Raw genomic sequence first — 97,039 nt, forward strand, 5'->3', positions numbered from 1 at the left:
GGTCATTCCATCGTCCAAGAGCTCGAGCGCTGATTGCTTGAACTCATCGGTGTAGATCTTTGGCATGACTTCTATCCTTCCTGGAATTTATCCAGTCGTGAAGTCAACCAAACCTTCAGCAGTCCCGGGATTTGGAATCAAAGTGTGTGGAACGCCTGCCTGCTTCGCAAGATCAAGGGCGAACGCACGGTCCACCGCAGTATCTCTCTTTGTCCCATAGGTGTATGACTCAAAAGTCACTCCGGCGTGGAGGACCATCGCCAGCAACACACGGGAGTCAAGTCCCGCGGTCAGCGCCAATCGCAGATTGTGCCCTTGCGCTGCTACTCGGATCGCCCGTGTCACCTGTTCAATCAGCTGTGCAGCGGCGCCCTCGACGTCTACCTCAGGCACTGATCTGAACGGCCAGAATCGGACTACGCAGGATCGCGCGAGGTCCAGATAGGTATTGGGGGTCAATACTTTCGTTCGGGCGAATGGAGTCCGGTTCCCCGGAAAACCGTGGTGTACTGGGAGCTTCGAGCTTACGATCTGCTCCCCCAGTGACTCTTCGACCAGTAGTGCATGTGAAGCGACAATCCCTTGTTCCGGAGCGTAGAAAACCGATCGCATCGAGGTCGCATCGTTGACAATCTTCAGATGACCGACGCTTCCGAAAATCACAGCATATCTGCCGGCGAAGTCGGACAGAGCGGCGAGGAGCGATTCCTCATTTTGCTGTAATCGCCCAAGTAGATTTTCCGGGGCGCGCTCCACGGGTGACTCAAAAGTCGGGACACAAATACCAATGACAGCCACGAGCAGCGTGCCTTCCTGCGCAATGCCAACTGAGGTCCACGGGTGTATCCAAAAGTTGGGTAGGGCCGGGCCAGGTTCGAAAGAATCCGGTGGTGTCACTGCCGAAGTTGCAAGCAGGAAGCCCCTGGGATAGTCGGGCTCGTCGTCCAACTGCATAACAACTATGATAACCAGCTGGCGGCTCAAAGTCCGTGCAACCTACAGTCCCAGAACAAACTCCTAGATTCGCTGCAGGAACACAGGTCCAATTATTAGGTAGGGTCCACCGCCTCTCCTCATGCCATAGCAAAAGATAATGGCGGCAGAAAAACTGATGAGGGGAATCTCGACGATATTCGCTGAAGCAACATTGGGGGCTCGAAGAAGTTTTCACGGATACTTCGGCACTTTCAATCTCCGTACGGGCAGCTGGGGGACCCTACCGCTGTATCATAGTTATCGGCCCTTTCAGGGCAGACCAACGCCATCGCAATACTGGCCCGGCGAGCCTTTATCGGGATTCAGCTGGGGAGGGGACAAGGGATCCGAGTTTGACATCTTCGCAACTTCGAACCCTCAGGACCGCAATCTGGCATCTGCGTAATGGCGGCCTTTCGCAAGTCAATACCTGGTATAAACGCCGTCGTGTCTCACAGAGAGTTGCCGAGGCTCCTACGACGATTTCCACCTCTTCCTTGCAAAGTGTCGACCTCGCAGAGATCTTCCCACCGCTTCCTGCTGCCGAACGAGACTCAGTCTTTTCCAATCTGAGCGTAGGTGTAATCCTTGATGAATTTTCAATGGAGTGCTTCGGCTATGAATGGAATCTCATTCCCCTGAGCCGCCGAACATGGCGACAACAGTTGGATGATGTCGACTTCGTTTTTCTAGAGTCAGCTTGGAACGGCAACGCTGGTGAATGGAAGTATCAGTTGACGGGCGACTCTGGTCCGAAAGATGACACCATCGCTCTTCTTTCAGCCTGCCGAGCTCGCGGTATTCGTGTCGTATTCTGGAATAAGGAGGATCCACCTCATTTTGACGACTTCCTTCCTTTGGCGAAACTCTGCGATGTCGTATTCACAAGCGATTCCAGGCTTCTAGAGCGGTATCAAACCGAACTCGGCCATAACAGAGTGGCCGCCTTGCCTTTTGCCGCACAGCCTGCCATTCACTCGCCAGCCCGCCCGGCTCAGAACTTCGCAGTTCGGGACATCGCATTCGCAGGAATGTACTTCGCACACAAATTTCCCGAACGGCGAGAGCAGATGGATATGCTTCTGGGGGCTGCGGCCGATGCGTCAGGACGGATGGAATACGGTCTCGAGATCTTCTCGCGTTTCCTCGGCGATGATGACCGATACCAGTTTCCGGGCAAGCTCGCCGAACACGTCATCGGTTCCCTCCCCTACCGCAATCTGCTCACCGCCTACAAGTACTACAAGGTGTTCCTCAATGTGAATTCTGTCGTCGATTCACCAAGCATGTGCGCGCGCAGAATCTTCGAGATCATTGCAGCCGGAACGCCTGTCGTAACTACTCCCAGTGCAGCGACATGTGAATTCTTCCCGCGTGACGAGTTGCCACAGCCCGAGAGCAGACACGATGCTGAGCTCATTCTGCGCGCATCCGTCCGCAGCCGGGAACTTCGTGAGCGGACTGTGCACAAAGCTCAGCGACGGATTTGGCGCGAACACACCTACAGTCAACGGGCGATGACTGTCATGGACAGCCTCGACATCACCTACGAAAATCCGTTTCCGCAATCCATTTCCGCCGTGGTTTCGACTAATCGTCCGGACCATCTCGATAGTGTCATCGCAACTCATGCCAAACAGCTCCACAACGATCGCCAATTAGTGCTCGTCACTCACGGGTTCGAGGTGCCACCTGACTTCGCCGGCCGCGCGAAGGACGCCGGAATCGACAATTTCGTGGTCGTTCACGTCCCTGGAGACCGAACCCTCGGTGAGTGCCTGAACGCCGGCGTCGCTGCAAGCAGCGGAGATGTGATCGCGAAAATGGACGATGATGACATCTATGGTGAGCACTACCTCTCCGACCAGTTGGCCGCACTAAGGTACTCGAATGCCGATCTTGTCGGAAAACAAGCCCACTATCTTCATCTGCGTGGGCGCAATATCGTCATGTGCAGATTCCCAGAACGCGAGCACAGATTCACGGATTTGGTCATGGGACCGACGCTGATCGGCAGCCGCAAGCTGTTCGAACAGTTCCCATTTGCCCACCGAACACTCGGCGAGGACACTGATCTCCAGCGCCGCCTCGTAGAGGCTGACGCTAGCATTTACTCGGCGGATCGGTTCAATTTCGTTCAGGTCCGCGGAGATCACGCTCACACGTGGTCAGTTGATGACGATCTACTTCTCGCTAACAGCGACGTCCACTCATACGGGTTCGCGGCCGAACACTACTGCTTCTGAGTAGTCGAAAGCAGCTCGTTCATGATGTCGACGCTTCTCCCAGCGGAGTGCCCATCGCCATAGGGGTTCGCAGCGTTCGCCATTTCACGGTAGGCCTTTTTGTCGTCAAGCAGCCGAGAAACCTCCGCGATGATCCTCTCCATGTCCGTGCCGATGAGCTTCACAGTGCCAGCGTCGACCGCTTCGGGCCGTTCCGTATTCTCTCGCAGGACAAGAACGGGCTTGCCCAGGCTCGGCGCTTCCTCCTGAATACCGCCCGAGTCGGTGAGCACAATATCGGACTTCGCAATGAGATGTGAGAACTCTCCGTAGTCAACAGGCTCAATGGGCACGACGTTGTCAAGATCTTCGATCTGCGGAGCAATAGATGCCCGAACCTTCGGGTTCTTATGAGCAGGCCACACGATGAGGAGATCCGGGTATTTAAGTGCCAGGTGACGCATCGCTTTGCCGATGTTGACCATGTTCTCACCGAGGTTCTCACGGCGGTGGGCCGTGACCAACAAGACTCGGCGTTCGTCCTTCTCGAAATCGGCAAGCCCTGGGATGGAATTCTTTGACGGTCTTTCGACGGCCCAATGAAGAGCATCGATGACAGTGTTGCCGATTACGTGGATATTCTCGTCGGGAACGCCGTCAGCCAGTAGATTCGATCGCGAGATCATCGTCGGTGCTAGGTGGACACGGGCTATCTGAGAGACGATCTTGCGGTTAGCCTCTTCGGGGAACGGAGAATTGATGTCGCCGCTGCGCAGTCCGGCCTCGAGGTGAACGACCGGGATCTCTCTGTTGAACGCGGCGATCGCAGCGCCCATCACTGTCGTCGTGTCCCCCTGGACGAGAATGGCATCAGGACGGTGCTTTTCGAGGACCATGTCGATCTTGGTGATAACGTTGCCGGCGATCGCGTTGAGCGTCTGGCCATGTGCCATGAGGTTGAGGTCGACGTCAGGCGCGATGTCGAAGACTTCGTTCACCTGATCAAGCATTTCCCGATGTTGTGCGGTGACAACGACGATTGGCCGCAGTTTGGTATCGTTTTCAAGAGCCTTGATCACGGGAGCAACTTTTATAGCTTCAGGACGCGTGCCGTAGATTACCATCACTGAACGGGCCGACGTCTCACTGGAATTGCTCAAAAATGACTCCTACACGCAAGCTAGATGACCAGGCAAATTTAACACCAGCGAAGCCAAAGTCCGCAGTTTCGCAAGTCAGACACGTTTCCTGAAACCAAAATGACTCACTACTATTTCACTTATAGTCCCTAAGAGTTCGGAGTTTCGGCAATGCCCCCTAGTCCTACTGGTCAGCGCCCATCTGTAGCGGTAATCGGGCTAGGGTACATAGGCTTACCGACTGCCGCGGTGCTGGCAAGTTCGGGTGCAAACGTCATCGGTGTCGATATCAATGCCGATGCTGTAGCTACCATCAACGAAGGCAACATCCCCTTCGTCGAGCCGGACATGTCAACTACTGTGGCTGGCGTCGTCTCTCAGGGCTACCTCAAGGCCACGACTGAGACCCCTCATGCCGACAACTACATTGTCGCCGTACCGACTCCATTTAAGGACGGTCATAAGCCGGACCTGTCCTACATCGAGACCGCTGGTAAGCAGATCGCACCGCTCCTCGTAGGGAATGAGCTCGTCATCCTCGAATCGACGGCGCCTCCGGGAGCGACCAAATTCCTGGCTGAGACGATCCTTTCTCAGCGCCCGGATCTGACTCTCGAAGAAGACACGGCAAAGTCGGTCTACTTCGCTCACTGCCCCGAACGTGTTCTGCCCGGCCGAATCATGATCGAGTTGCGCACGAATGACCGGATCGTCGGCACCCTCAACGGCAATGCCGGCGAGCGTGCCCGCGACCTTTACCAACTCTTCAGTGAGGGCGAGTTCCTCATGACCGATGCTCGGACGGCAGAGCTATCTAAGCTGACCGAGAACGCCTACCGCGACGTCAACATCGCCTTCGCAAATGAACTGTCCATGATCGCCGACGGACTCGACATCAATGTCTGGGAACTCATCGAGCTGGCCAATCACCACCCTCGTGTCAACATTCTGCAGCCGGGCCCCGGCGTCGGCGGTCACTGCATCGCCGTGGACCCGTGGTTCATCGTCGCAACAGCTCCGGAACAGTCGTCGCTCATCAAGACTGCTCGCGAAGTCAACGATTCCAAACCCGGGTTCGTTCTCGACAAGCTCATCCCCCAGGCGAAGCGCATCAATGAAGTGAAGATCGCTACTCTCGGACTGGCGTTCAAGCCGAATATCGATGACCTGCGAGAAAGCCCAGCTCGTCAGATCGTCGGTCGCCTGGCAGAGGAGCTTCCTGCAGCGACGATTCTCGCTGTCGAGCCGAACATCGAGGAGCTTCCTGCAGAACTCGCGGCGCAGGAAAACGTGACTCTGACCGAGACCGCAGCCGCGATTGAACAGGCTGATATCGTCCTCCTGCTGGTCGATCACAATGAGTTCATCAATCTGGATGCCTCGCTGCTCGCGCAGAAGATCGTCCACGACACCCGAGGTGTCTGGGGCTGAGCCTGCACTGATCGATATTTCGACTGCGCCGCTGAGGATTCTCAGCGGCGCAGTCGCATTTCGGGCACCAAAGTCGGACGGCACAGGCGGCGGCGTATGGTTGGTTGAGAGTCTCCACTGCGGCATGAGTTCCCCTCATTCCGCCTGGTGAAGACCTCGCCCGTTGCTGTACACCGCTGTGCTGAGGAGAAGAATTGACTGCTGAACCGATCTGGCTTCCCGACCCTGAACAGACCCCACGACCGCAGATCGCCGACTTCATCGACTTCGCGAATCAGCGCACCGGCCAAAGCTTGGCCACCTATGACGATCTGTGGAACTGGTCGGTCAGCGACCTCGACGGGTTCTGGGGCGCGGTCTGGGACTTCTTCGACGTCATTGCCGACGAGCCCTTTACCGAAGTTCTCGCCGACCGGTCTATGCCCGGTGCCGATTGGTTCCCCGGCACTCGGGTGAACTACGCCGAACACGCTCTGAGGTTCGGCCTCGACTACAAACTCGCCGACGAACCAGCCATCATCACCATCAAAGAATCCGGCGAGCACCTTGAGACCACCTGGCGCGAGCTGCGTCGCCAAGTCGGATCCGTCGCCGCCTGGCTGCGTGAGCAAGGAGTCGAACAAGGCGACCGTGTCGTCGGATACCTGCCGAATACCCACCACACCCTCATCGCGTTCCTCGCGACCGCTTCCGTCGGAGCCATCTGGTCCGCCTGCGCCCAGGACTACGCGGCCGAAGGTGCCGGGACGAAACTCGGCCAGCTCGAGCCGAAAGTCCTCTTCGCCGCCGACGGATACCTGTGGAACGGGCAGGCTTTCGACCGCCGCGACCAGGTCGCGGATCTGGCCAACCGGATGCCGAGCCTGCGGGCCGTGGTCGGGGTGGGCAACCTCGGCGACGAATTCATCGATGAACACGGGCAGATCACGAACCTCACTACCTGGGCCGATGTCGCTTCCGGGAATGTCGAACCCGAGTTCGCGCGCGTCGATTTCGATACCCCGCTGTGGGTGCTGTATTCCTCGGGCACGACGGGGATTCCCAAGGGGATCGTGCACAGTCACGGAGGGGTCGTCATCGATCACCTGCGCCTGCTGGGTCTCCACCTCGACATCCGGCCGGGTGACCGGTTCTTCTGGTACACGAACACGAACTGGATGATGTGGAACCTCGTCGCCTCGGGGCTGGTGGGCGGTGCGACCACGGTGTGCTTCGACGGCAGCCCCCTCTATCCGGGGCCGGGCCGGCTGTGGGAGATCGCCGCGGACACAAAGGCGAACGTGCTCGGTGTCAGTCCTGGAATCTTCCTGGCCGGGATGAAGGCCGGAATTGAACCCGGTAAGGAGTTCGACCTGACCGCGCTGCGGACGATCGGTGCCACCGGTGCCCCGGTGCCTGCCAACTGCTTTCCATGGGTGCGCGATGCTGTCGGCGAGCGCGTGCAGCTGGCCTCGACGAGCGGCGGCACGGACGTGGTCAGCGGATTCGCCGGGTCCGCGCCGAATTGTCCGATCTGGGCTGGCGAGCTATCGCGGCCGGTGCTCGGTGTGGCGTTGGAGTCCTGGGATGACTCGGGGCAGCCTTTGGTTGGCGAGGTCGGGGAGATGGTCATCACCGCCCCGATGCCGTCGATGCCGGTGAAGTTCTGGAACGATCCCGACGGTGAGCGCTACCGCGACACGTACTTCTCGATGTTCCCCGGAGTTTGGCGCCACGGCGACTGGATCACCATCACCGACCACGGCAGCGTTATCATCTCCGGCCGCTCGGACGCCACCCTCAATCGGCAGGGCGTGCGCCTGGGCAGTGCCGACATCTACGACGTCGTCGATGGCATCCCCGAGGTGGCCGAGTCCCTGGTCATCGGTGCCGAGCAGCCCGACGGCGGGTACTGGATGCCGTTGTTCGTGGTGTTGGCATCGGGAGTGTCTCTTGATTCTGCTTTGCGGGACCGGATCGCTGGGGAGCTGCGTTCCAAGGCGTCACCGAGGCATGTGCCCGATGACATCATCGCGGTTCCGGCCATTCCGCACACGAAGACCGGAAAGAAACTCGAGGTTCCCGTGAAGCGGCTCATTCAAGGGCATGATCTGGATCGTGTGGCGAATCCGGATGCTGTGGATTCGTTCGAGGCGCTGGAGTACTTTGTGCGGTTCGCGAATGGTGGGGGCACCGGCGACTGAGTCCTGGCGCAACCAAGTCGAGGGCAGACCTGGGCTGAGTGCCGGGCTGGCCGGGGAGCTGCCTCGGCGAGGCAGCTCTCTCCGGAACCGGGCATTTCGCGTACGGTGAGGCTATGACTGCTCTCTTCACCCTCCCACCGGCGGATATTTTGATCGGAGTGGACGGATCGGACAACAGCCGCCAAGCGTTCACGGCTGCCGTCACCGTCGCACAGGAGCACAACTGTTCGATCCGGGTCGTCGGTGCCTACAGTGTCCCGGTGATCCCACGCCGGCACGCCCCGACGATCTCCGACGATCACCACCGCAACATCGGGAATTCGACGCAGGAACTGCTCGAAGAATTTGCCGCGCAGGCACGGAGCGCAGGCGTCGAGGCATCTGCCCAAGCCATCGAGGGGGACGCGGGAGAAGTCCTCGCCGAAGCCAGCCGCTACTCGCGTTTGGCAGTCGTCGGCAAACGCGGCCGCAACCGGCTGGCGAGCCGACTGCTGGGCACAGTGTCGGGTGCATTCGTTGCGCGTTCGCATTGCCCCGTACTGGTGGTGCCATTCCAGGACTCAGACCTCGGCGACGATGTGCCAGCACGGGAGAACCTTGGTGGATCCGCATCGGAGGGCCAGCACAATTGGTTGAGTTTCGAAGACGAAGTCGTCGCTGGAGTCGACATGGGTTCGTCTGCTCTTCCGGTCGCAGAGGTTGCGGCACGTGCTGCAGAATTGAGCGGCCGTCGGCTCGCTTTCGTATCAGCCGTCCCCGCTGATGCGGGAGCCTCGCGTGGGGCTGGTGCCGAGGACTCTGCTCCGACTGATCGTGCATACGCACACCATCTCGAAAAGTTGGTGAGCGCCGTCAAGGAGCATCACGAAGGACTGGCAGTACGCCTCGAGCTGGCAGAGGGCTCGGCAGCGGCCACACTGATTGAAGCAACACGCACAGCAGCACTCGTCGTACTGGGCACCCGCGGTCGAGGAGGGGTTGCCAGCCTGCTTCTGGGGTCGGTCAGCCGGAGTGTGCTCAACCAGGCGAAGTCACCCGTGCTGATCGTCCCGAACGCGACCGCGCAATAAGGCGGTCGATGCCGTCTTTTCTTCATAATGTAGAAATACTTGGTATGTTGGAGCCGGACGACGGTGCTTTCGCTCCGGGGTTATCGCCGTCGCTCGGGATCTGAGCAACCCCGGCAGGAGGTTCATGATGTACGAGGACGTAACAGCCGCCGATATGCGCACCCGTGATCTTGGAGTTCTGGTCGGATTCGACGGCTCTGACCACGCCAGATCGGCTCTGCAGTTCGGCGCGAGCGAAGCACTTCGCCGGAAAACGACTCTGACCGTCGTCACCGCCTATGCGGTCCCGGTCCCGATCTACCCCAATATGGCCTCTCTGCCCTCAGAGCCGGAGGATCGCGCACGACGCAAGAACGCCGAAGCCACCCTCGATGTGGCCGAGAAGTATCTTGACGACTACACAGGCGACCTCATCCTCGCCGTCGCCGAGGGCAACCCCACCGGCACCCTCGCCGACCTCTCCGAACAAGCGCAACTGGTCGTTGTCGGGGCTCGCGGACGTGGTGGCTTCATCGGGCAGCTTCTCGGTTCGGTCGCCGCGGCGCTTCCTGCTCACGCCCACTGCCCCACGATCGTGCTCCCCGGAACCGACTCCACGGAAGCAGACGCGAAGAACGAGAAATTCGCCGAGCAGAAGCCGGGCGGTCCGATCGTCGCCGCGATTGATGGTTCGGCGCAGAGCGCCGAGGTCCTCACGCAGGCGGCGCAGGTGGCAGAGAAGACGTCCGCCCCTCTCAGCATCCTCATGATCATGCCGCTGGCGGAGGAATGGCTGTACTGGTATCCCGACGTTCAGCTCCAGAACGAATCGAGCCTGAGGCGCAGGAGCGATCTCGAGAAGACGATCAGAGCCGACCACTCGTGGCTTTTCGAAGATCACCCGAATCTGGAGATCTCCATCGATGTCGAAAGCGGCCAGGCGATCGACGCCATCACTGACCGGACCACGACAGCGCAGCTGACCGTGGTCGGCAGCAGAGGTCGCGGTGCGGTGCGAAGCGCGCTGCTCGGTTCCGTCTCTCGCGGTGTGCTCAACAGGGCTCAGGGCCCGGTGATGATCGTTCCTCCCCGATCACAGCCTTAAGTTCTGGTCATGAACGATCGAGTTCCTTTCGCTTCCTCCGGCCGCGACCTCGGTGTCCTGGTCGGCGTCGACGGCTCGGCTCATGCCAGGCTCGCGTTGCATTTCGCCGCAGTCAATGCGCTGAGCAGCAACACGGCTCTCACGGTCGTGGCCGTCTATCGGCTTCCTCCGATGATGTACACCGGTGAGCCGGCAATTCTGGTCACGCCTGAAGCCCGCTCCGAACGGGATCGTGCCGAAAAGGTCCTGGATGATGCCCGAAAGTATCTGCGCGACTACCCGGGAAAGGTCACCTTCTCGTCGGCAGAAGGCAGCCCGACCGGAGTTCTCACCGAACTCAGTGGGCGTGCGCAGACGGTCGTAGTCGGCTCCCACGGTCGCGGCGGCTTCATCGGCCAGCTCCTCGGTTCGGTCGCCGCGGCGCTTCCCGCCCGGTCGCAGTGCCCCACTGTGGTCGTCCCGAAGGACTATCAGCCGGAAGCCGGGCAGGGCCCTGAACTCTTCGCCCACGCTCGAGACACCGGACCGGTGGTCGCTGGAATCGACCTGTCCGAACGCAGTCGCATTGTGCTGCTCCTCGCAGCACGGCAGGCGGAGCTTTTCGCGGCTCCGCTGCAGGTCCTCACAGCGATGCCGCTGCTGAGGGAGTGGAAGTACTGGTACCCGGAACTCGAGGAGTTCGAGACCCTCACTGAGCGCCGCCAGAGCAATCTGCGGGCATCGGTGGAGAAGGAGATCGCCTGGCTGCGTCAACGTCAATCGCGCCTCGAGATCACGGCCGACGTCGAACTCGGCGCCCCGGGCGATCTTCTCGAAGCGAGGACCCGTGCTGCACAGCTGACGGTGGTCGGCACTCGCGGCCATGGCACGATGAAAAGCACACTGCTCGGCTCGGTCAGCCGCGAGCTGCTTAATCGCGCGCGGGGGCCGGTCATGGTAGTGCCGACCGAGAGGGCGGCACAGTAGTCCCACCGTTATTCCCGGTCAGGCGAGGATGAGGATCCGGCCCCATTTGGCATCGACAATGGTGTTGGGGACTGCTGAAGATCTGCTCCGCTCGCTCTTTCTGGAAAGCAGCGGGCGGGCTGTAGAACTCGTTCAACGACGAATCAGGTTTTCGATACTGCCTCGCATCGATAACCTGACTCGTCGTTGAACGACGCGGCCGCCGAACCAGAACGGACGCCCCTCCCAATCCTCGGCGCTGGCCTCGTCTGAACCAGCCGGGGCCTCAGCTCCCGGCGTTCGCGTCCGCGGTCAAGTGGGCGCGCGCCTCGGCGAGCATGGCCTCACGGGTCGCGATCTTCACGCGCTCACGTCCCTCGGCCTCACCGAGGGCCTTCTCCGCGGCCTCGAGCCGGTGATAGCCCTCCCAATCGGTGAAGTCGACGCCCTTCGACTCGAGCAGCTCGACGATCGAAGACTCCTCCGGGTAGAGGGGTTCGGTGAGCGCACCGGCGGCCTGGTCGTCGAGAATATGCCCGATCGTCTCGAGCGCATCACCCTTCGTGTGACCGATGAGCCCGACGGGGCCGCGCTTGACCCATCCGGTCGTGTACACGCCGGGGATGACGTCCGCCTCGGCAGCCTGGCCCTGATCTTCGGCGTCGACGACGCGTCCTTCGTGATTCGTGATGACTTTCTTGGCCTCATCGAACGGCAGCTGCGGCAACTGCGTACCCGCATAGCCGACGGCCCGGTACACGGCATCGATGTCCCAGTCGTGGAAGTCCCCGGTGCCGTTGACGCCACCGGTCCCGTCGAGTTCCTGACGTTCCGTGCGCAGACCGGTCACCCGATCCTCACCGAGGATGGCCACCGGTGCGTGGAGGAAGTGCAGGTGCAGCCGCCGCTTCGCTCCGGTCTCCTCCCGCATCGCAAAGTCCGTGAGCGTCTTCGTCACCTGCTTGACCTGGTTGCTCGACTCGATGGCCTCGAGCGACCCCTGATCGAACTCATAGTCCTCGGGATAGACGATGATGTCGACGTCTTCGACCTGACCGAGTTCACGCAGCTCGAGCGGAGTGAACTTCGCCTGCGCAGGACCGCGCCTGCCGAACACGTGGACATCGGTGACCTTCGAGGACTTCAGCCCCTCATAGACGTGATCGGGGATCTCCGTCGTGTGCAGGTCGTCGGCCTGCTTCGCGAGCACCCGAGCCACGTCGAGGGCGACGTTGCCGTTGCCGAGCACCGCGACCTTCTCCGCATCCAGCGGCCAGGTCTGGGCCACATCCGGGTGGGCGTCGTACCAGTTGACGAAGTCGGCAGCCCCATAGGAACCGGGCAGATCGATGCCGGGCAGCGACAGCGGTGCGTCGACGAAGCAGCCGGTGGAGAAGATCACGGCATCGTAGCGGTCGGTGAGCTCGCCGAGGTTGATGTCGACCCCGTATTCGACGTTGCCGAACAGGCGGATGTCACCGCGGTCGAGGACCTTGATGAGCGCATTGATGATGCCCTTGATCCGCGGATGATCGGGGGCGACCCCGTAGCGGACGAGCCCGAAGGGAGAGGGCAGGCGTTCGAACAGGTCGATGCTCAGTTCCAGGTCATGTTCGGCCTTGGTCAGCAGGTCGGCGGCGTAGATACCGGCGGGGCCGGCACCGATGATGGCCACTCTGAAGGGAATAGTAGGCATGGGTTTCCTTGATCAGTCGGAGGTGAGCGAAGCGTCGCTCGTCGTCATTGAGAAGTCAGTCGCGGGGTGTTCAGTCGTCGGCGTTCTGAGGCGGCAGAGCTGCGATGAAGGGGTGATCCTTGTCGACGACCCCGTGGGCGGCCGCACCACCCGGGGAGCCGATGTCGTCGAAGAATTCGACGTTCGCCTTGTAGTAGGCCTCCCACTCATCGGGCACATCGTCTTCGTAGAAGATCGCCTCGACCGGGCACACGGGTTCGCACGCCCCGCAGTCGACGCATTCGTCGGGGTGGATATAGAGGGAACGGGTGCCTTCGTAGATGCAGTCGACCGGGCATTCCTCGATGCAGGCTCGGTCCTTCACGTCCACGCACGGCTGGGCGATGATATAGGTCATGGGGTCCTCACGAGATCGATGGTCGCAGGGTCACGGTGGGCCGCCTCGGCGAAGGCGCCATCGGCATACGGACTCAAGGTCACGACATCGCCGGCGACGATCACGGCCGGTGACCGGACGCCTCGGCGAGCCGCGCGGAAGGCGATGTCGCCCAGGGTTCCGATGGTCACCCGCTGGTTCTCACCGAATCCGTCTTCGACGATCGCGACCGGGCAATCGTCACCGCGCCCGGAGCGGGCGAGCACCATCGCCGAGTTGATGAGCGTGCCCACTCCCATGAGCACGACGACGGTGTGATCGCGTCCCCCGCCGATCTCGGACAGCTGGTCGTGACCGGTCACGACCGTGTACGAGGTGGCGACGCCTCGGTGGGTGAGCGGGATTCCGGCGACTGCGGGCACGGAGTTCGCACTGGTCACCCCGGGAACGACGCGGACATCGACTCCGGCGGCCCGGCAGGCGATGACCTCCTCTCCCCCACGTCCGAGGACGAACGGGTCCCCGCCTTTGAGACGGACGACCCGGTGGCCCATCTTCGCCTGTGTGATGAGGATGTCGTTGATCCCGCTCTGCGGCACCGGATGGTGCCCCGGCTGCTTGCCGACGTCGATGATCTGCGCATCCAGAGGTGCACCACGTTCGGTTTCGAGCTGATCGATGACCGATCTGGCACCGAGGCGGTCGGCCACGATGACATCGGCGCGTTCCAATGCGCGCAGACCGGTGACGGTGAGCAGTCCGAGATCGCCCGGTCCGGCACCGACGAGCAGCACCGTGCCGGGCTGCTGTGGGAGGAAGAGTGTCATGGCTGGTCCTCGATGGATTCGGCGGAGTGGGCCGCCTCGGGGGTGTGGATTCCCGCGGCGAGGGTGTTGCCCGTCTGCGGGTCGATGACGACGAAGGCTCCGGCCGTGCCGTGGTCGCGGAAGTCCGGGACCGGCAGCTCGGCGGACAGCTTCACCCGGGCCAGGCCGATGTCGTTGCCGGCGAGCACCTCGGCGGCCTCCAGCCCGGAGGTCTCGAGGTTGCGTTTGGCCTCGATGGTGACGATCCCTTTCACGGTCGTCGTCCCCGTCTTGATGAGCACCCGATCCCCCGTGCGCAGGCCCTCGGCCGTGAACGGGAACACCTCGGCGCGCAGTTCCCGGCGCGGAGTGGGCAGGGTGCCGGCCGCGGCGATGACGCTGCCACGAGCGGTATCGACGTCATCGGCCAACCGCAGCGCCACCGACAGCGGCGCTCTCGCGGTCTCAAGGGGACCACTGGCGGTATCGATGCCGGTCACCGTCGTTGTCAGCCCGGCAGGGTGGATCTCGATTTCATCGCCGAGGCTGACCCGCCCGGCCGTGATCTGTCCGGCCACGGCCCGGTAGTCCCGGAATTCCTCGGGGTCGAGTCCCGGTGCCAGTCCCCCTTGCGGACGGAGCACGGTCTGCACGTCGAGGCGGAAGGCCTCGAGGTCGGCGGTGTCTTCGTCCGCACTCGGCAGGGTCTCAAGGAGTTCGAGCAGCGCCGGACCCGTGTACCAGGGTGTGTTGTCCGAGGTGGCGGCGATATTGTCCCCGGCCAGCGCAGAGATCGGAATGAGGTGCGGGGTCTCGAGTCCGATCTCGGCGGCGAGGGTCTTGATGTCGTTCTCGACCGTCTCGATCCTCGCCTGGTCGAAGTCGACGAGGTCGATCTTGTTGACGGCGATGATGACGTGGCGGATGCCCAGTCGGGAGACGACGGTGAGGTGCCGGCGGGTCTGCTCGGTGGCACCGGTGCGGGCGTCGATGAGAACGACGACGGCATCGGCGGTCGAGGCGCCTGTGACCATGTTGCGCGTGTACTGCACGTGTCCGGGGCAGTCGGCGAGGATGAACGAGCGACGGTCGGTGGCGAAGTACCGGTAGGCGACGTCGATGGTGATGCCTTGTTCGCGTTCGGCCCGCAGACCGTCGGTGAGCAGAGCGAAGTCGAACTCTCCGCCGAGGAATCCGCGCTCCCGACTCGTCGCGGTCACGGCGGCGAGCTGGTCGGCGAGGATCGCCTTCGCATCGTGGAGGAGTCGGCCGACGAGTGTCGATTTGCCGTCGTCGACGGATCCGGCAGTGGCGAAGCGCAACAGAGTCTTCGTCGTCGTGTCCAACGTCGGCGTCGCCTCGGTGGCGGTTGTGGTCGTCATCAGAAGTACCCGTCCTTCTTGCGGTCTTCCATCGCCGCGGCCGAGATCCGGTCGTCGGCGCGAGTGGCTCCGCGCTCGGTCACAGTGGTGGCGGCCACCTCGGCGAGGATCGACTCGAGGTCATCGGCGCTCGATTCGACGGCTCCGGTGCAGCTCATGTCTCCGACGGTGCGGTAGCGGACCTTCTTGGTCGTGACGGTCTCGCCGTCGCGTGGGGTGGAGAATTCGCCGGTAGCCCACCACATGCCGTCGCGTTGGAAGACTTCGCGTTCGTGGGCGAAGTAGAGCTCGGGCAGTTCGATGCCTTCGCGGGCGATGTAGCTCCACACGTCGAGTTCGGTGAAGTTCGAGATCGGGAACACGCGGACGTGTTCGCCGGGCAGGTGGCGGCCATTGAAGAGGTTCCACAGTTCGGGGCGCTGGCTGCTGGGGTTCCAACCGCCGAATTCGTCGCGCAGGGACAGAATCCGCTCCTTCGCGCGGGCCTTGTCCTCGTCGCGGCGGGCGCCGCCGAAGACGGCGTCGAACTTCCCGCCGGTGATGGCATCGAGCAGCGGCTGGGTCTGCAGGGTGTTCCGGGTGCCGTCGGGGCGTTCGCGCAGGCGACCGTCGTCGATGTAGTCCTGGACCTTCGCCACCGTGAGGTCGAGGCCGTACTTCTCTGCGGTCTCGTCGCGGAAGCGGATGATCTCGTCGAAGTTGTGTCCGGTGTCGACGTGGAGGAGTCCGAACGGGATCTTCGCCGGCCAGAACGCCTTCGCGGCGAGGTGGAGGACGGTCACGGAGTCCTTGCCGCCGGAGAAGAGCAGCACGGGGCGTTCGAATTCGGCGGCGACCTCACGGATGATGTGGATCGCTTCGGATTCGAGGACGTCGAGGGTGGACAGGCTCGCGCCCGGGTTGTGGGTGGGTGCCGTCTCGGTGGTGGTGTGGGTGTCGTGGTTGTACTGGGTGTCGATGCTCATGTGTGGAGTCCGCATTCTGTTTTGGTCGATCCGGCCCAACGGCCGGCGCGGGGGTCTTCCCCTTCGGCGACGGGGCGAGTGCAGGGCTGGCAGCCGATCGACGGGTATCCCTGCGACAGCAGCGGGTTGACCGGGACGTCGAAGGCGCGCGAGTAGTCGAGTAGGTCGTCGAAGGTCCATGCGGCCAGGGGGTTGACCTTGACGAGGCCGTTCTTCTCATCGAAGGTGATCAGCGGCGTGTTCGTCCGGGTCGGGGCCTCGTCGCGGCGGACTCCGGTGAACCAGAGTTCGTAGCCGTTCAGCGATTTCTTCAGCGGTGCGACCTTGCGGCGGGCGCAGCACAGGCCGGGGTCGCGGGCGAAGAGGTCCTTGCCGAATTCGGCGTCCTGCTCCCCCACGGTCTGCTCCGGGAGGACGTCGACGATGTGGACGTCGACACGGCGGGCCACCTCGTTGCGGGTGTCGTAGGTCTCGCGGAAGTGGTAGCCGGTGTCGAGGAAGAGGACGTCGACGCCGGGCTGGTACTGGGCGACGTAGTGCGGCAGGGCGGCGTCGGCCATCGAGCAGGCCACGGCGCAGGCCGCGGTGTCGAAGTTCCGGGAGACCCAGCGGATGACGTCGGCGGGGTTGGCCTCGGGAACACCGCCCGCCGGGTCACCGGCGAGTTCACGGGCACCCGCCTCGGCGAGGGCCTTGAGCTCTTCGACGGGACGCGGTTCGGGGCGGGGCCGCGTCGGTGTCTGAGTTGTTGCTGCCGGGTTGGGGGATGCAGTCGGGGTCGGGTTCGTGGTGCTCATTTCAGCTCCTCTTCGTCGACGCGGTTGGCCCATTCGGAGAATGTTTCGGTCTCCCCGCGTCCGGCGAGGAAGCGGCGGACGAGGGTTTCGACGTATTCGGTGAGGTTCTCGGCGGTGACCTTGAGTCCGCGGACGGTGCGGCCGAGGCCAGCCTCGTCGCGGTCCTTCGAGGCCAGGCCTCCACCGACGTGGACCTGGAATCCGGGGACCTGTTCGCCTTCGTCGGTGGTGACGATCTGGCCTTTGAGACCGATGTCGGCGGTCTGGATGCGGGCGCAGGAGTTCGGGCAGCCGTTGAGGTGGAAGCTGATCGGGTGGGGCAGCTCCTCGATGTCGGCGAGGCGCTCCTCGAGCTTCGTGATGGTGTCGGCTGCGGTCTGCTTGGTCTCGACGATGGCGAGTTTGCAGTATTCGATGCCGGTGCACGCGATCGTCGAGCGCCGGAAGAGGTCCTTGCGGCTCGACAGGCCAAGCGCATCGAGGTTGGCGACGACTTCATCGACATCGGCTTCGTCGATGTCGAGCAGCAGCACCTTCTGGTGCGGGGTGGTGCGCAGCCGAGTGGAGCCGTACTTCTCAGCGAGGTCGACGAGTTGGCCGAGCAGGGTGCCCGAGACGCGACCGACGACGGGGCTGACCCCGATGTAGTAGCGGCCGTCGGTCTGCTTGTGCACGCCGACGTGGTCGCCGGCGGTGATCGGCTTGGCCGGTGCCGGCCCGTCGGCGAGCTTGTATCCGAGGTATTCGGTTTCGAGGACTTCGCGGAACTTCTCCGGACCCCAGTCGGCGAGCAGGAACTTCAGGCGGGCCTTGTTGCGCAGGCGGCGGAAGCCGTAGTCGCGGAAGATCGAGGTCACGCCCAGCCAAGTCTCGACGACCTGGTCGGGGGCGACCCAGGCGCCGAGGCGTTCGGCGAAGCGGGGGACGACGGACAGGGCGCCGCCGACCCACAGGTCGTAGCCGATGCCGTGTTCGGGGTGTTCGACGGCGACGAAGGAGCAGTCGTTGATCTCGTGGACGACGTCCTGGCTGGGGTGGCCGGTGATCGCGGTCTTGTATTTGCGCGGCAGGTTCGACAGGCTCTGGTCGCCGATGTAGCGGCGGGAGATCTCTTCGATCGCCGGGGTCGGGTCGATGAGTTCATCGGCGGCGATGCCGGCGACGGGTGAGCCGAGGATGACGCGGGGGACGTCGCCGCAGGCTTCGGTCGTCTGCAGGCCGACGGCTTCGAGGCGGCGCCAGATCTCGGGGACGTTCTCGATCTCGATCCAGTGCAGCTGGATGTTCTGGCGGTCGGTGAGGTCGGCGCTGTCGCGGGCGAATTCGGTGGAGATGTCCGCGATCGTGCGCAGCTGCTCGGTGGTGAGCTTGCCGCCGTCGATGCGGATGCGGAGCATGAAGTATTCGTCTTCGAGCTCATGCGGCTCGAGCTTCGCGGTGCGACCGCCGTCGATTCCGGGTTTGCGCTGCGTGTACAGACCCCACCAGCGGAAGCGGCCGTGCAGGTCGTCGGAGTCGATCGACGAGAATCCGCGTTTGGCGTAGATGGTCTCAATGCGGGCACGAACGTTGAGGCCGTTGTCTTCGGCTTTGTCGATCTCGTTTTTGTTCAACGGTTCATGGCCGTCGATCTTCCACTGCCCATTGGACTTCTTCGGGCGGGCGGGCCGCTTTGCGGCTTGTTTACCTGCCGTTTCCTTGTTCTCTTCCACCTGAGTGGACATTGCTGTCTCCAAACGCTGAGGGGAACCAGTGATGAATCACGGTACATGAATGCCGAATTGCTCAACAACTCATCGGAGGGTTTGTGTCATGGAGTGACATATGGCGTCACGGTCTGCCATGGGGCGGTCAGGTGAGTGCGGCTGAACGTTGAGCCGCTGCGGGGCGGGCGCGTGGGGTTGGCCGCGGACTCGGTCGCGGACGATTTCGACGAGTTTCGGCGGAACGGTGGACGTGATGCCGCCTCCGGTGAGCAGCGGCGGGGCGAGGAGGCCGTTCGAGTCGATGCTGCCGTCGACGAGCTTGCGGGCAAGCTCGTCGAAGAACCCTGGGGCCAGCAGGTAGTTCGCCAGCACGGGTCGGGCACCGCGGCTGCGGCTCTGTCCGACGAGATCTTTCAACGGCACTCCGGCACCGGCGAGGAAGCCGACCTCGACGGGGCGCTTGAGTTCTGCGGCCAGCATCCTGCCCATCTCCCGGCAGGACTCGTTCGCACGCTCGTCGCTCGAACCGGCAGCGGCGAGGATGACGTCGTCGCTGCTCCTCAAGGGCGGAAGTCGATCAGCGAGGATCTCTGCGAGCCTCGGATCGGGCCCGAGCGTGGGGGTTCGTCGAACGTCACGGCCCGATTCAGCGGCACGGCCGGCCGCCTCGGCGAGGTCGACATGGACGTGATACCCCGGCGAGAGCAGAAGCGGCACGAGGATCACCGGACGGTCGGCGGGCAGTCGGGAGATCACCTCGTCGACGTCGGGTTCTTGGACGTCCACGTGCCCGAGCATGACTTCGTCGGCGATCCCGCGAATGCGCAGGTCCGTGGCGACCTCGGCCGCTAGCACCTCGATGAGGACCTGGCCGATGGGCGATGAGGTTCCGTGGGAGATCAGCCCCACCGACGGCAGCCCCGTCACAGCGCCCGTCCGTGAGCCGAATCTGTTGATTGCTCAACGACTGAGCGGTCGGGGCGAGCAGCTTTCGTCACTCTTGAATGCATTGCCACAGCGTAACCCATCCCCCTCAACCCTGCATACAGGCTTGTAATCAGCGAAATATCGACATTCGACGTCATCTTTCGACATCTGGCGACCGAGTTCGTAGGATTGTGGCCGATTCTCCTTTCTGCTCAACAGTTTCGCTAGTGTGTGTTGTCAACGCACTTCTGCGGTTCTGACCCCGTCCGCTTCGTCGAGGTCCTCACCGTCTGCGCCCCCACCTCCTGCGCGTCATCCACGAAAGGCAAGCACATGCGTCAGCTCATCATCCTGGGAATAGTCGGCCTCGTCGCTCAGCTCATCGACGGCTCCCTGGGCATGGCCTATGGGGTCACTTCAACCACGCTGCTGCTGGCGGCGGGTACGGCGCCGGCGGCTGCCTCGGCGGCGGTGCACTTCTCCGAGTTGGGGACGACGTTGGTGTCGGGGATCTCGCACCACAAGTTCGGCAATGTCGACTGGCGGACCGTCGCGATTCTCGCCGGTCCCGGGTTCGTCGGGGCGATCGCAGGGTCGACGCTCCTCGCCAACCTGGACGGGGAGGCGGCGACCCCGTGGATCTCAGGGATTCTGCTGGCGCTCGGCGTCTATGTCATCTGGCGGTTCCTCGCACTCGGCGGTGCGCGTCCGACGTTCAAGTCACGGCCGAGCGCGAAGATGCTCGTCCCGATCGGGCTCGTCGGCGGGACGCTCGACGCGGTCGGCGGGGGCGGCTGGGGGCCGGTCGGCACGACGACGCTGCTCTCATCAGGACGTTTGGAGCCGCGGAAGGTCGTCGGGTCGATCGATACGAGCGAGTTCGTCGTAGCCGTCGGCGGTTCGCTCGGGTTCCTCATCGCGCTCGGGTCACAGGGCATCGAGTGGCAGATCGTAGCGGCGCTGCTCGTCGGCGGCGTCATCGCCGCACCCTTCGCCGCATGGCTGGTGAAGCTGCTGCCGGCCAAGGTGCTTGCGGTCGCCGCGGGCGGAATCATCATCCTCACGAACGTCCGCACCATCCTGCTCGCTTTCGGTCTGGATGCGTCGACTGTGTGGCTGACGCTCGGCGGCTTGGCCCTCGTCTGGTTCGCCCTGCTCGCCCACGTCGTGCGGGTCGAGCGGGCGGCAGCGAAGGCCCGGAAGTCCGAGGAGGCTGGAGTCGAGGTGCCGGTCGGCGGGTGAGCGCCCGCACTTCGAACCCGCGGTTGCGACGTCAGCACGACGAATGGGACGGTTCACCGGTTGGGGTGGGCCGCCTCGGCGAGGGCGTTCCTTCCCTTTCCCATACCGTCGTTCAAGGCCAAGCTCGCTTATCGCGAGGCACACGCACCCAAATCCGCGGGCCGACTTGAACGAGGCGAGGAAGACCCGTCGCGTGCTCGAATTCCTGAGAAAGGAACGGGCGAGCCGGCGGGAACACGCAAACAGACCCGACTCCGCACAATGGCGGGGTCGGGTCTGTTCGGCTTTGCGGTGCGGTCAGCGCTGGCTGTAGAGCTTCCTAGCCATGATCACGCCGATGAGGGACAGCAGCGACAGGGCCGCGTAGTAGAAGCCGGGCACGGTCAGCAGACCGGTCGCGCCGAGCAGCGCGGTGAGGATGAGCGGGGCGAAGCCGCCGAAGATCGCGACACCGAAGCTGTAGGCGATGGTCATGCCGGAGCTGCGCACCTTGACGGGGAACAGTTCGGACAGCAGGGCCGGCATCGGGCCGAAGTAGAAGACCATGAACAGACCGACGATCGCCTCGCACAGGGTGAGGACGCCGATGGAGGGGTTCGCGGTCAGGAGGATGAACATCGGCCAGGCGACGATGATACCGACGATGGCCGTCGGGATCATCACGGTCGTCGGGCCCACTCGGTCGGCCAGGCGGCCGGCGAACGGGGCACCGATGAGGGTGATGACACCGGCGACGACGGCGCCGGGGAATGCCGCCCAGGCGTCGAGGCCGAGGTTGGTCACGGCGAACTGCGGCAGGAAGGTGATGAGGTAGACCGAGATCGTGGCCATCGCGATGATGAGGAACGCGGAGAACAGGCGACCGAAGTTCTCGCCGAGGAGGACGCGGAGCGGACTGTCGGTCTTCTCGGCGGCCTTGAACTCGGGAGTGTCGTCCATCTTCGAGCGGATGTACCATCCGACGGGCCCGAGGAGCAGGCCGAGGGCGAAGGCCACGCGCCAGCCCCAGGAGTGGAGTGCTTCTTCGCTCAGTGCCGAGCTGAGAATCCACGAGATTCCGGCGGCCAGGAACATCGAGATGCCCTGGGTGGCGGTCTGGAAGGAGGCGTAGTAGGCCTTGCCGCGCTTGGCGTTCTCGGTGAGGAAGGCTGTGGCCGATCCGAATTCGCCGCCGGCGGCGATGCCCTGGATGATGCGGGCGATGATGAGGCCGATCGCGCCCCAGATGCCGATGGTCGCATCGCCGGGCAGGATGACGATGATGAACACTCCGAGGGTCATCAGACCGATCGTCAGCGACAGGGCGGACTTGCGGCCGTGCTTGTCCGAGTAGCGGCCGATGATGATCGCGCCGAGGGGACGGACGACGAAGGTGATGGCGAAGGTCGCCCAGGTCATCAGCTGCGCGGACAGGCCCTCGCCCGGGTAGAAGACCGCGGTGATCGAAGTGGCCATGAATCCGAACAGGATGATGTCATACCACTCGAGGGCGTTGCCCAGTCCGGCCGCAACTACGGCCTTGCGGGCCCGCGACTTGTCTTCGCGGGACTCGACGGGTGTCTCAGTCATCGTGTGCCTCTTCTTCTAGGTGCCCGACTGCCGTGGTCGGCGAAGCCGGTGATGGATCGTGGGCTTGCAGGATGCAGGCACCGCTGCTCGTCACCCAGGGCGGATGTTGCTCATTCACAGGTCGGATTGGAGTCTCTGATCTGACCAGTATGCCCCTGTTCTCGTCAGCGAGTCGATTGTAGTCCGGTCATATCCGGTCGCAAAGGCGGTCTCAGGAGATGACGAGTCCTGTCAGCGCCGGTTGTTACGATCACGATATGTTGACCGAAGCCCGAAACACTGCCCCTGCCACAGCGGTCGAGGTGCGCGGCGCCCGCGTGCACAACCTGCAGAACATCGACGTCGACGTCCCTCTGAATACCCTCGTCGCCATCGCCGGCGTCTCCGGTTCGGGCAAGTCCTCCCTGGCCATGGGAGTCCTCTACGCCGAAGGCTCCCGCCGCTATATCGAAGCTCTGTCGACGTACACCCGTCGACGCATGGGTCAAGCCGCTCGCGCCGACGTCGACACTGTCCGCCACATACCCGCCGCCCTCGCCCTGCGGCAACGGCCCGGAGTCCCCGGGGTCCGCTCGACGTTCGGCACCTCGACCGAGCTGCTCAACGTCGTTCGCCTGATGTTCTCCCGCCTGGCCTCCCACCTCTGCCCGAACGGGCACCGGCAGAAACCGACTCTCAACGTCGCTGCCGAGGAGCCGTTCGACTGCCCCGAATGCGGTGAGACCGTCCATGCTCCCGGCGCCGAGGAGCTCGCCTTCAATTCCGGTGGAGCATGCCCCCGCTGCGAGGGCATCGGCACCATCAGAGAAGTCGACGATGCCTCCCTCATCCGCGACCCCGACCTGTCGATCGACAACGGCACAGTCATCCCCTGGCAGATGTTCGGCTTCAACGTCCAACCGCAGATCGCCCGCGAATTCGGCGTCCGCACCGATGTGCCCTGGCGCGACCTCGAAGACTGGGAGCGCGAGATCGTCTTCGCCGGCCCCGAAGAGAAGAAGCACATCACGGTCACCTCGAAGAAGGGGCTCCACGACCTCGACTTCACCTTCCGCAACGCCCGCCTGACGGTGACCGAAGAACTCAAACGTGCGGACAACGAGAAGCGCTTCGCCAGGGTCAGCCGGTTCCTCTCCGAGCAGGTCTGCCCCGACTGCGAGGGCACCCGCCTCTCCCCCGCCGCCCGTGCACCGCGCATCGGTGAAATCGGCCTCGCCGAGGCGACCGCCATGACCCTCGACGAACTCGTCGACTGGGCCGCGGATGTTCCGGCCGGCCTTCCCTCATCGATGCAGTCCATGGCCAGATCGTTGGTGGACACTCTGCTCGGCATGGCCCGTCGGCTGCTCGATCTCGGACTCGGGTACCTCGCACTGGACCGGGCCGGTTCCTCCCTGTCGACCGGTGAACGCCAACGCGTGCAACTCGCCCGCGCCGTGCGCAACGAGACCACCGGGGTCCTCTATGTCCTCGACGAACCCTCGATCGGCCTCCACCCCTCCAGCATCGCGGGCCTACAGGGTGTCATCACCGATCTCCTCGACGAGGGCAACTCCGTCGTCATGGTCGACCACGACCCGCTGGTCCTCCGCGAAGCCGACCACCTCATCGAGATCGGACCCGGATCCGGTCGTGATGGCGGAACGGTCGTGGCCACCGGCACTGTCACGGACCTCGACTATCACCCCGAATCCCGCATCGGCCCCTACCTCACCGGCCGCGCCGAAACACTTGTGCGCGAGCCCGCGGCCGCCTCGGCGACCTTCGAACACGGACGGATCCGATTGCGCACCGCACCGATCCACACGGTCCACGCCCTCGACGCGGAGATCCCGCGGCAGCGGCTGACCGTTGTCACAGGAGTGTCCGGATCGGGCAAGACCACCCTCGTCCTCGACAGCCTCGTTCCCGCGCTGAAAGCCGCCCATGAACGTTCGCGGCCCAGTCATGTGCGTGACATCGACGCCGAGGGGATCGACCGGGTCAACGTCGTCGACGCCACCCCGATCGGCATCAACGTCCGCTCGACCGTCGCCACCTATTCCGGGGTCCTCGACGACCTCCGACGTGCGTACGCCCGCCTCGATTCGGCCAAGGAGGCCGGACTCACGGCCGGGGATTTCTCCTACAACACGGGGTCGCTGCGCTGCCCGAAATGCGAAGGCACCGGCGAGATCACCCTCGATGTGCAGTTCCTGCCCGATGTCGACATCCCCTGTCCCGACTGCGAAGGCCGCCGGTACAGTCCGGACGCGGATGAGTACCGCCGTGCCTCGGATGCCGATGGTCAGCCGCAGTCGCTGCCGGATCTCTTGGCGATGACCGTCGCCGAGGCGCTCCCCCACCTCGCCGAGATGCGCAAGGTCCACGCCCGGCTGAGAGCGCTGGCCGATGTGGGACTCGGCTATCTCACCCTCCACGAGGCGACGCCGGCGCTCTCCGGCGGAGAGGCACAGCGGCTCAAGCTCGCCACCAAGCTCGGGAAGTCACAGCAGCACACGCTCTTCGTCTTCGACGAACCGACGGTGGGCCTGCACCCCGAGGATGTGCGTGTACTCGTGCGCGTCTTCCAACAGCTTCTCGACCAGGGCGGAACGGTCCTCGTCATCGAACACGACCTCGACATGATCGCCAACGCCGATTGGGTCATCGACCTCGGACCCGGCGGAGGTCAGGATGGCGGGCAGATCGTCGCGACGGGAACCCCGCAGCAGATCGCGGATGCCGCGAACAGCGTGACTGGTGAGTACCTCGAGGGGCATGTGCAGCCGAACTCTGCCGGATAGCGAGGCAGCCGACATCGGCCCGACCGTGCTTCCTTCCTCGCCTGAGCAGTCTCAGGCTCCGCTTGCGGCAGCGCCCACGCAGAGGACGAGCCCGACGAGCGAGGCAACGGCCATGCCGATCATCGCTGCGGCCATGACCCACAGACGCACTCGGCCCGGTCGAAAGGCGAAGCGGGCGATGAGCAGGATCAGGTAGAGCACTGCCGCTATCACGATCGTGGTGATCGCTGTGGGCACCGCCGTGGTGCCGGAGACGATGATCGCTGTGAGCACACCCGCGATGACGACGAGGAAGATCCCTCCGGCCACGATCCAGATGGTGCCGGACGAACTGCGCAGCGCAGGCTGGTCACTGATGCGACGTGACTCGATCGGCTCGCGTGAACTGTTGTCCATGCCGTCCAATCTAGCGAGCGAACTGTGACTCGGCTAGGGGATGCGGTGCCTCAGCCCGGCTCTTCCTCGGTTTCCTTCGCTTTCTCGGCCTTGGTGAAGGCCTGGTATTTGCGGATGACTTCAAGCGCCGGACCGTCGGCGATCAGTTCGCCCTTTTCGATCCACAGCGCGCGGTTGCACGTGTCCTTGATCGTGCGCATCGAGTGCGAGACGAGGAAGACGGTACCGGCGTTCTCACGGATGGCGCGGATTCGGCCCTCGGAACGGTCACGGAACTTCTTGTCGCCGACGTTGAGCGCCTCATCGACGATGAGGATCTCGTGCTGCACCGAGGTCGCGATCGCGAACTTCAGACGCTGGGACATACCCGAGGAGTACGTGCGCATCGGCAGGTCGATGAAGTCCTCAAGCCCGGTGAACTCAACGATGTCGTCGAACTTCGCATCGATCTCGTCGCGAGTGAGCCCCAGAGCCAGAGAACCGAGGATGATGTTGCGAGCACCGGAGAGATCCGGGATCAGGGCGGCACCGACACCGAGGAGGTTGGGCCGTGACGTCGCATAGATCGCGCCCTCGGAGGTCGGAGTCAGACCGGTGATCGACCGCATGAGCGTGGACTTGCCGGAGCCGTTGCTGCCGATGATGCCGATCGATTCGTTCTTGTGAGCGACGAAGCTGATGCCTTTGAGGGCGTGAACCTCCCTCAGTTCCCGCTTTCTCGTCATCACATTTTTGCTGCCCAGCTTGAGCTTCTTACCCGTGGCCAGGGTCTTGTAGCGGACGTGGACGTTGTCGCAGACGACGACGGGCGGGCTGTTCCGGGTCACCTCGGGGAGGCTGCCTGTGTCGTACGAATTCTCGTCACTCATCACGACCAAACCTTTCCTCGGCCTGCCAGAAGAACACGAAGCCGATGATGAAGATGCCGAACGCCCAGACGGCCAGGTGCCAGAAGTAGTCGTAGGGAACGACCCCGTCCTTCATGAGGATGCCGCGAGCGATGGACAGCACATTGTTGATCGGCTGCCAATCGGCGAAGGGCTGCAGGGATGGGTCGATCTTGTCGACCATGACCTTGAGGTCGAAGAAGACGCCCGAGGTGTAGAAGATCATGCGGGAGATGAATGGGGTGATCTGCGAGAGGTCACGGAAGTGGACCGTCGCGCGGGCGAAGATGAACGCCACACCCTGGTTGAATACCCAGAACAGGAATACCAGTGGGATGAAGAGGAACCAGTCCCAATCAGGTCGCGCGCCGAAGATGATGACGATGAGCGCCATGAAGAGGAGGGTGGGGATGAAGTCGAGCAGGTTCTGAAACACCTTGGCGATCGGCAGCACGATGCGCGGGAATGGCAGCGATTGGACGAGTGAGGCGTTCGAGATGATCGACTTCGCGCCGCCATTCATCGAGGTGTTGAAGAACTCGAGGATGAAGACGCCGATGACGACGAATGGCGCGAAGTCCGGCGGCCGAGCAGTCGCTCCCTGCATGATGACGCCGAAGACCGTGCCGTAGATCAGAGCCGAGAATGATGGGCGCAGAAGCACCCAAGCCATGCCGAGGCGGTTGCGCTCGTTCTCAGACTGCATCCGGTACTTCGCGAGCGTGTACGTGAAGTCGCTTCGGTTGAAAAGCTGTTTGACGTACTGGGGCAGAGACGGCCGTCCACCCACTCTCTCGAGTCCGTGCTCGGCAGCAAGCCTGGCCATATCCATGAACAGAAAATTCTCTCGTCGGCGACTGGGGATAGAACAGAAAGAGTCTACGGGATGAGACTAGCGCAGACTCACAGTCGGCTGTGAGCCTTGAAGTCGAAGTCGGGGTCGGCGATCTGGGCCCGCGTCGGAATTTTGTTACCACCGAGTACCCGTCGGGCGGCCGCCTGCATCGGCGGCCAGTTGAATGTCTCGACGCCCGCAAGCTCGGATTCCGGGTCGGGTCCGTCGAAGTGGAAGACCTGGAACTTCGCCCCGCTGGGGTCGTGTCGGATGATCGTGTCGTCGGCGTCGGGGCTCGTCAGGCCCGCCGTGAACACCTTCTCCGGGCCTTGGAAGCTCCAATGCCAGGGGACGTCGGACCAGGCTTTCGGACCGTCGTCCGGATCAACATCCGAAGAAGTTTCGGGAGCGGTTGAGCCACCGTTCGAAGCTGTTTCCAGTGCCTCGCCGAGGAGCTCAGCGAGGAATTTTCCGTGGCTTTCGGCCACCGGTTCACAGGCCCATGGACGGTCGAGTGCATAGGGTCCGGCGGTGACGATGGCGCAGTCGCCGGCGGCGAAGACACCCGTATGAGATGTTGCCAAACTCTCATCCACGCCCCAGGCCTGAGCGGGGCGGTGGCCGTCGATCGGGATCAGCCGAGGGCGGGCCCCGACGCTGGTGATGAACAGGTCGTGAACATCGGCCGGGATGTCGTCCGGGCTCGCGGTGTGGGTGACGAATTCGACTCCGGCGGCCTTGTGCTTGTCGAACAGAGCCTGCCGCACCGGAGCAGAGAGCTGCTTGCGCAGGGGCTCGCCCCCGCGCAGATAGACCGTAGCGTGGTGTCCGGCAGCCACCGCTGAGGCGGCCACTTCCATTCCGAGATAACCAGAGCCCAGCACCCCGACGTTGAGCGCCCCGGTCGCGTTGTTCACACGTTCAAGGATCCATTCGGCGTCGCCGAGGTCATATACCGGCAGGGCGTCCGGGTAGGCGGGGACTTCGGGGCGGTTCGCCTCCATCCCGGTGGCGAGGATGCAGTGGGTGAAGTCGATGGACTCCCCCGAGGCGAGGTGGATGGTGCCGGCGGCGGCGTGGTCGTTCGCCAGCCGATGGGGGTGTCGCTGGGTCTCGGCGGTGTAGCGGGACTCCGCGGCCGCCTCGGCGAGCGTGATCTCTTCTGCCCGGTCACGGACGAAGGTGATGTGATCGGTCGATTCGAAGTGGTACGGCAGGTGGTGGCGGGAGCCGTCGAAGAGGTGCTTAGACAGCGGCGGCCGCTCACACGTTTCGCCGGCCTGGGGGTCGATGACGGTGACGGCCCGACCGCGCGCGTTCAGCTCCCGCGCCGCGGTCGTACCGGCCAGTCCCGCACCGATGATGACGATCCGCTTGCTCATGCCTCCATGCTATGCCTCGCCGAGGCGGCTCGCGGTGAGGTGGGCCGCCCGGCACGGGCAGCAGAGCAGTCGTGCCGAGCCCCCTTGCCTCTCACGGCTCAGAGTTCCGTGGTCTGTGTGCCGCCGGACGGGCGGTCTCCGGTGAGCTTGGACCTGACCATGCGGAACATGCCCGATGCCTTGCCACCGGGCAACCCCCAGTGCTGTGCGGAGTGGGTGACGACCTTGATGAGTCCCAGGTTCGGGTCGCGGCGGTCATCGAACCACGCCTTGGCGGAATCCGACCACAGTTCATCGACCTTGGCCTTGTCGTCGACGAACTTCACGCGCCCGGCCACCGACAGCCAGTTGCCCGCCTCCGCGAGGCTGATATTGACCTCGGGGTTCGTCTGCAGCGCCTTCGCTTGGTCGCCGTCGAGTGCGAGGAAGAACCAGACGTCGGCCTCCTCGGTGACCTGCTGGGGTGCCATGGGGTGAGCGAGGATCTTGCCGTCGGCGAGCGCGGTCGCGAGCATGACAGAATCACCACCGCGCAGGATCTTGACAACGTCGGCCCGGTCGAGCTCGTCTGTCGCCGCCTCTCCTGCGGGCTTCTGCCCATCACCCGCGGCGGATACCTGGCCGGCTTCGGTGTCGTCAGTGGCGGAGGCTGCTGCTTCCGTGCTCGCGGCGCCGCCTCCCGCCGTGCTGCCGACCGCGTTGCCCATCCCTGGCGCGCTGTAGATATCGCCGTGCTCGGACGTGGTGCCGACCGAGGCACCCATACCCGGGGCAAGGGAAGCGTCAGTGGCTCCGGAGTTCTCGGTTCCTGAGCTCGGAGTCGCTTCGGCGGCCTTCGATTCGTCGATCGCCGTATGCGAACCATCGGGATTGCGGTGCAGCGTCACGCCTTCTTCCGCTGCCGTGTTCTGGGCACGCTCCTCAACGTTGTTTTCGGTGTATCCGACTTCGGCGTGAGATTCCATGGACGAAGTGCCGCCCAGCGGCTCCGTCGCTTCGTCCAGTGCTGATGCAATGTCACGGGCCTTCTCCTCGGCCGGCGACTCGTCGCTCTTGTCTCTGTTGTTCATGACCATTTCCCTTCGCAGACGGTTCCTGGCGATGAAGTCGCTGACGCGGGCCGTGGCTCGTTCGGGCGGGCCGCGGTCGACTGGCGCATCAACGACTACTCGGCCATTCTCACACGTCTCTCCGGGCGGCAACAGCCCCCTTGGAACTGGACTGAGATGACTGAAATCCGGAGCCGTTCGAAGTGCGCACAGGCTGCGCGCATAGCCACGCAGAGGGCGCGCACACGATGACGGACATGCGCAGATTCGGAATCTCCGGGCAGGTGCGAACACGTGGTTTGCGTGCCTACACTGAAGACATGGATGAAGAAACGACCGTCACCGTCAACGACATCCCCGAGGGGGCCGCCATCATCGACGTCCGCGAGGATGACGAATGGGAGGCCGGCCATATCGAAGGCGCGATCCACGTACCGCTGGGCGAGCTGCCCACCCGCCTGGACGATCTTCCTCTCGATGACGATATGTACGTCATCTGCCGCACCGGCGGACGCTCGAACCGAGCCGTAGCCTGGCTCAATCAGAATGGCTTCGACGCCTTTGATGTCGTCGGCGGCATGGGCTCATGGAACATCGACAATGGTAAGCCGATCGTCTCCGAGACCGGCGAAGAGCCCTGGGTGAAGTGAGCAGGAAGGCACCTGCAGTCGGCCAGCCAGCGGTCAGCGGCTTGATCGCACCGTCCGCGAGAGTCGCTCCCATCGTCGCGAGGTCGACCGGAGCAGCCGCAAGTCCGAGTCCCCTTGCCCCGTTTCCACGATGGGTCTACCGTCGAGACCACGGATCACTTCCATACCTCTTGTGATCCCCATTCCTCCGTCGGACGCGGTGAGCGTGTTCAACTCCGAAAGGAGCCAAAGTCATGAGTGACGAGAAGAAGAATCTGCCGGAGAACTCAGCCGAAGACCAGACCGAAGACGAGCAGGACATCGAGAGCACTGCTGTCGGAGTCGGCGCGGATACCGACGCCGAAGGCAGTTCCAAAACTCCCGAAGAGAGGCTTGAGCGAATCGCCGCTGAGCACGATGTTCCGATCGATCGGGACCCTGAGGAAGCCCAGGCCAAAGCCGAAGGGGCCTCCTCCCCAGACAAAGACCGAGATATCAGCGGTGGAGACACGAAGGAAGAGGAAGACGACTCCGTGGAGCCGCCGGACTGAGAAGGCGGCCCGGCTTACGAGGCCGCTGATTCTCGCTTCGAGAAGCCGCCGAAGTCCACGATGCAAGAACTCCGTGGACACAACTGTGCGCAACCGCTGTCATTTGGTTAGGTAGAAGAATGACAACACGCGCCGGCCAGTTGGCCCAGGACAAGGATCTCGTTGACATCCCTGCCCTTCTCGACTCCTATCACGACTTGGTTCCCGACCCCTCGGTGCCTTCGCAAGCAGTGAGCTTCGGGACCTCCGGCCATCGCGGTTCGAGCTTCAATCGCTCCTTCAACGAGGCGCACATCGCGGCCATCACCGCGGCGATCGTCGACTTCCGCAGAGAAAAAGGCATCCGTGGGCCGGTCTTCCTCGGCCGTGACACTCACGCACTGAGTGAGCCCGCCTTCCTCACCGTCCTCGAGGTGCTCGCCGCAGCCGAGGTTCCGGCGCTCATCGACGAACGCGACGGCTTCACCCCGACCCCCGCGGTCTCCCACGCGATCCTCGGCTTCAATGGCGGGAAGTCGCGCGAGGATGCGCAGGCCGACGGCATCATCGTCACTCCCAGCCACAATCCGCCCGCCGACGGCGGCATCAAGTACAACCCGCCGCACGGCGGACCCGCCGGTGCCGAGACGACGACCTGGATCGCCGAACGCGCGAATCAGTATCTGGCCGAGGGGTGGGAGAAGATCCCGCGCACCCCATTCCAGCGGGCATTCCATCTGGAGAACACCGAGAACTTCGACTATGTCTCGAACTACGTCGACGACCTCGAGTCGGTCATCGACCTCGACGTCATTCGCAGCTCCGGGCTTAAGATCGGCGCCGATCCGCTCGGCGGAGCCAGCGTCGACTACTGGGCGGCCATCGCCGAGGACTACGACCTCAACCTCGACGTCGTCCACCCGGACGTCGACCCCACCTGGTCGTTCATGACCCTGGATTGGGACGAGAACATCCGCATGGACTGCTCCTCCCCCTATGCGATGGCCGGCCTCATCGCCTCACGCAACGATTTCGACATCGCCACCGGCAACGACGCCGATGCCGATCGTCACGGCATCGTCACTCCCGATGCAGGCCTGATGAACCCGAATCACTATCTGGCAGCCGCCATCGACTACCTACTCGACTCCCGCACCGACTGGCCGAAGGGCGCCGCGATCGGCAAGACTCTGGTCACCTCGTCGATCGTCGACCGCATCGTCGCCGCGCATAATCGCACCCTCTTCGAGGTGCCCGTCGGATTCAAGTGGTTCGTTCCCGGGCTGCTCGACTCCACGCTAGCCTTCGGCGGTGAGGAATCCGCCGGCGCATCGTTCCTGCGCAGCGACGGCAAGGTCTGGTCGACGGACAAGGACGGCATCATCCTCGCACTGCTTGCCGCCGAGATGACCGCGAAGACCGGACAAACACCCTCGCAGCGCTACGCCGGGCTGGCCGCCAACCACGGCACGAGCGCCTACGCCCGCCAGGACGCACCGGCCACACGAGAACAGAAGGCCCGACTGGGCTCCCTGGATGCCTCTCAGGTGAGTGCAAAGACCGTCGGCGGTGAACCCGTGAAGGAAGTGCTCACCTCGGCGCCGGGCAACAATGCCCCCATCGGCGGCCTCAAGGTCACCACTGACAACGCCTGGTTCGCCGTGCGGCCTTCGGGCACCGAGGACGTGTACAAGATCTACGCCGAGTCCCTGCGCGATGAGGACCACCTGCTCCAGGTCCAGTACGATGCCCGCGCTCTCGTCGACGGGGTGCTGGAGTAAGCCCACGGTTGGTCCGCGTTCAGGTGCGGGCCGCAGGCGCGGGTGCAGCCGTTGATCGCAGCTTCACAGGCAGTCCATCTGCTATCCGATCGAAGCCGGCAAGTATGCTGACGAACTCGTCAGCGCCTGGGGCCAGGACAACACGACCTCATCGCCTTTAGTTCCAGTCATCGATCTAAAACTCGATGACTGGAACTAAAGGCGATTATGCGTCCGCTGATATCGGCCGAAACTCGCCGTACAACAAGAGCCCCGCTCCAGGATCGCCCTGGAGCGGGGCTCGATGTATGACTCAGCGGAGCTGGGAGTCCACGTCTGCGGCTGCGGTGAGCCGCCGCGGCGAGGAACGCCCGGGGACGAGCCGCCTCGGCGAGGTTTTAAAGATGGGCCTCCGGGGCGTTCTGCACGTAGTCGGCCACGGTGTCGTTCTTGAACGCGTCGCGGACCTTCTTCAGCTCATCCTCGTCGACGTTGACGATCGACTGACCGTCCGAGGAGGTGCCGACGCCGGCGACGGGCGCGGTGAAGAACTCGATGTCACCGGGGCGGACGTCGCGCATGTTGAACGCGGTCGCGGAGATGTACTTCGCGTCCATGCCCGAATCGACGTACATGTACGGCGCGAAGTTCTTGACCATGTCTTGGATCTTCTTCGGGTTCGACAGAGTATCGGCCGAGATCATCTCGTTCGTCAGCCCGCGGATGAACGCCTGTTGGTTACGTGCGCGCTGGAAGTCGCCGTCCTGGAACTGCTTGCGCTCACGCACGAAGGTCAGCGCCTCGTCACCGTTGAGGACGTTCTCGCCCTTGGTGAACGAGTAGCCGTTCTTCTCGAACGCCTGCTCGGAGTTCACGGTCACCCCGCCGAGGCTGTCGGTCAATGCCTTGAATCCCTCGAAGTCGATGATCGCCACGTGATCCAGTTCGGTGCCGATGAAGTCCGAGACCGTCGACACGGCCAGCGGCAGACCGCCGTAGGACAGTGCTGCGTTGATCTTCGACTTTCCGTGGCCCTCGATGTCGACGTAGGTGTCGCGCGGGATCGACATGATCTGGACGTTGCCGCCGTCCTCGGGCAGGTGCATGACCATGATCGTGTCCGAACGCAGGCCGCGCGAATCGTTGACGTCGACATCTTTCATCGACTCGTCCGAGCCCAGGAGCAGGATGTTCGTGCCGTCGCCGTCTTTGCCGCCGCCGGATTTGCCGAAGACCTGCTCATCGCTGAGCTGGTTCGCGTTCTTGTCGAACGACCGGCCGACGCTCCAGACGTAGACCCCGACGCCGAGCACGCCGAGGATGACGATGATCAGCAGTGCGACGAGAACCTTGCGCCACACGCGCTTCTTCTTGCGCGGGCGCTGCTGTTCCTCGTTCTGGTGGTCGAAGAGATCGTCGAAGGTGGTGTTGTCCGTCATCGGCACTCCGGGGTTTGAGCGGTCGGCGCCGGGCGCCGGGGTCATTGGGCAATCCCGCTCATTGTATAGCGACCGAAGTGACCCATTTCTCAGCCACGCGACGCACCCCGTACCCCACCGCGGGGACGGGCAGGAGGACAGAGCCGCCTCGGCGAGGTGTTCTGCCTTGTCAGACGCACTGATCCTCGGCTTCGACCGGGTGGACCGGGACTGATACCGGTTCGTTACCCACCGATGACCTCCGGGGGTCGAGGTGAGGGGACTCACCAGGAATAACGCAGAATTCGTCTGGCTGTCGTTCGGAGCGCTCGGTAGACTTTCCAGGTGTTCAATAACTATCGGGAAATTCTGTCGCTTCCCGGTGCTCTCAAGTTCTCCTTGGCCGGTCTCGTCGCCCGGATGCCCATCGCAGTGCTGGGGCTGGGAATCGTCCTCTTCATCCAGGGCGTGACCGGGTCATACGGCATGGCGGGCATCGTCTCCGCCGTCTACATGATCGTCCAGGCACTTGCCGGCCCCGGGATCGCTCGCCTCGTCGACCGCCTCGGCCAGGCGAAGGTCATGGTGCCCATCGTCATCACCCACCTCATCGCGTTGGCGCTGCTCATCGTCTCCGTGTATGAGGAATGGTGGACGGGATTCGTCTTCGTCTTCGCCGGCATCGGCGGCGCCACCGTCGGCTCCGTCGGTTCGCTCGTGCGTTCGCGCTGGTCGCATATCGTCGACACCCCGAAGAAGCTGCAGACCGCGTTCTCCTGGGAATCGGTCGCCGATGAGCTGATGTTCGTCTCCGGGCCGGTGCTGGCCACGGTGCTCGCCACCGCCGTGTGGCCGCCGGCGGGAATCATCCTGTCGATGATCACCGTCGGCGTCGGCTCGCTGCTGCTCTACATTCAGAAGTCGACCGAACCCCCACCGGTGGAGCGGACCACCGAGGCGAAGGGCCACGTGTTCTCGAACCCGGGCATCTTCGCGATCATCATCGTCAACATCTTCCTCGGGGTGAACTTCGGTGCCATCGACGTCATCGCCGTCGCCTTCGCCGACGAACTCGGCGTGAAGTCCACGGCCGGGGTGCTCCTGTCGTGCCTGGCGCTGGGATCACTGGTCTCCGGCGCGCTGTACGGGGCCCGGAACTGGCAGGCCGCCGTCCATCACCGCTTCGGCGTGGCCGTGTCCGCTCTGGCCGTGGGCGCATGCCTGATGCTGCTGGCGAACTCGATGGTCACCTACGGCATCATCCTCATCGTCGTCGGATCGGCGATCGCCCCGAGCCTCATCGGCGCGAACTCCGTCATCGAGCAGCTCGCGCCCCCGCGCAGACTCACCGAGGCGTTCGCCTGGCTGGGCACCTCGCTGGGCTTCGGCGTCGCCTTTGGATCGGCCGTCGCCGGCAACATCATCGACGCCTTCGATGCGAAGACCGCGATGCTGCTGCCCGCCGGCTGCGCTGTGCTGGGAGCGATCATCGCGCTGTCGCTGCTCAAGCTGCTCAATCCCAAGCGGTCGAGTCATGAAGCGCGACTGGCGAAGGACCGTCGGCGCGAAAAGGTTGTCGAGTCGTAGGTCGGCGGTGGGCGAGTGTTGCGGCGGCCGGTGAGGCCGATGCGGCGACCGGCGGTCGCCTCGGCGAACGCTGCAGCGTCGACCTCGGCGAGCATCCGTCACTGTTGGTGTGACACCCTCGCGTTGATCTCTCTTCGCGCCACTGGCTGCGCATCCGTCACCGTTAGGGCCACGTCCCTGCGTCAGTCTCTCCTCGCACGCCTGGCTCCGCACCCGCCACAGTTAGAGCGAAAACACCCCGTTGCGGCGGGGTGTTTTCGCGTTTGCGGGACGTTGTGCGCGCAGGAGACGACGGCTCACCGGCTCAGCCCGGCTCCGGTGGCCCGATCGCAACCCAGCAGGACCACGAAACTGCGGGGCAGCCTCGGCGATGTCAAAGATCATTGACATACTGATGTCAAACATGCTTTACTTTTAGATGTAAAAAGAAGTTGACATCAAGGAACGGTATGGAAGTTCAGACCTCGGACCTCAAGCAGGTTCGCAAGGCTTCCGGGCTCACGCAGGCACAGTTGGCCCAGCTCACAGGGGTGTCGCGGCAGACGATCATCGCGACCGAGCGCGGCGACTACGCCCCCAGCGTCTATCTGGCGCTGCGCATCGCCCGAGCCCTGAACACGACAGTCGAAGAGATCTTCTCACTGAAGGAGGAATCCCAATGAACAGCACGAGCGACAAGAAGAAGCACACCAACGAACTCGCCGACAGGATCGCCGGTTTCAATGATCCCTCGATGGGCGACGAACGTGAGCGCGACGTCATTCTGAGGGCATATACCTTGGGGGCCGTCGTCTCCACCTACGTGTTCTTCGCGCTTGCACTCATCTTTGCCGTCTTCGGCGCGGGAATGTGGAGTGTGATCATCGTCTTCGGCTCCATGGTGACCAGCATCGTCATCTCTGCATACTGCCAGCGTGAGAATGTGGACTTCTCCATGTCTATGGCTCGCGTCTCGCCGAGGCGGCTGATCGTCGGCAATATCGTCCACGCCCTGTTCGCCATCGTTTGGGTCGGTGCAATCGTCTTTCATATCAGCAACGGCTACCCGCTCATCGATGTCGGAATGGGCAATCAAACGATGCCAGGTGCTCCCTCCAGCACCTATTCCATTGCGATCGGCGCTGCGTTCGGCTTCATCGTCGCGCTGACCATCATGACGATCTCCCGGGTACGCAAAATCAAGCAGGCCCGCGCCGAGGCGGCCGCCGCCGCTGAGATCGAAGACGAGGACTGATTTCGCCGCGTCAGAGGTCGCCAGGTCGGCTGCGGGTACCAGCCTGAGACCGACGACATCAGTCACCGGCGGCGCGTCAGCTCACCGTGAGTCGCGCATCCATCACCGTTAGCAGCATTTCACCCCGTTGCAGAGGAGTGAAATGCTGCTAACGGTGTGGGGTGTTGCGTATGGCCCGGGTCGCTGCGGACTGCGGGATGAGTGATCGACGCTCCGCTGTGCTGCGACGCCCCACCGGTTCCAGGCTCACGCCCAGTCTTTCTTCGCCGACGTCTCGCCGACTCCGGCGTTGAAGACGTTGTGCGGGTCGAGGTCCTTGAAGTGCGCTTCCATCTCCGGCGGCACAGGGTAGAGCCGGCCGTAGTTGTGCTCGGCAGGCACGGCCGCACCCCGGGCCTCGAGCAGTTCGGTCATCTGCTGCTTCAGCGCCACCGTGTCGACGCCCTTCTTCGCCACGTGGTCCTGGTGGAGGACGTGGCAGAAGAAGTGCCCGTAGTAGGAGCTGATGTGCAGCTGGTCGGCGATCTCGTCGGGCAGCACCTCGAGCCAGTCCTCATCGTCGCGGCGCAGCGCCACGTCGAAGGTGATCATGTCCGAGGAATCCTCACGGTTGAGGTTGAAGTACCGGGTCGCGGCACTCGCGGCACCGAAACGATGCAGCATCGCGGACTGAGCTTCATCGGCGCTGCACACGAAATAGTCACCTTGGTGGGCCGCCTCGGCGAAGAAGTCGTCAAGGAACGCACCCATCCGGTTCTTCTCCTCGGCACTGACGACGAGGAGCAGGTGATGCTCGAAGCGGTCGCGGTACTCGAGCATCCGCTTAGGCAGCTGCTGCGGGAGCAGACCGAACGCGTTCTGCGCGATCGTGTCGGCGACGGTCTCGCCGAAGAACGGCAGCTTCGCGAACACGCCGTTGGCCCAGTTCTTCAGCGCGAACAGCCTGATCTGCTCGCGGCTGCCGGCGTGCTTGATCGAGACGAACGTGTCTTTGCCGTACTTCTCGGCGAGGTCGAACGAGGGTCGGCCCATGTATTCGCCCGAGATCGGCAGCGGCATGTCCGAGGTGAGGATCGCCCGTCGCAGCTCTTCGAGTTCGGCCGCGGAGTTCGTGCCGACGTAGAAGGTGGTCGCTCCCTCTTCCTTCGGGAAGGTGCGGGTGCGCACGGCAAAGACCATGAGCTTCCCGGCGGAACCGGAGGCCTCGTACAGGTAGTCGGAGTTCGCGTTGAACCGGGCCGGGGAGTCGACGATCCTGCGGACCTGTTCCCCATACTCGGTCTCCGTCGTGTCCTCCGGGGCCGGCGTGACCCCGGCAGGGTCCCAGTCTCCGCGCTGGAGTTTGTCGAGAATGTGGGCGGGGTCGTCGCCGAGCTCCACGCCGAGGTGGTTGACGAGCTCGAGTCGCCCCTCCTCGTTGACGCGGGCGAAGATCGCGTGCTTCGTGAACGCCGGACCCTTGCGGATCTGGGAGCCGCCGGAGTTGTTGGCGATGCCGCCGATGACGGAGGCGCCGATCGAGGATGAGCCGATGACCGAGTGCGGTTCGCGGTGGAACGGGGCGAGCGCCTCGTCAAGTTCGTAGAGCGTGGATCCGGCCAGGCAGATCGCTTCGCGGGCGTCGTTGATGAGGTGGATCTCGTTGATCCGCAGGGTGGAGATGATGACGATCGGACGGTCGTAGTCCTGCGCACCGGGGCCGGATCCGCCGGTCAGGCCGGTGTTGGCCGACTGCGGAATGACGATGAAGTCATTGTCGACGCAGACCTGCAGGGCACGCCACATGTCGACGAGGCTGCCCGGTCGCAGCACGGCCAGCACGTTGCCGCCGCCGAAGCGGTTGCCCTTGGCGTACGGTGCGGTCGCTCGCGCGGAGGTGAGGACGTGGCGCGGACCCATGATGTCAATGAACGCGTTGACGGCTGGGGACTGGTGATTTGTCTTGCCGGGCATATGGTCGATCCCTATCGGTAGGCGACGGTTGTTCTCATGGTAGGTGTCTCGGTTCGCACTCCGCATCCCCTCTCAGAACTACCCGACGGCGGCCCAGCAACCTGGCGCCAGGTTGCTGGGCCGCCGTCAGGTAGCAATTAGGGGTGTTTGGTGGATATGGCGACTGCTGAGAGGCAGACTAGGCAGATGACCGCCACGGCCGCCAAGGACACCGAGTATGGCAGCACGGGCAGTAAGGCGGCGAGCACGGTGGGCAGCAGGAACCCGGAGTACGCCAGCGAATAGTAGACCCCGGTGATGCCGGCGAGCTCCTGCGGTGAGGCGATGGCCTGGACGATGATGAGCCCCGAGACCACACAGATTCCGTAGGCGACACCGAGCACGATCGCCACGATGAACGCGAGGATCGGGTCCAACAGAAGTGCGGCCACCGCCCCGAGCCCCATCCCCACGGTCATCAGCGCCAGTCCCACGACGAGCGCCCGCCCGCCGGTCAGCCGGTTGATCCACGGCACGATGTTCTGCACCAGCGCACCGGCTCCGAGCGTGACGACGGTGAGCACCGTGGCGTACATCGTCGTCCACTCCCCCAGCTCTCCCTGCACGATCGCCGGCATCACGGCATAGGCGACCCCGGCGGCACCGAACACCCAGGGCGCGGCCGGCACGATCAGTCGCAGGAACGTCCGATGCGCCACTAGCGGAACGCGCAGACCGTGCCACCAATGGCCTGCTGCCCGTTGGTCGCGAGGCATCGATTCCGGCGCGAAGATCACCAGGATCAGGGCGGCGATATTGAGCACCCCGTGCACGGCGTAGGGCACGACTTCGGGCACCGGTCCCCATTGGGCCAGGCACCCGGTGACCGCCGCGCCCATGGCAAACCCCAAAGTCAGCGTCAGTGAAGGACGCCGGGCACCGGCGGTGATTCCGGCCTGGTGATCGAACGGCGGGGCCGAGAGCTCCTTGATCCAGCTCGTGCCCACCGACATCGCCACCCCGACGCCGATCCCCGCGAGCACCCGACCCAGGCAGAGCAGCCAGAACAGATCGAAACCGATCCCGAGCCCTAGACTGCCGGCGATCGCGGCGAGCGATCCGGCGATGAGGACCGGTTTGCGTCCATGCCGATCCGACAGCGCCGAGGCGACCAACAGTCCCGGAATGAGTCCGCCCACGTACATGCCCAGCAGCAGGTTCGCCTGCCAGATGGCGTAGCCGCCGTCCTCCTCATACATGTGCACGAGCGGGGTGAAATGATTGCCGCCCCATGCGAGCAGGAACATCGCCGGGGCCACCATCAGCCACGCCCGCGCCCGCCGTGGCCGTTCCGGCCCACGATCGGGATCCACCTCGCCGAGGTGGGACCGGGCAGGGTTCGGAACCTGCGTTTCGACGTCCGTGGCGGGGGCCGCCTCGGTGCGGGTATTCCTGTCCCCGGTGGGGACTGCCTCGGCGGCGGTGTCGTTCGTGGAGGTCGAGGGGTAAGCGGTCATGGTCCTCCTCAGCGGGACTGCGGGAAGTGGGAGCCTTCGATGTGGGCGCGGACGAGTCGGGCGAAGCCTTCTGCGTCGCCCGCCTCGGCGCGGTCGGTGAGAGTTTCGTGCTCGGTCAGGAGCGTGTCGAGGGTGTGCGGCGCGTCGATGGCGACCTGGAAGGTCAGGCGGGCCAGGCGCGGGCCCATGGTGGTGAGCATCTCGGTGACGATGGCGTTCTCGCCGCTGCGGATGAGGCGGGCGTGGAAGGCGTAGTCGGCGCTGGCGAAGCCGAGCGGATCGCCCGCGTCGAGGGCCTTCCTCTGCTCGCCGAGCAGGGTGCGCAGATCGGCGGCCAGAGCGGTGAGGTCTCCGCTGTCGGACAGTGTCTCGACGGCGTCGATCTCGAACATCGAGCGCACGGCGAGCAGGTCGCGGCGCTCCTTGCCCGTCACGGTGGTCACGAGCGCGCCCTTCTTGGGGACGAGGCGGACGAGGCGCCAGCGTTCGAGCTGGAGCATCGCCTCCCGGGCGGGGGTGCGACTGGCGTTGTGCGCGGCGGCGAGGTCGGACTCGATCAGGAGGTCGCCGGGTTCGTGTCGGCCTTCGATGATCTCCCGGGCGGTCGCCGCGGCCATCCGAACGGCGATCGGAGCGGAGTCGTCGATGCGCTGCCAGGGCAGTGTCAGCAAATCATTCACGGGCCCACGATAACAGATGCATACATTGATGAATGCATCATGTCCTGGCTCAGACATACCTGACGGCGGCCCAGCAACGTCGCGCGAGGTTGCTGGGCCGCCGTCAGGTAGTAATTATCGGGAGGATTCCTGGGACCGCTGATGGTGAGATAGCCGCGTGATAGCCACCATGTACAACGCAGAATTCAACCTAGGATGACCACTGCGATTCAGCTTGAACCTGACCGCGGGCCGCCTCGGAGACGAGGGTGCCGGCGGCGTTCTCGGGTTCGATGAGGCCCGAGGGGTGGAACTGGACGAGTTCGGCGTCGCGCAGCCGGCCACCGGCCTCGACGGCCAGGCGGAAGGAGTCACCCGTGTTCTCATCCCGACGCGAGGAGGTGCTCCGCCAGATCCGATTGTGCCCGCCGGCGGCAAGGATGACGGCGTCGGCATAGATCCGGTAACCGGTCCCGTCAAAGACGTCGAAGCCATAGGCACCGAAGATGCGACCGTCGGCGACGAGCAGCTTCGTGATGTACACGCGGTCGAGGATCGGAACATCTGAGGCTTCGGCGCGACGAATGAGGGTGCGCTGGATTTCCAACCCCGTGTAGTCGCCGGCGAAAGCGGTACGACGCCAGGTGTGGGCGCCGAAGAAACGCTGAGAGTTCCGACCGTCGTCCTCCTTCGCGAAGTCCATCCATATCGTCAGCCTCGCGACGCGCGCTGACGTGCGCGCGACCAGGGCCGCCTCGACGATGGAGTCGACGGTCCTGTCCACAGCCCGCACGCTCACCGACACCGAAACCGGACTGGCGGCGCATGTGCGCCTGGTGGGGTGAGGCGGAGCCTCGGTGAGGACGGAGTGCCTCTATGCTTCAGTCGAAAGCGTGCGGACCATGGTCGAGACCTTCGGACCGTTCGGCACCTGCGTCTCGGCGATGGTACTGAAACCGAATCGAGCGTAGAGAGTGACATTGCGCGGATCCGACGTCTCCAGCGACACCAGGGAGCCGATCGTGTCCATCCGGCGCAGACCTTCGGCGAGGATCGCCGACGCGATGCCCGACCCCCAGCTGTCGGGTTCCACACCGATGGCGGCGAGATCCCACGCGGCGTGGGGCCGCGACGGCGGGTGTGTGGCCGTCAGCACCTCGAGGCGATCACCGAGCAGCTCAATCACGCGATTCTGTCGCTCGGAGGTGAGGCCGGGAGCTTCCGGGGGGCACGAAGGCCGCCACGCCCCGGCACTCCTTCTCAACGATCACCAGCCCGCACTCGACCGCGTGGGCGAGATAGATCGCCTGCAGCTCCTCCAGCCGCGCACGATAGCGGTCGGCCGGCACCGTCCACCGCGTCCAGGGGTATTCGTCGAAGGCTCTGGAGAGCACTTCTGCGGCGGCGGGAACATCGGCGGCAGTCGCCTCACGCACGGCAATCATCACGATGCCAATCTACCGCGGTTCGACGGGTTCGCCGACACCGTCGATGCCCACAGTCAATGATCCAACGGCGGCTCGTGACCCTGCCTGGGGTCCGCTCAGTCGTCGCCTCAGAACCAGGCGTCGGCGAGCAGTCGCAGCGACCGGCGCTGCACCTCTGGATCGTAGGCATAGGTGACTGTGATGAGCTCGTCGGCGCCGGTGCGCTGAACGAACTCGGCCATCTGCGCGGTCGCTGTGTCGGGCGAGCCGACGGCGCTGATGGACAGCATCGGGCTGGTCCCGCCCTGAGCAGAGATCTCGGCCGGGTCGACCGGGGGTTGCAGATTGCGGCGGCGACCGGTGCGCATGTCATTGAACATCTGCTGGACTGAGGTGAACTGGCGGGCCGCCTCGGCGTCGGTGTCGGCAACCAAGACGTTGATCCCGGCCATGACGTAGGGCTCGTCGATCTGCGCGGTCGGCGCATCGGTGGTGAACGAATCGCGATAGGTCTTGACCGCGATGTCGATCTGATCGGGTGCGAAGTGCGAGGCCAGAGAGAACGGCAGGCCCAGCTGACCGGCGATCGAGGCGCCGTTCATCGTCGATCCGAGCACCCAGATGGGCACGTTCATCCCCGCCGAGACCGCGGACTTGATCGGCATGGTGTGTGCCTGCCCCGCCTCGGAGAACCAGCCCTGCATGTCATAGATGTTCTGTGCGAAGTCCTGTGGTTCCGCCGACGATCGGGCGAGCGCCTGCGCGGTCATCCCGTCCGTGCCGGGTGCGCGCCCGAGGCCCAAGTCGATGCGATCACCGTGGATATTCGCGAGCGTTCCATACTGTTCGGCCACCATGAGTGGCGCGTGGTTGGGCAGCATGACACCGCCGGATCCGACCCGGATCTTCTCCGTCACCGAGGCGGCCTGTGAGATGAGGAGGGCCGTGGCGCTGGCGGCCAGGCCCATCGTGTTGTGGTGTTCGGCGAACCACAACCGCTTGTACCCCAGCTCGTCAGCCAGTTTCGCCGAGGTCATCGATTCGGCGATGGCATCGCGAGCGGTGGATCCTTCCCGAATGGAGACGAGATCGAGAATGTTCAACGGAACGGACAAGGCGGAAAGCTCCTTCGGTGGGCGTACGGTGCGGTTGCGGGATGCAGTCGCAGAATTTCAGACATTTGAGACAACAGTCCGAGCAGACGGTTCTATTCCTGGGCAGATGATCCCAGCCAACGGCAAGAGGTTCAGTTCTTGAGCGGCCGACGGATAGTCTTGTGCCACCGGGCTCCCCGACGGAAGAGAGCATGAGCACCCCAGCAAGCTCCCGCACCGGACGGCTCATCACCGGCGCCGCCATGTCCCTGGCCGTCGTCCTCAGCGCTTGTGCCTCCGATTCGGGCTCCGGCGAGACCAACGATCGGGGCGGGGAGGAGTCGGGGACCGCCTCGGCGAGCAGTGGTTCCGGATCATCCGACGCCGGGTCAGGATCGTCAACACCGGGCGCGGACTCTCCCGAGGTCGTCGCGACCGGCCTCGAATCCCCGTGGTCGATCGCCTTCCACGGGCAGACCATGCTGGTCAGCGAACGCGATTCGGGTCGCATCCTCGAAGTCTCCGCGGGTGGCGACGTTCGTGAGGTCGGCCGGATCGATGATGCCTCGTCCTCGGGTGAGGCGGGCCTCCACGGTCTCGCCGTCAACGATGATCGTCTCTATGCCTTCTTCGCTGCCGGGACGGAGAATCGGATCGTGCGATTCCACCTCCTCGGCGAGGCCGGGAATCTGTCCCTGGGTGAGGAGGAGACGATCCTCGACGGTCTGCCGACCGCGAACTTCCACAACGGCGGACGGCTGGCGTTCGGCCCCGACGACATGCTCTATGCCACGCTCGGCGATACGGGCGATCGCGACAGCGCGCAGGACGAGGGTGCACTGTCGGGAAAAATTCTGCGTATGACGCCCGACGGCGACATACCTGCGGACAATCCGTTCGCCGATTCGCTCGTCTTCAGTATGGGGCACAGGAACCCGCAGGGCATCGGGTGGGACGATGAGGGCGCGATGTACGCCTCGGAATTCGGGCAGGACGCGTGGGACGAACTCAACGTCATCGAAGCCGGCGGGAACTACGGATGACCCGAGGTCGAAGGCATTGCGCAGGGTGACGGTGCGGGTGACGGCGGCTCCGGTGACGGGGACGGCGATTTCATCGACCCGGTGCAGCAGTGGTCCCCCGACGAAGCGAGCCCCAGCGGACTGGCCGTCGGCGATGACAGCATCCTGATCGCCGGGCTGCGCGGCGAGCGCCTGCACCGGGTTCCGCTCGACGACCTGAAGTCGTCGTCAGAGTTGTGGACCGGCGAGCATGGACGACTGCGCGATGTGGTCGAAGTGCCCGACGGGTCGCTGCTCGTGCTGACGAACAACACCGACGGTCGCGGAGAACCCGCCCCGGACGACGACCGTCTCCTGCGTTTCACACCCTGACGGCGGTGCCTCGTTCAAGGCGAAGCGCACATTTCGAACGGTGTACCTCGCCATAACCGCGCTGACGCTTGAACGAGATCGCCACCGACCCCGCCACGATCCGAAGACACCGAGGCCCCGAAAGCTCATCGCGTTCGGGGCCTCGTGCAACCGGTGCTGTGTGGGCGTTCTCGCTCAGTTGTCCTTGGTGCCGGGCAGGCCCTGGGACTTGCGACGCATGAGCAGGACGACGATGACGATGATGGCCAGGCCGCCGACGGACAGCAGCACGATCATCGGGGTCGACATTCCTGAATCGCTGCCGGTGGACTCGCCGATCTCGCCGCGGTCTTCGGTGTCCTTGCCCGGCTCGTCGACGACTCCGCCGCCGAGTCCGGCCTTCGTCGACTCTCCGGATGACTCCTTGACGTCTCCGCCGGCGCCTTCGGCATCCTTGATCGCGAACGAGTAGTCACCAGAGATCGGGTGGCCGTCCTGCGACACCACGCGCCAGGTGACCTTGTAGTCGCCGGGTTTGAGATCATCGGGCAGAGCGACGCTGAGTTTCTTGCCCTCAACGGTCAGCTCACCTGCGGAGACATCCTTGCCGTCGACGACGACCTTGACCTCGGAGCCGACTTCCTGGATGTCGCCGGAGAAGTTCATCTCGAGCCATTTGGGCTGCTGATCGAGTTCGGCACCGTCCTCGGGATTCGACGACACCAGCTGGTCGTGGGCACTGGCGGCGGGGGCGAATGCGAACACGCTCATCGCGGCCACCAGCAGGGCGGCGAAGCCCAGCCTGAGAGCGGACCAGTTCTGTCGTGTCATGAGACGAGTCATGAGAGTTTCTCCTTCGAGGCGTACCTGCGACGTCGGTCGTGTCAGCAAGCTTGTGCCTACTAGTATCACTGAGTTTTCGCGGCCAGCGCGCGCAGACGATCCGTGATTCCCGGCACGGACACTTCAATTGTCTCAAGAGTTTCTTCGAAATCCTTGAATTCGCCGTACCAGGGATCCTCGACATCCGGCGCCGGAACACCGTCGCCCTCGACCCCGTCCACCCGCGGATCGAACTCGCGCAGCATCCGCAGCTCCGGGGCCGCCTCGGCGGTAAGAACTGAGATCATCCGCTGCAGGGCACGATAGTGGCGGGCGGTCATAGCCACCGCCACATCGCGGTCGGCCAACCATTCGGGCGTGATCTGCCGGGCGACATGATCGTCGGTGCGGTAGCCGGCGGCGGCGAGCACACGCGCCTGACGTGGGTCGATGGGGTTGCCGGCCTCCTCGTCGCTGATCCCGGCGGAGTCGACGACCGCCTCGGCGCCGGTATCGGCCAGATGATGTAAGAGCACACGTTCGGCGGTGACGGATCGGCAGATGTTGCCGGTGCACACGAAGACGACGGATGCCAGACTCATATCTCCTCCTCGGGCAGGGCGTGCGGGGCTCTGATCACGATACTGTGGGGCCATGACTTCTGAAACCTCACAGACCTCGATCAGGCCTCAGGACGACCTGTACCAGCACATCAACGGCGAGTGGATCGACTCGTTCACGATCCCCGATGACCGGGCCGGCGACGGAGCCATGCGTGAGCTCTTCGACACCGCCGAGACCAAGGTCCGCGACATCATCACCTCAGTGACCGACAGCCCGCAGGAGCCCGGCTCCGAGGGGCAGAAGGTCGCCGACCTGTTCACCTCGTTCATGGATGTCGATCGCATCAACGAACTCGGCGTCGCCCCGCTGACCTCGACGTTCGCAGCCATCGACGCCGCCGAGGACAAATCTGAGCTCGCCGCCCTGCTCGCCCGGTTGGAGACCGAAGGTATCGGCGGTCTGCTCGGCGGGTACGTCACCGCCGATGCGAAGGACTCCGACGTCTACGCCCTCTATCTCGTCCAGGCCGGCATCTCCCTGCCCGACGAGGACTACTACTTCAACGACGACCACGCCGAGGTGCGCGCGAAGTTCCTCGCCCACGTGCAGAAGATCGCGGCCCTGGCCGGCCTCGGTGAGAAGTCCGGGATCTCCGACGCCGAGGTGGCCGCCAAGGTGATGACGTTCGAGACCGAACTCGCCCGCCACCACTGGGACCGCGTGGCCTGCCGTGATGCGGAGAAGACGTACAACAAGTATTCGATCTCAGAGCTGCGTGACCTCGGGCTCGAGTTCGACTTCGACTCGTATCTCGGCATCCTCACCGCCGATGCGACCGACCTGAAGTACCTCGTGGTCTCCCAGCCCTCGTTCGTCACAGGCATGGCGAAGGTGTGGGCGGAGACCGACATCGAGACCATCAGGACGTGGCTGCGCTTCGTCGTCGTCTCCGACACCGCCTCGCTGCTCTCCGATGAGTTCGTCGAGGAGAACTTCGACTTCAACTCCCGCACTCTCTCGGGCACTCCTGCCCTGCGGGAGCGCTGGAAGCGCGGGGTCAGTCTCGTCGAGGGCTACCTCGGTGAGGCCGTGGGCAAACTCTACGTCTCAGCTGAGTTCCCGCCGTCGTCCAAGGACGCGATCGACCACCTCGTGGGCATGCTCATCCAGGCCTATGACAAGTCGATCCGCGAACTCGACTGGATGAGCGAGGAGACGAAGGAACGCGCCCTGGTCAAGCTCTCGAAGTTCACTCCGAAGGTCGGCTATCCGGAGGTGTGGCGGGAGTACCCGGCCGCGATCGACTCCTCCGACCTGGTGGGCAACGTGCGTCGCTGCTCGCAGGCCGAGCATGTGCGGCAGGTGAAGCGGATCGGCGGACCCATCGACCGTACGGAATGGCTGATGACCCCGCAGACGGTCAACGCCTACTACCACCCGGTGATGAACGAGATCGTCTTCCCGGCAGCGATCCTCCAGCCGCCGTTCTTCGACGCCGCCGGTGATGTGGCCGCGAATTTCGGAGCGATCGGTGCAGTCATCGGTCACGAGATCGGTCACGGCTTCGACGATCAGGGATCGCGTTATGACGGTGACGGCAACCTCGTCGACTGGTGGACCGAATCGGATCGGACCCTGTTCGAGGAGCGCACGAATGCGCTGATCGCCCAGTACGAAGAACTGGTTCCGACCGGTCTCGAGGCCAACCAGCACGTCAACGGGGCGCTGACGGTCGGTGAGAACATCGGTGACCTCGGTGGTCTGTCGATCGGATGGAAGGCTCTCGAGCTCGAACTCGGCGAACGCGCGGGCACTCCGGGCGTGCCGGTGGCGCCGTCGCCCGAGCAGGCGAAGGCGTTCTTCGAGGCGTGGGCGAAAGCCTGGCGGTCGAAGATGCGCACCGAGGAGCGTGTGCGCAGGCTCTCGATCGACCCGCACTCGCCGGAGGAGTTCCGCTGCAACCAGGTCGTGAAGAACATGACCGCCTTCCACGACACCTACGACGTGGCAGAGGGCGACGGCATGTACTTATCCCCCGACCAACGAGTCACCATCTGGTAATCGCTACCTGACGGCGGCCCAGCAACCTCGCGCGAGGTTGCTGGGCCGCCGTCAGGTAGTTCGGGGAGGAAACGGGCGCTGGGACAGAGGCCGGGAGCCGGGCTCAGCGGTGGTGTCGGATGAGGGCGACCATGCGGTAGTCGAATTCCTGCCAGCTCGTGATCGAGGCGCCGGATTCCATCGCCGCCTGGAAGTCCTCGACCTCGGTGCGGGCGGACTCGAGCGGAATGTCGAAGGGCATCTCCACGTAGATCAGCCCACTGGCGTCGGTGTGGACGATGTCGAAACCAGCCTGCTTCGGGTCGAGTTCGTTATTCATCACGATGAGCAGACGCTCTGCCGACGCCGCGTATTCGGTTTCGATGCCGTCGACGTAGCCCTGCTGCGACCGCAGCTCCCGCTGGGCCTGGATGACGAACGCCGAGTACGCGCCGATGCCGATGACCGGAATCCGTGAGGTCAGCGCTTCGGTGGCGACATCGATGAGCCGCGACCGGGCCTTGCGCCCCAGTGGGGACAGATCCCCGCCGGACATCGCGACCCCGTCGAAGCCGACGAGGGAGATCCGCCCGTCATCGTGGTTGGGGTTGAGGATGGTGATGTCGAGGCCGAAACGCGAATACCAGGGGCGCGTCACCTCGGCGCTCTCTTCGTCCCACCACACGTAGAAGAGGAACGGCACGTTGATCCCGGCCTCCGAGTAGAAGAACGGAGGACGCCGCTCACCTGCGGTGACGTCGAAGGGAACGACGTTTCCCTCGATCGGGGCCGGGCAGGTGGCGAACGAGGTGAACGCGAACGGGTAGTTCACCGCACGGTTGAAATCGATGACGAGCGACCCGTCCTGATTCGGCACTCCGAGGTCGATGGTCCGCCACGCCGCGGTGGCGCTCCCATTCGTCGAGTCGTGGAAGTCCAATTGGAGCCCGGTCTTCGGGCACCCGGTGGCAAGCAGGCTCACCTCACCGTGCGAGGTCTCGAAAGTGACGGTTCCCGCCGCCTGCGTCTGCAGCTGCAGATCTTCTTGGGCGGTTTCGATCGTGTAGGTCTTGAACGGGTCGAACCTCGTGAACCGGGCGAGGAAGACGAAGTCCGGGTCCGGGTCGAAGACCGGAACCTCGAAGAACTTCCCGAGCAGCGGGGACTTCGAATTGCGCACACGCACACCGAGGCGGCCGCCCCGATCGATGAGTTCATAGAGGACGTTGCCGACGGTGAACCAGTTGAGCGATCCGCCGGCCGGAAGCTTCGCGCTGAATCCGTTCTCTTCCACGCGGACCTGTGACTTGGCGGGCACGGTTGCGTGTCCGTCGGATCCGCCATCGGACCCCGCATCGGATCCGGCGCCCGTTCCAGCAGAAGAGTCGGAACCCGCAGCACCTTCCCCAGCCGCGACCGCACCGGCCTGGTCCATCACCCGAGGCAGGGTCGAGGTGTCGCTGGGTACGGCCGGGCTGGTCGCACGCGTCGGTCCTCCGCCGTTCACACCGAAGCTGCCAGCAGCCCCGGCAGTCCCGCCGTTGTCGACCGTGCTGAGCAGGTCGAATGTCTCGGCTGCGGGGCCGGCCTTGATTCCGGTCTTCAGGGACACGGTCACCCATCCGTCGTCGACGGTGAAGGTGCCCGGGGCATCGGTCCAGGTCGATTCGGCGTCGAGCCAGTGGAGTCCGACGACGCTGAGCCAGCCGAACGGTTTCGCAAGGGCTGAGTTCCGTGAGTCGCGCCAGGTGTTCCACTCCGTCACGAACTGGTTCACGTCGAACACTCCTTGCCGTCGCTGGTGCGGTCGCAGGGTCGCTGCCCCCGCCTGATTCTCGGACCCGGTGGCAACCCGGCGTCTGAGGCCTGATCTTCTTCTCCTCCAAACTACCGCAAACGATAGGCTGGGGAAATGAATGAATCATTCCCGAGACCGGATGTGGCCGCGACGACAGCGGCCGACCTCGGCGACTTCGTCAGCGCATCTCCCAGCTCGTACCACGCGGTGGACACGGCAGCGAAACGCCTGGAGGCGGCCGGTTTCTCCCGCCTCGACGAGTCCGTTCCCTGGTCGCTGACGCCCGGAACCGGGCATTACGTCATCCGCGACGGCGCGCTCATCGCGTGGATGAATCCCACCGTCACCGAGGCGGCTCCCCCCTTCCGTGTGTTCGGTTCCCACACCGATTCCCCGGCGTTCAAACTCAAACCCGGCGGCGAGTTCACCGCCGAAGGCACCCGTCAGGTCGGGGTGGAGATCTACGGCGGGCCGCTGCTGAATTCGTGGCTCGATCGTGAGCTCGCCTTCGCGGGTCGACTCAGCCTCGCCGACGGCAGCATCGTGCTCGCCCGCACCGGGCCGATCGCCCGCATCCCGCAGCTCGCGATCCACCTCGACCGGCAGGTCAACGAGGGTCTGACCTTGGACAAGCAGCGTCACACCACTCCCGTCATCGGCCTGGCCGACCTCGCCGAGGCGGACATCATCGAACTGCTCGCAGAGTCGGCCGGGGTCGATGCCGAGTCCGTCGTCGGCCACGATGTCTACACCATTCCCGTTCAGGAGCCGGCCCTCTTCGGTGCCGCCGAGGAGTTTTTCGCCTCGCCGAGGCTGGACAACCTTCTGTCCGTGCACGCCGGCGTCACCGCTCTCACCCAGCTCGATGCCGACGGGCTGGACGGCATCCCCCTGTTCGCAGCGTTCGATCATGAGGAGATCGGGTCGAATTCGCGTTCGGGCGCGTGCGGTCCGTTCCTCGCCGACGTTACCGAGCGCATCGTCGCCTCCTTGCTGCCGCAGTCGACGCGCAGCGATTATCTCGCGTCGATGGCCACCTCGGTGTGTGTCTCCTCCGATGCCGGGCATGCTGCCCATCCGAACTATCCGGAACGGCACGACCCGCATGTCCGCCCCCGCCTCGGCGGCGGTCCCCTGCTCAAGCTCAACGCTCAGCAGCGCTACGCCACGGATGCGGTGGGCACCGCCGTGTGGTCGCAGGCGTGCGCGGCCGCCGGGGTCGAGTACCAGGATTTCGTGTCGAACAATGCGATGCCCTGCGGGTCGACGATCGGACCGCTGACCGCAACCCGCCTGGGCATGACGACCGTCGATGTGGGCCCGGCCCTGTACTCTATGCACTCGGCGCGCGAAATGGTCGCGGTCTCCGATGTCGTCGCCCTCGGCGCAGCCGCGAAGGCGTTCCTCCAGGGCAGCTGCCCCTAACCCTGTCGTCGTTCAAGGCGGAGCGCGTCTGTCGAGAGGCTCGCGACTCGATATCCGCGCTCCGCCTTGATCGACCGGCTCGGAGGCGGAGCCCACCCCTCACGAAGCCGCGCCGCACCTCCGGCGGGACACGATTCTGCCGGCGCCACGGTTGTCTTCACTGCGGCAGTCGTGATACGAATGGCACGACCCCACGGGAGCCCGCTGCAAGGGCTGAGATCGGACTGGATCGTCCGAGACCGTAGAACCTGATCCGGTTGATACCGGCGTAGGAAGTGAGGACTGCAGTTGACTGCATTCACCCCTGAAACACCTGCCCCTGCCACGACTTCGTCTGACGCAGATTCGCACGACCAGTTCACCCTCGAGCAGTATCCGACGCATTCGCCGGCGTGGGTCGATGACAAGGAACACGACATCCGCGTTCCAGTGACCCGCATCGAGCTCGAGGACTCGAACGGCCGGTCCAACGATCCCGTCGACGTCTACCGCACCGTCGGGCCGGGCAGCATCCCGGAAGAGGGACTGCCCGCTCTGCGATTCCCGTGGATAGAGAACCGCCTCGACACTGAGACATACGACGCCCGCGGCCACCGCATCGCCGACGACGGTCGTGCCGCCGTCCGCCGAGGTGCCCCGTCGCAGCAATGGAAGGGACGCAAACCGGTTCCGCGGAGGGCCAAGTCCGGCCGCACGGTGACCCAGATGCACTACGCAAAGCAGGGCATCATCACCCCGGAGATGCGGTTCGCGGCACTTCGCGAGCAGTGCGATGTCGAACTCGTCCGTGCCGAGCTCGCCGCCGGTCGCGCGATCATCCCGAACAACATCAATCACCCCGAATCCGAGCCGATGATCATCGGCAAGGCGTTCCTTGTCAAGATCAACGCGAACATCGGAAATTCCGCGGTCACCAGCTCCATCGCCGAGGAGGTGCAGAAGCTGCGGTGGGCTGCGAAGTGGGGTGCCGACACCCTCATGGATCTGTCGACCGGCAATGACATCCACACCACCAGGGAGTGGATCATCCGCAATTCGCCGATCCCCATCGGCACCGTCCCGATCTATCAGGCGCTGGAGAAAGTCGACGGCGATGCGAATGCGCTGACCTGGGAAATCTATCGCGACACAGTCATCGAGCAGTGCGAGCAGGGTGTCGACTACATGACCGTGCACGCCGGTGTGCTGCTGCGCTACGTTCCGCTCACTGCCGACCGGGTCACCGGGATGGTCTCGCGCGGCGGGTCCATCATGGCCGGTTGGTGCCTTGCCCACCACGAGGAGAACTTCCTCTACACCCATTTCGATGAACTCTGTGAGATCTTCGCTCGCTATGATGTCGCCTTCTCGCTCGGCGACGGACTGCGTCCGGGTTCTATCGCCGATGCCAACGATGCCGCCCAGTTCGCCGAACTCGACACTCTCGCCGAACTCACCGAACGCGCGTGGGCCCACGACGTCCAGGTGATGGTCGAAGGGCCCGGGCACATTCCGCTCCACCTCGTGCGGGAGAACGTCGAACGTCAGCAGGAGCTCTGCCACGGGGCGCCGTTCTACACCTTGGGTCCGCTGGTCACGGACATCGCGCCCGGATACGACCACATCACCTCGGCGATCGGGGCGACGGAGATCGCCCGCTACGGCACGGCGATGCTCTGCTACGTCACCCCAAAGGAGCATCTCGGGCTGCCCGACCGTGACGACGTCAAGACCGGGGTGATCACGTACAAGATCGCCGCACATGCCGCCGATATCGCGAAGGGCCACCCCGGTGCGACGGCCCGCGATGATGCGCTGTCGAAGGCTCGATTCGAATTCCGGTGGCGGGACCAGTTCGCCCTCGGCCTCGATCCGGAGACCGCCGAGGCGTTCCACGACGAGACGCTGCCGGCGGAACCCGCGAAGACCGCGCACTTCTGTTCGATGTGCGGTCCGAAGTTCTGCTCGATGCGCATCTCCCAGGACATCCGTGACACCTACGGCAGCGCCGAGGCGCAGGAGGCCCTGGCCGGAATGCAGCGGAAGAGCCGCGAGTTCCTCGCCTCGGGCGGAGAGGTCTACCTGCCCGATCCGACGGTCGGACTCAAGGCAGACTGACCGTCGTTCAAGGCGTGGCGCGTCGATCGAACTGTGCACGAGTCGGCTTACGCGCCACGCCTTGAACGAGCGGTTCGACGACGATGTAAGTTGACGGTATGCGCGAACTCCAGCGTGCCTTCGACGCGCACCTGCACATCATCGATCCGAGCCATCCGCTGATCGAGAACAACGGTTATCTGCCCGATCCGTTCACAGTCACTGACTATCGCGCGCGACTGCAGAGCCTGCCCGATGTGGGAGTCGAGGTCGCCGGAGGAGCCGTCGTGTCCGGTTCGTTCCAGGGCTTCGACCAGGGGTACCTCATCGAGGCGCTGCGCCAGCTCGGCGACAACTATGTCGGCGTCACCCAACTGCCGGATGAGACCACCGATGATCAGATCCGACGCCTCGACGAGGCCGGCATCAAGGCTCTGCGATTCAATATCGCCCGCGGCGGTTCGGCCACCCTCGACGCCCTCGACAGCTTTGCCCGACGAGTCCATGACCTCGTCGGATGGCACGCCGAGCTCTATATCGACACCCGCACGATCACTGAGGACCTCGCTGCACGCATCGCCGCACTTCCGGCGGTGAGCATCGATCATCTGGGCATGCACGAGGACGGACTGTCCACCCTGCTGCGCCTCGTCGAGGCAGGAGTCAAGGTCAAGGCCACCGGTTTCGGCCGTGTGGAACTCGATCCCGCCGAGGCGGTCCGCCGCATTGTCGACACCGACCCGACCGCTCTGATGGTGGGGACGGACCTGCCGTCGACGCGGGCGCGTCGCCCCTTCGCCGACGCCGATTTCACGCTCCTTCGTCAGGCGCTCACTCCCGCCGAGGCGGACGCCGTGTTCTGGTCGAACGCGGCCCGGTTCTACGGCGTCGAGCCCAAAACCGCTGAGCACGCATTCATCTCTCACCAGTAGCATGAGTGACATGAGTTCACGTCAGTCGAATCTCGCCTCCAGTCTGCACAACCTCGACGGTCGCAGCTACGGCAACCTCAAGCAGATCCGCGGCCGCTACACCTTCGGACCGGTCACCGTGTTCATCGACCGGGTCCAGGCCGATCCCTTCGCTTCTCCGTCGAAGGTCCGGGTCCGCGTCGACCGTGCCGATGCGAAGTTCCCGCTCGACCTCACCACTGATCGCGCCGACCACATCGCCGCCGCCGATTATCTGCTCCGTGCCGGCAACGAGGTGCTTACGAAGCTCGATCAGCGCGCACTCATCCTCGGCCGTCCGGGGCAGGAGATCCTCGAGCGGACGAACATCCTCATCGATGACGCCGGGTTCGAGGCACGACTGCTCGTCAATCTGCCTGCGCGCGGTCGCCGCATCCTCGGCCATCAGGCAGCGGACATCCTCACCCGTGATCTGCCGGAATTCGCCGAACGGCTCTTCCTCTTCGACCGCTGGTCAGACACCCCGGCAGGCAGAGAAGGCAATACTCGCGCCCCGTCAACCAAGGGGCTCGCCGACCACGTCCAACTGCACCGGGACCAGTTGGAACTGCGCAACCACCTCGGCGAAGTGGGACTCATCGGCTTCGTCGGCAACGGAGCGATTCTCCCGCGAAAGTCCGGGGATTCGGATCTGCCGATGAAGTCCTCCGATGCTGTTGTCTTCACCTCCCCTCCCGAACTCGAGCACACGGTCGAACTCTCCAGCGGCCGCACCGTCACCGGCATGGGCATCCCTCGCGGAGTCACCGTCGTCGTCGGCGGCGGCTATCACGGGAAGTCGACGATTCTGCGCGCGCTCGAACGCGGCGTCTACCAGCATATCGCCGGCGACGGGCGCGAATGGGTCATCAGCGACCCGACTGCCACCTCCATTCGAGCCGAGGACGGACGCGCCGTCACCGGCGACGACATCTCGGCGTTCATCAACAACCTACCCTCGGGCTCTGACACGAGATTCTTCTCCACGACGAACGCCAGCGGGTCGACCTCGCAGGCGGCGAATCTCGTCGAAGCGATCGAGGCGGGCGCGAACACCCTGCTCATCGACGAAGACACTTCGGCGACGAACTTCATGATCCGCGACGAACGCATGCGTGCGCTCATCCCCGCCGAGCGGGAACCGATCACCCCGTTCGTCGACCGCGTCCGACCTCTGCTGACCGAGCAGGGCGTGTCCACGGTGCTCGTCGCCGGCGGATCGAGCGCATTCTTCGAAGTCGCCGACCACGTCATCGCGCTCGATGCCTATGTGCCCAAGGAAGTCACGGACCAAGCGCATGAGCTCGTCGGCATCACCGCAGCCGACCTCGAAACGGCTCCAACCGGCCTCGACGAATCAACCCGCCTCGACCCCCGCGGCCGAACCCGGTCGAGACCCGGCCACAGACTCAGACTCCCCGGCTTTCACTGCCGCACCGCGCGTGCCGACGGCGAAGGCGCTGCGGCCGGCGTCGAAGACGAAGACCGCTCGGGCGAAGGGATCCGACCGGATCCAGTTCGGCCGCGACTTCATCGACCTCATCGCCATCGCTCAGCTCGTCGACACGCAGCAGGCGTCGGGAGTGGCCGAAGCCCTCGAATACCTTGCGGAGATCTTCGACGGACGCATTTCCCTGACCGAGGCGCTGGCCGAGGTCGAGGACATGCTCGACGCTGAGGGCCTCGACGGAATCACCGGCCACCGCGACCATCCGGGCCACCTGACCCGGCCGCGCCGGCAGGAGATCGCCGCCGCACTCAACCGCTACCGCGGCCTGAGCCTCGAACGCTGAGCAGAAACTCGAACGTGGCCTCGAGCCTCGACCCTCAATTGTTGAACTGAACCTCGCCTCTATCTGTTCAGCAGCCCAACCAGCTCAGCACTCGTGCCCACCGGCAGCGAGCACGAGGTCCCCCGGCAGACGATCGCCGTCCCCGCCGGGACGTCGACCTCCCGACCGTCCGGTCCCGGAACCCCGGTCGAGGCCGTGAGCAGAGTGAGCGACGGATGCCTGGCAGCGATTTTCCGCAGCGCATCGTCGACGGTGGCGACCCGCACGGGCGACAGGGCCCGCTCGGCCTGCCACAGTGCGTGTCCGCACCCGCGCGGAGCCTGCCCGGCCAGCGCCCGATAGACCCCGAGCAGCCGATCCCGAACCTCCAACAGCCGTCCCGTATCCAGCCCGGCGACCTCGCCCGGGGACGCCTCAACCGATGACTCCGACCCATCAGAAGTCGCAGCTTCGACCCCGACTTCCGCGAGCAGCAGCACCGCCTCCGCGGCCGCGGATCGTCCCGACGGCACGGTGTTGTCGACGGGGTCCGCCGACTTCACGTCGATGATCCCGTCACCGAGCGAATCGACCGCTTCGAGGACCCCGTCTCCCCGTTCGGAGGTGAAGAGGTAAAGCATCGTCGCACCGAGATCGACCAGATCCCCCACCTTCACCGAGGCGGCCCCGTCCGGCAGCTGTCGAACCGTGATCCCAGCGGTGATGAGTTGAGCCCAATCGGCGAGCCCTCCCTTACCGGGGCCGGCGACATCGCCGGTGAAGGAGCGCCGCACATCGAGAGCAGCCGAGTCGGTCGAGTCCCCCGAATTGGGCGCACCGACCGGCTTGAGTCGGTCATGCATCGCCCTCCAGAATCGCACGGCAGTTTCTGCCCACAGCGCCGAATCTGCAGATTCGGCGTTCCCAGTGATCGCACCACCAGTCGGGCCCACACTTCCCGTCGAATCGGCACCACCGACAGGCTCGGCTCCCGCACCGGAGTACAGTGCCGCCTCGGCGAGGGCGGTGACGGCCAGGGAATTCCATTCGGTGATGATCTTCGTATCGCGGGTCGGCTGGGACCGGCGAGCGCGCAGCTGCTCGAGCACCTCGCGCTGCCGCTTCGTCGCGTCGATGTCCCAGGGTGCGGGGTGCTCGGCGTCGAAGAGCACGTCCTCCATGCCGAGCCAGTCGATGATGCGCACGGCCGCGACCACCTGGCCGGACAGCTCGCCCCCGGCCGGCGAATCGACGAGTCCGAGCAGACCTGCCTGCCCGGCCTCCGCGAATTGCTCGGGGGTGAACACGTAGGCGGCGCCCTCTTCGGAGACGCCCGCCGAGTTGAGCGAATCTGCATCGAGCGCGGCGATGAATCCGTCATCGGTCGACAGGTCGCTGATCAGGAAGTTCGCGGTGTCGGCGATCTCGCGTTCGGCCAGGGCGAGCCATTTCGACTCCGGGTCCAGGGCGCGTTCGACCTTCGCCCAGGCGACGACAGCGCGCAGATAGAGGGAGTTGTCGTAGAGCATCTTCTCGAAGTGCGGCACGAACCATTGTCGGTCGACGCTGTAGCGGGCGATCCCGCCGCGCACCTGGTCGCGCATGCCACCGGAGGCGATCCGCGCCAGTGTCGAACGCACGGCGATGAGGCAGTCGAGGATGAGTTCACCGGTCAGATGTCCGTCGGCACCGAGCCAGCCGAGCCGCCCCTCGGCTCGGACCCGGTCCATCGGGTGCGGGCCGGCCCCCACCCCGTTCGCCGAGGCGGTCCCGCCGGTTCCCGGGCGCGCCGAAGCACCGTCGTCCGCCCCCTCACCCGCCGAGGCGGTCCCACCCAAGCGCACGAACGCCGCGAGGAGCTGGAGGACATTCATCATCGGCGGGAACTTCGGGGCGCCGCCGAATCCACCCCAGGCCGGATCGTACGAATCGAGCAGCGCTGCGGCGGCGGAATCAAGCTCGTCGGGGGTCAGGGACTCCGCGGCCGCCTCGGCGGGGAGGGCACTGGTCACGGCATCGGCCATCTCAGCCAGTCCACGGTCCATCCGGGCGGTCATCTGGTTGACCTCGTCGCGGCGGTCCGTCCACGTCGCCGATACGGCCGAGAGGACCTGTGTGAATGCGGGCAGATTGCCCCGCGGCGCTGGCGGGAAGTAGGTGCCGGCGTAGAAGGGACTGCCGGCAGGTGTGGCAAAGATCGTCATCGGCCATCCGCCTTGGCCGGTCATCGCCTGCAGCGCGTTCATGTAGTAGGCATCGATGTCCGGAAGTTCCTCCCGGTCGATCTTCACGGGCACGAACCGGTCGTTCATCATCGCCGCGACCGCTTCGTCCTCGAAGGATTCGTGCGCCATGACGTGACACCAATGACAGGTGGAGTAGCCGATCGAGATGAGGAGGGGGACGTCACGGCGGGCCGCCTCGGCGAGGGTTTCCTTCGTCCACATCCGCCAGTCCACGGGATTGTCGGCATGAGCGCGCAGGTACGGGCTGGTCGAGTCGGCGAGTTCGTTCGGCATGCCCCCAGCGTCTCACTTCGGGCGATCACGTGCGAGGTCACGCTCAAGACAGTGCGAGATCTTCCCCATTCAGCCGACAAGGGAACTGGTTTTTATGGGAGCATGAGGCCATGACCACCGCATCGAACACCGACTCCCACAACCCGAGAATCGGCCTCGACGCCCGCAGAATGGCCATCACCATCGTTGCCGCGCTCGTCTTCCTCGTCACGTGGATCGACGCAGGGCTCCTCGAGGTCAAGGCTCAAGACTCCTATGTGTCGTCACCGGGTCCGAGCCTCCTGCGCCTCGCGCTCATCGCGGTTGCCGGCGCCGCCGCGATCACGATCGCCCGCGGTCTTCGCCCGATCCCCCGCAGCGTGCTCATCGTCGTCACCGTGTTCCTCTGCGCCGTCGAAGCGCTCAAGTCGATCTTCACCATCGACACGTTCGGCGCCGACACCGGGGATCTGGCCGACAATCCCGCGCTCACCACGGCCCTGGGCGCCGTGAGCCTTATCGTTACTGTGGGTTTCCCGATCGTTGTGGCCCTTGCCCTGGCCGCGGTCACGGCCCAACTCGTCCCCATCGCCGAGGCGGCCGCCCCCGCGGTTCTTCGACGTCGCTCGCGTATCGCCGCCATCGGGTTGTTCGCTGCCACCGGAATCGTGTTCCTCGTCTGGTTGCTGCGAACCATGTTCGTCGACGCCATGTTCCTGTTCGAGTACGGTGATGCCGTCAATGCTCTGGGCGCCGCAGTCGGGCTTGTTTCTGCCATCGCCGCCCTGCGGGTCATCGCCGAGGCTCGGTCGCTGCCGGCCGATGAACCGGCCGTCGGCCCGACTCTGTCCGGCACCACACCCCGATCTGCTCGCACTCTGGCGTTCGTCGTCATCGCCTGCGGACTGCACCTGTGCTGGGAGTCGACCATACTGACAGTCGGGTACCCACCGGCCGTCGCCATGGGATACCCGGGCTGGGTTGTCTCCATGTTCGGCCTCGTTCTCGGGAGCCTCGTGCTCGCGGTCCGCACACTCAACTGCGCCCCGACCGGTGACATCGCCCCGACAACGGAAGCTGGTTGAGCGACAAGTTCTGCCCAGGCGAGCAGCCGACCGCCCAAACCTGAGCCGGACCATCTGCCGAGACGGCATCATCCACGTCGCAGTTCCCTCTTCCCCCGCATCCGGCATTCTTCTACACTATGTAGAACTCAGTGGAGAGGGAACCGATCCCGGTGCCCGCCGCTGGGAGACAGGAGAACGACAATGAACGCCGAATCACCCTGGACGCTCGACGCCGCGGACTGCTGGGACCTCCTGCGATCCGCCTCCGTCGGTCGCCTGGCCGTCATCGTCGATGGTGACCCGGAGATCTTCCCGGTGAACTTCACCGTCGAACATTCCGCACTCGTCATCCGCACCGGCGATGGCACGAAGATCGACGCCGTCCGCGGCCATCCCCGCGTCGCCTTCGAAATCGACGGCGTCGACGGGCAAACCGCGTTCAGCGTCGTCGTCAAAGGCGACGCCAAGGAGATCAAGGCTCCCGACGAACTGCGCGACACCGTCTCCCTCGACGTCTCCCCGCTGCAGGCCGGGACGAAGAATCATTTCGTCCGGGTCCTCGCCGAGGAGGTCACCGGCAGGAGCTTCCCGGTGACCGATCCCGCGACGTGGAAGTCAGCGCTCAGCGACGTCGCACGCGCACCGTACGAGTGACCCCGTCGACCGGTTCTTCGTCGATCAGAGTGCTTCGACGACCTCGACGAGGCGGTCGGGTGCGTTGGTGATGATGCCGTCAGCGCCGACGTCGATAGCTCGTTCCATCTCACCGAGATCGTCGACGGTCCACACCAAGCTGGTCATTCCGAGCTCGTGGATCGCGGTGAGGAAGTCCGCGTCGGCCGCGCAGAATTCGGGGTTGACCTGGTCGACCCAGTCCGCGAAGCCCTGGAGCTCGTCCGGGCAGGGTCGGCCGAGCACACCGACCGGGATCTCCGGAGCGAGCGCGTGGAACTCTTCGACGAATGCCCAGTTCGCGGACTGGACGACGAGCATGCCGGCCGCCAAAGTCCGGTCGAGATAGTTCGGCACGGTGCGCAGGGCGGACAGGACCGCCTCGGCGATTCCGGGATAGATCTCGGGGTGCTTGACCTCGAGCAGCAGACCGGTGCGGGTGTCGTGGGCGAGGGTGAGCACCTCGGCGAGGCGGGGCACGCGGACACCGGCGAATTCCTCGCCCTTCCAGCTTCCGGCATCGAGCGTGGCGATCTGGGCGGCGTTCATGCCGGCGATGCTGCGGTCTTGACGATTCGGGTACAGGGTGCGGGCGTCGGTGGTGCGATCGACGGTCGTGTCGTGCATGATCACGAGCTCACCGTCGGCGCTCATGTGGACGTCGGTCTCGATCATGTCTGCGCCCTGGTCGATGCCGGCGATGAACGCGGGAATCGTATTCTCCGGCCAATCGGCGGACGCACCTCGGTGTGCGATGACCAGGGGCGGGACCCGAACGCGGGCAGGATCGATCACGGTATCGGTGACGCCGGTGGTGAGGTCGCGGGGCGAGTGATCGGAGGTGGGGGTGGCGAGGGTGATGGGCATTTCAGAACTCCTCCACGGAGACTGCGGGTGGCGTTCGGGCGCCGGATACAAGTGCTGCACGGTGGCCGAACGATGAGTACTAGGCCGCCCAGACTAGGGGTCCCGAGCAAGTTCCGGATGATGCGCGAGTGGACGGAACATGAATCCTGACGGTGTCGGCACTGGCCGTCGCCTGGGCTGACGCTGACTCGGCCGCGGGCTGATGGTGACCGTCAAGCAGGGCCACTGCCACAACCCCGGGAGCAAGGGTGGCAGACTGGGAGTAACCACGGACGGAGTTCTCGCGTTCCGCACCTCCGATCCTCTCCAGCACGATTGCCGAAGGAGGCGCAGTTCGATGGAGATAGTCCAGAGTGCTTTCGACAGTGTCAGCACCGTATCGTCATACATCCTCGTGGCTGTTCTCATCCCCACTGGTCTGTATTTCACCATTCGCACGGGAGTGGTGCAGGTCCGCCTGCTGCCCGAGATGTTCCGCACCCTGACCGAGCCGGGCGGACGGGATTCCGAGGGCAACCGGAACATCTCGCCGTTCCGCGCATTCTCGATCTCTGCAGCCTCGCGTGTGGGAACGGCGAACATCGCCGGTGTCGCCTTAGCGATCTCGCTCGGTGGTCCGGGTGCGATGTTCTGGATGTGGGTGACGGCCATCGTCGGCGGCGCCACGGCCTTCGCCGAGTCCGCCCTCGGTCAGCTGTACAAACTCAAGGACGGTCCGAACTTTCGCGGCGGACCCGCCTACTACATCAGGCACGGGCTGAACATGAAGTGGCTCGGTCTGGTCTTCGCCGTCATCGTCGCCATCACCTACGGCATCGTGTTCAACTCGGTGCAGTCGAACTCGATCGTCGACGCCGTCGGCGCATCCTTCGGAGTCGAGAGCTCGGACGGCGTCTTCGCTGCAGTGGCTGGGGCGATCATCGCCGTCGCCGCCTTCGCGATCTTCGCAGGCGGCGCCAAGCGCATCTCGAACATCTCGGCCTATCTTGTGCCGATCATGGCCGGCCTCTACCTCATCGTCGGCATCATCGTCGTGGTGATGAACATCGGTGCCGTGCCGTCGATGATCGCCACGATCGTCACCGACGCGTTCAGCATGGATTCGATCGCCGGCGGAACGCTGGGATCGATCATGCTCATCGGTGTGCAGCGCGGCCTGTTCTCCAATGAGGCCGGCATCGGTTCGGTGCCGAACGCCGCGGCCACGGCCTCGGCGTCGCACCCGGCCAAGCAGGGTTTCGTGCAGGCTTTGGGCGTGTACTTCGATACGATCCTCGTCTGCTCGATCACCGCATTCGTCATCCTGCTGTCGAATCCGGAGTACGGCAGCTCCGCTGAGGGCATCCAGCTCACGCAGACGGCGCTGAGCGGTCAGCTCGGGCAGTGGGCGATCCACTTCCTCACGCTGGCGATCTTCCTCTTCGCGTTCTCGTCGATCCTCGGCAACTACTACTACGGCGAGGCGAACATCGAGCATCTGACGACGAACCGTGTCGCGCTCCGCGTGTATCAGGTCATCGTCATGGCCTCGGTGTTCATCGGTGCGATCGCGGCCCTCGACCTGGTGTGGACCGCGGCCGATATCTTCATGGCGATCATGGCTCTCATCAACCTCTTCGCCCTGCTGATGCTCTCACCGCTGGTGTTCTCGCTGTTGAAGAACTACCAGCAGCAGCGCAGAGCCGGCTTTGAGCCGGTCTTCCACCGCGGCGACCTGCCCGCGTTCAAACGCATCAACACCCAGATCGACGCCTGGGACGGCACCGACGAGGTGACCACCGCGAAGTTCTGGCATGATCGCGGGAAGAAGGTCCGCTCCGACGACGAGTGAGGCTGTCGAACAGCAGTCGACAACGCACATCGGGCGCTCCCTTCACGGGAGCGCCCGAAGTGTTTTCATTCCCCAGGATCCGAAAGACAGTCTCCCCGACCCTCAGGAGGTCCCATTGAGTATCGATCGCGCTGAGTTGGCAGATGCCCTCGCCGAGGCGACCGGATGGTCGGTCTCGGCCGATACCCACCGAGGTCTGTGGGAAGGCAAAGGGGTCCGGCGCCGCGACTGCGGCACCGGACCCCTTCTGTGCAGATGCGCTCACTCCACGGGGAGTTCCAGGCATGGGCGAGGCATCAGCGGCCGGCCCAATTGCGTATGTGGAGTCACCTACCGGCTGGAGTGAAGTCAGTGCTGCCGACGAACTCCGGGCGCGGTTTCGGTGCTGCGAACGGTTCCACACACGTGTTCTCCACCGAGTTGTACACGATGAAGATATTCGAGCGCGAGAACGGAGTGACGTTGCCGTTCGACGCATGCATGCAGTTGGAGTCGAACATGATCGCTCCGCCGGCCGCTCCTTCGAGCACGTCGATGCCGTATTCGTCGGCGAAGTCACTGAGAGTCTGACGATCCGGGGTGCCCGCACCCTGCATGATGAGTGACTTCCGATAGTTGTCCTCGGGAGTGCCTCCCACGCAGCTGATGTAGCGCTTGTGCGAACCGGGCATGACCATCAGCGGGCCGTTGAATGAGTAGTTGTCCGTCAGCGACAGCGAAAGACTCACCGCGCGCGGAGTGGGCATTCCGTCCTCAGCATGCCAGGTCTCGAAGTCCGAATGCCAGGAGAACTCTTTGCCCACGAATCCCGGCTTGTAGTTGATCCGGCTCTGATGGATATAGACATCGGTTCCGAGGATCTGACGTGCACGGTCGACGAGGCGCGGATCGTTCGCGATCTTTCTGAAGATCTCATTGGTGCGATGGATGTCGAATATCGACCGGACCTCGTCGGACTCGGCTTCGACGACGGTACGCTCATCGGCCTTCACCTCCGGGTCGCGCGAAAGCCTTTGAAGCTCGTCGGTGAAGAGTTTGAGCTCTTCGCTTGTGATGAGCTGATCGATCGTCAGATAGCCCGTGTCCTCGAAGTGCTTGAGATCAGCCGCCTCGAGGGGGCCGTCTTCGGGAGAGCCGAAGACGATCGGACCCGTGCGCGGGAGAACCTCTGTGGTCTCACCGGAGCGAGTCGGATAGAGATCTGTAGTTGCGGTCGCAGCTGACACTGCTGTCATCATTTCTCCTTCCTTCGCTATGTGCCGTCTGCCGGGGCGGTGTCGAGACTGCTCATCGCCTCCGCAGATCGGGCTGTGCGACCACCGTAACAGGAGGACATCGTCCCCGGTACCCCGGTCAGAGCCAGGACAGAGAGACCGGCACTGCGGAGCCATCCACCAGCGATGGATCGTTCCGAAAGTGCCGGTCTTTCATGTGACGGTCAGCGTTTGCCCGATTTTGAGGTGGCTCCGGTCGCCCAACTGACCTGGCTGAAGGTGACACGGTAGGTCTTCTTGCTCTTTGACTTCACCTTGTAGACGGCCTTGCCCTTCTTCGCGGTGACCGTCTTCAGGGTCTTCCACTTGCCGCCGGACTTGACCTGGAACTTCACCTTCGGGTTGTACTTGATCTTGCCGTAGTGCTCTGGGTGGTAGACCTTCGTCGACGAAGTCAGAGTGACGGTGCTACCCTTCCGCTTCGAGGACAGCGAAGCGTAGGTCTTGCCACGGACGTAGAAGTAGCCCTTGGTGTAGTCGGGATCTTCGACTTCGCCCCAACCGTTGTTCGTCGAGTACCCATAAGCCGAGATCTCCGACGGACCCAACGTATATTTGCCAAGGCCATAAATTGATGGGCAGACCTGCACGCGGTCTTTGGTTGCCGACCCATAGGTTCCATAGTTGGCCCAGGTGGCGAGACCATGCTTACCTCGGACTTCAGTGGAAACGTTCCAAGAGTCCACTCCCGACTTCCTATGCTTCATATAGACATTCGTCTTTTTACAGTTCCAGTCGGAAACGACGACGTTGTCGGCAGACAGCTTAGTGACATCGAACGAGACGTTTGCCGCCTCGGCAGACACAGCAGGACCGATGGCAAGGGCAAGAGCAGCAACTGACGCTACAAGGGCGCGCTTGAGAAACTTCATGGAGACTCCAACTGAAGATGGGATGGAAGGGGATGCCTGAGTCGGAGTCAACAGATGTGCAGTCGGCAACGAGAAGTCACGAAACTTGAAAGTTGTATGACCGGAGATTATCACACCTGCAGTGCGACCGGCTTAGGCTCAACCGTGCCGTTCAAGCCCACAACCCAACCACACGAAAAAGGCGGCCCGAGCGCAATGCTCGGGCCGCCTCGGCGAGGTGGTGCTCAGCCGGTGTCCACCGACTCAGCAATCAGAAGCCGCATCAGTTCGCAGGTGCCGCCTCATCCTCGAGGATGAGAGGGTACACGCCGTTTTCGTCGTGAACCTCGCGACCGGTGACCGGCGGGTTGAACACGCAGGCCATGCGCAGCTCTTCCTCGGCGACCACGGTGTGCTTCTCATTTCCGTCGAGCAGGTACATGACGCCGTCGTGGAGCGGGTATTCCTTGCCGGTCTCCAGATCCGTCAGCGTACCCTTGCCCTGCACGCAGTACACGGCCTCGACGTGGTTCTGGTAGTGGAACGTCGAGGTGGTTCCGGCATAGATCACGGTGTCATGGAACGAGAATCCGACGCGTTCTTTGCCGAGCACCATGCGGCGTGAGCGCCAGGTCTCGGACTTCACATCGCGGTCGGTGTCGTTGAGGTCATCGCGGTTGACTACGTACATTAGTGGTCCTTTCGCAAAAGGTCGGTGAAAGTGTTCAGGGGTGGGCCGCGGACTTCCGTCTCACTACAACGGCTCCAGTCGGCCCGGGTAGGCGATCGAACAGGTGAGCTCGAATCCGCCCAAAGCTCGGGCCGGCGCCACAGCTGCGACGCCGGCCCGGCAGAGGTGGGTCAGGCCAGTGCGGCCTTCGCGGAAGCGGGAGCGAACTTGAGCACTCCGGCCTCGATGATGTCCAGGCCCGCCTGCAGATCGCGCGAATCGATCGTCAGCGGCGGCATGATCTTGATGACTTCGTCATCGGCGCCCGAGGTCTCGAGCAGGAGACCGTTATCGAAGGCGTAGGCGGCGACCTTCTCGGCCACTTCGAGGTCTTCGAAGCAGACGCCGGCCAGCAGGCCGCGTCCGCGAATCGAAGCGCCTTCGGCCTTCTCGACGATTCCGTCGAGGCGCTGGTGCAGCTCGGCGATGGTGTCGGCAAGCTGGTTCTGGAAGTCGTTGTCGGCCCAGAAGGTCTTCAGCGCCGCAGTCGCGGTCACGAACGCGGGGTTGTTTCCGCGGAAGGTGCCGTTGTGCTCGCCGGGCTCCCAGACGTCGAGCTCGGGACGGAACAGGGTCAGTGCCAGCGGCAGACCCGAACCGGAGATCGACTTCGACAGGCAGACGATGTCGGGCTCAATTCCTGCCTCTTCGAAACTGAAGAACGAACCGGTGCGGCCGCAGCCTGCCTGCACGTCATCGACGATGAGGAGGATGTCATGCTTCTTGCACAGGTCGGACAGTGCGCGCAGCCATTCGGCGCGAGCGGCACGCAGTCCGCCCTCGCCCTGCACGGTCTCGACGATGACAGCGGCGGGCTTATCGACGCCCGAGCCGGAATCCTCGAGGACCTTCTCCAGCCACAGGAAGTCCGGGACCTCTCCGTCGAAGTAGTCGTCGTACGGGATCTTCGAGCTGTTGGTCAGCGGGATGCCTGCGCCCTCGCGCTTCATCGAGTTGCCGGTCACCGACAGCGATCCCAGCGTCATGCCGTGGAACGCGTTGGTGAACGAGAGCATGTGCTGACGGCCGGTCACCTTACGAGCGAGCTTGAGAGCCGCCTCGACGGTGTTGGTTCCCGTCGGTCCGGGGAACATGACGGAGTAGTCGAGTCCGCGAGGCTTGAGGATGAGGTCCTGGAAGGTCTGGAGGAACTCACGCTTGGCCGGGGTCTTCATATCCATCGAGTGCAGAACGGCACCCGACTGCAGGTATTCGATGAGCGGGCCCATCACGGCCGGGTTGTTGTGGCCGTAGTTGAGGGCACCGGCACCGGAGAAGAAGTCGAGGTACTCGTTGCCGTCCTCGTCCCACTGCTTGGCGCCCTGCGAACGGGCGAAGGTCGCGGGCCAGGAACGGCAGTAGCTGCGCACGGCAGACTCGCGGGTTTCGAAGATGTCGGGCTTGTCAGTGGGTGTGGGCTTGGCGCTTTCAGTCATGACTTGAGTCCTTTCGACTTCTTTGAGTTCTGCGTCTGCATCGGATGCAGTCGCTTAAGGCGGTGGCCGCTGCCGCTCACTGCGGGCGATCTCTTCCGCCTCCTGGCACCTGGCGCGTCCACGCCCTTGGAACAGGTGGCCGCGCGGCGCCGGGGTGAGGCTCGTTACAGTGGTGCGATCTCGTAGAGGTACTCGGTGTCGTGGCCGTCCGGGTAGAGGTCCGGGGTGAACAGCGGGCGACGGTTGAATCCGGCGCCGCGCTTCTCCGCGAACGCCTGGAACAGGCGGTTGGATGCCGCATTGTCGTCGGTGATCGTCGTCTCCATGCGGAGAGCGCCGGTCCGGTCGGCCAGCTCATGGAGCATGGTCGATGCGAGCCCATGTCCACGGAAGTTCTCGTTGACGGCGACCTGCCAGATCATCAGGGTGTCCGGATTCTCCGGACGGGTGTACCCGGTGATGAAGCCCGCAGGCTCTCCGTCGATTCGTGCGATCACCGAGGTGTCCGCGAAGTCGCGGCACCACAGCAGGTATGAGTACGAGGAGTTCAGATCGAGCACGGCTGTGTCTTTCGCGAGCCGCCATAGATGTTGTCCGTCCTCCAGTTCTGGAGTTCGGACGTCGATTTGCGTCTTCGGTTCAGCGAGTGCGTTAATCACGTCAATAAACCTAACGGGCTGAGATCGAGCGTCAACCTCGAAACCCTCGATTCCGGGCCACTTTCACAACGCGGCCCCCGGCCTACCGATATGTAACAGACCGGACTTTCCCCATGGCATCTCTGGGATGCGTCGGGGCGCTCCTTCGCGCTCATACCGCGCCAGAGGTTCGTTATCGTTTCGTTACATTTGAACGCAGTTGGAACAAGGGTTCCACGTGTTCCATGTCACTTCGGTCGATTTGGGACAGCAAGGGGGCCTGCTGCCCGAGGGCAGGCAGGTGGGCGAGTCATGCGGCCGTGAGCGAGCGGCCAGGCCACCCGCCCGGCGACCACTCACCCACTCAGCACTCGACGACGTTGACGGCGAGGCCGCCCATCGCCGTCTCCTTGTACTTCGAGGACATGTCCGCGCCGGTCTGGCGCATCGTCTCGATCACCTCGTCGAGGCTGACCCGGTGCTGGCCGTCGCCCCACAGAGCCATGCGGGAGGCGTTGATGGCCTTGCCGGCGGCGATCGCGTTGCGTTCGATGCAGGGCACCTGCACGAGCCCGGAGATCGGGTCGCAGGTCAGTCCGAGGTTGTGCTCCATCGCGATTTCGGCGGCGTTCTCCACCTGCTCGGGCGTTCCGCCCATGACGGCGGCCAGTCCCCCGGCGGCCATCGACGAGGCGGATCCGACCTCTCCCTGACAGCCCACCTCGGCGCCGGAGATCGACGCCCGCTCCTTGTACAGGACTCCGATGGCCGCCGCGGTGAGCAGGAAGTCGACGATGGCCCGGTGCTTCGCGGCCTCACCGCCTTCCTTCACCGCGGGAACGTAGTTGAGCGCATAGTGCAGCACGGCGGGGATGATGCCGGCCGCTCCATTCGTCGGCGCGGTGACGACGCGGCCTCCCGAGGCGTTCTCCTCGTTCACGGCCATCGCGATGAGGTTGACCCATTCGAGGTAGTAGCCGGGATCCCGGTCGGGGTCCTCGGCCTTGAGTTTGAGGTACCAGTCGTGTGCGCGGCGGCGGACCTTGAGCCCTCCGGGCAGATAACCGGAGCGGTCCAGGGACGCCGAAGCGCATTCCTCCATCACCGAGTAGATGTGGAGCAGTCCGTGCCGGATCTCGTCCTCGTCGCGCATCGACAGTTCGTTGGCGTGCATGATCTCGGCGATCGACATATCGTTCTCGCGGCAGCGCCGAAGCAGCTCGACGCCGGAGTGGAAGGGATACGGCAGCTCTTCGTCGTAGGACTCGAGTTCGGCGTCGACGACAGAATCCGCGACTGCGAACTCGGCCCCCTCGCCTGCGCCGCCGTTGCCGCCGGCCGCAATGTCGCCCCCATCGCCAGCCACACCGTCCCCGCCGTCATCGGCAGCTGCACCATCCTCGGCAGTCTTCTCCTTCTCGAGGAATTCGGTCTCCGAGGTCACGAACCCCCCGCCGACGGAGTAGTAGGTCTCCTCGGCGAGGGTCTCCCCGGCAGCGTCGTAGGCGGTCACGGTCATGGCGTTCGTATGGCGCGGGAGGACAGTCAGCGGTCGTTTGACCATGTCGTCCTCGGTGAACTTGAGTTCGACGCCGTTGCCGGTCGAGTCGCCGAGGATGATCGTCCCGGTCTCGGACATCCGCGTCCGCCGGGCGGTGAGTTCGTTGGCTTCGATGAGATCGGGACGGCAGCCCTCGAGGCCGATGAGGATGGCGTCGAAGGTCCCATGACCGGCGCCGGTGGCGGCCAGGGAACCGAACACGTCGACGCGCAGATCCGCCACGGATCTCAGCGAATCGCTAAGGAGGTCGATGAAGCTCGCGCCGGCACGCATCGGTCCGACGGTGTGGGAGCTCGACGGTCCGATGCCGACTGTGAAGAGGTCGAAGACACTCAATGGCATGGCAATCACTTCGTTTCTGATGAGATGACGACGGGGCCGACCGAACAGCCGTGCACTCATGTGCATGGCGTGCCGATGCCGACGATGTGTCGGCACCGACCTCGGCCGACCCCGCTCCAGGGTTTATATCCTCCGCCCGGAGGATGAGGCTCAGAGGGAGTTCGCCTCGGCGTAGGCGGCGGCGTCCATGACTTCGCCGACCTCGGTCACGGCGACCTCGAACAGCCAGCCCTCACCGTAGGGGTCGGAGTTGAGCAGTCCGGGTGAGTCCACGGCCGCCTCGTTGATGGTGACGACCTCGCCGGTGACCGGGGTGTAGAGGTCGGACACGGACTTCGTGGATTCGACCTCACCACAGGTCTCACCTGCGGTGATGGTGTCGCCGACCGCGGGCAGGTCGACGTAGACGACCTCGCCGAGGGCATCGGCGGCGACGGCGGTGATGCCGACCTTGACGGTTTTGCCGACGAGTTCATCGGCAGCGCCGTCGACCCATTCGTGTTCGGCGGAGTAGGTGAAGTTCTGCGGGAGCGGGGGCAGCTGTGCCATATGTCTTCCTTACTGCGACCGCCGCCGGAAAGGGCGGTCACGACGTTGTTGTGCCAGGTGGGACCAGTCTACGAGTCACCGGTCCCACCGGGATGGATTATGGGTGAGAGCTTCAGTCGGCCTGGCGCTTGTAGAACGGCAGCTGGGCGACGGCGAAGTCGTGCGCCTTGCCGCGGATGTCCACCGTCACGGCGGTGCCCACCTCGGCGCGGTCCCGATCGATGTAGGCCAGGGCAATCGGGTGGCCGAGCGTCGGCGAGGGCTGACCGGAGGTGACGGTGCCGACCTCAGTGCCGTCGATCGACACGGCGGCTCCGGAGCGAGCGGCGCGGCGTCCCTCCGAACTCAGGCCGACGAGCACACGCGGCGGTTCGGTCTCTCCGAGCTTCGCCAGCTCCTCGCGGGCGAAGAAGTCATCCTTCGTGTTGAACCCGATCATCCGGCCCAGTCCCGCATCGTACGGGGTGGTGTTCTGATCGAGTTCGTTGCCGTAGAGCGGCATTCCGGCTTCGAGGCGAAGCGAATCGCGTGCGGCCAGACCGCAGGGAACGAGTCCGTAATCCGCGCCCGAGGTCACGAGCGTGTTCCACAGGCGGGTGGCGCCGATGTTCGGGGTGTAGAGCTCGAACCCGTCCTCACCGGTGTATCCGGTGCGGGCGAGCATGAGGTCGATCCCTGCGATCGTCAGCGGCATCCACGCGTAGTACCCCAGTTCGCGCACCGCCCGACCGATGGTGATCTTCGCATCCCCCGCCGAGGTGGCTCCCCCGTTGGCGTCGTCGGTGACCTGGGCTTTCGCCTGGTCACCGGCCCCGGTGCGGGGTCCGAATTCGCCGTGGCCGGACTCGTCGAGGGCGCGCAGGATGATCGCCTCGGAGTTCGGGCCCTGCACGGCGATGAGCGCGGTGGCGTCGGACTCGTCGGTCAGGTGCACATCGGAGCCTGGTTCGACGGTCTGGACGAACTGGTGCACGCGGTCCTTGAGCGCGGCGACGACGGTGGGAGTGTTCGAGGCGTTGGGGACGATGAGGAACTCTTCGACGCCGATGCGGTAGGTGATGAGGTCGTCGAGCAGGCCGCCTGCCCCGTTGACGATGACTCCGTACTTGGCCTTGCCGATCTTCATCTTCGAGTACTTCGCGACGAGCGCGTAGTCGAGGAAGGCTGCGGCGTCGGTTCCGCTGATGCGCACCTCGCCCATGTGGGAGAGGTCGAAGAGACCGCCGGCCTCACGCACGGCACGGTGTTCGGCGAGTTCCGAACCGTACTTCAGCGGCATGTCCCACCCGCCGAAGTCGGTGAACGAGGCACCGAGCTCGGCGTGGATGCTATGCAGCGGCGTCTCTTTGCGTGTGTTTGCGGTCGTGTCGGTCATCACTTGTCCTCTTCCTCGAACTCTTCGAAGGCCTCTGGCGGCGGGCAGGAGCACACCAGGTTGCGGTCGCCGTAGGCTCCATCGATGCGGCTGACCGGCGGGAAGTACTTCGTGTGGCGCAGTCCGGGAACGGGGAACACCGCGGTCTCGCGGCTGTACTTGCCGTCCCAGTCGTCCATCACCACGGTGGCCGGGTGCGGCGCGAGGGCCAGCGGCGACTCTTCGTAGGTATACGAATTGCCGATCTCGTCGATCTCGGCGCGGATGGTGCGCATGGCCTCGATGAAGCGGTCGAGCTCGTCCTTGTCCTCGGACTCGGTGGGTTCGACCATCAGGGTGCCGGGCACCGGGAAGGCCAGGGTCGGGGCATGGAAGCCGAAGTCGACGAGGCGCTTGCAGACATCCTCGGCAGTGACTCCCGTCGCCGAGGTGATCGAGCGGAGGTCGAGGATCGTTTCGTGGCCGACGAGTCCGTTCTCACCCGAGTAGAGGACGGGAAAGACGTCGCCGAGCTTCTTCGCCAGGTAATTCGCACCGAGCAGAGCCGAGCGCGAGGCCTCGCGCAGCCCTTCGGCACCCATGAGTTCGAGGTAGGCGAAGCTGATGGGCAGGACTCCTGCGGAGCCGAACATCGATGCGGAGATCGGCAGCTCCTTGGCGTCCGGGTCACCGGCGACGAGCTCCGGCAGCGTGGCATCGCCGGGCAGGTACGGAGCGAGGTGTTCGCGCACCGCCACGGGGCCGACTCCGGGGCCGCCTCCTCCGTGGGGGATGCAGAAGGTCTTGTGCAGGTTGAGGTGGGAGACATCGCCGCCGAATTCGCCGGGCTTGGCGAGTCCGACCATGGCGTTGAGGTTCGCACCGTCGACGTAGACCTGACCGCCGGCGGCATGGACCTGGTCGCAGACCTCGCGGACCTGCGGCTCGAAGACACCGTGGGTCGACGGGTAGGTGATCATGATGCCGGCGATCTTGCCTTCGTGCTTGGCGACCTTCGCATCGAGGTCGTCCATGTCCACGGAGCCGTCATCGGCCGTCGCGACGACCTGCACCTGGAGTCCGGCGAGCACCGCGGAGGCGGCGTTCGTGCCGTGCGCGGACTGCGGGATGAGCACGACGGTGCGGGCATCATCGCCGTTTGCCACATGGTAAGCGCGGATGGCGAGCAGTCCGGCCAGTTCACCCTGCGAACCGGCGTTGGGCTGCAGGGACACACGGTCGTAGCCGGTGACCTCGATCAGCGACTCCTCGAGACGGCCGATGAGCGCACGCCACCCCTTGGTCTGCTCGGCCGGGGCGAAGGGGTGGATGGAGGCGAATTCCGGCCAGGTGATGGGTTCCATCTCGGCGGCGGCGTTGAGCTTCATCGTGCATGAGCCCAGCGGAATCATCGTCCGGTCCAGCGCGAGGTCACGGTCGGCCAGGGTACGCAGGTAGCGCATCATCGAGGTCTCGGAGCCGTGGGCGCTGAAGACGGGGTGGGTGAGGAATTCGGTGTCGCGGTGGAACGACGCCGCGAATGCGGGTTCGGGAACGGCGTTGGCTCCGAAGGTTCCCGCCGAGGCGGCTTCGAAGTCGTCCGCGTCGACCCGGGCGTAGATGCCGAGGGCTTCGAGCAGGCCGTTGGCATCGGCGACGGTGTGGGGTTCGCCGAAGGAGACGCCGACGGTGGTGTCGTCGATGACGCGGATGTTGTATCCGGCGTGGTCGGCAACGTAGCGGGCGGCTTCGGCATCGGCCACGCGCAGGGCCACGGTGTCGAAGAATTCCCAGGTGAGCACCTCGGCGCCGGGGGCGGTGTCCGCGGCGCCTGCGAACGCGTGGGCGAGGCGGTGGACGCGGGAGGCGATGCGGGTCAGGCCGACCGGGCCGTGGTAGACGGCGTACATCGAGGCGACGTTGGCGAGCAGAGCCTGCGCGGTGCAGATGTTCGATGTGGCCTTCTGGCGACGGATGTGCTGTTCGCGGGTCTGGAGGGCCAAGCGGTAGCCGGGCTTGCCCTGGGCGTCCTTGGACACTCCGACGAGGCGGCCGGGCAGCTGGCGCTGGAGTCCGGACTTCACGGCCATGAAGCCGGCGTGGGGGCCGCCGAAGAACAGGGGCACACCGAAGCGCTGGGCCGAGCCGACGGCGATGTCCGCACCCTGCGAGGCGCAGTCCTTGAGCAGGGTCAGTGCCAGCAGGTCGGCGTCGAAGGTGACCAGCGCACCGCGGTCGTGCGCTCCGTCGACGGCTCCGGTGAAGTCGCGGATGGCCCCGGTGGTGCCGGGCTGGGCGCAGACGATGCCGAAGATGTCTTCGCCGACGAGGCCCTCGGCGAGGTCGGCGACGGTGACGCGGAAGTCCATGGCCTTGGCTCGGGCGCGGACGACGGCGATGGTCTGCGGGTGGAGTTCGGAGTCGAGGACGACGGTTGTCCCCTTCTTCACGGCCCGACGCATGAGCAGGACCGCCTCGGCGACGGCGGTGGCCTCATCGAGGAGGGAGGCATTGGCGATGTCGAGGCCGGTGAGGTCCTGGACGACCTGCTGGAAGTTCAGCAGCGCTTCGAGCCGGCCCTGGGAGATCTCGGGCTGGTACGGGGTGTAGGCGGTGTACCAGGCGGGGTTCTCGACCAGGTTGCGGCGGATGACGGCCGGGGTGATCGTGTCGTAGTAGCCCTGGCCGATGAGCTGGGTGCGCATGACGTTCTGGCCGGCGAGGTCGCGCAGGTCGCCCAGCACGTCGAATTCGGAGCGCCCGGCGGGCAGGTTGAGTTCGTCGTTCTGGATGGATTCCGGGACGGCAGCATTCGAGAGTGCTTCCAGCGAGTCATAGCCGAGTTCGTCGAGCATGGCCTGCACATCGTCGGCGCGGGGGCCGATGTGGCGGTCGGAGAAGGGGCGCGAGGTGTCCTCGGTCGCTGCAGTGGTATGGGCGAGTGAACCTGTCATTGCCGTCCTTGTGTCGGTGTCGCACCCACCGATGGAGGACGCGTTGTGCACTGTGTCCTCCCCGATCTGTCGGGCGCGAGGGCACGCCACAGGGGTGCAGCGGTTTCGCGTCCTTCAGAAGTGCCTGCAATCGGTGGTACTGGGCCTGAGAGTTTCCCGGGGAGGGAATTGCACCTACGGCGCTGCGTCGCACTGCTGGCAACTGGTCGTTGCGGCAGCGGGCAGCTCTCCCACGTCATGTCTTAGCGGCGTATGAAGTTATCCGCGTCTCAGTCTAGTCAATGCTCACACGGCGGCCAAACAGCCTGTTCGGGCACGCTTTGCGGCCCGCATGGCCTCCCCGTCGACTGCGCGGCCTCCCACGTCGCCCGCGGAACAGCCGCGGATGCCGGCGGTGACCACCTGCGCGGTCAGGCGAGCTCACCCACCTCGGCGATACGTCCGGTGATGATGTCAGTGATGGCCTCCGGGGTCGCTTCGAGTTCTCCACGTACCCAATCTCGAAGGACGTTGGCGAACCCACCGAGGAGGAACGAGGACGCAAGCTTATCGAGATCACCGAGGCCGATCGTCGGCCGCCTCAGGTCGAAGATCCGCCGCGCAGCCTGCAGCAGCGCCTCGGACAGACTCGGCAGGTCGGGTGCGTGCGCAATCCGACCGAGGAGCACCCGTTCCGAATCGATCCGCGTGACGAGACTGAGCACCCTTCCCCTCAGCTCCTCGACCCCCAGCGGAGTGGGATCGCCGAGCTGTTCGGTCAAACCGTCCGGATCGCTGTCGATCCCCAGCCCTTCGAGCGCCACAGCCGTGAGTATCCCGTTGAGGTTGCCGAAGTTCGTGTGAACCGCTTGGCGACTGTAGCCGGCTTCGTCAGCGATCCGACGCAGAGTCAGCTGCCCAGGTTCCTCGTCGAGGAGCATGCTTCGGGCCGTCTCAAGAATCGCTTTGCGTGTCCTGAGAATGCGGGGATCTGTGTTGGACATGCCTCTAACATACACATAAAGTATCTAAGTGCCACATGTCCAGTAGATATCAAGAGGTATTTAGTCTATGAATCCACCCACCGCGGAAGCGCCGACGACCCAGCCGACGAATCGACTTCCCATCACCCCGGAGGCGAAGAAGAAGGTCATCGGCCTCACTGCCACAGTTGCGCTGATGCTGTTCTTCGTGCTCGGAATGATCGTGTCCTACTCCGAGGGCTTCGCCCATCCCTCCCCGAACAACCTCAAGCTCGCCATCGCCGGCAACTCGGATTCCCTGTCCTCACTGCAGGAATCTGCCGACGAGGACGACTACGACTTCGTCATCGAGAACAGCGAGTCCGCTGCCAAGCACTCCGTTGAGGACCGAGATGCCGATGCGGCGATCTTCGTGCCCGATGACGCGAAGAAGGACAAGGTTCAGGTCTACGTCGTCACCGGCGCCAGCCCCACGATCGCGAAGTCTGTCGAGCACCTCGGCGACGAGCTGGCCAGCGGCCTGAACGCCGAGAGCGAGGTCCACGAGCTGGGCGAACCCTCACCGAACAATCCAAATGCCTCGATGGAGTTCTACCTCGTCGTCTTCCTCACCATCGGTGGCGGCCTCGGCGCGACTGCCTTCGGAGCCGTCCTCGGGCGGGTGAAATCACCCTCGGGCTTCATCGCGTACTCTGTGGCGATGACGGCCTACGCCGTCCTCCTGGCCGGGGCCGCCTCCTACTACGCCACTCAGGTCATCAGCGGCATCACCGGTGAGGTGGGATGGGAGCTGTTCGCAGCCTTGTGGCTCTATGTCATGGCTCTGGGCGGATTCGTGACCGGCCTGGTCTCGGTCACACACCCTGCTGCCGGCGCGGTCACCTCGATCGTTCTCGTCATGCTCGGCAACACCGCTTCGGGCGGACCCTTCGGCCTGCACATGATGAATGGGTTCTTCCAGGGCCTGAGTCGGATCATGCCCCAGACCTGGGGACTCGAACTGATCCGCGACATCGAATACTTCGATTCCAACGGTATGTCCCGCCCGGTCATCGCCCTGATCATCTTCGGAGTCGCGGGAATCGCCTTCGCACTCGGTGCACTCCTGCTCAACGTCGCCCGGGGATCGGGTAACACCGCAGCAACGAACCTCTCTCCCAGCACGGCAGAACAGACCGGATCCGAACCGACCTTCGACCGCTCCCAGCCGCCGCGAGTCTCCGCCGCGGTCGGGTCTCAGCCGCCAGGTTCCACGCCCACCACCTACCCCACGGGTTCGGCCACGCAAGGATATCCGACGGGAGTGTACCCGGGCTGGGCGCCCATGGGCTTCGCCCCTCAGGCCGGTGTCGGCGTCCAGCCCACTCAGTACGGTTCGCAGCAGGCCCATTACGGCTCGCAGTTCCCTCCTGCTTACTACGTGCCGATGGGAACCCAGGGGCAACCCATGCCCTACATGCCCGTCACCGGGTCCGCCCCGATGCCGGTCTACTATCCCCAGCAGCAGACCCCGCAGTCTGCCGACCACCGGCCAACAGGCAAGGATGACGGTTCCGACGCCGAGCCGAACAACGGCCCCGACCCGGCCGGAGCTTCTCACCCGTCGGATTCGGCGGTGAATACGGAGGGTCAGAACGATCGGCCGTCTGATCAGCCGACCGAGACCACCTCGGATCGACCAGGGGACTCGACACAGAGCTCCTGACCCAAGGGGGGCCAACCACATGGTGGTCGCCATCGGATACTTCTCGTCAGAAGTATCCGATGGCGACCACCATTCGCGTTTCCACGTCAGTTATGGCCGTGGTGGCGTATCGGCTCAGGCGCTGCCGCCGGCCGTGATGACGCCGCCGTCGGCCGTGAGCACCTGCGCGGTGATCCATTCGGCGTCGGCGGAGGCGAGGTAGGCGACGGCACCGGCGATGTCCTCAGGGGTGCCGAGTCGGCCCGCCGGGTAGGTGGCGGCAACCTCGGCCTCGCGGCCTTCGTAGAGTGCGGTGGCGAAGTCGGTCTTGACGACCGCAGGGGCGACTGCGTTGACGCGGATGTCGGGTCCGAGTTCGACTGCCAGGGACCGCGTGAGATGCGAGACCGCGGCCTTCGAGATGCCGTAGAAGCTGATGCCCGGGCTCGGGACCTGCCCGGCGACGGAGGAGATGCTGACGACCCGCCCCTTGTTCTCGCGGAAGTTCAGGCCTTCGTGGTGGACGGCTTCCTGGATCCAGGCAAGCGTGCCGATGACGTTGACGTCGAGGATCTTCCGCGCGGCGTCGAGGTCGATGTCGATGAGCGGACCGTAGACGGGGTTGATGCCGACATTGGTGACGAGCACGTCGAGGCGGCCGAACTTCTCCGCGATCGTGTCGAAGACCTCCGCCCGGTGGGCGGCGTCGTCGGACTTGCCGGCGATGCCGACTGCGGTGCCGTCTGGGAACTGCGCGACCGCCTCGGCGAGGGCCTCTGCCTTGCGGGCGGTGAGGATGACGGTGGCGCCTTCGGCGTTGAGCCGCTGGGCGATGCCGAGGCCGATGCCGCGGCTGGCACCGGTGATGAGGGCGACCTGACCGGCGAAGCGCTGTCCGGACTGCGGGGCGGTGGGCTCTGACATGCGTGAACTCCAGTGTTCTGTCGGTGACGGTGGACTCTGATCGAGATTGATCGTTCGTTCAGTATCTGGATTCATCGTAGCCACGGCGTGCACCTGATGACAAGACTGACTCTGACAAGGAGGCCGAGGTGCCAGACGATACGATGCCGCTATGTCGACCGCGCAGCAGCACGCACTCCGATCCGCCTCGGTGCTGTTGGGTCGTGAGCTGCGATTGGTGGAGGTATTCACCGCGGGTCAGCATGCGACGACGCTGCTCGCTTCGGACGGGAAGGATGAGTTCGTCGTCCGCTCCTTTCCTGCCGGTGACGACACCGCGACAACGGAGCCCGAGGTTCTGCGGCGGCTGAGCGCGCTCGGCGAACAGGTGCCGCGACTCATCGCCCATCGGGCAGATCTCGACGATCCGCTCATCGTCACGACAAGAGTCCCCGGCTCCACCCCGGACCCGACGCTTCCTGCCTCGACGATCGCGCGCGAAATGGCGAGAGCGCTCGTGCGCATCCACGCCCTCGACGGAACCTGCCTACCGCCGACACCGGCGGCCCCACCCGTCGGCGACTCGTCCATCGCGCACCGCGTCCGCAACGGCTTCTCCCAGCTGATCCGAGGCGAGCGGGTTCTCAGCCACGGCGACTTCTGGTGCGGCAATGCCCTCTGGTCAGGCGAGAGGCTCACCGGCGTCGTCGACTGGACCGGCGGCTCGAATGCGCCCCGCGGTCGCGACCTCTCATGGTGCCGCCAGGATCTCGTCCTGCTCGGCTTCCCCGATGCCGCTGCCGAGTTCCTCGACGAATACGAGTCTCTGCTCGACCGTCGAATCACCGACACCCATGCTTGGGATCTGCACGCAGCAGCGAGTGCGATCGAGCGCGTCGAGACCTGGCTGCCGAACTACCTCGGCATCGGTCGGACGGAGATGACGGCCGAGCTGCTGCGGCACCGCCTCGATGAGTGGAATGCGGAGCTCTGAGGAGGCACGAAGATTGCTGACAACTCACGGGGCCTCCGTCGCCGCCAGAGATTCATGAACCCAACAGCAATAATCGCCTTCAATTATGACTGATCAAGCGTTAAAGTGGAACGAGCCGCTGACCCGCTCAAGAATGGACCGCCCGACGATGACCGACTCCGATGACCTCCTCACCCGCAACGGCTCCGGCCCGCTGTCCGGCCAGGTGGTCGTCGATTTCTCCCGTGTCCTTGCCGGCCCCTATGCGACGATGATGCTCGCCGACCTCGGCGCCACCGTCATCAAGGTCGAGGGCCCGAAAGGCGATGACACGAGGCACTGGAGTCCCCCGGCTCGTGACGACGATTCCACCTACTACCTGTCGATCAACCGCAACAAGTACGACATCGTCCTCGACTTCGCCGACCCCGAGGACCTCGCCACGGCCCAGGATCTCGCCACCCGTGCGGACATCATCGTCGAGAATTTCAAACCCGGCGGACTGGCGAAGTTCGGCCTCGACTACGAGTCCGTCTCCGCCTCCAACCCCGAGGTCGTCTACGCCTCGATCACCGGATTCGGCGCGGACAATCCGCTGCCCGGCTACGACCTCCTCGTCCAGGCGATGTCCGGTTTCATGTCGATCACCGGCAGCCCCGACGGCTCGCCCTACCGGGCCGGGGTCGCGGTCTTCGACGTCATCACCGGGCTGCACACGACGATCGGCATCCTCGCCGCCGTCCAGCACAGGACCGTGACCGGAGAGGGCCAGCTCGTCGAGACGAACCTCATGTCCTCGGCGATGTCGGGTCTGGCCAACCAGACGGCCGCGTACGCGGCCGCCGGAGTGACCCCGACCCGAATGGGCAACGCCCACCCCAGCCTCTACCCGTACCAGCCGATGGAGACGAAGGACGGTGAGATCATCATCGCCGCCGCCAACGACGGCCAATTCGCCGCCTTGGCCAAAGCGCTCGGCCGGCCCGACTGGTGCGAGGACGAACGCTTCGCGAAGGCAAAGATCCGCAATGCCCACCGTGACGAACTCGAGCCCGAACTGCTGGAAGCGCTTCAGGCGCACACCGCGCAGGAATGGTTCGACAAGCTCACCGCCGTCGGACTGCCCTGCGCCCCGATCAACTCGATCTCCCAGGGAGTCGAACGCGCACGCGATCTCGGCCTCGATCCCATCGTCGAGACAGGACAGGGCGAGCGCGTCATCCCCACCATCCGCAATCCGATCCGCCTGTCGAAGTCCGAGGTCGCCTACGACCTCGCACCGCCCAGCCTCGGCGCCGACTCCGACATCGTGCGCGCTTGGCTTCGGCGATCCTCCGACCAATAGACCACGGACTGACTGTCAGCCGCTCCGCCGATATACCGACCACCGCCCGACCCCCGCATCCACCGACCGATCCCGATGAGGAGAGCACACCATGGACACCACTGAACTCGACGACATCCTCGCCGCCGTCCGCGAATTCGTCCGGGAGAAGGTCGTCCCGCTCGAGACCCAGGTCGAGGACGACGACGCCTTCCCGGAGGCCATCATCAAGGAATCCGCCGAGATGGGACTCTTCGGCTGGGCCCTGCCCGAGGAATACGGCGGGCTCGGCCTCAATGCCGAGCAGGACGCACTGCTGGCCATGGAGCTCGGCTACACCACCCCGTCGTTCCGTTCCCTGTTCGGCACGAACAACGGCATCGCCGGTCAGGTGCTCGTCAACTACGGCACCGATGCGCAGAAGTCCGAATGGCTGCCCCGCCTGACCTCCGGCGAGGTCGTCGCCTCCTTCGCGCTCACCGAGCCCGAGGCCGGGTCCGACCCCTCGGGGCTGCGGACCAAAGCCGTGCGCGACGGCGACGACTACATCATCAACGGCTCCAAGCGCTTCATCACGAACGCCGAATCCTCAGATGTCCTCATGGTCTTCGCCCGCACGGACCCGAACGCCACCGGATCGAAGGGCATCTCCGTCTTCCTCGTGCCCACGAAGTCGGAAGGCGTGACCGTCGGACCCCACGACCACAAGATGGGTCAAGCCGGAGCCTGGACCTCGGAGATCTTCTTCGACGACGTGCGTGTGCCCGCCGCCAACCTCATCGGCGGCGAAGAGGAGAAGGGCTTCTACGCAGCCATGGCCTCGCTGAATAAGGGCCGACTCCACATCGCCGCGATCTGTGTGGGCCAGTGCATCCGCATCCTCGACGAATCCGTGAAATTCGCCGCCGAGGCGAAACAGGGCGGGGAGCCGATCGCTCGATTCCAACTCGTCCAGGGGATGCTCGCCGACATCTACACCGACACCGCGGCGGCGAAGTCCCTCGTCCTCTCGGCCGCTGGGCGCTGGGACGCCGAGACCGATCGCAAGCTCGGCCCCTCCTCGGCGAAGCTCTTCGCCTCCGAGGCGCTCGCCCGCGTCGCCGACAAGGGCGTGCAGATCCAAGGCGGCATGGGGTACATGCGCGAGTCCGCGGTCGAGCGGTTCTACCGCCACGCCCGCCTGTTCCGGATCTACGAAGGCACCTCCGAAGTCCAGCGCGTCGTCGTCGCCAAGCAGCTGCTCAAGGGCGCACACAAACCTCAGTTCAACCTCTGACCTGCACGAACAATTCACAAGGGCCGCCTCGGCGACCTCCGCGCATCAGCGCACACGAACGAAAGGAATCATCATGACCGACTCATCCACTCCCGCATCGAACTCCGCTGCCGGCATCACCGTCACCGAAACCGGCGGAGTCACCGCCATTCCCGGGCTGCTCACCGGCAAGGTCGCCGTCGTCACCGGCGGCGGACAGGGCCTCGGCCTGGCGATGGCGCGCAGCCTCGTCGACTCCGGCGCGAAGGTCGTTCTCGCCGATATGAATGAGGAGAGCCTGCAGCAGGCCGTGGCCGAGCTCGGCGGCGGGGGCGCTGCCGCCGGTGTCGTGTGCAACGTGTCCGACCTCGGGGCCGTGGAAAAACTCGCCGAGGCGGCCACGACCGCGTTCGGCGGCATCGACATCTGGGTCAACAACGCCGGCATCACCCGCGATGCGACGATCCGGAAGATGAGCGAACAGCAGTTCGACGACGTCATCTCCGTGCACCTGCGCGGCACGTGGAACGGGCTCAAGGTCGCCACCGCGCTCATGCGCGAACAGGACCGCGGCGGCTCGATCATCAACGTATCCTCGATCAGCGGCAAGGTCGGCAACCCCGGACAGTCGAACTATTCTGCGGCGAAGGCCGGCATCGTCGGCATGACGAAAGCCGTGGCAAAGGAGGTCGCGTTCAAGAACATCCGCATCAACGCGATCCAGCCCGGCTTCATCAACACCGCGATGACCGCGGCCATGCCCCAGCACGCGATCGATTCGAAGCTCGCCGACATCCCGCTCGGCCGTGCAGGCGAACCCGAAGAGGTCGCCTCCGTGGTGCTGTTCCTCGCCTCCGGACTGTCGAGCTACCTCACCGGCACCGTCACCGAGATCTCCGGCGGTCGCAACATCTGATCAGGCAGAACCTCGCCGAGGCGACGCACCGTTCGCGTCGTCCCCTCGCCGAGGCGACACGTCGGGCCGATGTCGTTGGGTGGGGGCGTCCCGCGGGGACGTTTCAATGCAAGTTCCCGACCGCGTCAGTGCGGTTGGTTCTTTTGCGTCCCCGCGGGGACGTCCGGCTGTGACGGTCGGACCGCCTCGGCGAGGGTCAGTTCTCTGCGGTTCGCCGGCCGGGCAAGCGGACGACTCCGAAGGCGAACATGCCGATGAGCGGCAGCAGCGGCCAGATCCAGGTGACCCCGTTGTCGTTGACCATCCCGGTATCGGCCATGATCGCCAGGCCGGCACAGATTGCGACAGACGCGGCGATCGGCTTCCACACAGGCGGCGCGGGACGGTCGTCGGGCGCGGGTGTTTCGAAGCGGCCGAAGATCGCCACGAGCACTCCGGTGATGGCCAGCAGAGCGATGGCCCACAGCGGTCGGGTGGCCCACCAGATGCCGGTCAGCGGGGTGGGCAGCAGGGCTCGTGCGTCGAGGGCGATGAGGATATTGGCCAGGGCCGTCAGCGCGGTCAGGTGCCAGAGGAACCAGGTCATGATGCGCTGGTTGACCATGACGGTGAGGAACCACAGGCCCGGGCTGCGTAGGAGTTTCGCCAGTGGGCGCTGGAGCATGAGGACGATTCCGGCCTGCGCCATGCCGAGGAAGGCCATGGTAACGCGGGTCGGGGCCGAATTCGAGATCGCGTCAGTACCGGCGGTGATCATCGACACCGGGTACGGGCCGAGCCCGACGAGAAGCCCGAGGCCGACGGCGCCGATGACGAAGAGCAACAGGCAGCGTTTGATGTTGGAGAGTCGCCCGTCGAGCCAGGCATAGCCGAACTGGTGGAAGCTCGCCCAGACGAGCAGGTAATTCGGGTATCCGGCGAGCTTGCTGTCGGCGGCGATGCTGATGATGTCGATGATCCCGGCCATGCCGATGCCGACGATGATCGACCACCAGCCCCACTTTTCCCACAGGATCAGGCACGGCGGGGCGACGATGACGACGAGCAGGTAGGCGGCGAGGAACCAGGTCGGCACCAGTGCCATCTGGGAAGCCAGCTGCACGGCGGCAGGCTCGGCACCAGCGGCTAAGGCGATGACGCAGGTGACCAACCAGGTCAGCAGCAGCGGGATGAGCGGCAGACCGAGTCGGCGCAGGCGCGCCCTCAGCCATTCGCCGTACCCGGTGTTCCGCCGCCTCGCCGAGCGCCACGACAGGGCGTTGGAGTATCCGCCGACGAGGAAGAAGATCGGCATCACCTGGAACACCCAGGTCAGCGGGTGCGTCCACCGGGCCTGGTCGAGCAGTCCGTGCGGGTTGATGCCTCCGGTGGCGCTGACGGCGATGATCGTCCAATGGCCGAGCACGACGACGGTGATCGCCGCGGCGCGGAGGAAGTCGACCTCGCGGCTGCGGGAGTCAGGAGTCGCCTCGTCGACCTTGCGCGCTTGGGCCAGGAATGAGCGGGGCATGTGGGGACTTCCTTGTCGGTGGGCGGTCGGAGGGGATGACGGTTGCTGTCGCGGGCGGTGGTGCGGGCTTCGGGCGGTGGTGCGGGCCGGCGGTCGGAGGGCTGACGGTCAGGCTTGGTATTTGATCTCTCCGCCGACGACGGTGAGCGCGACACGGGTGTCACGGATCGCCTCGGCGTGGGCGAACAGCGCCTCCTCGGAATCGTAACCGAGCAGGCCGCCTGCGTTGAGCTCTTCCGCGCTCGGCCTCTCGGCGTTGAGCCCTTCGGCGATGCAGGGATCCGTGTCGACGACGATGAAGTCGGCGTCCATGCCCGGCGCCAGATACCCGCGGCGATCCTCCAACCCGGCGGCGAACGCGGGCCCCTGCGTGTGCAGGCGGATGGCCTCGACGGCGCTCAGCCGACGGTGCGGCTGGAAGCTCGTCGTCGCGTCTCCGGAGATGTTCGCCCTGGTCATCGCCGCGTAGATCGCGGCGAACGGGTTGGCAGGTTCGACGGGCCCATCGGAGCCGAAGACCACTTGGGCACCCGCAGCGAGCAGATCCGGCCAAGCATAAGCGGCCAGCTGCGCGGATTCGTCGATGAGGTGGAGCAGGTGCAGGTCGGAGATGCAGTGCCGGGGCTGCATGGACGCGAGCACTCCGAGTTCGGCGAAGCGGGCGACGTCGTCCGGCTGGATGAACTGAGCGTGCTCGACGCGGTGACGGAAAGGACGGTCGAAGCGTTCCTCGGCGGCCGCTGTGATCTCGCGCAGACGTTCGAAGACTTCGAGCACATGGTGGTTCGCCTGATCGCCGATGGCGTGGATGGCCACGGAGATCCCCGCCTCGGTGGCGATGCGGGCCTGGTCGAAGAGTTCGTCCTCGGTCATCTGTGCGATGCCGAAATTCTCCGCCTCACCGTCGGTTTCGGGAAACGGTGAGGACATGTGCGAGGTGTGGGAGCCGAGCGCGCCGTCGGAGAAGAGTTTGAGCCCGCCTCTCTGCAGCCAGTCGTCTCCGTCGCCGGTGTGCCAGCCGGTTTCGATCGCCCACGGCACTTCGGGTCCGCGCAGGAAGAGCGTGACCCGCATGTCCTGCCGGTCGGCTTCGCGCAGGTCGTTCCATCCCAGCGTCGAGGCGATGCCGTCGAAGTCGTGGATGCCGGTCAGCCCCTGGGACAGGAACAGCTTCTGCGTGACGGCGAGGCGTTCGACCTGCTCCTCACGGCTGGGTTCGGGGATGAAGCGGGCGACGAGGTCCGTGGCGTCTTCTCGCACGAGCCCGGTGAGCTGCCCGTCATCGTCGCGGCCGAAGCTGCCGCCCGAGGGATCTTCGGTCGACGCGTCGATGCCGGCGATCTCGAGGGCGTGGGCATTGGCCCACAGGGTGTGCAGGTCGAGGGACCACATGGCCACGGGATGGTCGGGCACCTCGGCGTCAAGGAGCGTCCGGTCCGGGTAGGACGGGTCGTCCCATTTGTTGAGGTCCCATCCGGAGCCGACAACCCAAGTGCCCACGGGGAGGGAATCTGCTCGTTCGCGGATGGCGGTGACCGCCTCGGCGAGGGATTTCGTCTGGGACAGATCGAGGTCGGTCAGCGAATCCGCGTACATGATCGAGTGGATGTGTCCGTCGACGAATCCGGGGAGGATGACTTGGCCGTTGCAGTCGATCTCATCGATCTCGAGGCCGGGGATGACCGTGGTCGCACCCACCCCACCCGCCGAGGCGAGCGCCGCCGTCGTCGATGACTCCGCGGCGGCGATGTCGAGCAGTTCGGCCCGGGTGCCTATGGCGACGATGGTCTCCCCGTCGACGAGGATCGCATCGGGCGCGGCGCCCGGAACTGTGGGGCTGTCCGGGGCGGGGGTGTCGTTGTTTAGGACACCACCACCGTCGCGCCGATCGCCACGGTCGGTGGTTCCGGCACTGTCGGGCTGGTCAGCGGGCGCGAAGGTGCGCACAACGGCGTTGGAGAACAGACGCATGGGCACCAGTCTAAGGGCCGTCTCCACTCCCCCACGATCACCTTTTTCTACCGGGAGTAGAATGCGGGTCATGGCCAATTTCTTCAGCACACAGGACACCCGGCTGGCAGCGGGAGCACGCGTCCTTCTGCCGGCGGTGTGGCTCGGGCTCATCATCGGCATCTCGCTCATCGAAGCCCCGCTGAAATTCACCGCCCCAGGCATCACCATCCCGCTGGGACTGGGCATCGGGCGCCTGGTGTTCGGCGTGATGAACTGGGTCGAGCTGGCGATTGCGGTGATCCTGCTGTGGTCGATGCTCAAGTCGGGCGTCGACCGCATCTACCGAGGTCTGGCCAGCGGACTCATCGCCGTGCTCATCATCAAGGTCCTCGTCATCAGGCCGTTGCTCAACAAACGCACCGACGCTGTGCTCGCCGGTGTCGACGACGGCGGGTCGGCCATGCACCTGTTCTACATCGCCGCCGACGGGCTGCTCATCGTCGGCCTCATCGCCGCCCTCGTGCTTGCGGTGCGCCGCTGGGTGACGGTCCGTCCCGCCGTGGGAGCCGTACCTTCGAGCAGCTGACGGCCGTTCACTCGGTGACGGCGCCAGCCCGCGTGGGTGGGCCCGAACCCGTCAGTAGTACACAGCCAGCGGACCGCGTGGGCCGTCGATGACGTCGACGGGGGTGTCGAACACCCGGGACAGAACCTCGCCGGTCATGATCTCGTCCGGTGTTCCGAATTCGACGATCGCTCCGTCTTTGACCGCGCAGATGTGGTCGGCGTAGTGGCCGGCGAAGTTGATGTCGTGGAGGACGATGACGATGGTTCGGCCCATCTCGGCGGCCGCTCGGCGCAGGTGCTGCATCATCTGCACTGAGCGCTTCATGTCGAGGTTGTTCAGCGGTTCGTCGAGCAGCACGTAGTCGGTGTCCTGGGCCAATACCATCGCCACATAGGCCCGTTGCCGCTGTCCGCCGGAGAGTTCGTCGATGAACCGGTTCTCCAGCTCGCCGAGTTCAAGGAAGTCGATCGCCTGCGAGATGACCTCCTCGTCCACCGCCGTCAGTCGCCCCTTCGAATGGGGGAAGCGTCCGAAGCCGACGAGCTGTCGGATCGTCAGCCGAGTGATGAAGTGGTTCTCCTGGCGCAGGATGGACACGATCTTCGCTAAATCCTTCGACTTCGTGGAGCTCACGTCGTACCCGGCCACCGAGATCGTCCCCGCATCCAGTCCGAGCAGCCGACCGATCATCGTCAGCAGCGTCGACTTTCCGGCACCGTTGGGACCGACCAGGGCGGTGACTCCCCCGGCTGGGATCTGCAGGTCGACAGGTCCGATCGACACGTCGTCGCTGTAGGACTTGCGGACCGATTCGAGCGTGATCACACGCGCCCCTTTCGCAGGATGACGAGCAGGAAGGCACCGCCGCCGACGATCTCGATGATGATCGACACGACGCCTTCCGCGTAGAAGATGTTCTTCATGACGAAGTACGCCCCACCGAGGACGACGAAGCCGATGAGCGCCGCCATCGGGAAGAGCCGTTTGTGGTCATAGGTGTCGGCGAACTGGTAGGCGAGCATCGCGACGAGGAACCCGAGGAAGACCATCGGCCCGATCATCGATACCGACACGGCCATGAGGATGGAGACGAAGAAGAGGACCTTGAGCAGTTCGCCCTTGAAGTTCAGCCCCAGATTGCTCGTCATGTCCCGGCCCAGCGCCAGCACGTTCAGCCGCGAGGAGCAGAGGTAGAGGCCCAGACAGGCGAACAGGCACAGCGGGATGGAGACCGGCAGGTAGCTCGAATCCGAGTTCGAGATCGACCCGAACAGACGGGCCGAGAGGATGTCGAATTCGCTCGGCGTGAGCGTCCGCTGCATGAACGTCGCGACCGAGCCCAGTCCCCCGCCGATGACGACGCCGATGAGCAGCATGAGCGCCACCGACGAGTGCCGCCCGGACAGCAGCCACCCGTAGAGTGCCAGCGACAGACCGACCATGAGCCCCAGCTGAACGACGAAGGGCACGAGCCCCTTGAGCTCGACGATCGCGGTGACCCCGAAGAAGTACATCGCCGACGTCTGGATCGCGACGTAGAGCGACTCGAATCCCATGATCGGCGGTGTGATGATGCGGTTGTTCGTCACGGTCTGGAAGGCGACCGTGGCGAAGGACTGGCAGAGTGCGACCATGGCGATGACGACGAGGTTCGTCAGCCGCAGCTGCGCGATCAGCCAGAAACCGGGGTCGGTGATCGGCATCGGATTGTCCCAGGCCAGGATGCCCAGCGCGATCCCCGCCGAGGCGACCGCCAGCACGATGATCATCGTCCAATACCGGCGCACGGACTTCGCCGTCGGCAGCGGTCCGGAACTCCGCGACGGCCGTCCCGGCCGATGACGCGAACGCTCGGCTCCTCGCCGAGGCGGCTGACAGTCCCGTACGTCCGCGGCCTCCGAGCCCGCACCGGAAGCGCCGGCATCAGCGTTCCGGTCGGCCGCCTCGGTGACGGTGTGTGCCGGGTTCTCGGTTTCGTCCTTCGCGCGCATGCGGATCATCCGACCTTCCGCTGGCGCAGCAGCAGGGCGACGAACACGGCCGCCCCCACGACACCGAGAATGAGGGAGACGGGCACTTCGAAGGGCATGACGATGATCCTGCCGATGAGGTCGCAGATGGTGACGATCGCGATGCCGAGCAGGCACACCCAGGGCAGGTTCGAGCGCAGGTCGTCGCCGCGGATGAGCGAGACGATGTTCGGCACGATGAGGCCGAGGAACGGCAGGTTGCCGACGACGACGGTGACCACTCCGGTCGCAATCGCCACGAACACGGTGCCCAGCAGCAGGATCTGGTTGTAGTTGAGACCGACGTTGGTGGCGATCTCCTTGCCGAGCCCTGCCACGGTGAAGCGGTCGGCGAGAATGAAGATGGCGACGACGACGGCCGCGACGATCCACAGGGTCTCGTACTGGCCGCGCAGGATCGACGTGAAGCTGCCGGCGAACCAGATGCCCAGCGACTGCAGCATATCCGTCTGCACCGCGATGAAGGTCGAAACGGCGCCGACAACGGCGCCGAGCATGATGCCGACGATGGGCACGATGAGCGAGGACTTCAGCGAGACGCGCCGGAGGAAGACGAAGAAGACGAGTGTGCCGATGAACGCGGCGATGATCGCCCCGACCATGCGTGCCGCGATCGAGGCATCGGGGTAGATGATGACGGTGAGCATGAGCCCGAGGCCCGCCCATTCGGTGGTGCCCGTCGTCGTCGGTTCGACGAAGCGGTTCTGCGTGAGCAGCTGCATGACGAGTCCGCACATCGCCATCGCAGCTCCGGCGAGGACGAGGGCGATGGTGCGCGGGATCCGCGTGATCTGGAACATCTGCGCCCCGCCGTCCCCGCCGAAGACGTCATAGACGCCGGTGAACAGGGAGAGGGCGAGGAGGCCTGCGACCCCGAGGAAGCCCAGCAGCAACGGCCATCCGAACAGGGATCCCTTCGCCGAGGCGGCCCCGCGTGCGGACGAGACTGCCGTCCCGCTGGGCGACGGATCGACCGTTCCCTGTGGGGACTCAGCCGTCCGGTTGCGTCGGGCTTCGTTCCGACGTCGGGCCGCCTCGGCGAGGGTCATCACTTCTGAGCTTCGAGCTTGTCGGCGAAGTCGTTGAAGAACTCGGTGTAGGTCTGGATGCCTTCGTTGAGATAGGTGTCCTCGGGGAAGTAGACGATCTTGTCAGCCTTGATCGCGGGAACATCCTTGAGTGCTTCGGAGTCTTCGAGGACTTCGGCGGCCGGGGCCGAACCTTCGTCGCGGTCTTCAGGGGCGAAGGAGGCGTCGCGGTCGAGGACGATCATGAGGTCCGGGTTCGACTTCGCGATGGCTTCGACGGAGATGTCGTCGCCCTGGTGGTCTTCGCTGCCTTCTTCGACCTCGAGGGCCGGGTCGAGGTCGAGGATGTCGAAGACAGGGCCGACGGTGCGGCCGACCGACGGTGCGGCATAGCCGATGTCGCCGGCCGAGGTGATCAGGCCCATGGCCTTGTCGTTGTCGTCGTAGGCGGCCTTGGCGCGTTCGATGGAGGCGTCGAAGTCGTCAACGAGCTTCTTCCCTTCATCCTGCTTTCCGAAGACCTCGCCGAGGACCTCGGTCTGACGGCGCAGCTCGGCGTCGAAGTCCTCTTCGTCGCGGGGATCGAGTTCGAGCACGGTTGCTTCGGGGGCCAGCTTGGCCAGGTCGTCATGGAACTGGGCGAATCGCTGACCGTTGACGATGAGATCGGGCCCCGCCTCGACGACCTTCTCGAGGTCGGGTTCGCGGTGGCTGCCGAGGTCGAGGATGGAATCATCCTGGGCGTAGTCGAGGTCGTCGCTCATCAGAGAGACGGCGCCGCCCTTGAGCTCGATGCCCCAGTCGCTGAGGGTCTGGAATGTGCGGTTGTCGGTGGCCACGACCGACTTCGGCGGGGAGGCGACGGTCTGCTTGCCGTTGTTGTCCTCGACCTCGACCGTGGAGCCGGAGTCATCGGCCTGCGCCGAATCGGAGTCTGCCGATCCGCAGCCAGCCAGAGTGAGAGCGACAACGCCGGCCAGGGCGCTCAGTTGAAGGCGAGTCGAAACCATGGGGTCCCACTTTCAGGAATGAACGTATAAGAAAAGCGTGTGCGCACACTGAAAGTAAGCTTAGCCTATGCTTTGAAAATAAAGTCAAAGAAGTATGACGTTATCTGCATCACATCTGAAGGGAGAGCAGATGCGCGCGTGGTGGGCCCCCGGATCAGATGGCCGCGATGAGGCGGTCGACCTCTTCCTGAGTATCGGCGGCGGCAGTCGGCCCGCCGGATCCTCCGCGACTGACACCCAGTCCGGCCTCTTCGACGATGACTGCCCCACCGGCGTAGTCGTAGATGCCCAGCCCGCGTTCGGCGTAGCCGTTGACCCGACCTTCGGCGACCATGCACAGGTCGAGCGCCGCCGATCCGCAGCGACGGATGTCGTCGTAGCCGGTCATGAGGTCTTCGAGCTTGGCCAGCTGGGCTCCGCGGCTGCTCAGCGCATAGGCGAATCCCGTGGCCAGGAGCCTGCCGGACAGCCCGGCCGGCGTCCCGCGCAGTCGCCGCGCCGGAATGGCGGAGTCGTTTTCGCGGTGGTCGGCCAAGCGCCCGTCGACCCGAAAGGCGCCACGACCGGCGGCCGCCAACCAGGTGGCATCCAATCCCGGCGAGGCGACGAGTCCGATCTGCCAGTCGCCGAGACCGAGGCCGGCATCCGCCTCATCTGCGACCGCGCAGACTCCGACGGAGAACGCGTGGTGTTCGATGTTGCGGACATAGTTGACGGTGCCGTCGATCGGGTCGACATGCCATTCCAGACGCGGGCCGTCGTCAGCGGTCTCGTTGAGTGCACCGGCCCCCGGATCGAAGGCGTGGAGTTTGAACAGGAAGTCCGCCGGGAAGAATTCGACCGGGTCGAGGGCTTCCGAACCCTCTTCGCCGACCATGAGGTCATGGGGCCTGACTCGGTTGAGGTAGCCGCGCACAAGCGCTTCGATCTGCGCGTCGGCGCGAGTGACGAGGTCGTTCGGCGAGGTCTTCGTGTCGACGACACTGGCGTCGAGGCTCGCGCCGAGCAGCGGCCTCCAGGCGACCATCTGCTCCCAGGCCATGAGTGAGAGGTCGGAGGCGATGCGGATCAGAGAGTGGTCGACGATCTCAGCGGGCAGCGATTCGAGCTCGGAGTTCATACGGCCACTCTAGACAACCCTCTCCGCTTCTCGCCCGGGTGTCCGCCGCCGGCCAGGAACCGCCCAGATCCGCGTCGCGTGTAACAAGACTGCAATACACGGGCAAATATGTACTTCTTGTATCTAAGCCGCTCCAGGAGGTCAGGAACTCCGATTGCACGGCCTTTCCACCGCACTGGAAACGCACCTGAGGTTGTCGGCAGGGCACTTCAGCATCTGATATTTCACAAACAGTCGAAGAGTCGAATCGTGAAGCGATTTCCGCACGCAGGGAAGAATTTTCCTGAAGGCATTCTCAGCCCATCAGTCCCGTTGTCTCTGTTCGTGCAATTCCTGCTTCCGGTGCCGCGAAGATTCGGTCACGGAATCGGCAGAAAACGTCCATGAATCGCACAAGGGCGGTGATCCATTTCGAGTATGGATCACCGCCCTGGTATCTGCGCGGGAAGTTCAAGCACAGAGGGGACCGGCAAGTGTCGTTCTGCCCCTGTGCTCTCTGGGGTCAGGCTGGGTCGGAGACTCCGGCCTTCGGCTCGCTGCGCCTGACGGGACCGTGCCTGCGCACGATCTCCTGCACGGCCTGAGACGAAGTGCCGGCCGCCTCGGCGATCGCACCGAAAGTCGCGCCCTCTTCCCGTGCGCGCAGGATCGCCATCACGTAGTCGGTGTTGATTTTCGATCGCTGCCGCGCAACCTTTCGGACCGCTCCGACTAATGCGGCCTGATCGACTGTCAATTCACGAGCTCGACGAGACATGGTTTCTTCCCTTGCATTCATGTAGTGGCCCGTTGCCACGAATTGGTGTAGTCCCATTAGATACCACGAATATGTCAATACACCAAGAATTCCCGGATAAAGGAACTCAGGATTCAATCGGGAGCCGTTCTGAGCTTGAGTGATAACGAATCGATAACGTTCGACCGCTCTGAGCGATGACTGTGCGGATCCCGACCAGGGGTGGAATGTCTCGCTGTTTCGGCAACCCAAGTGGCACAATGCGGACATGACGACTATGGCCCATCTCACCGGTGCGAATCGGGCGACCGTCGACGCAGACGGGTCCACGATGACGCTTCCCTCCACTCTGGCAGCCGAGTTCCGTGCAGCAGGCATCCGCGATTTCAGCATCGATGACACCGACCGTGCCGCCTATTCCTCGGACGCCTCTCTGTTCCGCCTCGTGCCCGCCGCAGTGGTCTTCCCACACGATGAGGAGGAGGTGCGCTCCGTCCTGGCGATTGCACGTCGCCTCGGTGCGCCCATCACCAGCCGCGGGGCAGGCACCTCGATCGCCGGCAATGCGATCGGTCGCGGAATCGTCCTCGACTTCTCTCTCCATATGAACGCCGTCCTCGACCTCGACCCGGATGCAGGATCGGCCTGGGTTGAAGCCGGATGCGTCCATGCCCACCTGCAGAAACAAGCCAAACCTCATGGTTTGCGCTTCGGTCCCGATCCGTCGACGCACACCCGCTGCACGATCGGCGGGATGATCGGCAACAACGCCTGCGGGCCGCGGGCCCTCGGCTACGGGCGCACCGGCGACAATGTCCTCGCGCTCAAGGTCATGCTCATCGACGGCACTGTCGTCACCCTCGATGACTCGGACGCCGCGGAGGTCTTCCCGCGCCTGCACGAACTCGTCGCTGAGAACCTCGGCACGATCCGCACGAACTTCGGCACCTTCTCCCGCCAGGTCTCCGGGTACGGGCTCGAGTCCCTCCTGCCGGAGAACGGATTCGACGTCCGCCGCGCCTTCGCCGGCACCGAGGGCACCTGGGGCGTCGTCCTCGCCGCGAAGATGCGCCTGGTCAGGGAGCCGAGTTTCACCTCGGCGGTGGTGCTCGGCTACGCGGACATGGTCGCGGCCGCCCACGATGCGCCGCTGCTGCGCGACTTCCCCGTCGCCGCCTGCGAGGGGCTCGACTCGCGCATGCTCGATCGGGTCATCGAGACCAAGGGCGCCGAGGCGGTCCCGACACTTCCCGAGGGCGCGGGCTGGCTCGTCGTCGAACTCACCGGTGAGGACGAATCCGCACTCAACCAGGAGACTCAGCGCCTCATCGCCGAATCGCAGTCGTTGGACTCTGCTGTCCTCGACGCGGGGGCCGCCGCCGAGGTGTGGGCGATCCGCGCCGACGGTGCGGGTCTGGTCTCGCGGACCCCGGACGGGCGCGATGCGCACGCGGGATGGGAAGATTCCGCGGTCCCGGTCGACCACCTCGGCGATTATCTGCACGACCTCATGGAGCTCCTCGCCGAGTACGGGCTGTGGGGCATTCCCCATGGGCACTTCGGTGACGGCTGTCTGCACATGCGCGTGGACTTCCCGCTCGAGGACCCAAGCGGTCCGCAGGTGATGCGCGACTTCATGGTCGCGGCCACGAAGCTCGTGGCCCGGCACGGCGGGTCGGTGTCCGGGGAGCACGGTGACGGCCGGGCCCGGTCCGAACTGCTCAGCCTCATGTACACTCCGGCAGCGCTCGATTTGTTCTCCAAGGTCAAGGCGCTCTTCGACCCGCAGCATCTGCTCAATCCGGGCGTCATCGTCGACCCGGACGCTCTCAACGAATCGCTCCGGCTCACTCAGCTGCCGCTGCGGCAGGAGCTGCCGGGGACCTTAGCAATGGCCTATGAGGGGGAATCCGCGGGCTTCGCCTCGGCTGTGCACCGGTGCACCGGCGTCGGCAAGTGCCGAGCGGATTCCGCCGCGAGCGGCGGGACCATGTGCCCGTCCTACCAGGCCACGCGCGATGAACGGCATTCCACACGTGGGCGCGCACGGGTTCTGCAGGAGATGGTGTCCGGGGATCTGCTCGAGCCTCGCTGGGACTCCCCCGAGGTGCACGAAGCCCTCGACCTGTGCCTGTCGTGCAAGGCCTGCGGGACGGAGTGCCCGACCGGCACGGACATGTCCACGTACAAGGCCGAGGTCCTGCACCAGACCTATCAGGGACGGCTGCGGCCGATGAAGCACTATTCGCTCGGGTTCCTTCCGCAGCTCGCCCGCCTAATCACCCCGCTCGCGCCGGTCGTCAACCGGGTGTCGGGGCTGCCGGGGCTGACGACCCTGGCGAAGAAGATGGCCGGCGTCGACATTCGTCGCTCGATCCCGCAGTTCGCGTCCACGACGTTCACGAAATGGTGGGCCACCACCGCCGAGGCGCCACCGCGGTCGCGTACGAACGCCGAGTCTCGCTCGAACGCTGAGTCCCCGGCCAAGGCGTCGTCACCGGCCTCGGATTCGCTGCGGCCGAACGCTGAGGTCGTGCTGTTCGCCGACTCCTGGTCGAACCATTTCGCTCCGCGCATCCTCGCCGCGGCCGTCGCCGTGCTCGAGCAGGCCGGTGTGCGTGTGCGAGTGATCGATCAGACCGTGTGCTGCGGGCTGCCGCTCATCTCCACCGGTCAGCTCGATGCCGCGAAGGCGAATCTCTCGGAGACGATCACGGCTCTCGATGCCACCGGGGATGTGCCGATCATCGGCGTCGAGCCTTCGTGCTTGGCGACGCTCAAGGATGATTCGCTCAAACTCGTCGCCGATGAGGCCTCGCACCGGGTGGCCAACCGAGTGCAGACTCTGGCCCAGCATCTGCTGAGCATCGGCGCCGAACTGCCGGACCTGTCCGGGATAGAGGCGCTCGTGCAGCCGCATTGTCACCAGTCGGCGGTCTTCGGCAACGCGGCGGATAAGGAGCTGTTGGCCAGGGCAGGAGCGAATACGGAGTTCCTCGGCGGGTGCTGCGGTCTGGCCGGGAACTTCGGCGTCGAAGACGGCCATTTCGAAACCTCGGTCGCCGTCGCCGAGGTGGCCCTGCTGCCGGCACTTCGCAACCGGGGACGGGCCGCCGGCGTAGGGTCTCGGACTGGTTCAGGAGTCGATGCTTCGCCGACCGGTGCGACAGGGCCCGGAACGGATGTGTTGCCGAATCGTGCGACGAGTTCAGGTGCAGGCGCCCGGTTGCAGGTCGTTCTTGCCGACGGGTATTCGTGCCGCACGCAGATCACGGATCTCAGTGACGCCGAGGGCGTGTCGTTGGCCGAGCTCCTCGCCTGGGGATGGGGGCTTCAACCGCGGCGATGATCCCGAGGTCAGCGCCGCCTCGGCGAGGTTTCAGGCCTTGGCCGTCAGCACCGGGACCTCGGCTTCGAGGAGGATGCGCTGTGCCTGCGAGCCGAGGATGAACTTCCCGATCGCCGAGCGTTTGCGCAGGCCGATGACGATGAGCTGAGCTTCGTATTCCTCGGCGAGGTCGTTGAGCGTGCCGGGCAGATCGTCTTCGTGATCGGGCTGGAGCACCTCGACGTCGACATCCGATTCCTTGCCGAGGTCGACGATCCGCTTGATCTCGTCCTCACCGATCTCGGTCGGAGCCCCACTGGCACCTCGTCGCTGTGAGTTGATCACGACGGCAGCGCTCGACCGCAGTTTGGCCTCTGCGAAGCCCGCACGCAGAGCAGCCTCACCCTCGGGAGCGGGTAGGTAGCCAATGAGAATCGTCATGGCCCCCAGTATATGGACTCGTCTTTGGTTCGTTCACGTCGGGATCACGCTTCGGTCAGCAACCCGCAACCCCCATTGCCCCAATTGCTACCTGACGGCTGTGAGTCTTGGTAGTGGCTGGTCTGGGACCGGCTGGCAGAGTAGGTGTTGGCCTCTCCATCCCGTGATCGTGACTCAACCTGGCGGTGACCCACCCCCTTTTGGTGGTGTCTTC

General features: G+C 64.7%; 77 protein-coding genes, 3 pseudogenes and 2 riboswitches. Of the genes and pseudogenes, 31 read left to right on the forward strand and 49 right to left on the reverse strand.

Going from position 1 to position 97,039, the window contains the following annotated elements; all coding sequences use genetic code 11:
- Positions 1 to 87 precede the first annotated feature (87 nt).
- Complete coding sequence (locus BI49514_RS09890; RefSeq protein ID WP_145996205.1) at positions 88 to 954, reverse strand: asparagine synthetase B family protein; 867 nt, start codon at positions 952 to 954, stop codon at positions 88 to 90.
- 374 nt (positions 955 to 1,328) lie between these two features.
- Between BI49514_RS09890 and BI49514_RS09895 the strand changes: the two genes are divergently transcribed.
- Positions 1,329 to 3,221, forward strand: coding sequence for a glycosyltransferase family protein (locus BI49514_RS09895; RefSeq protein ID WP_244195319.1), 1,893 nt, complete (start codon positions 1,329 to 1,331; stop codon positions 3,219 to 3,221).
- Here BI49514_RS09895 and wecB read toward each other — a convergent pair.
- The gene (gene wecB / locus BI49514_RS09900; protein WP_101546389.1) at positions 3,209 to 4,324 is read right to left on the reverse strand and encodes a non-hydrolyzing UDP-N-acetylglucosamine 2-epimerase; all 1,116 of its coding nucleotides are present in this window, start codon (positions 4,322 to 4,324) and stop codon (positions 3,209 to 3,211) included. The genes BI49514_RS09895 and wecB overlap by 13 nt on opposite strands.
- 186 nt (positions 4,325 to 4,510) lie before the next feature.
- Between wecB and wecC the strand changes: the two genes are divergently transcribed.
- The 5 genes from wecC to BI49514_RS09925 all read left to right on the forward strand — a co-directional run bounded on the left by wecC (position 4,511) and on the right by BI49514_RS09925 (position 11,073).
- A complete protein-coding gene (wecC, locus tag BI49514_RS09905) occupies positions 4,511 to 5,770 on the forward strand; it encodes a UDP-N-acetyl-D-mannosamine dehydrogenase (protein ID WP_101546390.1) in 1,260 nt (419 codons plus the stop codon).
- Between the two features lie 194 nt (positions 5,771 to 5,964).
- Positions 5,965 to 7,953, forward strand: a complete 1,989-nt coding sequence (locus BI49514_RS09910) for an acetoacetate--CoA ligase (protein WP_101546391.1) — start codon at positions 5,965 to 5,967, stop codon at positions 7,951 to 7,953.
- Positions 7,954 to 8,066: 113 nt separating this feature from the next.
- Positions 8,067 to 9,023 carry a universal stress protein gene (locus BI49514_RS09915; RefSeq protein ID WP_101546392.1) on the forward strand — a complete coding sequence of 319 codons (957 nt, stop codon included), beginning with the start codon at positions 8,067 to 8,069 and terminating at the stop codon, positions 9,021 to 9,023.
- Between the two features lie 127 nt (positions 9,024 to 9,150).
- Positions 9,151 to 10,107 carry a universal stress protein gene (locus BI49514_RS09920; RefSeq protein WP_101546448.1) on the forward strand — a complete coding sequence of 319 codons (957 nt, stop codon included), beginning with the start codon at positions 9,151 to 9,153 and terminating at the stop codon, positions 10,105 to 10,107.
- Between the two features lie 9 nt (positions 10,108 to 10,116).
- Positions 10,117 to 11,073, forward strand: a complete 957-nt coding sequence (locus BI49514_RS09925; RefSeq protein ID WP_101546393.1) for a universal stress protein — start codon at positions 10,117 to 10,119, stop codon at positions 11,071 to 11,073.
- A 265-nt stretch (positions 11,074 to 11,338) separates the two neighbouring features.
- Here the strand turns inward: BI49514_RS09925 and BI49514_RS09930 are convergent, their stop codons facing one another.
- The 8 genes from BI49514_RS09930 to BI49514_RS09965 all read right to left on the reverse strand — a co-directional run bounded on the left by BI49514_RS09930 (position 11,339) and on the right by BI49514_RS09965 (position 19,707).
- A complete protein-coding gene (locus BI49514_RS09930) occupies positions 11,339 to 12,748 on the reverse strand; it encodes an FAD-dependent oxidoreductase (protein WP_101546394.1) in 1,410 nt (469 codons plus the stop codon).
- Between the two features lie 70 nt (positions 12,749 to 12,818).
- Entirely contained in the window at positions 12,819 to 13,145 is a 327-nt protein-coding gene (gene fdxA, locus BI49514_RS09935; RefSeq protein WP_101546395.1) for a ferredoxin, read from the reverse strand.
- Positions 13,142 to 13,951, reverse strand: a complete 810-nt coding sequence (cobA, locus tag BI49514_RS09940) for a uroporphyrinogen-III C-methyltransferase (RefSeq protein ID WP_101546396.1) — start codon at positions 13,949 to 13,951, stop codon at positions 13,142 to 13,144. Before cobA ends, fdxA begins: the two co-directional genes overlap by 4 nt.
- A complete protein-coding gene (locus BI49514_RS09945; protein ID WP_101546397.1) occupies positions 13,948 to 15,312 on the reverse strand; it encodes a sulfate adenylyltransferase subunit 1 in 1,365 nt (454 codons plus the stop codon). Before BI49514_RS09945 ends, cobA begins: the two co-directional genes overlap by 4 nt.
- On the reverse strand, positions 15,312 to 16,277 hold the full coding sequence (cysD, locus tag BI49514_RS09950) for a sulfate adenylyltransferase subunit CysD (RefSeq protein WP_101546398.1): 966 nt from the start codon (positions 16,275 to 16,277) through the stop codon (positions 15,312 to 15,314). Before cysD ends, BI49514_RS09945 begins: the two co-directional genes overlap by 1 nt.
- A complete protein-coding gene (locus BI49514_RS09955; RefSeq protein ID WP_101546399.1) occupies positions 16,274 to 17,074 on the reverse strand; it encodes a phosphoadenylyl-sulfate reductase in 801 nt (266 codons plus the stop codon). The genes cysD and BI49514_RS09955 overlap by 4 nt, the downstream gene beginning before the upstream one ends.
- A complete protein-coding gene (locus tag BI49514_RS09960; protein WP_101546400.1) occupies positions 17,071 to 18,798 on the reverse strand; it encodes a nitrite/sulfite reductase in 1,728 nt (575 codons plus the stop codon). Before BI49514_RS09960 ends, BI49514_RS09955 begins: the two co-directional genes overlap by 4 nt.
- A gap of 69 nt (positions 18,799 to 18,867) precedes the next feature.
- Positions 18,868 to 19,707: a sirohydrochlorin chelatase gene (locus BI49514_RS09965; protein WP_101546401.1), complete on the reverse strand. Its 840-nt coding sequence runs from the start codon at positions 19,705 to 19,707 to the stop codon at positions 18,868 to 18,870.
- A gap of 234 nt (positions 19,708 to 19,941) precedes the next feature.
- On the opposite strand from BI49514_RS09965, the gene BI49514_RS09970 reads away from it, so the two are divergent.
- A complete protein-coding gene (locus tag BI49514_RS09970; RefSeq protein WP_420836299.1) occupies positions 19,942 to 20,949 on the forward strand; it encodes a sulfite exporter TauE/SafE family protein in 1,008 nt (335 codons plus the stop codon).
- Between the two features lie 297 nt (positions 20,950 to 21,246).
- Here the strand turns inward: BI49514_RS09970 and BI49514_RS09975 are convergent, their stop codons facing one another.
- Entirely contained in the window at positions 21,247 to 22,518 is a 1,272-nt protein-coding gene (locus BI49514_RS09975) for an MFS transporter (RefSeq protein ID WP_101546403.1), read from the reverse strand.
- Between the two features lie 257 nt (positions 22,519 to 22,775).
- Between BI49514_RS09975 and BI49514_RS09980 the strand changes: the two genes are divergently transcribed.
- Positions 22,776 to 25,304 (forward strand): excinuclease ABC subunit UvrA, encoded by a 2,529-nt coding sequence (locus tag BI49514_RS09980; RefSeq protein WP_101546404.1) that lies wholly within the window; start codon positions 22,776 to 22,778, stop codon positions 25,302 to 25,304.
- Between the two features lie 51 nt (positions 25,305 to 25,355).
- On the opposite strand, the gene BI49514_RS09985 is transcribed toward BI49514_RS09980, so the two are convergent.
- From BI49514_RS09985 to BI49514_RS10005, 5 genes are all read right to left on the reverse strand, one after another.
- Entirely contained in the window at positions 25,356 to 25,700 is a 345-nt protein-coding gene (locus BI49514_RS09985) for a hypothetical protein (protein ID WP_101546405.1), read from the reverse strand.
- A 50-nt stretch (positions 25,701 to 25,750) separates the two neighbouring features.
- Positions 25,751 to 26,569 carry an ABC transporter ATP-binding protein gene (locus tag BI49514_RS09990; RefSeq protein ID WP_101546406.1) on the reverse strand — a complete coding sequence of 273 codons (819 nt, stop codon included), beginning with the start codon at positions 26,567 to 26,569 and terminating at the stop codon, positions 25,751 to 25,753.
- Complete coding sequence (locus BI49514_RS09995; protein ID WP_101546407.1) at positions 26,562 to 27,419, reverse strand: ABC transporter permease; 858 nt, start codon at positions 27,417 to 27,419, stop codon at positions 26,562 to 26,564. Before BI49514_RS09995 ends, BI49514_RS09990 begins: the two co-directional genes overlap by 8 nt.
- A gap of 71 nt (positions 27,420 to 27,490) precedes the next feature.
- Complete coding sequence (locus tag BI49514_RS10000; protein ID WP_101546408.1) at positions 27,491 to 28,804, reverse strand: FAD-dependent oxidoreductase; 1,314 nt, start codon at positions 28,802 to 28,804, stop codon at positions 27,491 to 27,493.
- A gap of 98 nt (positions 28,805 to 28,902) precedes the next feature.
- Complete coding sequence (locus tag BI49514_RS10005) at positions 28,903 to 29,874, reverse strand: pyridoxamine 5'-phosphate oxidase family protein (RefSeq protein ID WP_244195317.1); 972 nt, start codon at positions 29,872 to 29,874, stop codon at positions 28,903 to 28,905.
- 299 nt (positions 29,875 to 30,173) lie between these two features.
- Here BI49514_RS10005 and BI49514_RS10010 point away from each other — a divergent pair, with 299 nt between their 5' ends.
- From BI49514_RS10010 to pgm, 3 genes are all read left to right on the forward strand, one after another.
- Positions 30,174 to 30,503, forward strand: coding sequence for a rhodanese-like domain-containing protein (locus BI49514_RS10010; RefSeq protein WP_062239468.1), 330 nt, complete (start codon positions 30,174 to 30,176; stop codon positions 30,501 to 30,503).
- A gap of 233 nt (positions 30,504 to 30,736) precedes the next feature.
- The gene (locus BI49514_RS10015) at positions 30,737 to 31,033 is read left to right on the forward strand and encodes a hypothetical protein (RefSeq protein WP_101546409.1); all 297 of its coding nucleotides are present in this window, start codon (positions 30,737 to 30,739) and stop codon (positions 31,031 to 31,033) included.
- A gap of 119 nt (positions 31,034 to 31,152) precedes the next feature.
- Positions 31,153 to 32,793: a phosphoglucomutase (alpha-D-glucose-1,6-bisphosphate-dependent) gene (gene pgm, locus BI49514_RS10020; protein WP_101546410.1), complete on the forward strand. Its 1,641-nt coding sequence runs from the start codon at positions 31,153 to 31,155 to the stop codon at positions 32,791 to 32,793.
- A 377-nt stretch (positions 32,794 to 33,170) separates the two neighbouring features.
- Here pgm and BI49514_RS10025 read toward each other — a convergent pair whose 3' ends face one another.
- A complete protein-coding gene (locus BI49514_RS10025) occupies positions 33,171 to 34,211 on the reverse strand; it encodes an LCP family protein (protein WP_101546450.1) in 1,041 nt (346 codons plus the stop codon).
- A gap of 324 nt (positions 34,212 to 34,535) precedes the next feature.
- On the opposite strand from BI49514_RS10025, the gene BI49514_RS10030 reads away from it, so the two are divergent.
- From BI49514_RS10030 to BI49514_RS10040, 3 genes are all read left to right on the forward strand, one after another.
- Positions 34,536 to 35,777 (forward strand): MFS transporter, encoded by a 1,242-nt coding sequence (locus BI49514_RS10030; protein ID WP_101546411.1) that lies wholly within the window; start codon positions 34,536 to 34,538, stop codon positions 35,775 to 35,777.
- 449 nt (positions 35,778 to 36,226) lie between these two features.
- The gene (locus BI49514_RS10035) at positions 36,227 to 36,439 is read left to right on the forward strand and encodes a helix-turn-helix transcriptional regulator (protein WP_101546412.1); all 213 of its coding nucleotides are present in this window, start codon (positions 36,227 to 36,229) and stop codon (positions 36,437 to 36,439) included.
- Positions 36,436 to 37,011 (forward strand): hypothetical protein, encoded by a 576-nt coding sequence (locus BI49514_RS10040; RefSeq protein ID WP_101546413.1) that lies wholly within the window; start codon positions 36,436 to 36,438, stop codon positions 37,009 to 37,011. The genes BI49514_RS10035 and BI49514_RS10040 overlap by 4 nt, the downstream gene beginning before the upstream one ends.
- 246 nt (positions 37,012 to 37,257) lie before the next feature.
- Here BI49514_RS10040 and dld read toward each other — a convergent pair whose 3' ends face one another.
- The 7 genes and pseudogenes from dld to BI49514_RS10075 form a co-directional block, all read right to left on the reverse strand.
- Entirely contained in the window at positions 37,258 to 38,964 is a 1,707-nt protein-coding gene (gene dld, locus BI49514_RS10045; protein ID WP_101546414.1) for a D-lactate dehydrogenase, read from the reverse strand.
- 137 nt (positions 38,965 to 39,101) lie between these two features.
- Entirely contained in the window at positions 39,102 to 40,460 is a 1,359-nt protein-coding gene (locus BI49514_RS10050) for an MFS transporter (RefSeq protein ID WP_244195316.1), read from the reverse strand.
- A gap of 8 nt (positions 40,461 to 40,468) precedes the next feature.
- Positions 40,469 to 41,140, reverse strand: a complete 672-nt coding sequence (locus BI49514_RS10055) for a GntR family transcriptional regulator (RefSeq protein WP_167444007.1) — start codon at positions 41,138 to 41,140, stop codon at positions 40,469 to 40,471.
- A 220-nt stretch (positions 41,141 to 41,360) separates the two neighbouring features.
- Positions 41,361 to 41,822 (reverse strand): annotated as a pseudogene (locus BI49514_RS10060) (FAD-binding protein); the annotation flags it as partial.
- Between the two features lie 171 nt (positions 41,823 to 41,993).
- Complete coding sequence (locus tag BI49514_RS16685) at positions 41,994 to 42,305, reverse strand: GNAT family N-acetyltransferase (protein ID WP_208635002.1); 312 nt, start codon at positions 42,303 to 42,305, stop codon at positions 41,994 to 41,996.
- Positions 42,298 to 42,567 carry a hypothetical protein gene (locus BI49514_RS16690; RefSeq protein WP_208635001.1) on the reverse strand — a complete coding sequence of 90 codons (270 nt, stop codon included), beginning with the start codon at positions 42,565 to 42,567 and terminating at the stop codon, positions 42,298 to 42,300. Before BI49514_RS16690 ends, BI49514_RS16685 begins: the two co-directional genes overlap by 8 nt.
- 107 nt (positions 42,568 to 42,674) lie before the next feature.
- Positions 42,675 to 43,661 (reverse strand): LLM class flavin-dependent oxidoreductase, encoded by a 987-nt coding sequence (locus tag BI49514_RS10075; RefSeq protein ID WP_101546416.1) that lies wholly within the window; start codon positions 43,659 to 43,661, stop codon positions 42,675 to 42,677.
- Positions 43,662 to 43,903: 242 nt separating this feature from the next.
- Between BI49514_RS10075 and BI49514_RS10080 the strand changes: the two are divergent.
- Positions 43,904 to 45,034, forward strand: a pseudogene (locus BI49514_RS10080) (PQQ-dependent sugar dehydrogenase).
- 174 nt (positions 45,035 to 45,208) lie between these two features.
- Here the strand turns inward: BI49514_RS10080 and BI49514_RS10085 are convergent.
- Positions 45,209 to 45,856, reverse strand: coding sequence for a copper resistance CopC family protein (locus BI49514_RS10085; protein WP_244195315.1), 648 nt, complete (start codon positions 45,854 to 45,856; stop codon positions 45,209 to 45,211).
- Between the two features lie 65 nt (positions 45,857 to 45,921).
- Complete coding sequence (locus BI49514_RS10090; RefSeq protein ID WP_101546417.1) at positions 45,922 to 46,437, reverse strand: low molecular weight protein-tyrosine-phosphatase; 516 nt, start codon at positions 46,435 to 46,437, stop codon at positions 45,922 to 45,924.
- 52 nt (positions 46,438 to 46,489) lie between these two features.
- Between BI49514_RS10090 and BI49514_RS10095 the strand changes: the two genes are divergently transcribed.
- A complete protein-coding gene (locus BI49514_RS10095; RefSeq protein WP_101546418.1) occupies positions 46,490 to 48,460 on the forward strand; it encodes a M13 family metallopeptidase in 1,971 nt (656 codons plus the stop codon).
- A gap of 103 nt (positions 48,461 to 48,563) precedes the next feature.
- Here BI49514_RS10095 and BI49514_RS10100 read toward each other — a convergent pair whose 3' ends face one another.
- Complete coding sequence (locus tag BI49514_RS10100) at positions 48,564 to 50,216, reverse strand: DUF1684 domain-containing protein (protein WP_244195314.1); 1,653 nt, start codon at positions 50,214 to 50,216, stop codon at positions 48,564 to 48,566.
- 135 nt (positions 50,217 to 50,351) lie between these two features.
- On the opposite strand from BI49514_RS10100, the gene BI49514_RS10110 reads away from it, so the two are divergent.
- The 5 genes and pseudogenes from BI49514_RS10110 (at position 50,352) to BI49514_RS17195 (ending at position 56,481) form a co-directional block, all read left to right on the forward strand.
- Positions 50,352 to 51,662 (forward strand): M18 family aminopeptidase, encoded by a 1,311-nt coding sequence (locus BI49514_RS10110; protein ID WP_101546419.1) that lies wholly within the window; start codon positions 50,352 to 50,354, stop codon positions 51,660 to 51,662.
- Positions 51,663 to 51,846: 184 nt separating this feature from the next.
- Positions 51,847 to 51,955: riboswitch (TPP riboswitch) on the forward strand.
- Positions 51,951 to 53,759, forward strand: coding sequence for a phosphomethylpyrimidine synthase ThiC (thiC, locus tag BI49514_RS10115; protein ID WP_101546420.1), 1,809 nt, complete (start codon positions 51,951 to 51,953; stop codon positions 53,757 to 53,759). (Overlaps the previous riboswitch by 5 nt.)
- 98 nt (positions 53,760 to 53,857) lie before the next feature.
- The gene (locus BI49514_RS10120; RefSeq protein ID WP_101546421.1) at positions 53,858 to 54,670 is read left to right on the forward strand and encodes an amidohydrolase family protein; all 813 of its coding nucleotides are present in this window, start codon (positions 53,858 to 53,860) and stop codon (positions 54,668 to 54,670) included.
- Between the two features lie 10 nt (positions 54,671 to 54,680).
- Positions 54,681 to 55,940 (forward strand): annotated as a pseudogene (locus tag BI49514_RS10125) (P-loop domain-containing protein); the annotation flags it as partial.
- A gap of 46 nt (positions 55,941 to 55,986) precedes the next feature.
- Positions 55,987 to 56,481 carry a hypothetical protein gene (locus BI49514_RS17195; protein ID WP_338063773.1) on the forward strand — a complete coding sequence of 165 codons (495 nt, stop codon included), beginning with the start codon at positions 55,987 to 55,989 and terminating at the stop codon, positions 56,479 to 56,481.
- A 59-nt stretch (positions 56,482 to 56,540) separates the two neighbouring features.
- Here BI49514_RS17195 and BI49514_RS10130 read toward each other — a convergent pair whose 3' ends face one another.
- Positions 56,541 to 58,979 carry a thioredoxin domain-containing protein gene (locus BI49514_RS10130; protein WP_101546422.1) on the reverse strand — a complete coding sequence of 813 codons (2,439 nt, stop codon included), beginning with the start codon at positions 58,977 to 58,979 and terminating at the stop codon, positions 56,541 to 56,543.
- Between the two features lie 110 nt (positions 58,980 to 59,089).
- Here BI49514_RS10130 and BI49514_RS10135 point away from each other — a divergent pair, with 110 nt between their 5' ends.
- Entirely contained in the window at positions 59,090 to 60,043 is a 954-nt protein-coding gene (locus BI49514_RS10135; RefSeq protein ID WP_101546423.1) for a hypothetical protein, read from the forward strand.
- A gap of 183 nt (positions 60,044 to 60,226) precedes the next feature.
- Complete coding sequence (locus BI49514_RS10140) at positions 60,227 to 60,679, forward strand: pyridoxamine 5'-phosphate oxidase family protein (RefSeq protein WP_101546424.1); 453 nt, start codon at positions 60,227 to 60,229, stop codon at positions 60,677 to 60,679.
- A 24-nt stretch (positions 60,680 to 60,703) separates the two neighbouring features.
- On the opposite strand, the gene BI49514_RS10145 is transcribed toward BI49514_RS10140, so the two are convergent.
- A complete protein-coding gene (locus BI49514_RS10145) occupies positions 60,704 to 61,564 on the reverse strand; it encodes a glycerophosphodiester phosphodiesterase (RefSeq protein WP_101546425.1) in 861 nt (286 codons plus the stop codon).
- A 337-nt stretch (positions 61,565 to 61,901) separates the two neighbouring features.
- Here BI49514_RS10145 and BI49514_RS10150 point away from each other — a divergent pair, with 337 nt between their 5' ends.
- Positions 61,902 to 63,395, forward strand: a complete 1,494-nt coding sequence (locus BI49514_RS10150) for an alanine/glycine:cation symporter family protein (protein WP_101546426.1) — start codon at positions 61,902 to 61,904, stop codon at positions 63,393 to 63,395.
- Positions 63,396 to 63,721: 326 nt separating this feature from the next.
- On the opposite strand, the gene thpD is transcribed toward BI49514_RS10150, so the two are convergent.
- The 10 genes from thpD to BI49514_RS10200 form a co-directional block, all read right to left on the reverse strand.
- Positions 63,722 to 64,630, reverse strand: a complete 909-nt coding sequence (thpD, locus tag BI49514_RS10155) for an ectoine hydroxylase (protein WP_101546454.1) — start codon at positions 64,628 to 64,630, stop codon at positions 63,722 to 63,724.
- Between the two features lie 203 nt (positions 64,631 to 64,833).
- Positions 64,834 to 65,355 carry a hypothetical protein gene (locus BI49514_RS10160; RefSeq protein WP_145996206.1) on the reverse strand — a complete coding sequence of 174 codons (522 nt, stop codon included), beginning with the start codon at positions 65,353 to 65,355 and terminating at the stop codon, positions 64,834 to 64,836.
- Between the two features lie 448 nt (positions 65,356 to 65,803).
- On the reverse strand, positions 65,804 to 66,211 hold the full coding sequence (locus BI49514_RS10165) for an ectoine synthase (protein WP_025778555.1): 408 nt from the start codon (positions 66,209 to 66,211) through the stop codon (positions 65,804 to 65,806).
- Between the two features lie 170 nt (positions 66,212 to 66,381).
- Positions 66,382 to 67,686 carry a diaminobutyrate--2-oxoglutarate transaminase gene (gene ectB, locus BI49514_RS10170; RefSeq protein ID WP_101546428.1) on the reverse strand — a complete coding sequence of 435 codons (1,305 nt, stop codon included), beginning with the start codon at positions 67,684 to 67,686 and terminating at the stop codon, positions 66,382 to 66,384.
- Between the two features lie 164 nt (positions 67,687 to 67,850).
- The gene (gene ectA / locus BI49514_RS10175) at positions 67,851 to 68,345 is read right to left on the reverse strand and encodes a diaminobutyrate acetyltransferase (protein WP_257904123.1); all 495 of its coding nucleotides are present in this window, start codon (positions 68,343 to 68,345) and stop codon (positions 67,851 to 67,853) included.
- Between the two features lie 343 nt (positions 68,346 to 68,688).
- Entirely contained in the window at positions 68,689 to 70,227 is a 1,539-nt protein-coding gene (locus BI49514_RS10180) for an L-serine ammonia-lyase (protein ID WP_101546430.1), read from the reverse strand.
- A 150-nt stretch (positions 70,228 to 70,377) separates the two neighbouring features.
- Positions 70,378 to 70,776 (reverse strand): glycine cleavage system protein GcvH, encoded by a 399-nt coding sequence (gcvH, locus tag BI49514_RS10185; protein ID WP_180954376.1) that lies wholly within the window; start codon positions 70,774 to 70,776, stop codon positions 70,378 to 70,380.
- Between the two features lie 112 nt (positions 70,777 to 70,888).
- Positions 70,889 to 72,151 (reverse strand): glycine cleavage system aminomethyltransferase GcvT, encoded by a 1,263-nt coding sequence (locus tag BI49514_RS10190; RefSeq protein ID WP_101546431.1) that lies wholly within the window; start codon positions 72,149 to 72,151, stop codon positions 70,889 to 70,891.
- Entirely contained in the window at positions 72,151 to 75,084 is a 2,934-nt protein-coding gene (gene gcvP, locus BI49514_RS10195) for an aminomethyl-transferring glycine dehydrogenase (protein ID WP_101546432.1), read from the reverse strand. Before gcvP ends, BI49514_RS10190 begins: the two co-directional genes overlap by 1 nt.
- A gap of 124 nt (positions 75,085 to 75,208) precedes the next feature.
- A riboswitch (glycine riboswitch) is annotated at positions 75,209 to 75,327 on the reverse strand.
- 167 nt (positions 75,328 to 75,494) lie between these two features.
- Positions 75,495 to 76,067, reverse strand: a complete 573-nt coding sequence (locus tag BI49514_RS10200) for a TetR/AcrR family transcriptional regulator (RefSeq protein ID WP_101546433.1) — start codon at positions 76,065 to 76,067, stop codon at positions 75,495 to 75,497.
- Positions 76,068 to 76,134: 67 nt separating this feature from the next.
- Here BI49514_RS10200 and BI49514_RS10205 point away from each other — a divergent pair, with 67 nt between their 5' ends.
- Positions 76,135 to 77,751, forward strand: a complete 1,617-nt coding sequence (locus tag BI49514_RS10205) for an ABC transporter permease (protein ID WP_101546434.1) — start codon at positions 76,135 to 76,137, stop codon at positions 77,749 to 77,751.
- A 114-nt stretch (positions 77,752 to 77,865) separates the two neighbouring features.
- Here the strand turns inward: BI49514_RS10205 and BI49514_RS10210 are convergent, their stop codons facing one another.
- Complete coding sequence (locus BI49514_RS10210; protein ID WP_101546435.1) at positions 77,866 to 78,654, reverse strand: SDR family oxidoreductase; 789 nt, start codon at positions 78,652 to 78,654, stop codon at positions 77,866 to 77,868.
- Positions 78,655 to 78,805: 151 nt separating this feature from the next.
- On the opposite strand from BI49514_RS10210, the gene BI49514_RS10215 reads away from it, so the two are divergent.
- From BI49514_RS10215 to fabG, 4 genes are all read left to right on the forward strand, one after another.
- On the forward strand, positions 78,806 to 79,627 hold the full coding sequence (locus BI49514_RS10215; protein ID WP_244195311.1) for a phosphotransferase family protein: 822 nt from the start codon (positions 78,806 to 78,808) through the stop codon (positions 79,625 to 79,627).
- Between the two features lie 148 nt (positions 79,628 to 79,775).
- On the forward strand, positions 79,776 to 80,951 hold the full coding sequence (locus BI49514_RS10220; protein ID WP_101546457.1) for a CaiB/BaiF CoA transferase family protein: 1,176 nt from the start codon (positions 79,776 to 79,778) through the stop codon (positions 80,949 to 80,951).
- A 91-nt stretch (positions 80,952 to 81,042) separates the two neighbouring features.
- Complete coding sequence (locus BI49514_RS10225) at positions 81,043 to 82,206, forward strand: acyl-CoA dehydrogenase family protein (RefSeq protein ID WP_101546436.1); 1,164 nt, start codon at positions 81,043 to 81,045, stop codon at positions 82,204 to 82,206.
- A 73-nt stretch (positions 82,207 to 82,279) separates the two neighbouring features.
- Positions 82,280 to 83,101 (forward strand): 3-oxoacyl-ACP reductase FabG, encoded by an 822-nt coding sequence (fabG, locus tag BI49514_RS10230; RefSeq protein ID WP_101546437.1) that lies wholly within the window; start codon positions 82,280 to 82,282, stop codon positions 83,099 to 83,101.
- Positions 83,102 to 83,297: 196 nt separating this feature from the next.
- On the opposite strand, the gene BI49514_RS10235 is transcribed toward fabG, so the two are convergent.
- Together BI49514_RS10235 and BI49514_RS10240 are read right to left on the reverse strand one after the other, a co-directional pair.
- Positions 83,298 to 84,611 carry an acyltransferase family protein gene (locus BI49514_RS10235; RefSeq protein WP_101546438.1) on the reverse strand — a complete coding sequence of 438 codons (1,314 nt, stop codon included), beginning with the start codon at positions 84,609 to 84,611 and terminating at the stop codon, positions 83,298 to 83,300.
- A gap of 108 nt (positions 84,612 to 84,719) precedes the next feature.
- The gene (locus BI49514_RS10240) at positions 84,720 to 86,582 is read right to left on the reverse strand and encodes an amidohydrolase (RefSeq protein WP_101546439.1); all 1,863 of its coding nucleotides are present in this window, start codon (positions 86,580 to 86,582) and stop codon (positions 84,720 to 84,722) included.
- A gap of 70 nt (positions 86,583 to 86,652) precedes the next feature.
- Here BI49514_RS10240 and BI49514_RS10245 point away from each other — a divergent pair, with 70 nt between their 5' ends.
- Positions 86,653 to 87,150, forward strand: a complete 498-nt coding sequence (locus BI49514_RS10245; RefSeq protein ID WP_101546440.1) for a hypothetical protein — start codon at positions 86,653 to 86,655, stop codon at positions 87,148 to 87,150.
- 51 nt (positions 87,151 to 87,201) lie between these two features.
- On the opposite strand, the gene BI49514_RS10250 is transcribed toward BI49514_RS10245, so the two are convergent.
- From BI49514_RS10250 to BI49514_RS16560, 6 genes are all read right to left on the reverse strand, one after another.
- Entirely contained in the window at positions 87,202 to 87,957 is a 756-nt protein-coding gene (locus BI49514_RS10250; protein ID WP_101546441.1) for an iron ABC transporter ATP-binding protein, read from the reverse strand.
- A complete protein-coding gene (locus tag BI49514_RS10255) occupies positions 87,954 to 89,132 on the reverse strand; it encodes an iron chelate uptake ABC transporter family permease subunit (RefSeq protein ID WP_244195310.1) in 1,179 nt (392 codons plus the stop codon). The genes BI49514_RS10250 and BI49514_RS10255 overlap by 4 nt, the downstream gene beginning before the upstream one ends.
- Positions 89,129 to 90,211 (reverse strand): ABC transporter permease, encoded by a 1,083-nt coding sequence (locus BI49514_RS10260; RefSeq protein WP_101546442.1) that lies wholly within the window; start codon positions 90,209 to 90,211, stop codon positions 89,129 to 89,131. Before BI49514_RS10260 ends, BI49514_RS10255 begins: the two co-directional genes overlap by 4 nt.
- Entirely contained in the window at positions 90,211 to 91,200 is a 990-nt protein-coding gene (locus BI49514_RS10265; protein WP_101546443.1) for a siderophore ABC transporter substrate-binding protein, read from the reverse strand. Before BI49514_RS10265 ends, BI49514_RS10260 begins: the two co-directional genes overlap by 1 nt.
- Positions 91,201 to 91,354: 154 nt before the next feature.
- Positions 91,355 to 92,320, reverse strand: a complete 966-nt coding sequence (locus BI49514_RS10270; RefSeq protein ID WP_101546444.1) for an inositol monophosphatase family protein — start codon at positions 92,318 to 92,320, stop codon at positions 91,355 to 91,357.
- Positions 92,321 to 92,822: 502 nt separating this feature from the next.
- The gene (locus BI49514_RS16560; RefSeq protein WP_167444006.1) at positions 92,823 to 92,975 is read right to left on the reverse strand and encodes a hypothetical protein; all 153 of its coding nucleotides are present in this window, start codon (positions 92,973 to 92,975) and stop codon (positions 92,823 to 92,825) included.
- A gap of 349 nt (positions 92,976 to 93,324) precedes the next feature.
- Here BI49514_RS16560 and BI49514_RS10280 point away from each other — a divergent pair, with 349 nt between their 5' ends.
- Positions 93,325 to 96,405 carry an FAD-binding and (Fe-S)-binding domain-containing protein gene (locus tag BI49514_RS10280; RefSeq protein ID WP_244195309.1) on the forward strand — a complete coding sequence of 1,027 codons (3,081 nt, stop codon included), beginning with the start codon at positions 93,325 to 93,327 and terminating at the stop codon, positions 96,403 to 96,405.
- Between the two features lie 30 nt (positions 96,406 to 96,435).
- On the opposite strand, the gene BI49514_RS10285 is transcribed toward BI49514_RS10280, so the two are convergent.
- On the reverse strand, positions 96,436 to 96,825 hold the full coding sequence (locus tag BI49514_RS10285) for a universal stress protein (RefSeq protein ID WP_101546446.1): 390 nt from the start codon (positions 96,823 to 96,825) through the stop codon (positions 96,436 to 96,438).
- Positions 96,826 to 97,039 lie beyond the last annotated feature (214 nt).

It is taken from the genome of Brevibacterium iodinum ATCC 49514, from assembly GCF_900169265.1.
GTDB classification, from domain to species: domain Bacteria; phylum Actinomycetota; class Actinomycetes; order Actinomycetales; family Brevibacteriaceae; genus Brevibacterium; species Brevibacterium iodinum.

Excerpts from the sequence above, each read along its gene's own strand:
- BI49514_RS09890 (WP_145996205.1), bottom strand. The coding sequence starts at position 954 with ATGCAGTTGGACGACGAGCCCGACTATCCCAGGGGCTTCCTGCTTGCA.
- wecB (WP_101546389.1), bottom strand. The coding sequence starts at position 4,324 with ATGGTAATCTACGGCACGCGTCCTGAAGCTATAAAAGTTGCTCCCGTG.
- wecC (WP_101546390.1), top strand. The coding sequence starts at position 4,511 with ATGCCCCCTAGTCCTACTGGTCAGCGCCCATCTGTAGCGGTAATCGGG.
- BI49514_RS09915 (WP_101546392.1), top strand. The coding sequence starts at position 8,067 with ATGACTGCTCTCTTCACCCTCCCACCGGCGGATATTTTGATCGGAGTG.
- BI49514_RS09920 (WP_101546448.1), top strand. The coding sequence starts at position 9,151 with ATGTACGAGGACGTAACAGCCGCCGATATGCGCACCCGTGATCTTGGA.
- BI49514_RS09925 (WP_101546393.1), top strand. The coding sequence starts at position 10,117 with ATGAACGATCGAGTTCCTTTCGCTTCCTCCGGCCGCGACCTCGGTGTC.
- BI49514_RS09930 (WP_101546394.1), bottom strand. The coding sequence starts at position 12,748 with ATGCCTACTATTCCCTTCAGAGTGGCCATCATCGGTGCCGGCCCCGCC.
- fdxA (WP_101546395.1), bottom strand. The coding sequence starts at position 13,145 with ATGACCTATATCATCGCCCAGCCGTGCGTGGACGTGAAGGACCGAGCC.
- cobA (WP_101546396.1), bottom strand. The coding sequence starts at position 13,951 with ATGACACTCTTCCTCCCACAGCAGCCCGGCACGGTGCTGCTCGTCGGT.
- BI49514_RS09945 (WP_101546397.1), bottom strand. The coding sequence starts at position 15,312 with ATGACGACCACAACCGCCACCGAGGCGACGCCGACGTTGGACACGACG.
- cysD (WP_101546398.1), bottom strand. The coding sequence starts at position 16,277 with ATGAGCATCGACACCCAGTACAACCACGACACCCACACCACCACCGAG.
- BI49514_RS09955 (WP_101546399.1), bottom strand. The coding sequence starts at position 17,074 with ATGAGCACCACGAACCCGACCCCGACTGCATCCCCCAACCCGGCAGCA.
- BI49514_RS09960 (WP_101546400.1), bottom strand. The coding sequence starts at position 18,798 with ATGTCCACTCAGGTGGAAGAGAACAAGGAAACGGCAGGTAAACAAGCC.
- BI49514_RS09975 (WP_101546403.1), bottom strand. The coding sequence starts at position 22,518 with ATGACTGAGACACCCGTCGAGTCCCGCGAAGACAAGTCGCGGGCCCGC.
- BI49514_RS09980 (WP_101546404.1), top strand. The coding sequence starts at position 22,776 with ATGTTGACCGAAGCCCGAAACACTGCCCCTGCCACAGCGGTCGAGGTG.
- BI49514_RS09985 (WP_101546405.1), bottom strand. The coding sequence starts at position 25,700 with ATGGACAACAGTTCACGCGAGCCGATCGAGTCACGTCGCATCAGTGAC.
- BI49514_RS09990 (WP_101546406.1), bottom strand. The coding sequence starts at position 26,569 with ATGAGTGACGAGAATTCGTACGACACAGGCAGCCTCCCCGAGGTGACC.
- BI49514_RS09995 (WP_101546407.1), bottom strand. The coding sequence starts at position 27,419 with ATGGATATGGCCAGGCTTGCTGCCGAGCACGGACTCGAGAGAGTGGGT.
- BI49514_RS10000 (WP_101546408.1), bottom strand. The coding sequence starts at position 28,804 with ATGAGCAAGCGGATCGTCATCATCGGTGCGGGACTGGCCGGTACGACC.
- BI49514_RS10005 (WP_244195317.1), bottom strand. The coding sequence starts at position 29,874 with ATGAACAACAGAGACAAGAGCGACGAGTCGCCGGCCGAGGAGAAGGCC.
- BI49514_RS10010 (WP_062239468.1), top strand. The coding sequence starts at position 30,174 with ATGGATGAAGAAACGACCGTCACCGTCAACGACATCCCCGAGGGGGCC.
- BI49514_RS10015 (WP_101546409.1), top strand. The coding sequence starts at position 30,737 with ATGAGTGACGAGAAGAAGAATCTGCCGGAGAACTCAGCCGAAGACCAG.
- pgm (WP_101546410.1), top strand. The coding sequence starts at position 31,153 with ATGACAACACGCGCCGGCCAGTTGGCCCAGGACAAGGATCTCGTTGAC.
- BI49514_RS10025 (WP_101546450.1), bottom strand. The coding sequence starts at position 34,211 with ATGACGGACAACACCACCTTCGACGATCTCTTCGACCACCAGAACGAG.
- BI49514_RS10035 (WP_101546412.1), top strand. The coding sequence starts at position 36,227 with ATGGAAGTTCAGACCTCGGACCTCAAGCAGGTTCGCAAGGCTTCCGGG.
- BI49514_RS10040 (WP_101546413.1), top strand. The coding sequence starts at position 36,436 with ATGAACAGCACGAGCGACAAGAAGAAGCACACCAACGAACTCGCCGAC.
- dld (WP_101546414.1), bottom strand. The coding sequence starts at position 38,964 with ATGCCCGGCAAGACAAATCACCAGTCCCCAGCCGTCAACGCGTTCATT.
- BI49514_RS10050 (WP_244195316.1), bottom strand. The coding sequence starts at position 40,460 with ATGACCGCTTACCCCTCGACCTCCACGAACGACACCGCCGCCGAGGCA.
- BI49514_RS10085 (WP_244195315.1), bottom strand. The coding sequence starts at position 45,856 with ATGACTCGTCTCATGACACGACAGAACTGGTCCGCTCTCAGGCTGGGC.
- BI49514_RS10090 (WP_101546417.1), bottom strand. The coding sequence starts at position 46,437 with ATGAGTCTGGCATCCGTCGTCTTCGTGTGCACCGGCAACATCTGCCGA.
- BI49514_RS10095 (WP_101546418.1), top strand. The coding sequence starts at position 46,490 with ATGACTTCTGAAACCTCACAGACCTCGATCAGGCCTCAGGACGACCTG.
- BI49514_RS10110 (WP_101546419.1), top strand. The coding sequence starts at position 50,352 with ATGAATGAATCATTCCCGAGACCGGATGTGGCCGCGACGACAGCGGCC.
- BI49514_RS10120 (WP_101546421.1), top strand. The coding sequence starts at position 53,858 with ATGCGCGAACTCCAGCGTGCCTTCGACGCGCACCTGCACATCATCGAT.
- BI49514_RS17195 (WP_338063773.1), top strand. The coding sequence starts at position 55,987 with ATGAGCTCGTCGGCATCACCGCAGCCGACCTCGAAACGGCTCCAACCG.
- BI49514_RS10130 (WP_101546422.1), bottom strand. The coding sequence starts at position 58,979 with ATGCCGAACGAACTCGCCGACTCGACCAGCCCGTACCTGCGCGCTCAT.
- BI49514_RS10135 (WP_101546423.1), top strand. The coding sequence starts at position 59,090 with ATGACCACCGCATCGAACACCGACTCCCACAACCCGAGAATCGGCCTC.
- BI49514_RS10140 (WP_101546424.1), top strand. The coding sequence starts at position 60,227 with ATGAACGCCGAATCACCCTGGACGCTCGACGCCGCGGACTGCTGGGAC.
- BI49514_RS10145 (WP_101546425.1), bottom strand. The coding sequence starts at position 61,564 with ATGCCCATCACCCTCGCCACCCCCACCTCCGATCACTCGCCCCGCGAC.
- BI49514_RS10150 (WP_101546426.1), top strand. The coding sequence starts at position 61,902 with ATGGAGATAGTCCAGAGTGCTTTCGACAGTGTCAGCACCGTATCGTCA.
- thpD (WP_101546454.1), bottom strand. The coding sequence starts at position 64,630 with ATGACAGCAGTGTCAGCTGCGACCGCAACTACAGATCTCTATCCGACT.
- BI49514_RS10165 (WP_025778555.1), bottom strand. The coding sequence starts at position 66,211 with ATGTACGTAGTCAACCGCGATGACCTCAACGACACCGACCGCGATGTG.
- ectB (WP_101546428.1), bottom strand. The coding sequence starts at position 67,686 with ATGACTGAAAGCGCCAAGCCCACACCCACTGACAAGCCCGACATCTTC.
- BI49514_RS10180 (WP_101546430.1), bottom strand. The coding sequence starts at position 70,227 with ATGCCATTGAGTGTCTTCGACCTCTTCACAGTCGGCATCGGACCGTCG.
- gcvH (WP_180954376.1), bottom strand. The coding sequence starts at position 70,776 with ATGGCACAGCTGCCCCCGCTCCCGCAGAACTTCACCTACTCCGCCGAA.
- BI49514_RS10190 (WP_101546431.1), bottom strand. The coding sequence starts at position 72,151 with ATGACCGACACGACCGCAAACACACGCAAAGAGACGCCGCTGCATAGC.
- gcvP (WP_101546432.1), bottom strand. The coding sequence starts at position 75,084 with ATGACAGGTTCACTCGCCCATACCACTGCAGCGACCGAGGACACCTCG.
- BI49514_RS10200 (WP_101546433.1), bottom strand. The coding sequence starts at position 76,067 with ATGTCCAACACAGATCCCCGCATTCTCAGGACACGCAAAGCGATTCTT.
- BI49514_RS10205 (WP_101546434.1), top strand. The coding sequence starts at position 76,135 with ATGAATCCACCCACCGCGGAAGCGCCGACGACCCAGCCGACGAATCGA.
- BI49514_RS10210 (WP_101546435.1), bottom strand. The coding sequence starts at position 78,654 with ATGTCAGAGCCCACCGCCCCGCAGTCCGGACAGCGCTTCGCCGGTCAG.
- BI49514_RS10215 (WP_244195311.1), top strand. The coding sequence starts at position 78,806 with ATGTCGACCGCGCAGCAGCACGCACTCCGATCCGCCTCGGTGCTGTTG.
- BI49514_RS10220 (WP_101546457.1), top strand. The coding sequence starts at position 79,776 with ATGACCGACTCCGATGACCTCCTCACCCGCAACGGCTCCGGCCCGCTG.
- BI49514_RS10225 (WP_101546436.1), top strand. The coding sequence starts at position 81,043 with ATGGACACCACTGAACTCGACGACATCCTCGCCGCCGTCCGCGAATTC.
- fabG (WP_101546437.1), top strand. The coding sequence starts at position 82,280 with ATGACCGACTCATCCACTCCCGCATCGAACTCCGCTGCCGGCATCACC.
- BI49514_RS10235 (WP_101546438.1), bottom strand. The coding sequence starts at position 84,611 with ATGCCCCGCTCATTCCTGGCCCAAGCGCGCAAGGTCGACGAGGCGACT.
- BI49514_RS10240 (WP_101546439.1), bottom strand. The coding sequence starts at position 86,582 with ATGCGTCTGTTCTCCAACGCCGTTGTGCGCACCTTCGCGCCCGCTGAC.
- BI49514_RS10245 (WP_101546440.1), top strand. The coding sequence starts at position 86,653 with ATGGCCAATTTCTTCAGCACACAGGACACCCGGCTGGCAGCGGGAGCA.
- BI49514_RS10255 (WP_244195310.1), bottom strand. The coding sequence starts at position 89,132 with ATGATCCGCATGCGCGCGAAGGACGAAACCGAGAACCCGGCACACACC.
- BI49514_RS10260 (WP_101546442.1), bottom strand. The coding sequence starts at position 90,211 with ATGACCCTCGCCGAGGCGGCCCGACGTCGGAACGAAGCCCGACGCAAC.
- BI49514_RS10265 (WP_101546443.1), bottom strand. The coding sequence starts at position 91,200 with ATGGTTTCGACTCGCCTTCAACTGAGCGCCCTGGCCGGCGTTGTCGCT.
- BI49514_RS10270 (WP_101546444.1), bottom strand. The coding sequence starts at position 92,320 with ATGAACTCCGAGCTCGAATCGCTGCCCGCTGAGATCGTCGACCACTCT.
- BI49514_RS16560 (WP_167444006.1), bottom strand. The coding sequence starts at position 92,975 with ATGGCGATCCTGCGCGCACGGGAAGAGGGCGCGACTTTCGGTGCGATC.
- BI49514_RS10280 (WP_244195309.1), top strand. The coding sequence starts at position 93,325 with ATGACGACTATGGCCCATCTCACCGGTGCGAATCGGGCGACCGTCGAC.
- BI49514_RS10285 (WP_101546446.1), bottom strand. The coding sequence starts at position 96,825 with ATGACGATTCTCATTGGCTACCTACCCGCTCCCGAGGGTGAGGCTGCT.